This is a genomic window from Rouxiella sp. WC2420 (assembly GCF_041200025.1).
In the GTDB taxonomy this organism is placed as follows: Bacteria; Pseudomonadota; Gammaproteobacteria; order Enterobacterales; family Enterobacteriaceae; genus Rouxiella.
In genome coordinates this window covers 2,646,554-2,760,919 of sequence record NZ_CP165628.1, presented here as the reverse complement: position 1 = coordinate 2,760,919, position 114,366 = coordinate 2,646,554, and the positions used below count along the sequence as shown (strand labels likewise).

Here is a 114,366-nt window from a genome sequence, read left to right as displayed (position 1 = left end):
GGTTATCTTGACCGTGGCTTCGCTGTTTTTGGCCTATTTTCTCAGCTGGCAGCGCAGCCGTCTGGTGAGCGTGCTGCAAATGTCCACGGAGCTGGCCTATGCACTGCCGGGTATTGTTACCGGCATAGCGGCTATTCTGTTTTTCCTCAAGCCGCTGCCGCTGATGAATGTCAGCATTTACGGCACGGTGTGGATTATTCTGGCAGCCTATTTGTCGAACTTTTTGGCCTTGGTGTTACGCCCGACACTGGCAGGTTTTGCTCAAATAGACCGTTCACTGGATGAGGCCGCGCAGATTTCCGGCGCTGGGTTTATAAGGAGGATGTGGGACATTTTGCTGCCGTTGGCGGCCCCGTCGGCAATGGCTGGCGCAATCCTGGTATTCCTGACCGCACTGAACGAGATTCAGGTTTCTATTCTGTTGGTGACCTCCAGCACGCAGACACTGGGGCCGATGGTAATTTTCCTTGATGAAGGCGGGTCTTCAACGCTGGCGGCGGCGGTAGGGTGTCTAATGATTCTGCTGGTGTTGCTGTTTATGCTGGTGGCCTCACTGTTTGGCCGCCAGTTACCAGAAGGTGTTTTACCCTGGCGTGCATGAAAAACTGATGCCTTTCATGGCTGAAAATCCTATGTGCTACAGTTAATCCTAACGGTGAGTCTGCAAGGATTACCTTAAAACCGAGAAAAAGTGAAAGGAGGATTTATGGCTAAGGTCGCAATCGTGGGCGCACATGGTCAAATAGGACAGTTTATTATTAAGCATTTGCAACTCCAGGGGCATCAGGCTTTAGGTATTGTGCGTAAAGAAGAGCAGATTGCGAACATTCATAAGCTGGGTGCAGAAAGTTTATTGCTGGATATTGAATCCGCGACGGCACAACAGCTGGCCAGCGGGCTAAAAGGTGTTGATGCGGTGGTGTTTGCAGCCGGAGCCGGTGGTGGTTCGACGGCAGAGCGTAAGCATACAGTAGACTATGGCGGTTCAGTGCTGTTGGCCGATGCGGCAAAACAGGCCGGAGTTGCTCGCTATATTCAGGTTTCGGCAGTTGGCGTCGATGAACCCGTCAAACCTGGGACCGAGCCGGTGTGGAAGGCTTATGTAGAGGCCAAACGTGATGCCGATATTTATCTGCGTAAAAGTGGTCTTGAGTGGACGATTATCCGTCCCGGGCCGTTGACCAACGATTCAGCCATTGGACTGGTCAATCTGTCCGAACATGCGGGCAGGGGTGAAGTGCCTCGCGAAGATGTGGCGCTGGTGGTGGTTGCCGCGCTGGATGCTAAATCATCGATTGGCAAACAGTGGGAACTGCGCAGCGGCAACACGCCGATCCGCGACGCAGTGAGTCAGTAACTCATTGTTAAGTCATTGACCGTTAAGCGTTGAATAGCCGCGGCCCGTTAAGGGCCGCGATTATTTTCAAGGTTATAGGTTCTTTTGGCCGGTAGTCGATGAGTCTCGAGAAGGATTTTACGTAACTTGCGGTCAAATTTTATTTGTTGTAAAGGCGCAACGGTTTTAAGAACAATTCTCCACGGTTTCCACTTAGCTAGCCAGGTTTAGAAATCGGCATTCTCCCTTGCCTTTACCGAATTAAGCATTTTTTTACGTCAGCATTATTTATTTTCTTTGCCATAGGAGACATTAATTCATTAGCTATCGGCGTGAGTTTTAAATCTTCGCTCAGGCGACTAAGGTAGGCTGCGCTTAATTCAATTTGTTGTTTAGCAGTAAGGTGAAAAGTTTTATTTTTTTCATTGCTGAGTTGCTCCAGTCATTCCTGACGAAAGAATTGACGTCCCGGTGAAGCGCGGTTTTTGCCAGTTCGCTTTGCTCTTTGTTTTCCCAATTATCCCAACATTGATGAAGATCTGCAGTTTTGGTGGATTGATAGCTTTCTCGGAGGTTGTAAGATTTAATCGGGTAACAAGATTTTATGGCAGACATTATACTATTGTGCCTTACAGTTCCTTTGTAATGAGATGAAGTCAGTTTGGTTAATTATAAAAGTATTAAGGTGCGCTATGTCACAGTGGGTTAGTGAGTCAGAATATTTTGAGAAAATCTTTAACAAGCTTGATGTGTCCTCATCCGTTACCGAGCACGCAAGCTTTGAAGAGTGTACTTTTAATCATTGCAACTTTACTTCTGCCAGGCTTTCGCACTGTAAATTCACGCACTGCACCTTTAATCACTGCAACTTCAGCATCGCCGAGATTTTGGGTAGCCGTTTCTATGAAATTGACTTCAATGAGTGCAAGCTCAGCGGCATTGACTGGACGCGGGCGCAGTGGCCGACCTTCAGCCTTGACCCTGAACTGCGTTTTAATAAAAGCATTCTGACCCATTCCGCCTTTTTCGGCCTTAAGTTGCAAGGGATGAAGATGGACGAATGCATATTACATGAAGTGGATTTCAGGGAGTGTGATCTTGCCGGCGCAGAGATCGTGAATTGCGACCTGGCTGGCAGTTTGTTCCATAACACCGACCTGCGCGGAGCGAATTTTACCGACTCCTGGGATTTTCAAATCGACGTGATGAACAATCTCGTCGCGCGAGCAAAATTCTCACGTCAGGAGGCGGTTTCGTTACTGGAAAGTCTGGGCATTGAGTTAGTTGACTAAGGCTAATAGCTATTTATTTGCCGGTCTTTTTAACCCAGCTAATGCGCATTGCAGCCGCCAGACAAAGGGTATAACCAAACAGTTCAATGCCTTCTTCGACCAAATTCTTAACCAGTTTTACGTGATCCCCCGCAATTGCAGCCTGCCAGATAAAATGCAGGCCCATCAGGCGTGAAAACACCAGAATAGTCACCAGTCCAAACAACAGCACGGGAAAGGCTTCATCCTCAACGAGGGCATAAAGGCCATTAAGCGTGGTTTTCGGCGTTGTTGCTGCCCAACATAATGAATATATCGCTAACATGCTGGCAAAATAAACCCAGGCACCAAGATGAATATAATCAAACAGCGCATCAAGCTCACGAATCAGCATACAGCCAAAAAAACCGGCGGCGAGGATAAATCCCCCGCGCAAATTTTTGTGCTTGCGTGATTGAATGAAAAATAATGCGGCGGTAGCCAGCAGAAAAATCTCCTGAATTATTTCTGTGGCAGAAATCTCTTTAACCTGATCGCCCAGACCCACAACATCGAAAAGTAATACCCCAGCAGAAAACGCTGCACACACCGCCAGGATCAGAAAAGTAATAACTTGTTTTATTATTGGATTTTGCATGGTCTTATTCCGTAAACAAAAATTATCGCGCATGGTACGTAGCTGAAAGATTTAATACTGATCAAAGTGTGCGCAGCAGAGTATCTGACTAGCCGTAATATTCAGCAAAGCTTGCATGAAACATGACGCTGAACATAGAATTGGTCATTGTAGGACGTTTCATATATTGGGGATGCAATGAGCAATAATACGACTACGGCCAAGCAACTAGAAGTTAAGCGCATAGTAGATGTTCTTTCCAAAGCTATTGCCCAGCATCGGCTTCGCCCGGGGGCGCGCCTTATTGAAGCGCAAATTGTTGAAGCATTAAATGCCAACCGTAACCACGTTCAGGTGGCATTACAGCGTTTGGCAATGCAGCGTATTGTGGATATTGAGCCAAATCGCGGTGCGATGGTATCGCAACCGACAGCAAAAGAGGCGCGCGAAATATTTGTTGCTCGCCGGGCCATTGAAAGGGCGATTGTCGAGACCATCACGCCAGAACTGATTCGACGCCATCGTAACCGAATTTCCACGCATTTACGCAATGAGCGTGAAGCCACCGACTCCACCGATCGTCGCGCGATAGTGCGTGAACTCAGTGAATTCCACTTGATGCTGGGTGAAATTTGCGGCAATGAAGTGCTCAGCGAGGTATTGGGCAACCTGATGGTTCGCAGCTCGCTTATTGTCGCGCTTTATCAGCGAAATGATGTGCCGTCCTGTCAGTCTGACGAACATCAGGCCATCATTACGGCGCTGGAAGCCGGTGATAATGAGCAGGCAGTGGCAGTAATGCTTGAACATCTCGAAGAGCTGGAAGCGCAATTAGAACTTGAAGACCAGTCCAGCAGCGAGGTCAATCTTCGTCAAGCCTTAGCCGACCTTTAAAGCCGCTAACCTTTTTTTTATCAAAATCCTTTTTGTGTTAAAAGTCTGCCCCTGAAATCTCGGGGGGCATATATTTGTGCATGGGGCCGGTGGAAAGTTTTCACCCCTGCTTTAAAACCCATCAGCGGCGGGGCAATTTCAGCCACGACGGCTGAAGGGCCTGCCACGTCAAACACGACAAAATCTGCGCGGCATCCCGGCGTCAGTCCATAATCTTTTAAACGCAGTAAACGTGCTGACTCGGTCGAGATCCACGCCAGACAGCGCAGCAACTCTGCCTCTGTCGCCAGTTGACTGACATTGGCAAACAGATTTGCCTGCCGCACCAGTGAAGCGTCGCCGTAAGGAGTGAATGGATTTGCAATGTTATTACTCGATAGCGAACACAACACTCCGCATTGATCCAGTTGAGCCAGAGGTGCCAGCCCTCGTGGGCGATTGTGGTAATGCTCGCGGCCAGTAAGAAACAGGTCGGTGGAAGGTAAGGAGGTAATACTCACTCCGGCAGCGGCCATTTGCTCGCCGATTACAGCGACTTGCTCCCAAGGCAAGGCAGAAAGTTTGGTGACGTGCCCGACGGTAACGCGGCCATGTCGGTTAAATCTATGCGTACATTCAATCACCTGCGGCAAAGTCATCTCCTTTGGCGAAAGATCGAAATCCAAATGAAAATCGAGGCAGCAGTCATATTCTACCGCCATCTCAAACAGCCGCTCAATCTGCCCGGCGGGAGAACTGTCAGTATAAGGGCAGCCGCCCAGCACCGTAGCACCTTGTTCCAGCGCCTGTCGCAATAGTGCTTCGGTGCCGGGGTTATTTAGCATCCCCTCCTGAGGAAAAACGCAAATTTCCAGCGTAATCGCCCAGGCGTAATCCCGCTGTAACCGCTTTACCGCGTTAAATCCCTGCAATTTAATCTGCGGGTCCAGCTCGACGTGAGTACGAATATGGGTTGTTCCCTGAACGATCGCCTTATCCAGCACGCTGGCACCCCGTTGATAAATATCCTCCTCGCTAAACTGTTGTTTGGCGAGTCGAGTTTGTTCCACCGCCTCAAGGACAGTGCCTGCTTGCAGGTCACAGCGTGAAAGAATGCAGGCTTTATCAAGATGAAGATGCGTTTCGACCAAACCGGGCAGCAGCAGTTTTCCCTGTAAATCTAAGGTCGCGACGTTTTGTTGACCCTCTGGCGAGAGAGAGGCCACGAAGAAACCGTTTTCCACCATCAAACTGACTGGCAAATTCGCTGACGAAGGCAAACGAACGTTAATTATTTTTAGGCTTTTGGTATTGTCTCGCATTTATTTTATCCTGATTGCTAGCATTGTCATGTATTTTGCTAGCAATATGGGTGCCATGTTGAAAATGCCAGTTTCACGGACCTGATGCCATAATATGCCGATTTTTTTGCACTTAAGCAGTGCGTCAATGCACTGTGAGAAGACGTTGGCTCGCCAAAGTTAATTTTCAGGAGAGATTAATCGTGAGTAAATCGAATGATGCTGTAGAGATTGTTAGCAATTTTCTAGCCGCCTCCATGACGCCCGATCCCGTTAAGGCGGCGACCTTTATGGCTGCGGATGTAGTGATCACTTTTACCGGCAAGCGCGTCATGCCGGATGCGCACCACATCACGGCTTTCAATAAGTCGCGCTATGCCTGGGTAAAAAAATCTATCGGCCAATATGACTGCATGGACAAGGGCGATCATCTGGTGATTTACTCCAACGGCACGCTTTACGGTGAATGGCCTGATGGCCGCGCGTTCGCCGGAAATCGCTATCTGGATCGTTATGAAATCCGCGACGGCAAAATCACCCGCATGGACGTGTGGAACGACAGCGCCGAGTGGATTCTGGAACCGCAGATTTCTCGGTCCTGATTCAGGCTGCCGCCTTGCGATAGTCGCGCAAGGCGGCACTGGGCGAGTCAAGTCGGGGGATTTACAGTAAAAGAATGGGCAAATAACTTATCCAGCGGAGGGTGCTGAAAGCTGCGTTCAGGGTAGGTCGCCATCAGCCGTTCAAACTGCCGTTGAGCCTGCCGATGCAATTGCTCAAGGTCAATCTGCCGTTTCACCAATTGGCGATCCCACACGACTTTTTCACCGGCAATAATCACGCCACGCACGTCGCGGCCATTGCCATTGATGACTAACGCGGTGATCGGATCAAAAATCTGCCCCATTGCCGGTTCGTCGAGGGAAATCAGCGTGATATCTGCCTGTGCACCCGCGCATAGTCGGCCAAGATCCTCGCGGCCCAAGGCTTTGGCTCCTCCCAGTGTCGCCATGCGATAATAGTCGGCCGCGCTGGCAGCCTGCACGTTTTGGGTCACCACTCGACTCAAAATCGTGCCGAGATGCATATTGGCCAGCATATCCGGCGGGAAGGTGTCAGTGCCTAATCCCATGGTCACGCCCGCCTCGCGCAGCGGCAAGTACTGTTCCAGATATTTGGCATGGCGACCCGACACCAGCGGGCACAGCACCAGATTGGCCTGCGATTCAACAAGCAGCCGGATGTCTCGCGTGATGCTGTCACGGGTGGCCGACTTGCCCCCCAGATATTGGCCGTGCGGCAGTAACATTTTTTTATGCAGCAGGTCAAAATCTGCCAGCACTTGCAGGGAAGAACGCCCCTGAAAACGCTGGTGGATTTCATTAACTTCCAGCTCGCTCTGGCAGCAGTGCAGCCTGACCGGAACGTCATGGCGTTTTGCTGTTTCGCTTAGCGCGGCCAATAGTCCCGGAGTGCAGCCCTCGATACGGTCTGGTGCCAGAAAGCCGCGCAAAGTCGACACCTTGCGAGCCGCCATCTCCTCGATAAAACGTTCTGCGTCCTCCAAACCTGCCAGCCCGCGCTGTTCATCGAAACGCATGCCTATTTGACCGCCGGCCTCTACCACGTTATGACCGGACATAAACGCCGGGCCAAGCCACGCGCGCAGACCGAGAGACTCGGCAACGTCTGCCGCGTGGCGATACTCGTCGATATCTTCAGCCCACTGGCGATACAGTATCGAGGTTATCGGCACGGCAGTGGTGATGCCGTTCAGTAACAGCTGAGTGTAGGCATACAGCTTGTTAAAGTTGAGTTCTTCGCGGGAATACAGGTCGCGCCTTTGCCAGTCGGCGGCAACAACGCGGCCCTTGGTCCAACCCGGCTGATTGTCGAATCCCAACACCGTGGTGTCCAGATCGCCAAGCGCGTCAAGGTCGATAAAACCGGGGCCAACCAAGGTATTTACGGCGTGGATTTCCTCATCGACCCGTCCGACATAGTTCTGGCCGACAAATACCACCACACTGCCTTGATAAACCAGCTCTCCCGGCGAAAACAGCCGGTGATCGCCATCCTGATAACCTACAACCCAGGTGGCGCGGATGCGGATAACCGGTTGCGAGGCCATCAGAACAGACACTCACCAGCGGTGGCCACCACCTTACCGTGCTTGATAACCGTGCGCGGCATCGGCTGTGCCACAATGGCTTCGGCCAACACGCGAGCGGGCAGCAGTACCAGATCGGCGTGGCATCCTACCTCGATGCCGTAATTTTCACGTTTCATGACTCTGGCTCCGCCGTAGGTGATGGCTTCCAGCGCATTAAGCATTTCGCTGTCTTTGCGCCAGCGATAACGCAGCCCAACCATCATCGCGCGGTGCAACATATCGCCGTTGCCATAAGGGCTCCATGTATCGCGAATGCCGTCGTTTCCGGCGCAGACATCGACACCGAGTTCGCGCAACAGCAGATAAGGAGGCACTGCAACGTCAACCGGAGCCGTGGTGGCAATCGAAATTCCCAACTCGGCCAACTGTTCGGCAAACCATTTTTGCCGATCTGCCTCGACCATCCCCAGACAGAATGCGTGACTGATGGTGACCTTACCGGCGAGGCCAAATTCACGGGTTTTATCCAGAATGCGCTCCACGCTGAACGCGCCAACTTCGCCGCGCTCGTGCAGGTGAATATCAACCCCTTTACCGTATTTTGCCGCCAGCCGGAAAATAATATTCAGGTGGGCAATGGGATCTTTTTCATAGGTACACGGGTCGAGTCCGCCGATATAGTCCGCACCGAGGATCAGCGCCTGCTCAAGATATTTTTCCGCGCCTGGGTTTTCTAAAATACCACTTTGCGGGAAGGCAACGGTCTCGATATCAATCGCGTGGGCCAGCTTCTCTCTGGTTTCCAGCACGCCCTCGACATGACTGACGCCAATTTCATTATCAACGTCAATGTGTGTGCGAATAAAAGAAGTACCACGGCTGATGCAATGCCGCGCAATTCGTTCAGACTGCAGCTGTGGATCAGGGTGATGTTCGCGGCGATAGGCGCGCTCGTTGGCGATAATTGCCGGTAAATTTCGCGGCACGTCGTTTTCGTACCATTCGCGTCCCCAGAGGCTTTTATCAATGTGGGCGTGGCCGTCGATAAAACCGGGCAGTAATAGCTGATTATTGCCCTCGATAATCTCTGTCTGCGCGGAAATGCTGGAAATATTGGCGCCGATTTCAACGATCGTTCCATCCTTGATTAATACGTCTACTGTCTCAGTGCCGTTAAACGGGCGGACCTGCTTTAAAAGTAAAGACGAGCTCATCGATTTTCTCCTGTTATAACCTGTAAAGAAGGGCGCGCCGTGGCGGCCGGATGGTGACATTCAATCTGGTGAAGCTCGGACATGGCTTGCACTGGCGGCGCAACCTGACGACAAATATCAGTCGCCTGCGGGCAGCGCGGATGAAACGCACAGCCCGATGGCGGCGAGAGCGCGCTAGGCATCTCACCCGAAATTCCGCTACGCGTTTGGCTTGGTTGCTCAATTTTGGGGATGGCGTCAATCAGCATTCGGGTATAGGGGTGTCCCGGCTGGCGGAAAATCTCGTCAACCGGCCCCAGTTCCACGATGCGCCCCAAATACATTACCCCCACGCGATCGGAAATATGCGCGATGACCGACATATTGTGACTGATAAAAAAGTAGGTCAGACCGAGCGAATCTTGCAAATCGCTCATTAGATTAAGCACTTGTGCCTGAACTGAAACATCTAGCGCCGAAGTTGGCTCGTCGCAGATTAGGAAGTCTGGCTGGGTGGCAAGGGCACGGGCGATAGAAATACGCTGCCGCTGGCCGCCGGAAAACTCATGCGGAAACTTGAACATATCCGCTTCGGCAAGCCCGACCTGGCGCAGCAGCGCGGCAATCTGCCCACGAGCCTGACGGGTGTTACCCACGCGATTTTGCAGTCGCAGCGGTTCGGCAATAATACGTTCGACGCGCCAGCGTGGATTCAGGCTGGCGTAGGGGTCCTGAAAAATCATCTGAATGCCACGGCCAGGTGAAGTCTCTCCCGGATTTAGCGCTTTGCCCGCATGGAAAATCTTCCCCTGCGTCGGAGCATAAAGACCGGCCAGCGCGCGAGCTACGGTTGATTTTCCGCAGCCTGATTCGCCGACCAGGCTGAAGGTTTCGCCCTGTTTCACACTAAAGCTTATCCCTCTCACTGCCTGCAAGCGCTGTTTGGGTTGGCGTGTAAACAGGCCACCGGTGCCCATTTCGAAGCTGATGTGCAGATCTTCAACCTGCATCAGGGTGTGAGGCGATTGACCAACCGCTGCCGTCTGTTCTGGGGCCACGGCAGTCAGCGGTACAACGTGTTTCATGATATTCATCGTGGCTCCTTAAAGATTCAGACAGGCAACGCGCGTTTCACCGCGGTTTTCCAGCGCGGGTGAAAGTTGGCAACATTGCTCAAGTCGTTGCGAGCAGCGGGGATGAAAAGAACAGCCGCTGGGCAATTGATTAAGGCGCGGCATTGAACCGTCAATTTGTGCCAGACGTTCACGCCGCTCGGTGAGGCTTGGGATCGAGGCCATCAGGCCACGGGTATAAGGGTGTAACGGTTGCAGCAAAACCTGCTTCACAGGGCCAGTTTCAATAAGCTGACCGGCGTACATAACCGCAACACGGTCACAAATTTCGGCGATCACTCCCATATCGTGAGTAATAATCATCACCGCGGCGCCATGTTGCCTGCACAGGCGTTTTAGCAGCCCCAGCACCTGCGCCTGCACCGAGACGTCAAGCGCAGTGGTTGGCTCATCGGCAATCACTAATTCCGGTTCAACGCACAGCGCCAGCGCAATAATAATTCGCTGGCGCATTCCTCCTGAAAACTGATGAGGATACTGTTCCAACCGCTGTTCGGCGCTGCTGATACCCACTTCCCCCATTAACTCGATGGCTCGCTGGCGGCTTTGTCGGGCGTCGAGCGGCAGGTGGGTACGAATGGTTTCAATCAGCTGTTCGCCGATAGTCAGCACCGGATTGAGGCTGGTCAAGGGGTCTTGAAAGATGCAGCTAATCTTTCTGCCGCGCAGCAGACGCCTGCTCGATTCATCAAGATTATCAATGCGTTGACCGTTGAAGAATATTTTGCCTGCGCTGATGCGACCCGGTAACTCGAGCAGGCCGGAGATAGCAGCACCGGTCAACGATTTACCGGCTCCCGACTCGCCAACCACACCGAGGATTTCGCCGGCCTTCAGCGTGAACGAGACGTCACGGATAGCCTGTAGAGCGCCTTTACGGTGCATAAATTCCACACTCAACCCTTCAACCTGGAGTAACGGTGCTGGAGGTAAATTATGGCTATTCATCGTCGCGTCCTATCGTAGTTTAGGGTTGAGAATATCCCGCAGCCAGTCGCCGAGGATGTTAAACGCAAGTGACAATGTCACCAATACTAATGCCGGGAACAACACCACCCACCACTGTCCGGAAAACAGGTACTGGTTGCCTTCATTAATCAGAGTGCCAAGAGAAGGCTGGTCAGGCGGCATGCCAACGCCGAGAAAAGACAGCGTCGCTTCTGTCAAAATAGCTAAACCAAGATGCAGGGTAGCCAGCACGGAAACCGGGCTTAACACATTGGGCAAAATATGCGCGAACATAATGTGCAGGTCACGACCACCGCTGACTTTCGAAGCCAGCACGTACTCTTTTTGTTTTTCAAGAATAGTCAGACTGCGAATGGTTCGGGCGTATTGCATCCAGCCGGTGAGCGTTATCGAAGCGACGATAATCGGCATCGCTATCTCCGCCTGCAGCTCTTTAGGCAAAATTCCGCGCGCTACGCCGCTGATAAGCAAGGAAAACATAATAGTTGGAATACTTAGCATCGCGTCGGCGAAGCGCATAATCAGGGTATCAATCCATCCCCCAAGATAGCCGCTCAATACTCCAAGGAGCACGCCCAGCAGCAGAGAAAGCCCCACGCTGGTAAGGCCGACAATCAGTGAAATATGCAGCCCATAAAGGATTAGCGACAGCAGGTCGCGGCCCTGTACGTCAGTGCCGAGCCAGAAATGTGCATCACCGCCCGTCATCCAGGAAGGAGGCAGCTCGGAGTTCATCAAATCAAAACTCGAGGCGTCAAAAATGGAATAGGGTGCCAGCCAACCGCTGAAAACGCCGGAAACCAGCAGTATCACTGTCCAGATAAAAGCCAGTACGGTTATCTTTGATTTCCAGAAATAATACAGGAAATCACTATCTGCAAAGGCAAGTAGGCTTTGGCGTAATAGTTTCAACCTGCCAGGTGCTTGTGCCGGGTTAAATTCAACGGGATGCTGGGAGTCAGGATTAATCATAATGTTCTCGCTCAGGACTTTTTCATACGCGGGTCGATCAGGTAATACAGCAGATCCACCAAGGTATTAATGACAATGAAGATTAATGCGATGAATATTAGGTAAGCCGAAATAACCGGAATATCGACATTATTAATCGCCTGAATGAAAAGCAGCCCCATGCCGGGCCATTGAAAAACGGTTTCGGTAACAATCGCAAAAGCAATAAGTCCGCCGATCTGCAGTCCGACAATAGTGACTACTGGCAATAACGCATTGCGCAGCGCGTGGCGATAATAAATACTGGCCTTATGTAATCCACGCGCTTTGGCAAATTTAATATAGTCAGTGCGCATCACTTCGAGCATTTCTGAACGCACCAAACGCATTATCAGCGTGATCATAAATAACGAAAGAGACAGCGCGGGCAGCACAATAGATTTCCAGCCGCCGATGCTAAGCAAACCGGTGCTCCACAGGCCAAAATGAGTGGTTGCGCCGCGACCGCTGGAGGGGAATATCCCCAGATAAACCGAGAACACAATAATTAGCAGAATGCCTATCAGAAAGCTCGGCAGTGACACGCCAATCAGTGAAAGGAGCTGCACCAGACCCAGCAGCAGCCGATTCTTGCTGATTGCCGACCAGACTCCCAGCGGAAAACCAACCAGCAGCGAAATTGCCACGGCAACGATAACCAGTTCTAGCGTAGCGGGGAGGCGCTCCATAATTAAATGGAATACGTCGACCTGGTTATAATAGGAAATACCAAAATCACCGTGGCAAATACGCACAATAAAATGCCCAAACTGAGTCAGCATCGGGTCGCCAAGGCCTAATTTCATGCGTAAGTCATTACGCTCCTGCTGGGTTGCGCTCTCAGGAAGCATATTATTAATGGGATCGCCCAAGTACTGAAACATGCTGAATGAAATAAAGGCCACGGCCAGCATTAGGCCAATCATTTGCAACAGTCGTTTAATGATATAACTTACCATTGTACGTTCTCTCTATTCTCAGTTCTGATTAACGCGGGCATACCAGAGGCGGACAACATTATCCGGGCTCTGCTTGAGCGTCAGGTTTTTATTTTCCACCCACACCACCGGCTCATAATGCATTGGCATATAAGGCAAGTCGGCCTGAGCCAGATTTATTTCCTGGCGCAGCATATCAGTGCGTTTTTTATCATCGAGTTCAGGAATAGACGCTTCAATTAACTGGTCAACCTGCTTGTTGGAATAGCGAGGGATATTAAACATACCAAAACCGGTATTATCATTGGTGTGCAGCAGCTGAACTGAAATACTGTAGGCGTCCATGATGGGCAGATTGGCCCAGCCCAATACTGCGATATCAGTTTTGCCATTATCTGTGATTTGGTTATACACACTGTTGGTGTGCATGGTCAGAGTGGCGGTAACGCCTATTTTGGCCCAGTAACTTTGTACCGCCTGACACCACTGTGGCGCGTTCATGTAAGAACCTTCCACGCAGTCAAATGCCAGCTTGAAGCCTTTGCCATAGCCAGCTTCTGCCAGCAGCGCTTTGGCCTTGACTGGATCGTAATCAAGTTTAATCGCATTGGCTGCATCATAACCCGGGATCTGCGGGGCGAGATAAGTGTTGGCGACCTGAGTCATGTCGCGCATGATTTTTTGACTAATCGCCTGGCGATTGACCGCCATCATCAGTGCCTGACGGACACGTAAATCCTTGAGCGGATTCTTGCCGTCCACGTTGCCGGCGTTAAGGGTGTCACGCAGATTAAAGGTCAAAAAATCTACCCGCAAAGAAGGGCTAACCAACGTCTGAATAGTGTTGTCTTTGCGCAGCCTGTCGATGTCCTGCAAAGGCACGCTGGTCACCAGATCATATTCTTTCGCCAGTATTCCCGATAGCCGAGTGGCGTCTGAGGTAATAGGTTTAAAGATAATCTGATCGACGTTGCCTTCTGAATGGTCCTTATTCCACCAGGTTGGGTTCTTCTTTAAAACCATCTGTGATTCGCGCTGGCGGCTGACAAGCATAAACGGCCCTGTGCCGTTGGTATTATTGGTTGCGTAACCCTCGGTTCCCTGACTCATGCTAGTAGGTTTAAGCGCGTTATGCTGAGTCATCCATTCTTTATCCATCATCATTACGCCGCTAAGTTCATTGAGCGCGATACCACTTTTTTGTTTGAGATGAATATCAACGGTGTATTTATCCACCGCTACCGCGTCTTTAATCGTTGAAGCATTGGCACGAATGCCTGAATCGGGATCGGTAACGCGAGCAATCGAGGCGACGACATCGGAAGAATCAAAATCATCACCGTTTTGAAATTTCACGCCCTGACGCAGATAAAAGCGCAACGTGGTGTCATTGATAAACTCCCAGCGTGTTGCCAGTGTCGGTTGCAGTTTTAAATCGTTGTCGCGCTGAAGCAGAGCCTCGTAAATGTGATTTTGAAAAGTCAAAGCCGTGGTGGATGCAAAGGCGTCCGGATCCAGGGTGGGAATATCGGCAGCAACGGCCCAGCGAACAATATTCTCGGCCTCGGCGGCCTGCGTCGCGATGCAAGTCAATAAAAGCGGCAGCACGTACTTTTTCATCTGAGCTTCCTTCACACATTAATGGGGGCAATTACCGCACCAGCGAGAACATGCATGGGCGGGAAACACTAGCCACATTGCTAGCAATTATTAAAAGCAACCATCGTGCCAAGCAAGATGTAAATTTAAAATAATGTTCTTTTCTATTTATTTCAATGGGTAAGGATGGTGAAAGGTTTTTGGGTTTAGGAGGTACGGGAGGCATTTAGAAAGGGCTGCGCATCTTTTGGGCAGCCCTGCATCGTCTTGGTGCTAATTGCTAGCAATAAATCTCATTCGAGGGGAAATCTCATGACACCTTAAAGTCTGGGATAAAGCGAGTGACGTCAACTTCCATAAATTTTGAACGTTCAAAGTTGTGTCTCAACTTATAAGGCACGGTGCAGTCATAGATAGTTTTGCAGGAAATGCCGTGGTCTGGAATGCTGGGGCTGAACGCCGGATCCTGAGAAGGGTCCAGCGGATGGCAGCGCACGCCTGGAATAAAAATGGTATCAACGTCGCCCTGATAACGGGTTGTCATTGCCCACATCACATCGGAAAGGTCAAAGATATCAACGTCATCATCGACTAAAAATACGTGTTTCAGCTCAGAGAATGCGGAAAACGCCAGCAAGGCGGCCTGACGATGCCGGCCCTCGTCCTGGGGTCCACGTTTACCAATCTGCAAGAAAGCAACATATTTGCCGGTGCCTGGCGACGGGCAGTGCACATTTTTCACTAATCCCGGTATCGCGCGCTCAACCATATCGAGAATACTTGCTTCGGTCGGAATACCGGCCAGATTGGTGTGCTCGTCGCTTGGCCCAATGCAGGTTTGCAGGAAAGGGTGCTTGCGGTGAGTGATAGCCTTGACTTTGATCACTGGAACTTCAGCTTTCGCATCACCGGTGTAACCAGGGAATTCTGGCATCGCCTTGCCGGTTTTAGTATGCTGGTCTTCCTGCACGCGATAATTGGGTACCAGTTCGCCTTCAATCACAATTTCAGCATTGGCGATGGCACGCGCCTTGACGGCAACCCCCTCGACCAGCTCCACGGCTTTACCGCGCAAGCCTCCGGCAATCGCCAGCTCATCGTAACCTAGCGGGGTTGTTGGCGGCTCGAAACAGGCACCAATCTCAATAGCTGGGTCCACGCCAATACTGATAGTGATCGGCAGTGCTTTACCGGCTTCTTCAGCCTTGATACGGAACTGATCCAGATGGCGACCCGGCACAAAATACATCGAAATTTCGTCTTTACCCTGCACACACAGGCGGTGAATGGTGACATCGTGCTCGCCCGTTTCCGGGTCCGCTGCGTAACACATCCCCATAGTAAAGTACGGACCTGCATCTTCCGGCGTATTGGTCGGGGCAGGCAGCAGTCTGCGCAAGTCGAAATCTGCATCGGTGGCTAAATGCACCACCTCCTGACAAGAGGCTTTATCGTTAGGGATGACTACCGGCGGAATGGCGTGTTTTACCGAATTGCGCAGCAGATGACCCAACTGTTCTTTTGGTGCACCTAGCAATCGGGCAACGCGCTGGCGTGATGCTAACAGTCCAATCAACACGCGGCAGTCGTCATAGCCTTTGATTTTGTTAAACACCATCGCCGGGCCGGTTCTGGTTGGGCGCATAACCGTTCCGCCCGCGCCGACATAGCGATAAACGCCTGATAACTCTGCGGCAGGGTCAACAGGTTCGTCGGTTTCGATGTATTCATCATCGAAGGTTTTGAGTAAGGCAATGGCTGAACGTAAATCGTAAACGTCGACATTATTATTAACTTTTTCAGACATAAGTTGACTCCGGTTTATTAATTTTAATCAGACTTGATAATCAGAAGATTAATTAGCGGCTACTTTCTTTTAATCCATCCCAGCGCTTTGTCTCAGGGAATTTCAGTGAAAACTGATCCAAAATACGTGAGGCAATGTGATGGGTAATATCGTTTAAATCTTTAGGATGGTTATACCAGGCGGGCATAGGAGGAATAATGCTGGCGCCCATTTTTGATAATGCCAGCATGTTTTCAAGGTGAATGGTGCTTAACGGTGTTTCTCGCGGCACCAGAATCAGTTTGCGTTTTTCTTTAAGTACCACATCGGCTGCCCGGCCAATCAGGCCATCGGCGTATCCACTGCGAATGCCTGCCAGTGTCTTCATGCTGCAAGGGATAACAATCATCCCTTCAGTTAAAAAGGAACCTGAAGATATCGTGGCTCCCTGATCGGCTGAACTATGATAAAAATCCGCCAAGCCGATAACATCGCGGGCCTGATAAGGCGTTTCAAGTTCGATAGTTGCCTTTCCCCAACGAGAGATAATGAGATGAGTTTCCACTTCAGGGATAGATTTGAGCATCTGCAATAACATTATTGCCAAAGGTGCTCCGGTTGCGCCGGTAATACCTACGATAATTCTCATTGGTTCTCCTTGATCCCATCCCGGTTTCTGCGCAGATTATCAACGCCGCATCTTGGGGATTTCTTCTAACAAATTAATTTATTTGCCAATTATAAAATGGCTATAATAAAACTCTAATCAAGAAAAAGCCTTTATTGATAACGAATCGTTATTACAGGAATTCGGCATGGACTTAAGAAAACTCAAATCCTTCGTGGTGCTGGCAGAGACTTTGCACTTCGCCAGGGCTGCCGCCAGAATAAACATGACTCAGCCCGCGCTAACCAATCACATCAAAGGGTTGGAGAAGGAGTTGGACATCAGACTGTTTGAGCGCAATCAGCGGCACGTTAGTCTGACTCTGGAAGGGCAAGCGGTGCTGGTTGATGTACAACGCGCGGTGAGTCAGCTTGAAAATCTGCAACAAACGGCCAAAAGATTGTCCAGCGGTTATAAAGGTGTTTTACGTCTGGGCTATGTGGGAACGTCGGTGCTTGACCCGACAGTAATGAACCTGATTCGACAGTTTAAAAGTCAATATATCGACATCGATATCATCCCGGTGGAGAGCGATGTCAATCGCCAACTGATGCTGTTGCAGCAGGGAGAGTTAGATTTGGCGCTGGTCCGCAGACCGTTACCGCTGTATCGCAGTCTGGCTTTTAAGGATTTGGTTTGTAATAAGTTGAATGTGGTTTTGCCTGCGAATCATCCATTGGCCAGCAAAAAAAGTATTAGCGCTGAGGATTTAGCAAGCGAATCATTGATTCTGCATGACGATCCAACCGGGGTTGGCCTGGGAGGCGCGGTGGCCAATATTTTCCAGCGCAAGGGACTGGTGCCACACAGCACGCATTTGACCAAAGAGGTCAACGTTGCGACTGCGCTGGTGGCAATGGGGATGGGAATTGCCATCGTTCCCGACTCACAGCGTTCTCTATTAATAAAAGAGGTGGTTTTTCGGGAAATGGAAGATCCGCTGGCGGTGACCGAACTGACACTGTGCTGGCATAAACTCATCAAAAATCAGAGCGTGAAGCTGTTTATCGAGCACGTTGAAGCCGTGTTATCAGTAAAATCAGCAGGTTAATGACCTGCGGTTTTTGACAGCAGATTGATCATCAGCACACCGACGATAATAAACACCATGCCACCTATCGCGTAGCCATCAAGTTTTTGGCCAAAGAAAACAAAACCGGCGCAGGCGACCAATACAATCCCCATACCCGCCCAGATGGCGTAGGCGATCCCGACTGGCATCGACTTTAACACCAGTGATAGCAGAATAAAGGAAATGATGTAGCCAACGACGACGGCAACAGAAGGGTAAAAGCGGGTGAATCCTTCTGAGGCTTTTAACGAGCTGGTGGCGATAACCTCAGAGATGATGGCAATAAAGAGATAAATATAAGTCATAACGGTGTTCCCAGGCTTGATGAGCAGTGGCCCGGAGAGATCTCCAGTGAAATAATGAGTTAAAAATGCATCGAAACAGTAGGCAGCATAACATTTTTAGGCGCGGATATATCAGTCAAAATCAAAACAGGGATTAAACACCGCTAAAAGATAGGCTATAGAATTAATAATTTTAACTCGGCAAAACGGCAAAATCGTAAACAGTTCTGAATGTATTCTTCAGTTATGGAGTCACGCGCAGTTCTACTAAAAATCTTATTAGGCGGATTAAAAAAATTAAATAAATTTCTAGCAAGCTTAATTTCTCTGGCGCGCTCCCTACGGCAGGCGAATGGAAGCGATCACCTGGGTTAATCTGGCTGCAGAGCTGGCTGAAAAGGCATGAAGTAATGTGGCTGCTGGCTTCACTAAGTGCGTAGCACGCTAAATATCAATTTATGTTGATATATCAACAAAGGCTGTCTGTAAATTTTTCTATTTAAATCAGTTTGATTGCAAATTACCCAGGTTTTCAGCCTTTATCTACATTGATTTTATTCATCAATAGCCTATTTTTAATGACAGGCGCTCCGGGAAATATCTCTTGCGGCGTACTCATAGGTTGGGATGTTTATTTCATGACTCCAGCCTTGTTAACTTAACCTCTGGAGGCTAGTAATATGAACAATGACAACGGATTACGTGAACTTTCGCTGGATGAAATTGAGCAGGTGAGTGGTGGTTTTGTGCTAGATCTGTCGCCAATCATTAAAGCTGATGTCGACCTCGGTGCCGGAGTCGATGGGCTGGTTTCTGGCTTGTCATCCCTGCTAGGCCTGGGCGGTATTCTTCATCTTTAGAAAGCGAGCAAACTGTTGCTTGCCACACTCTGTTACCGGCCATTTAATTTTCTGGCTGGTAACAGAATGACTAGAATAAATATTTTGATAAAGATTTTATGATTACTCACCTCAATACATGTAATTCGCTAATGTTACTCTTGATTTAAAGCTATCAACGGAGTGTTTTAATATCCACTCTGACTCCTGTAAAAGATTTGATGAATTTATAATTTTTTAGTGAGTACTAAAAATGCCGAGTGGTTATTTTCCTGCTGTATAGAATTAATAAACTACCAATAATCCATCTCCTTAAACACTCTGCGACAGCACGTTAACCTCAATATAAAGCAGGATCCCGATGGGGTTTGCGACAATACTTAAAGGCAGTTTGTTAAGTAATATTGATGGCTTAATAATCTCTACGTCGAGGTTTATAGTCCTGAATGGTTATGTTTTACAAATAATTAGGAGATAGTTATGGACCTGGGATTAAAAAATAAGCGCGCGCTGGTAACGGGCTCAACGGCCGGTATCGGATTGGCTTCTGCACGCGCTTTAGCCGCCGAAGGTGCCAGTGTCACGGTCAATGGCCGCACTCAGTCTCGTGTTGACAGTGCGGTGGCGTTGATTAAGAACGAAGTGCCGGGAGCACAAGTTTCGGGCGTTGTCGCGGATTTGAGCACCGCACAGGGCTGTGAAGTATTGTTCAAACAGCTGCCTGAAATTGATGTGCTGGTCAATAATTTGGGCATCTTTGAGCCTAAAGCCTTTGCAGAGATTTCCGACCAGGACTGGTTACGATTTTTCGAGACCAATGTGTTAAGCGGGATCAGAGTTTCCCGTCATTATGTCGAAAGTATGCGTTCGCGTAACTGGGGAAGGATCGTTTTTGTATCCAGCGAATCGGCACTGCAAATTCCGACCGAGATGATCCACTACGGGATGACCAAAACCGCCCAGTTGGCGGTAGCGCGTGGGCTTGCAGAAACTCTCTCCGGCACGGGTGTGACTGTAAATAGCGTGCTGCCGGGACCAACATCTTCGGAAGGTGTGGGAGGATTTGTGGCCGAGATGGCGAAGAGCCGTGACGTGGATGCTTCGGTTATAGAACGCGAGTTCTTTGAGCATGCACGACCTTCATCGGTAATTCAGCGTTTTTCAACCCCGGATGAAATTGCCGCAATGATTACCTACATTTGCAGCGAAAAAGCCTCGGCAACAACCGGCGCGTCGCTGCGAGTTGATGGCGGCGTGCTGCGGTCGATTGCCTAAGCGACTGTCACGGGTTAATCCATTGACTGCTCGCACAGATGCCCGAATCAGTGTAGGTCAGCAGTGCTCGCTGATTGTTTTCTCTTTTAAGCTGGTACCAATCCAGCATGCTGACCTTCACAATTAACACGCCGAAATTGGCTTTTCCATCTGCGGTAACAGAAGGTGCTGGTTCGGCATTTTTATCTGCCGCGTCAAAGGCCAGCCCATCACCAGGAGGCCCGGCTGCATAGGTGTTTTGCGTGTGTGGGGATAATTTACTCCATGCTTTTTCAGCCACTTGACTCTCGGGAGCATGCAGTTCAACGGTTCCTGTCAGTCGTAGCTGTAGTCGCGTCTGGTGACAGTATCCCAGTATTGTCACGTTGGGATTAGCGGAAATCTCCAGCCATTTTGGGCTGCGCGCATCGGTGTGAAATTCCAGTTTCCGAGCTAATTTGTCTGCGCAACGTAATACCACCATTCTCGCCTGAGGCCTGCTTTGGGCATCTACCGAACAGAAATTCACATAGCGAAAAGCAGAGTTTGGGGATCTTCCCGCGACTTCAAGCTGTGCCCAAGATGAGCTATCTATATCTTGCAGACCCATCGACATGCGCTTTCTCCCATTGATGACCCGCGTCAAGCGTACTCGACGATGTTAAAACCCTCGTCAGCGCCTGGCTCCTGAAAGTAACGCGTAATTAAATCAAACTGTTCATCGGTAGCTGAAAAGTCATGCGCAGCTGCTTCATTGCGCGCGCGCAAACGGGATTTACAGACCTCATCGGGAACCTTGAGATAGTGTAAACAGTGATTTGCCGCCGAGTCTCGGATGATGCTCTTCATCCATTCACGATTTGTGACGGTGTTTGCAGGAAAATCTAGCACCACCGACACCCCGGCGCGGAGTAACGAAATCAGATGTGGTTTCATTGCCATCTTAAGTTTCGCCGAGCAGCGAACATAATCAGCTACCGAATGCATTTCTTCAGCAAAGAGTGCCGTGAGCCAAGTGTCTTCAGCAATCACTATCGTGCCTGAATCTGCTGCCAGTCGGGCTGATAGCGTTGATTTTCCTGACGCAATTTTTCCACATAAAAGATGCAGGGTCGGCTGGTCTGTCAGTGAAACATGATTCATGGTTTACCTCACTTATGGCAAATCACTCGTTTTGGAGTTTGAGCGCCATGCTTCGTCCCTGAATATTGCCAAATTATAAGATCTGTCGAAGCAGACATTGGTATCACAATAAACCTTGCGACCAGCATTATTCCCTGCTCGCACGGTTTGACAACGCTTAGCCGTTAGCACTTTCTGCAACCGTGGGTTCTACCAGGCTCAAGTGCCAGCCTTGCGCATTATGCTGATAGATGGCCACAATTTTGCCACTTTCTCTGTGAAGCTTGCCATTTTTTCCGGGGACAGTCACAGAGAAATCGGCGATTGAGTAGCCGCCGTCTCCCTTCAGGTACACCTGTTCAATCTTGATTGAATGGCCCTTGGCGCCGGATGCAAAACGTTTGACGTAATAATCGTGCAGTGCGGGTAGGCCACTCACCACTGGACCCTTGGGTGAAATCAGCACCCCATCTGTTGCATAGAGTGCCGCCATGGCGTCAGGATCTTTGGCGGCATAATGACTGTCGTATTCATGCCCCAGCTTAACGGCAGCAGCCATTAAATCGGCCTGACTGACCTCTGCTGCCATCACAGACGAAGTGGCCAGCGTGGCTGAACATAGGCATATTACGGCGATATATTTTGAGAATTTCATGAATAACTCCTTTGGTAGGTCAATGACATTCGGATAAATAATAGGGAATCTGATTATCTTTAACCTCCTTAACCGGTTATCAGTCTCAGGCTTGAAATATTGCCTAGCAGGCTAACTATATAGGCATTAATCCTCAGCCACTGCAACCTGGACTGTAATTATTGAGGATTGTTGAAATAAGTCACCTTGATAATAACCGGTGCAAAAAGTTAGCCATCGAGCCTCACGTTAAATTTACCTGCCTGATAATCCAAAATAGCCTGATTGATTTCCTGCACGGTATTCATCACGAAAGGTCCGTGCGAGACCATCGGCTCTTTGATTTTATCGGCATGGCCAAACAGCAATACGGCATCTTCCAGGGCTTTGATAGTGACACTGTCGTCTGAGCCATCCAGCTCAATCAAATGCCAGGCCTCAGCGGGTTGGTCGCCAATTTCAAGCCGACCTTTTACGGTGTACAGGAAAACTTCCCGCGCTGCAGGAGCGTCTAGTGTGATCTCACTGCCTGCCGCAAGCTGAACCGTCATCATGGTAACGCCGGTCAGGCTATTGATCGGGCCTGAAATACCCGCGACTTCGCCGGAAATCAGACTGACCCAGCCTTGGCCTTTGCTCAACGGAATTTGCGGAATATCTGCCGCCTGCAGCCCAACGTAGCTAGGAGCGGTCATTTTGAAACGGGCAGGGAGGTTAATCCAAAGCTGCAAAATCTCAAGTTCGCCGCCGTGCTTTTTAAATGACTCTGGAGAAAGCTCGGAGTGGATCAAACCAGAGCCGGCAGTCATCCACTGCATGCCGCCTGCGCCAATAATACTTTCATGACCACCGGTGTCTTTATGAGAAAGTTCACCGCGTAGAATAAAGGTTACAGTCTCGAATCCGCGATGAGGATGAGGGCCAAAAGGCAGCCCGAGGTTGTCCGGTGCATAGACCTGCGGACCGTGGTGATTTAAAAACAGGAAAGGATCGAGCTGTTCCAGCTGCGGACCCGGAACCGGTCTGCGCGTTTGCAAATCTCGAATATCGTCGCGATACGCCTTGTACTGCTGCTTAATTTTCTGGGTCATGATGTTCTCCAGTACTGCAAGTTTGTTCAATGAAAGCACTTTAAAAGATAGCGCAAAGATAGGCTTAGTGAGTTTCATCTTAAGCGATTGTCTAATATGTAAAAAATGCTTAAAAGTAAGCACCTATATCCTGGACTTTAGGGTAACAGCTCGGCGCCGTGCAATTTGCCACGCACAAAACATCACAAAAATTTATTGATAACAGAGACTGCACTAAATAGGTGCGTGGAAACGGCGGGGCGAGGATGGCAGGGGGATTGATGTTGGAGCAGATTAAAATCAGTCCATCGGCTTTACTTATGATCAAAACCTGAGTTTTCCTTAATTAGGTGCTTATTAAGGAGAAATATGCGCGCTGATAAAGCATGTGGCCCGAAAATTGCTATTACCTTATTAGGTAAGGGCATTTTCAACGAGGTCAACTATGAATCTCCGGCGTTTAAAGTATTACGTTAAAATCGTGGACATCGGCAGCCTGACGCAGGCAGCCGAAGTGTTGCACATTGCGCAACCGGCGTTAAGCCAACAGCTGGCGGCGCTGGAAAGCGAGCTTGATCAACAGTTGCTGATCCGTACTAAACGCGGGGTGACGCCGACTGAAGCCGGTAAAATTCTCTACACCCACGCGCAAACTATTTTGCGTCAATGCGAGCAGGCGCAGAGTGCCGTAGATAGTGCGGGGAGTGCGTTGGGCGGCTCCGTTTCTGTGGGGCTGGCCCCCTTTACCGCCGCCTCGTTGCTGGCCATGCCGTTGATTCAAGCCGTGAAAACGCAGCATCCAGGTATCGTCTTGTATCTCAACGAGAACTTTGGTTCGCCGATGAGTGAGCAAATCATGAATGGCCGCATGGATATGGCGGTGATTTATGGCGATAAGCCTGTACACGGCCTGTCATTCGTCCCGCTTATGAAAGAGGAGTTGTTCCTGGTCGGTTCGGCTGCAGTCGCCACACCGGGGCCATCTATCGACCTTGCCGAGGTGGTCAAACGCGATTTGTTCATGCCACGGCCCTATAACGTGGTACGTCGGCTGGTGGATGAAACGCTGCTGCGTGAAAAGCTCAAAGCCAATATCATTGCCGAAATAGAATCGCCTTCCACGCTGAATGCCGCAGTGCTCAATGGTCTGGGGGTGACTATTTTGCCGGAATCTGCCGCCCGCGCGATGGCCGCACAGCCGGGTGTCTGGCTGTCGCGTATTGTTTCTCCGGGCATTCAGGCCCCGCTATCGTTCTGCATGTCTGACCATTTATCTCTGTCGCCACCCGCGCAGGCGGTAAAAGACATTTTGCTGTCATTAATGGTCAAGAGAACGCAAGACAATCGCCCGCTGATGCTGGTTCATTGATCACGTTTAACAACAGCTTAACTCATTAATAAGACTCTCTTATCACCACACAGGGAAACCCTCTTACTGGCTGATTCAACGGCAGGCTACAGTGGCCGTATTAACCGACCAGCACACTTGAGGGTGAGTCAAAATGTCTTCACAGCAGGATGAAGTTGTAGATTTTACGGCGTCGCAAGCGGTATTGCGTATCGAGCGGACATCGTTGCGGGTTCAGCAACCGGCCACTACGCAGGATATTATCTCTCTTGCCGTTGGCGAGCCTGATTTTGATACGCCACCGCGTATTATCAAAGCGGCTGCCGATGCCCTCAATCAGGGGCTGACCCATTACGCTCCGCAATCAGGTGAAAAACCGCTGTGTCTGGCGCTGGCTCGGCTGATTTCGACTCAGTCGGGCGTCGAGGTGGGGACGAGCGAAATTTTGGTGACCCACGGTGGCACGGGCGGGCTTTCTGCTGCCATCCTGTCGATTGTCAATCCCGGCGATCGCGTAGTTATTCCCGATCCTACTTATTCTCTGTATGCCGACTTGGTCAATATGGCCGGGGGGATCTGTGTCCCTGTACCTTGCAAGCCAGACTTGCATTGGGACATTGAGGCGCTGGAAGCCGCTATGCGCGGCGCGCGGCTGTTTGTTTTCTGCAATCCGGGCAACCCAACCGGCATTGTTCATTCGCGCGCAGAAATCGAAGCCTTGGGCGAAATCGTCAAGGCCAGCAATACTTTTGTGGTTGCCGACGAAGCCTACAGTGATCTGGTGTTTGCCGATAAGCCGTTTACCTCCGCGCTGCAAATAGAGGCCTTCCGTGGCCGCACTCTGTACTGCCAGACCTTCTCCAAAAGCTACGCGATGACAGGCTGGCGCATCGGTTATCTGGCTGGTCCGGCAAAAATGATTGCCGCCGCCGCCCGTATTCACAACTCGGTAAACGGCTCGGTCAATACCGCCGTGCAGTACGCGGCACTGACGGCGATTGAAGAATGTGCCCAAGACGTGCGGGAGATGCACAAAATTTATGCTCAACGCCGCAAACTGATGATTGCCGGACTCAATGCCATTCCCGGTTTGAAACTCAACGAGCCGGAAGGGGCATTTTACTGCTTCCCTTCTTATTCCGCGCCAATACCCTCGCTGGAAATGGTCGCAATCTTGCGCAACTTCGGCATTGCCGTCCGGCCCGGCAGTGAGTTTGGCGCAGCAGGTGAATCACACATTCGCCTGTCTTACGCCGCCAGCCAGAAAATCATTGTCGAAGGTCTGGTACGACTCAAACGCGGCCTTGCGTCCTTATCCTGATGACGGCCATGACGAGGGAACATGCCATGAAGATTGAAACCTTGACACAGCCGGTTATCAGTCAACTCGGCAGCCGCGCGATGCTGTTTGAAGCACCCGGTGTGTTGAGTCTGGAAAATCAGCAGCGCATCTGGGCGTTGTCGACTCAGGTCAAGCAGTGGCCATGGGTGGCCGAAGCTGTGCCGGGGATGAATAACCTGATGCTGACTTTTCATCAGCCGCCGGAAGAACTCGAGCCACTGTATGAGGCGTTGCAGGCCGAATGGCTACGCGGTGAGGCGCAAACTCTCGAGGGCAGAGTCATTGAGCTGCCGGTGTATTACGGCGGGGAATATGGACCGCACATTTGCGACGTCGCCGAGTATACCGGCCTGAGTATCGCCGAAATAGTGCGCCGTCATGCCCAACCGCAGTATCCAGTTTATGCGCTGGGCAGCCACCCCGGTTATTGCTATCTCGGCGGCATGGACCCGGCGATTGCCACCCCGCGCCGACAGACACCGGTAATGAGCATTCCCGGCGGTGCCGTCTCGATTGGTGGCGTGCAAACCGGCGTTTCAGCCTCTGCCGGACCCAGCGGCTGGAACACTATCGGCCATACCGAATATGTGTTTTTCAATGCGGCGGCCACGCCTCCAGTGATGCTGCGCCCCGGTGACAGCCTGCAATTTCGGGTAAAGAAGGTGCTGTCATGATTGAAATTGAAAAAACGACGGCGCTAACCAGCGTTCAGGATTTAGGGCGTAGCGGTTGTTTGAACTACGGCGTGGGTCGCGCTGGGGCGATGGACCCCTTGGCGCTACAACTGGGGAATTTGCTGCTGGGTAATGAATCCGGTGCGGCGGCGATAGAAATTCCGCTGTTTCCTTTTCAGGTTCGTTTTTTAAAAGACTGTGCCTTTGCGGTAACCGGCAACGATGGCGAGATCCTGCTTGATGGCAAGTTGCTGCCGCCATGGTGGGTGGCACAGGCCGTGGCTGGGCAAAGGTTGACGGTTAAGGCTTCTCGTCATTCGGCGCGTGCCTATTTGCATCTTCCCGGCGGTATTGACGTACCTGAAGTGTTGGGATCGCGAAGTACCCAACTGCGCGGGGCGTTTGGCGGATTTAAAGGGCGTGGACTGCAAAAGGGTGACCAGCTGTCGGCTGTCGAGCCGCAGCGCAAGATGAAAACTGACCTCGGCATTGCCTCGCCGTGGCTAAGGTTTGCCAATCTCGGCGCTGAGGTGCAAACAATACGTGTGCTGCCTGCTGGCGAAAATCTGGCTTATACCGAAGCTTCACGCCAGCGTTTTTGGCAACAAGACTGGAAAATCACGCCGCAAAGCAACCGTTATGGCTATCGGCTCGAAGGTAAAGCATTGGTGGCGCTGGAAACCATGGAAATGCGTTCTCACGGCATCGTCCCCGGAGTCATTCAGGTGCCGCACAACGGGCAGCCGATTATCCAGATGAGTGATGCCCAACCCAGCGGCGGTTATCCGAAATTTGCCACGGTGATTGAGGCCGATTTATGGCTGCTGGGGCAAATCCCTCCGGGGCGCAGTATTCGTTTTGTAGAGTGCAACTTTGCGCAAGCGCGTAAAGCCTGGCAAGAGCAGCTGCAATATCTCCAACAGGTTGAGAAACAGATAAAAAATCTGGGTCATGCGTAATCAGGGTGAAAGATGATAGCGATTAACGAAATACGCCAGATTGCCCAGAAAATGCAGGCATCCGGGCTGGGAAATATTGAAATTAGTGGTAAGGATTTTTTACTGCGGTTGCGCTGTGCCGACCAGAGTCATTTTCCAAATGCAGCGTTGGCTAAACCGGCCGAGTCGGTAGTGTGCAAAGCGGTCAAAAAAGGGCAGTTTTGGGCCACTCATCCGATGCAGGAAAAAGCGCCGTTAGGTTGTGGCACACAAGTAAAGGCCGGTGATTGTCTGGGTTTTTTGCAGACCGGAGAGCTGATATTGCCCATCCGCAGCCCGCTGGACGGCGAGGTAGTCAATCTGGCAGTCAGCAATGGTGAACAGGTTGGGCAAGGCCGCGTGCTGTATTCAATTAAACCGCAGGCTGTTGTTTATAAATAACTTAGGAGCCTTTTATGCGCTTAATTGATCTCAATGCCGATCTCGGTGAGGGCTTTGGCGACTATCGTATCGCTGATGATAAATCGCTGATGTCGATTATCAGTTCGGCCAATATTGCCTGCGGTTTTCATGCCGGAGATGCCAACACCATGGCCGAAAGTGTGAACAGCGCCAAGGAACTCGGCATCGATCTCGGCGCGCACGTCGGCTTTCCAGATTTGATGGGTTTTGGACGCCGCCGTATGCAGATAGACGGCGAGACAATGGCGAAATATGTGATTTATCAGCTCGGTGCTTTAGCTGGATTCGCTCGCGTCGCCGATTATCCGCTGAGCCATATGAGCTTTCATGGCGCGCTGGGCAATATGGCGGCAGAGGATGAGGCATTGGCGATGCCGCTGCTTCAGGCGGTAAAGGCGTTTGACCCGAGTTTGATTATCAGCACCACGGCGGGTAATGCGGTGGAACGCTGCGCCCGAGAGCTGAACATGAAAGTTGCCTGCACGCTATTGGCCGACCGGGCCTATCACACTGACGGAATGCTGGTCAGCCGAGGCAAACCGGGGGCGGTGATCCACGACCCGCAAGCGATAAGTGCGCGTATCCGCCAATGGTTGACCGAAGGCACCTTAACCAGCATCGAAGGGGTGAAAATACCGATGGCGGTTTCATCAATTTTGCTTCACGGCGATACCGCAGGGGCGGTGGCGCTGGCAAAACGCATTCGGCAAGAGATTGAACAAACGCCGGACTGCCAAATTAGGCCGCTATCGCGGCAACTAGTGTCTTTAAATAATTAAATAACAACATGATAGAGAAGGGCGTGACGCTTCATAAGATGACCTTATTGCCACACACCCTTTATGTCTTATCCGTAAAAGATATTACCCGATACATTCGAACTATCTCCACTGCCAGCCGCCGGAAGGGCATCTGCGGCAATATTAAAGAGGAATTATCATGCCGTTTTCAGATTATAAAGTTGCGTTGGTCACCGGAGCTTCAGCTGGAATGGGAGAAGCCATCGTTGAGCGTTTGTGCAAGGAAGGGTTGACCGTTCATGCCGTCGCCCGCCGCGAAAGCGAACTGGCCGCTCTGGCCAGCCGCACCGGCTGTATTCCTCATGTTATTGACGTCAGCGATGTTGATGCGTTGACCCGCCTGTGCAGCGAAATTGAAATTGACGTGTTGGTCAATAATGCCGGCATCTCGCATCCCGGTTCAATTGCCACTGCAAAAGAAGAGTACGTCGATGCGCAGGTTGACGTTAACCTGCGCGCCGTGCTGCACCTGTGCCGCCTCACCGTACCGGGAATGATGGCACGTGACCGTGGGCATATCATCAACATTACTTCAATCGCCGCTATCTATAACTTTGGCGGTAACTCGATTTATCACGCCACCAAGGCGGGCGTACATGCGCTTTCACGTCAACTGCGGGTGGACTGCTACGGCAAACGGGTTCGCGTCACCGAAATCTGTCCGGGACGGGTAGCGACCGACATCTTCGGCAATGTTTCCGGTGACAAAGAGGGGGCGAAAAAGCAGTTTATCGACGGCTTCGAACTGCCAACCGCCAAAGATATTGCTGACACCGTAGCTTTCGCCATTGCCATGCCGATAGCGGTCAATATCGGCAACATCGAGATCACTCCAACCTTGCAAGTGCCGGGCGGGCTTTCCACCATGCGCCCGGGTGATGCAGGTTAGTAAAGGTTTTGAATTATTGGCTCACGGGAGGTCGTAATGGCTGCGTTGAAGAACAGTTTTGACATTGCCGCGGTTATGCAGGGCCAGTATGGCGGCATGCTGGTAAACGGCATTGAATTGACGCTAAAGCTGGCGATTGGCTCGTGGATGTTGGCCATGATTCTGGCGCTGTTGCTGGTAGTCATTCGCCTGACCGACAAACGTATCGCCGTCGCGCTGGTCAGTATCTACGTTTCCTATCATCGAAATGTGCCGACTTTAGTGCAGTTGATGATGTGGTACTTCGCCATTCCAACCCTGCTGCCGGAAGGGTTGCAAGACTGGATTAACGACCAGAACGCCGAATTTATTTTCGCCTTGATGGCGCTGAGTCTCTGTCAGGCGGCCTATTTTTCCGAGGATATTCGTAGCGGGCTGCGCGCTATCCCTGCTGGTCAAACCGAGGCATCGCGTGCGCTGGGCATGAGTTATGTGAAATCAATGCGGCTGATTATTTTGCCGCAAGGGCTGCGTAACGCTTTGCCTTCATTGATTAATCACACGGTGCTGCTGTTTAAGAATACCAGTCTGGCGATGGTTATTGGTGTCGCAGAACTCACTTATGTCACCCGTGAGATCGAGAATCAGACTTTCAGAACGTTTGAAATTTACCTGGTGGCCTCGGTGGCGTACCTGTTTTTCTCACTGCTGTTGATGGGAGGCGGCGCACTGGTAGCCCGACATTTTCAGCGTGCTATGGCGAGGTAAGTGGCCATGTCAGATTTCTTCAGCATTGTGCATCAATACTGGATGCTGTTTTTAGTCGGTCAGTACCCACACGGTTCTCTCGGCGGTTTGGCCAATACGCTGCTGCTGTCGCTGGTGGCGATGCTGTTCGCAGTTCCATTGGGTATTTTGCTGGCGATGGCGCGTATCTCGCCGTTCAAAACTGTCAGGGTGGTTTCTGCGATTTGGGTTTACCTATTCCGTGGCATTCCTCTGATGATGGTGGTGTTTTGGACCTATTTTTGCGTGCCGATGTTGCTGGGCCACGATATCAACGGTTTCGCCACGATGGCCTGCACGCTGGTGATTTATGAAAGCGCCTATATTGCCGAAATTGTGCGTGGTGGTATTCAGGCGCTGCCGCCCGGCCAATACGAGGCCTCGCGAGCTCTGGGGATGAGCTATTTCAAAACCTTCCGACTGATTATTTTGCCGCAGGCGCTGTACAACACCTTGCCGAGCCTGATAAGCCAACTGGTTTCGATCATCAAGGACAGTACTCTCGGCTATGTGATTAACGTGCAGGAACTGACTTTTGCTGCCAATCAGGTCAGCAACCAGTTACTGACCAAGCCTTTTCAGGTGTTCGCGATTGTGGCGCTGAGTTATTACGTGATTTGTTTCAGCCTGACCTGGGTTGCCAATCGCCTTGAAAAGCGTATTGCCCAGCAGCGTATTCGTCATCAAGGGGCATTGGCGGTGACACCTTCATCCACGTTATCCCCTGAAATCATTCAATAAGGAGCAGAGATGACCCCGCTAATCATGTTTAACCAGGTCAATAAATGGTATGGCGAATATCAGGCTCTGACTGACCTGAGTGCAGAAATCCGCAGTGGTGAGGTAGTCGTGGTTTGCGGGCCTTCTGGCTCGGGTAAATCTACGCTGATTCGCACGGTGAATCGCCTGGAGCCGATTCAGAATGGACAAATCCTGTTTGAGGGATTGGACATTAATGGCACCAGCACGCGTTTAAACCAGCTGCGCACTCGTATTGGATTTGTGTTTCAGAACTTTAATCTTTTTCCGCACATTTCAGTGCTGGAAAACGTGATGATTTCGCCGGTTAAAGTCCTTGGCGTTCGCAAATCACAGGCTCGTAAAGAGGCGATGGCGTTGCTTGAACGTGTTGGTTTGGCGCACAAGGCCGAAGCTTATCCGTTGCAGCTTTCCGGCGGACAGCAGCAGCGTGTGGCAATCGCGCGGGCCTTGGCGATGAAGCCACCAGTGATGCTGTTCGATGAACCTACCAGCGCACTGGACCCGGAAATGGTCGGCGAAGTACTTAGCGTAATGCGCGGGCTGGCGCAGGAAGGGATGACCATGATGTGTGTGACTCACGAAATGAATTTTGCCCGTGAAGTGGCTGATACTATTTGGTTTATGGATGAAGGAAAAATACTCGAAAAAGCGCCGCCGGAGCGTTTCTTTACTCGACCGGGACATGCACGCGCCCAACGTTTCTTGAGTGATTTACGCCAGCATTAATTTATTGTCGATGGTTTTATACCCGTTTCTGATGAACTTGCATTAATTATCTGTGACGCTGTCACTTAATTTTGAACACTATTCGGGAAAATGACTGATGAAAATTAAAACACTGTCTTTTGCACTACTGTTAAGCCCAATTGCGCTGAACACCCTCTCGGCCCATGCCGACATGCTCAGCGATATTCAGGCGCGCGGACAGTTAAACTGTGGCGTTTATTCTGATGTGCCACCTTTTTCATCACCGGACCCACAGACGCGCCAATTGGTAGGCATGGACGTCGATCTCTGTGGGGCGTTGGCGAAACAAATGGGCGTGAAACTCAATCTGATGCCGACTTCGGTTGAGGCGCGCATTCCAGTATTGACCACGGGGCGTGTCGATGTGCTGATCGCCAATCTGGCCTACACCAAAAGCCGCGCTGCTCAGATTCAGTTCAGCGATCCTTATTATGTAGCGAAAGAGATGCTGGTGGTGAAAGATAAAAACGCCGCCGAACCGATCACTTTTTTTAAAGGGAAACGCCTTAGTTCGACCAAGGGCACGACGTCTGAGCAGTCTATTTATCTGGCCGGTGCCAAAGCGATTACTTTCCAGGACACCGCGTCGGCTTATCTGGCACTGCAGCAGAATAAGTCGGTGGGCTTTGTTACCAACACAATGACCGCCATCAAAATGATTGAGCAGGCCAAGGCAGGGGGTGTCAATCTGGCCATGACCTCGTTCCCGATGGCGCTGGAACCCATTGGTATCGGCATGAAGCAGGGTGAACCTGCATTGCTGACCAAGGTTAACGCCAGTCTGAAAGCGATGGATGATTCGGGTGAGATAGACAAAATTTGGGATAAATGGATTGGGCCAAATACCTCTTACAAGATGGTGCGAGAAGACAAGGTGCAACCGTTAAGCAGTCTGAAGTTCCAGCCGTTGGAATGAATTTAGATTTTAGATTTGGAATCTAAAGGCAATTTTTAAGATTAATTCTTAAGCTTTATTCTTAAGTTTTATTCTTAGGGTCAATATCTAAGGCCGATAAACTCTGAGCCGTTTTTCCGGTTCACGAATTTCAATGGTCAATTAACCGGCAGCGCCGGAACCGGGCAAGAGGTCTCCAGGGCGAGCCCTCTTGCATCTCCGCGTTACAGGTGCTGCGCATGGGCTTTAGGTGCTGCGCACGGGCTTTTTAAGGTCAATGATCACCGAGGAGTTTTTCCGGTTCATTAATTTCAATGGTCATTTAACCGGCAGTGCCGGAACCGGGCAAGAGGTCTCCAGGGCGAGCCCTCTTGCATCTCCGCGCCCCTTTGGTGTCGCTTATTTGTACGGCACCAGACGATGAGTTCGTTTCAGTTGCCACCGAGAGTGGCGTTGGTCGCGCCGCTGCGCGGTCCCCTCGTTCGTTCGAAAGCCAAAAACGTCTTTCTCCCTCGCTCAGCGCCGCCCCGAGGCCGCCAATCAGATCATCGACACTTTCACTTTAATTTTATTTTAAAAAAGATTTTGCCTGAGGAAACGGCTTTTGACCGCCGTAGAGTTGCCGGTTTTTCTTTTTAGCTGCTATTGGCGGCCTCAGGCCTACGCTGAGCGAAGGAAAGGGAGACGCTTTTGGCTCCCGACTGAGTGAAGGCAGCCCGCAGAGCCGTGGCCAACGCCACGCACCGAGGCTGCTGAAACGATCTACTTTTTTTGCACCAATCTGGTCACAAGAAAAGGGGCCCGGGATTCTTAAGGGTGGCGGCCCAAGGGCCACCCTTGAGGCGGTCTGGGTCGCCACCCAGTAAGCGAAGCGCATGAAGTTGAATTTGAATTTGAAGTTAAGCCATGCGCAGCATTAAGCGTAGCGTTGACCGCCGTAGAGTTGCCGGTTTTTCTTTTTAGCTGCTATTGGCGGCCTCAGGCCTACGCTGAGCGAAGGAAAGGGAGACGCTTTTGGCTCCCGACTGAGTGAAGGCAGCCCGCAGGGCCGTGGCCAACGCCACGCATCGAGGCTTCTGAAAAGATCTCTTTTTTTTGCACCAATCTGGTCGCGAGAAAAGGGGCCCGGGATTCTTAAGGGTGGCGGCCCAAGGGCCACCCTTAAGGCGGTCTGGGCCGCAGCCCAGTAAGCGAAGCGCATGAAGTTGAATTTGAAGTTAAGCTAAAGGCCGCGCGCAGCATCAAGTGTGCCGTTGGTCGCGGTTAACTTCTAAGGCCGAAAAACTCTGAGCCGTTTTTCCGGTTCATTAATTTCAATGGTCAATTAACCGGCAGCGCCGGAACCGGGCAAGAGGTCTCCAGGGCGAGCCCTCTTGCATCTCAGCGCTACAGGTGCTGCGCATGGGCTTTAGGTGCTGCACACGGGCTTTAGGTGCTGCGCACGGGCTTTTTAAGGTCAATGATCACCGAGGAGTTTTTCCGGTTCATTAATTTCAATGGTCATTTAACCGGCAGTGCCGGAACCGGGCAAGAGGTCTCCAGGGCGAGCCCTCTTGCATCTCCGCGCCCCTTTGGTGTCGCTTATTTGTACGGCACCAGACGATGAGTTCGTTTCAGTTGCCACCGAGTGTGGCGTTGGTCGCGCCGCTGCGCGGTCCCCTCGTTCGTTCGAAAGCCAAAAACGTCTTTCTCCCTCGCTCAGCGCCGCCCCGAGGCCGCCAATCAGATCATCGACACTTTCACTTTAATTTTATTTTAAAAAAGATTTTGCCTGAGGAAACGGCTTTTGACCGCCGTAGAGTTGCCGGTTTTTCTTTTTAGTTACTATTGGCGGCCTCAGGCCTACGCTGAGCGAAGGAAAGGGAGACGCTTTTGGCTCCCGACTGAGTGAAGGCAGCCCGCAGAGCCGTGGCCAACGCCACGCACCGAGGCTGCTGAAACGATCTACTTTTTTTGCACCAATCTGGTCACAAGAAAAGGGGCCCGGGATTCTTAAGGGTGGCGGCCCAAGGGCCACCCTTGAGGCGGTCTGGGTCGCCACCCAGTAAGCGCAGCGCATGAAGTTGAATTTGAATTTGAAGTTAAGCCATGCGCAGCATTAAGCGTAGCGTTGACCGCCGTAGAGTTGCCGGTTTTTCTTTTTAGCTGCTATTGGCGGCCTCAGGCCTACGCTGAGCGAAGGAAAGGGAGACGCTTTTGGCTCCCGACTGAGTGAAGGCAGCCCGCAGGGTCGTGGCCAACGCCATGCACCGAGGCTCCTGTAAAGATCTCTTTTTTTTGCACCAATCTGGTCACAAGAAAAGGGGCCCGGGATTCTTAAGGGTGGCGGCCCAAGGGCCACCCTTAAGGCGGTCTGGGCCGCAGCCCAGTAAGCGAAGCGCATGAATTTGAAGTTGAAGTTGAAGTTAAGCTAAAGGCCATGCGCAGCACCCAAGCCATGCGCAGCATTAAATGCCGTGCGCAGCACAAGATGCTGACTTAAATCTTCTGATTTAAAATAGTTTTTTGAGGATTAAAAAGAATAAATGCCACCCTTGAGGCGGTATGGGCCGCTCGCCCAGTAAGTGAAGCGCATGCAGTAGAATGTAAAGCCAAAACCTTAATCCGTACTTGTCAGATATCTTCCCCCCCGATGCAGCTATATCTTAACCGCATTAAAACGAAGGCAAATAAAGCGGAATAATCTCCAGTTAACCCTCTGATATTTCGCGTTCGTTTTTCCTAACAACTTTAATGAATAGCGGGAAAATATGAACCTTAAAATGACTTTGATTTCGGCTGCTTTGGGTGCGGTAACGCTTTTGTCGGGCTGCGGTATGCAAAACATGCAGGTTGAGCAAGATCAACAGCGCTGCAAACAATATGGTTATGCAATGGGAACGGAGCCGTTCGCCAAGTGTATGCATGAGACAACAGTTGAGCGGGACAGAACCCAGTTGCTAGGATCGTTGATTAACAAGATTAAATGATGCTAAATCCGGCTGGGAGAGACAATTTCTCCCGGCCAGCAATTAACAGGTTTTAGAGACAGCGCCGTCACAGCATGGTTTCCAATTTTGCCAGGCAGTTTTTTGGCAATTGTAGCTCGGCGCAGTTTTAATACCCATCCATTCCAATTCGCTTTCGCCCGAAACCGTCGCCTTGACTTCCATTTCCTCTCCAGCCATCACTCCTACTTTTGAAACAGTGACCTTTGATGCTTCAGCTTTGGTTACCTCGGCCGACTTACTGATTTTCTCGGTAACGCCTAATGCCGCTGTAATTTCGGCGTGAGTTTCATCCAGCTCGATTTTTGGGCATAAACCTAAACTCGGCCACTGCTCTAACCGACGATACACCGCAGGCGTAGTTTTAAACTGTTTTTTGAACGTGCGGGTAAAGGTTTGCTGAGAGTCGAACTGATATTTGTCAGCAATGCGCAGAACTGAATTTTGTGTCATCCGTAATTCAGTTGCTGCCATAGTCAAACGGCGCTGGCGGGTATAAGTGCCAAGAGTTTGACCGGTGAAGCTTTTAAACAGGCGTTGCAAGTGCCATTTGGAGTAGCCCGATTTCGCGGCAATGGTATCTAATGTTAAGGATTGATCCAGGTTGTGTTCAATCCAATCCAACAGTTCACTGACAATACTTTCGTGATACATATTTAAATTCTCCCGTTAAGGATGCCATTTAGCCACTCCTCACGCTGGACTACAATGCGCAATTCGGCCATATTATTTATCAAAGCAGCCAAAACCTTACGGAGTCTTGATAATCGATGCCAATAATTCAGTGTCATCCTGGCGATTGTAACCGCGTATCTATTGATGAAATCGATAGACCTGTGATTGCCGTCGGGGCCGCGAGAGCCAATGGGGCATGGGAAATGGCGATGCATCGCCATCGTAAATCACAGCTGATTTATACGCTAGAAGGCATCATTAGCTGCGAGCTAGAGCAGGGGGTTTGGGTTGTTCCACCGCAGTGCGCGGTGTGGATCCCCAGCGGATTGATGCACTCGGCGCGCGGAACCGGTGTTAATCAGTGCTACAGCCTGTTTGTTGAACCTGATGCTAATTTAGCTTTACCCACCACTTGTTGCACTTTGTCCGTTAGCCCATTACTGCGGGAGCTGCTGCTGCACGCCGCGCATTTCCCGCTGTTGTATGACGAGCAAGGGCCAGAAGGCAAGATGATCAATGTGTTGCTTGACCAACTGGCGGTGGCGCAAGTCGAAAATTTGTATCTACCACTGCCAAGAGATAATCGACTGCGCCAGGTGACCGACGGTATGTTGCTACACCCATCAGATAAATCAACCCTGGCGGAATGGGCGGGGCGTATTGGCATGAGCGAACGCAGCCTGAGCCGGACTTTCGTCAGTCAGGTCGGAGTCAGTGTCCATCGCTGGCGGAAACAGCTGCACGTGATCCTCGCGTTGCAAAAGTTGTCGGAAGGCCACAGTGTTCAAACCGTTGCTTTCGATTTAGGCTATGAAAGTGCCAGCAGTTTTGTCACCATGTTTCGTAAAGCGCAGGGCAAACCGCCAGCGCGATATCTTTCTGATTGCGTAAACAGCCCGGAAATGACCATTCGCGGATTCTCCTTAACGGAAAGCCTCGCTTCATAATAAGAAACTGGCGCTATTTATTGTTCACCCTGGCGTCAGTTTTGTAATCAAGCCTCAAGGAAAATATTGCAAGATGGCTATAGGTAATCTGGTGCTTATCCCCGGTTATATGACCGACGACCGGCTGTGGGACGATATTGTTGCACCTTTGCAGCAGAGCGGGGCGAGGTTGACAATGGCTCAGCTCAATCAGGGCGAGAGCATGGATCAGATGGCCGATCGCATCATTGAACAGTGTCCGCCAGAGTTTGTATTGCTGGGTTTCTCAATGGGCGGTTATATCGCACGCAAAATTGTTCAGCGCATACCGGAACGAATTACTGCATTGATTTTAGTTGCCACCTCCAGTCGAGCCGACTCGCCACAGCAGCAGCGCAGCAAGGCCAGCGCGGCAGATGCCGTTACCGAGCAATCCTATAATGGCCTCAGTAATCAGTCGTTAGGATACTCCCTTCACGCCGAGCGTAGTCACGATCCGTTGCTGTTACAAAGGCTTAAGAGCATGGGGCAGCGTTTGGGCTACGGCGTTTTCGTCCGTCAGTCTCGTCTTGATCGCGACAGCGATACTGCCGCGTTAGGGCAAATTAAATGCCCCACTTTGGTAATCGCAGCGCAAGACGACCGGATGCGGAGCCTGCAGGAATCAAACGAGTTGCAGGAAAATATCGCCGGGGCAGAAATGCGCATCATTGCAGATTGCGGGCATATGATCCCCCTCGAGCAGCCCGCAGCGCTGTGTCATGAAATCATCGGCTGGCTTGAGCAGCGTCCGTAATGTTCCAATTTGTAGCAAGGAAGCTGCAAATCAGGCTGTGATTGAAGTTTTAGTTACAACATACTAATTGCCATCGACATTCCCGACATTTAACCACGGCGACAAGTTTGTCTGGCAGCAGGAAAAGGCTGTTAATAATATTCCAATCGTTTCAGTGGGTTATATTGTGTTTCTATACTGTTTGTGCGGACCGCTCTTGACGTAGTGATCTGCATCACGTTCTATAGCCACAAAAACACCTGTGGGATTATAATAATGACTGAATGTGCAACTCTGGGCTCGGAAATACAAACGTCTTCGCTGAGGCGCTGGCTGGCCGTGATGTCTCTGGCCTGCGGCACCTTTGCCTTGGTAAATACCGAGTTTTTACCAATCGGCCTGCTTTCGCCGATAGCCCACGCCCTCAACGTGTCTGAGGGCCAGGCAGGTTGGGCGATTATGCTGCCGGGTCTGGTCGCTGCGTTGGCAGCTCCTTTGTTAATGCTTTTTTCACGTAAGCTAAACCGCCGTACATTGCTGCTGCTGTTGTCCTCGGCCATCATCCTTTCTAATGCTATCGCTATGTTTGCACAAACTTTTCCGGCATTGTTACTGGGTCGCCTGATCTTGGGCATTGGCGTCGGAGGGTTCTGGGCATTTGCAATCCCTGCCGGGCGACGCCTGGTTTCTGAAGCGCAAAGCTCGCGGGCTATCTCATTGATAAGTGCCGGGGTTGCAGTGGGAACAGTGGCGGGGGTGCCTGCCGGAGCCTTCATTGGTGAGCTTTTTGGCTGGCGTATGGCGTTTACAATCAACACCGTGTTAGCGGTGGCCGTTTTCATCTACCAATGGGCTGCCTTACCATCTTTACCTGCGAAGAATTCACTTGGCTTAGGTTCGCTTTTAACCGTAGCGAAAATTAAAGGCGTCCGCCGTGGCCTGATCATTGGTATTTTTATGGCCGCTGCACAGTTTTCCGCCTACACCTATCTTGAACCTTGGTTACGTTTTCAAGTGCGTTTATCGGCGTCAGATCTTTCTCTGTTGCTGATGGGCTACGGCGTGGCCGGTCTTATCGGTACTTTCCTGACTGAAGTCACCGTGCGCGAATTCGGCGTCAAAAAAGCTTTTCTGGGCAATATCCTGCTGTTGGCTTGCTCAGTGTTAATCGCCTCTCAGCTGAGTAACAGCATAATGGCAGCCAGCATTCTGGTCATTCTATGGGGATTGGCTTTCGGAGCATTGCCGGTGTGTCTGAATATCTGGATCTATCAGGCAGCGCCTGCAATGTTTGAAAGCGGTTCAGCGTTGATGGTATGCGTGTTCCAGATAGCTCTCGCCTGCGGTGCTTTTTTTGGTGGATTATTGGCCGATACCCAAGGCACATCCGCCGCGTTTATTCTCGGCGGAGTGCTCGCTTTGCTGGCTGGATTGAGCATCTTTATTTCCCAGCCTCGACAATCAGAAATCAAGCCGCAGTAGCGAGTTAACTCAATTCGCCCAGACGCTGTAGCCAGCTGCGGTAGAAATGTGGCCAAATTTCGGTAGGCGTTCCTGGTTTGCCCATGCCGAAACCGTGACCGCCGCTGGCGAGCTGATGCAGTTCACAGGACACATGCATTCTATCGCAGGCCTGCTGCATGATTACCGTATTCATTGGATTGGAAATCGGATCGTCTTTGGCCTGCGCTAAAAACATCGGCGGTGTTTGTGAAGTTACAAAGTTTTGTACTGACCACTGCGCCGCCTGTTTCTCATCCGTATGTCTTCCGACTAAAATATGTGCCGTTGAGGTGTCTGAGTAAGGGGCCTCTAGCGTGATTATCGGATAGATAAGTGCGCTAATGTCGGGGCGGGCGCTGTGATTGTCTATATTATCGATAGCGCGATAGGAGTTAAAATCGGAGCGCACTGACGCCATGCCGAGTAAATGTCCTCCTGCCGAAAAGCCCAGAACGCCGACCTTGTTTTTATCAACTCGATATTTGTCTGCATTGGCGCGAATGAGTCGCAACGCCCGTTGGGCATCCTGTAAAGGAGCCATGGCGCCTGCATTCCAGCCTTCTGCGGGTAAGCGATAAGTAAGAACGAATGCGGTAATACCCCTTTCGCCAAGCCAGCGGGCAGCGGGATGTGCTTCGGTTTCCATTTCAATACGTTTATAGCCTCCGCCTGCAGCAATCAACATTGCTGAGCCATTGGGATTTTTGGGTCTATAAACAGTGAGATGTGGCACGCTGATGTTGCTGACAGCACCACGTTTGCCTATTTCCATCTCACCGGAGGGACCACCGCCACCCGGCGGGGTTGAAGGCCAAAGTAGCAACTTTTCTGTTGCTGCGGTTGGCTCTTGTCTGCGTGTTTTTGCATCTACGCATCCGGCAAGAAAAGCCGCGCTGGCTCCGATAATAAAATTACGACGGTTCATGCAATCACCTGCTGTTGATAAAAATTAGAACAATTATAAAAATAGCTACTGATAAAATTCTGAGTAACTTCTGAATTACCCTAATAGGGGTATCAATCAAAAGTGATGAAATCATGAGTTTATCTTAAAGTTAGCGCGCCATTTATGTTCGTGAGAGGTTAGGGCCGTTCAATTGGCTGTCGTGCAGGCAGAACATTGACGCATAACTAATGCCATTTAAATCCATAAGGCGTCTGTTCACGAGTGCTAAAGTGGGGTGACATTAATCAGGGAGCCAGCTATGTCTCATTCCAAAACTTCTGCTATTCCTGTTATTGACCTGTCAAAACTTAACGGAGCTCCTGAACAACGCCGTGAGTTCCTCAAGGCGCTGCGGGTGGCTGCACGTGATATTGGTTTCTTTTACCTGACTAATCACGGGGTAGATCTGAATCTGTTGTCTCAGGTGCAAAACATCTCCCGTGACTTCTTCGCCTTGCCCCAGCACGAGAAGGATCGCGTTGCCATGGTAAATTCCAGGCATTTTCGCGGCTACAATCGCGCCGCATCTGAGTTGACGCGCGGGCAGCCAGACTGGCGCGAACAGTTTGACCTTGGTGCCGAGCGCGCGCCGCTGCAACAAACTGCTGATTCACCCGCCTGGTCTCGTTTACAGGGGCCTAACCAGTGGCCTGAAGCCCTGCCTGAGCTGAAGCCGTTGCTGCTGGAGTGGCAAAAAACGATGACAGTCATGTCGCTGCAGATTTTGCGTGCTTTCGCCGAAGCACTTTCTCTGCCAGTTGACTCTTTTGACTCATTGTATGGTGATAAGCCTAATGAGCATATCAAACTGATACGCTATCCTGGGCGGGGAGATAATGAGAGCAATCAAGGCGTTGGCGCTCATAAGGATTCTGGGTTTCTGACATTTCTGCTGCAAGACAAGCAGAAGGGATTGCAGGTCGAAGTCGAAAAAGACCGCTGGGTGGATGTTTTGCCTATTGAAGGTGCCTTTGTGGTGAATATCGGCGAATTGCTGGAGTTAGCGACTAACGGCTATTTGCGTGCCACGGTGCACCGGGTTTTAGCGCCTTCAACCGGCAACGAACGGCTGTCTTTGGCCTTCTTCCTTGGGGCGCGACTGGATGCAGTTATTCCTGTGTTTCAGCTACCTGCGGAGTTGGCTTCTCAGGCAAATGGGCCAGAGAGCAGTCCACAAAACCCACTATTGCGCGATGTGGGCTGGAATTACCTTAAAGGCAGGCTGCGGTCGCATCCCGATGTCGCTAAACGATATTATGCGGATATTCTATTTTCCTGAAATTGAGAAATTAATTAATCTTTCTATTAATAGGTAAATTTAGATAATAGTTTCCTAAATTATTCTGATATGAATTTTTCTCTCCCAGGAAAAACTGTCTGGATAGCCCTTGACGATAAATAATCGCAAAGGGCTATTTTTATCTCGACGGGCAAGACGAAATTTTTGACATTGCTATGATTAATCGCCGTAAGCAGATCATAAAGATACGGTTTAATCCTGTTTCCTTTCACTATTTCTCGCGAGTTTCTGACTTGTACTCTGATGAATATTATTAGGCGCAAGATGAGACGATCAATGCTATTAACCCGTGGTGTTGATAAGCCTTACCCGTCGCTGGTTGACGTGGTGTAACTTCTTGCAGTTCGCTACCATTTGCTTTTTAGTTGCATGAAATACAGGGGGATAGGATGACGCAAGAGCATCAAGGGCATCTATATTTCCCCGGCAGATAATATCATCTTGCTCAAGCTGAATTCCCGCCATGTTGAGGTCCCCATAGCCGAGATGGTCGATAAACTGTGGGGTTTCTTTAAGTGCGGTATTTCTAAAAGTTCTTAAATCTCCATTTAATTGATTATTAACTCTAGCCAGCCTGTTGCGCCTGGTATTACAGCGTTCCACTGTCTGCGCCTTTTTTATTTCCTTCAAGCAGCTTAAGGTTGTAAAAGTCTGATGTTCACCATATTTAGCCATGGCCAGTTCAAGGGTTTTAACGTAATTACTTAACAAAATCCGTGGGTTGTTAAGAATACCTATTTGGTCGACTATTGAAGGAATAGGGCGCTGGGGGATTATCTCGGCCATTGCGTTTTGCGCAGCCAGAGACGAGTTAATACTATTGAGCATTTATTACTCCTTAATGAGTAGAGACGTATTTTTATTAGAATGCCTTTATTAGTTGGACATTATTATTCACAATGTGAATTATTATGGCTAAAGGCATGTGTTAATTATATGCTTTTAAAATCAGTGTGTTGTGTTAATACGGCGTGCCAAGCTAAGTTCGCATACTGTTTAAAAAGTCGCAAATGCAATTTTCCTGATAAGCAAAGTTAAAAGGAATATTTCTCTTGGCCCATTTTTCTTGGTTAACTGATTTCACTGAACGGGGATTGCCCCAAACGATAATCTGATAAGGAGTGAACAATGACCCAATATTTATCTGCCAAATCTTTATGGCAAGGAATTAAACGTCGATGTTCTGCTACTTTCTTTTCTCAGTCTACAGCAGACAGTTCACGCTTGGTTGAATCGCTTCTTGTAACAGGATCGTTATATGGCATTGAACTCGGAAATATTGACCCTTCCTGGTATCGCCAGAAATAGTCAATATCAGCGATTACTACGTCGCAGCTATTGGAATGAACTGTGCTAACGGTTCGCTGTGAAGGGATTCACAACAGTATGATGATTTTCTCCTGAAGTAAGAGCAGTAAAGTTGAGATCTCCCCCGGTCTTGTCGAATGTGATTTTAATCCCACTTTGTGGAGCCTATGACTTTTGAGTCATAGGTTTTTTTATGCCTGCAATCTTCACAACGGATAGGGATTATTCCTGCTTGAAGTTATCGTAAACACGATGCACCAGGCTCAATAACTGCTGATGCTCTTCTTCGCTTAAACTACTAATTCCTAACTGATTAAGTTCTTGCCCCTGCTGCTGCATGATTTTTCGAATCTCTAATCCGGCTTCAGTCAATGTCAGGCGCAAACTGCGACGGTCTTTAGTGTCCATACAACTAGTCAGCAGGCCTTTATCTCTTAAGCCTTTGATCAATCGAGTCAACTGGGCCTTATCGCGTTCCATAAAACGCTGTAAGTCACCCTGAGGCGCGCCGGGATGACGCCCAACATAGCTCATCACTTTGGCTTCCATTTGGGTGATGTCGTAATTACCATCGCGCAGCAATTCGAACTGTTTTGCACGATAGCGATGCATAATCATATGCATTACCCAAAGCACATCGTCGTTATGCGAATGACTCATTAGTTGACAATGTCTCCTATTCTCATTTAGATTGTTGATATTATCAACCAAGTGGAACACCTTACCATGACCGACAACACCTCTACCAGCCGCGTGCAGCTAGTCATGCACGAGATAAAACGACGCACGCTCGACGTGGTAAACGTGGAACAAATTAGCCCAGGTTTTAAGCGTATTACTTTCAAGAGTGAGTCGCTGGCGGATTTTATCAGCGCTTCATTCGATGACCATATAAAATTCATTGTTAATCCTCAAGCTGATCAACCAGTAATGCGCGATTACACGCCACGCTTTTACGATAACGCCAAGCAAGAGCTGGTGATTGAATTTGCGATGCACGGGGAAGGGCCTGTCAATGAGTGGGCAGAGAATGTTAAAGCTGGTGACAAAGCCTACATTGCCGGGCCACGTGGCTCGCGGGTGATCCCGATGGACTATCAGTGGCAGTTGATGTTGGGGGATGAAACCGCGTTTCCGGCTATTTCGCGCCGTCTGGAAGAGTTGCCTGCCGGTGCTCGTGTCACGGTGGTGGCTCTGGCTCAGGATGCTGGCGATCGCCGCGAGTTCCCGACTCAGGCCGAGGCAGAAATTATCTGGGTAGAAAATGCACAGCAGCTGACCGACTGGGCCAGTCAGCATCAGCTTGCCGCCGGTGAAGGTTTTGTATGGTGTGCTGCCGAGGCTTCAATTATCAAGGCATTGCGCAATATCTTTGTTGAGGAAAAGGGCCATGATGCCAACGCGCTCCGCACCTCGGCTTACTGGAAAAAACGTACCGCCGCATTCCACGAAGAAGTCCAGTAATCATGGATCGACGCTCTTTCTGAAGGCAGGAAGGGCGTCGAAATGACGACTATAGGCTATTTCCCGCCGCGCCTGAACGCCTGCCAACCCTTGGCTAAGGCGTAAAACAAGGCACCAAAGCCGCCGACGAAAAATCCTACCGGCCAGTTGGTCTCATAGGAAAGAGCAATGGCCAGCCAGACAGTAAACAGGGCGATGGCGACTGACAGCAGCACCGCCGGGACCGGACGAGAAATCAGCGTCCGCGCTACCGCTGCGGGCCCTACCATCAGGCTGAAAACCAGCAAAGCGCCAACAACCGGCAGTGCCATTGCAGTGGCCAACGCCAGAATTGCCAGGAACCACAGCTCCATTTTTTTAGCCGAAATTCCCTGTACGTCGGCTAATTCTGCAGAAACCGAGCTGAGGATCAGTGGATAAAACAGACGCACGGTCAATCCTGTTGCCAGAATGCTGATTGCCGCAACCGGCAGCAGTTCTGCGCGGCTGACACCCAATACCTCGCCAAACAGCAGCGCATAAACCTGTTGAGAATACTGGCTGCCGATGCTGAGAAACACCGTTCCCAAACTTAACAGCATCACCAATGTCAGTGCCGTTGCGACCTCGTGACGGCCATTTTTAGCCAGCTGATTAATGCCCGCCACACCGACACCGGCAAAGACTATTAGGCCAATAAAACTGTTGATACCCAGCAAGCCAGCCAGCGCGGCACCCGGAAAAGTGCCTAGCGGCAGGGCGTGAGCGGCAAAGGAAGCGCCGCGCAGTACGATAAAAAAACCTACCAGCCCGGCGACTACGGCAACCAGCGTCACCACTATCCAGGTGTTGATCATAAAACTGGAAAACATTTCAGCGCCCTTTGATACGAATAAGATGCGTCGCTGCAAGGTAGGCGACAAAAATCAGTGCAACGATGAAAAAACTGACTGGCCAACCATGGCCCGGCGTCCAGTAATAGCTGTTATATGCCAGCAGGATGCCGCCCCAAGTGGCGACGAGGCCAATAATTACTGCCGCCAGCATGGCACTTAGCGGCCTTTTGGTGAGTCGTAACGCCGTAGCTGCCGGACCTATCAGCAAGGCGGTCGATAAAACCGCGCCCACCGTCATCGCCGCCAACGTCACCGCCAGCGATAACAGCATCAGGTAAAACATTGCCAGCCGCCGAGTGTTAATCCCCATGACCTCGGCCAGTTCCTTATCCAGAGAACTGAGTAACAAAGGGCGATAAATGACAAAAATCGCCAGCAGCGCGCCGCCGCCCAGACTCAGAGCCAAAGGGATTATTGCCGGCGGAATGGCAAACATTGAGCCAAACATTACAGTGATGGCCGCGCCGGTAGTGCTGTGGGTTGTCACGTCAAAATACAGCAGCAGGGCAGACAGCCCTAATCCCGCGCCCAAGACAATTCCCGTCATTAAATCGCGTTCGCGAGCTCGGCGGATGTCGATCATTTCCATACCGATTGCCGCCACCAAGGCCATGCCTAACAGCCCGATCAGCGGATTGATGCCGAGCAGAAAAGACAGTGCGCCGCCTGCGCTACTGACGTCCGCCAATGCATGGCCGGCAAAAGACTGACCGCGGATCACCGTGAAAACGCCCACCACGCCTGAGACGATAGCGGTTCCGCCGCCAACAATGAGCGCGGTTTGCACGGGCGCACTGGTGAAAAAACCAGGTTCTACTAACAAATTCATCAGGGTTTTCATGAAAAAATCAGACTTTTATCAGACTATCGGGGGCTAAATTAAGGGCGCAGGGGTTGCTTTGTGCATTACCCGCAATAACCAGTACGCGATCCATCACGCGTAACACTTCAATCGGATGGCCATAAAGTTTGCTTAATACCTCGCTGCGTACCACTTCATCGGTGTTACCACTGGCTGCATGACCGTTAGCCAGATAAACAATGCTATCCATCGAAGACAGCAGCGGATTCATATCATGCGCTGACAGCAGGACAGTAACCTGATGCACGCGAGAAAGGTGGCGCAAAAGCGCCACTATTTCAGAGACGCTGCGAATATCGAGATTAGCCAAGGGTTCATCGAGCAATAAGAGACGAGGACGGCGGATCAAGGCATGAGCGATCAGTACGCGCTGTTGTTGGCCGCCAGAGAGATTGCCAATGCGCATGTCGGCAAAAGACTCGGCACCGACCTCGCGCAGCATGCTATCAACCTGTTGCTTTGTGTTGCGCGAAAACGAGCCTAATCCCAGACGTTTACCGGTTAATCCCAATGCAACCAAATCTCTGGCGCGCAAAGGGATTTCAGCGTCGAGCATTATTTTTTGCGGAACATAACCCACTGAGCCAAGCCCAGCTTTACCGGCTTTGCCATCAATCATTACTTGCCCGTTTTCCAGCGGCTGAAAACCAAGCAACGAGCGAAGCAGAGTGGTTTTTCCCGAGCCGTTTGAACCAATCAAACCGCAAAACTCACCGGCTCGAAGGCTAAAGCTCACCTGGTCCAGCACCGTTTTGCCTGAAAAGCGCACGCTGAGATTTTTTGCGGTCAATACGCCGCCGTCTTCGAAGCCCATCTTACTGTTTTACCATCAGGCTTTCGGTGGAGGTTTTAGCCTGCAAAGCCTTAATCAGCGCGTTGGTTTCCGCCAGCATCCAGCTTTGATAGTGATAGCCCGGCGTTGGCATGGTTTCATAAACCCCGACAATTGGAATCTGATGGTCTTTGGCCTGATTGAGGAAAGAAGCGGTCAGCGGATCAGTGACCTGCTGGTTATAGATAAACACTTTGAGCTGACCGTCGGCGAACAGGGCATTTTGCGCGGTAACATCCTGCGGAGCCGGATCGGTGCCGTTCATGATGGCAGCTTCGAGATTAAATGGCGTAGCAATCTTCAGGCCTGCCGCCTGCAGCAGATAATCGCCGACCGGTTCGGTAACCGCAACTTCACTGTCTGGGTATTGGCTTTTCAGTTTTGCCAACGCGGCGCGCCACGGTGCCAGCGATTGGTCAAACTTTTTGGCATTGGCTTCGAAATAGTCTTTCTCGGCGGGAAGGGCCGCGCTTAGGTCGGCGGCAATCTTTTTAGCGACCACGGGCATCACATCAGGCTTGTACCACAGGTGTGGATTAGGCGTGTTATCAGGCAGTTGCAGCAGTTGCTGTACGTCGATCACTTTACGCGATGCGTTGGGTGCTGCGGCGAGAAATTTGTCGGTCCAGGCATCATAACCAAGGCCATTTTTGACCACCAAATCGGCGCGAGCAATTTCTGCGGCGATTTTAGGGCTGGCTTCAAAGGTGTGCGGATCGGTATTGGGGTCTGTTTCAATAGCTGTTACAGCGACATATTTACCGCCAATCTGGGCAATCACATCGGCATACTGGTTTTCCACACCGATGGCATGCAGAACGGGTGCTGCAAAAGCTTCACCTGTGTAAATCGACATCATGGCCATCGCCGCTAAAACGCTTAACTTACCTTTCATCCTAACCCCTTAATAATAAAGTTATCATTGTACATATCGGTCAATTGTTTTTAATTGATATGTTATAACATAACTTATATTGAGTGGGGGCCGTGTTCAAGCAACCAGACGTTACCAGTTGTTTGTAGATGTATCTGTCAGGCGCGCATCGCCTCTAGCAGAGCGGTCATGGCTTTTTGATTGGCCGAGACAGTTCCTTTGCGCCACATTAGCCAGATTTTAATTTTGCCCATTTCATCGCCCAGCGGGTAAACCTTGACGCCGTTTTTGCCGGGCATGGTTTCAAGCATGCTGGCAGGCACCAGCGCCAGACCTGCACCGGCTGTAACGCAGGCAACAATGCCGTGATAGGACTCCATTTCGTAGATCTTTCCCGGAACCGCGTCGTCCTGAGCGAACCAGTTTTCAAATAAACGCCGATAGGAGCAGTTGGCGCGGAAGGCATAGATTGTTGAGCCAGAAATATCGCGCGCTCGGGTGACATTGGGATGATTGAGTGCCGAAATGAGTACCATCTCCTCGTTAAACGCAGGAACGCCTTCGATTTCCGGATGCTTTGGCGGACCATCGACAAAAGCGGCGCTAAATTGGCCGGACAGCATGCCGTCGATCATATCGCCAGACGGGCCGGTGGAAAGGTCCAGTTCAACGTCGGGATAGGCCTGGTGATAGCGCGCCAACACGGGAGGAATATGCACTGCGGCACAGCTTTCAATCGCACCCAGAGTGAAAATTCCGCTGGGTTTCTGCCCGGAAACACTCTGTTTGGCCTCTTCTGCCAACGCCAGAATGCGTTTTGCGTAGCCGAGAAAGGTCTTCCCTGGGTCGGAAATATGCAGGCGCAGCTTCTCGCGATGAAACAGTAGCGTGCCCAACTCTTCTTCCAACTGCTTGATACGGGTGGAAATATTAGAAGGTACGCGATGCAGTTTTTCGGCGGCGGCGGTAACACTGCCTTCTTCAGCCACAGTGGTGAAAACTTCAAGTTGAGTCAGATCCATACATCCTCCAAAAACCTTCTCAAAATGAGACGATAATGTTCATTATTATTCATTTTTAAAAAATCTTACACAAGTTTAGGATTAACCCCAGATAGCATTAATCCTAAACATACAGGTGGCTTAAATGACCCATTCAATGACGAAAACTCATTCAACCGCCGGGCTAAGCGGCGCATTTTCTCGCAACCCGACTAACGGCGAAGTATTCAAACAATATCCTTTTGCGACGGCGGCCGAGGTCGATTCTGCCTTGCAGAGCACGCACGAGGCTTTCAACGCCTGGAAAGACAGTGCCATGGTCGAACGCGTTGCGCTTTTGCAGCGCATTGCCAACGGTCTGCGTAAAAATGCGCCGGCACTAGCCGAAATGATGGCGTTGGAGATGGGCAAACCGGTAACTCAGGGTTTGGCCGAAGTCGAGAAAAGCGCCAAACTGTGTGAATGGTATGGCGAAAACGGCCCGGCGATGCTGGTCCCTGAGCCGACACTGGTTGAAAACGATAAAGCCTGGGTAAACTATTTGCCATTGGGCCCGGTGCTGTCGGTAATGCCGTGGAACTTCCCGATTTGGCAAGTTTTGCGTGGTGCAGTGCCCATCATTTTGGCGGGTAACAGCTATCTGCTGAAACCTGCGCCAAACGTGATGGGCAGCGCCTACCTATTGCGTGACGTTGTCACTCAGGCAGGTTCGCCAGCAGGCTTATTTGAGGTTTACAACGCCGATAATGACTCCGTGGCCGACAGCATCAAAGACTCGCGAATTGCTGCCATTACCTTGACCGGTAGCGTCCGCGCTGGATCGGCGATTGCCGCGATGGCAGGTGCCGCACTGAAAAAATGTGTGATGGAGCTGGGCGGTTCCGATGCGTTTATCGTACTGGCCGACGCGGATATCGAGGCGGCGGTCAAGGGCGCCATTGCCGGTCGCTTTATGAATAACGGTCAAATTTGTATTTCGGCAAAACGTATCATTGTTGAAGAGTCGGTAATCGGCGAGTTTACCGAGAAATTCCTGGCGGCCGTCAAGACCTTGAAAATTGGCGATCCACAAGACGAATCGACCTATCTCGGCCCGATGGCGCGTTACGACCTGCGTGACGAGCTGGATGGTCAGGTTAAAGCCACTTTGGCAGAAGGGGCAACGCTGCTGTGGGGGGGAGAGGCGATTGCCGGTGCCGGTAATTACTACGCGCCAACGGTGTTGGGTGATGTCAAACCTGGCATGACCAGCTTTACTCAAGAATTGTTTGGTCCGGTAGCCTCGTTGATTACGGCCAAAGACGCCGCTGAAGCAATACGCATGGCTAACGACTCTGAGTTTGGTCTGGGTGGCAGCCTGTGGAGCCGTGATGTCGAAACTGCAAAAGTGCTGGCAAAACAGGTGTATACCGGAGGAATGTTCATCAATTCACCCAGCTTCTCGGACCCGCGGGTACCGATTGGTGGCGTGAAGAAAAGTGGTTTTGGCCGCGAGTTGTCACACTTCGGGATTCGGGAATTCACCAATCCACAAACTTTGTGGATTGAGAGCTAATAGACTGATAAATCTGCGGTTTATGCCTGATCTTATGCCACTAGACCTTACATCAACCCATTGAAATTGTGAATTTTATCCCTTCCCCCGCCTGTGGGGAAGGGACTGTTTGTGGACGGCTTTTGTGCCGAATTAAACGGAAAAGTTATTTCAACCCGCCGCCCAATGATTCCCACAGTGTTATACGGTTTTCAAAATCGATTTGTTGCAGGGCAACCAGATCCAGCTGGGTAGACCACAGCGTGCGTTGATCCGTGAGTACAGTCAGGTAATCACCGGTTCCCACCTGATAGCTGCGATTAGCGAGATTGAAACTACGCTGAGCTGCGGCGACAGCCTGCACCTGTGCATCCATTTGTTCATCCAGCGTATTTCGGCGCGCCAACGCGTTGGCCACGTCCTCGAAGGCGCTTTGAATCGCTTTCTCATAGGCTGCAATCAGGCCTTTTTTCTCTGCCTGCGCGTAGTGCAACTGGGCCAGATTACTGCCGCCGGTAAATAATGGCAGAGTAATACTTGGCGCGAAGGACCAGATATTGCTGCCGTGGCTAAACAAATTCGACAGGGAGCTGCTACCCACCCCGGCGCTGGCGGTCAGCGAAATCGTCGGGAAGAAATTGGCGCGAGCGGCGCCGATATCGGCATTTTCACTCTTAAGGTTATGTTCTGCTTCGATAACATCAGGGCGACGAAGTAAAACATCAGAGGAAACGCCGGCCGGAACGATGGCGATTGCCTGTGGCGACAGGCTTTCAATCGTGCCCGGCAGCAGGCTTTGCGGTACGGTTTCACCGACCAACAGATTAAGCGCGTTAGTGTCCTGCGCGACCAGTGTCTGATAGCTGGCCACGCTGGCGCGCGCCTGCTGATAAGTCGTCATCGCCGAGCTGACGTCGCCCGCCGCCGCCGTGCCTTCCTTCAACTGAAGCTGGTTGATACGTAAGGTATCGGCGGCGCTGGCCATGGTTTGCTGACCGAGTAACAAGTTACTTTTATCGGCTGCCAGAGTTATCCATGCCGTCGTGGTTTCTGAAACCAGAGTAATTCGGGTGTTTTGCGCCGTCGCCTCACTTGCCAACCAGGTTTCCCTGGCCGCGCGAGCCAAACTACGGTTACGGCCAAACAGGTCGATTTCAAAGCTGCTGACCGAGCCTTCCGCCTCAGAAGAGCCGCTTACCTCACCAGAAGAGCTGCGGCTTCGGGACTGATTCAAGTCAGCATCGACAGTTGGAAACAGCGACGAGCGTTCTTCGCCGTACAGCGCGCGAGCCGCTTCGATATCGGCAATCGATTCCTGCAAATCGCGGTTGCTGACCAGTGCCCGCTCGACCACTTTGTTTAATCGTTTGTCGGCCAGCACATGCTGCCAGTCAGTTAACACCGCGTCAGCCGCGGCATTTTTCCCCTGGTCCGGCCAGGTTTTGGGTACTGGTGCAGTTGGTCGCTGGTAATGCGGGTCCAGTGAGATACAGCCTGCCAACATCATTGACAGGGCGATGATACTCAGGCGACATAAGTTTTTATGTTGCAGCATCGTTTATTCCTCATTCACATTACGGCGAGTGAAGAAATGTTTCACCAGCACAAAGAAAAGTGGCACAAAGAAGATAGCCAACAGAGTGGCTGTGACTGTCCCGCCGATAATGCCGGTACCAATGGCGATACGGCTGTTCGCACCCGCGCCGGTGGCCAATGCCAGTGGCATAACCCCGGCAATAAACGCAATTGAAGTCATGAGAATCGGGCGTAGGCGAGTCTTGGCGGCTGAAATGGCTGCGGCAGACAAGGTCATGCCGTTCTTGACCGCAGCTTCGGCAAACTCAACGATCAGAATGGCGTTTTTCGACGACAGCCCGATAGTGGTCAACAGCGCCACCTGGAAGTAAATGTCGTTATTTAACCCGCGCAGCGAAGCCGCGATAGAAGCACCCAGCACGCCCAGCGGGATAACCATAATCACCGAGAACGGTACTGACCAACTCTCATACAGCGCTGCCAGACAAAGGAATACCACCAGAATCGAAATCGCATACAGTGTGCCGGTTTGGCCGCTGGCTAGCTGCTCTTGCAGGGAGAGACCACTCCAGCCGAAAGTGGAACCCGGCGGCAGTTTGGCGGCAAGCTCTGCCATCTTGTCCATCGCTGCGCCCGAGCTGTAGCCGTCAGTGTTTTCACCGTCAATCTCAAATGACGTCACCCCGTTATAGCGTGCCAGAGACTGTGGACCATAAATCCAATGGGTGGTTGCAAAGGCCGAGAACGGAGTCATTACGCTGTCGCCACTGCTGTTGGTGCCACGGACAAACCACTGATTTAAGTCGCTCGGCTGCGAACGAAATTGGCTATCGCCTTGAATATAAACCTCTTTGACACGACCTCGATCGATAAAGTCATCGACATATTTCCCGCCCCAGGCGTCGCTTAGGGTTGAGGTCACATCGCTGAGATCCAGACCCAGCGCCACGGCCTTGTTATTATCGATATCCACTTTAAGCTGTGGCATTTCAGGCAGATCGGCCGCACGAACCGACTGTAACTCGGGGCTTTTGTTGGCTTCTACTATTAATTGATTACGTAATTTCAGCAGTTGGTCATGGGTGGTTCCGCCGACCGACATCAGCTCGAAGGTAAAGCCGTTGCTTTGACCCATCCCCGACACCGCAGGCGGAGTCATGGCGATGACTTTGGCATCGGTGATTTTCGACAGCGCTTTGTTGGCGCGTTCGACGATAGCCTGCGCAGTATTGGCTGCGCCGGGGCGTTTATCCCAATTTTTTAGTGCCACAAAGGCCATGCCGACGTTGCCGCCGTTACCGTTAAAGTTGAAGCCGGTTATGGAGAACACAACGTCGGTATTGGCTTTCTCCTGCTTAAGGAAGTAGTTAGTGACCTCGGTATTAACCTGATCGGTGCGGTTCACCGTTGCGCCGGCGGGCAGGGTAAACTGCACCATGACCTGTCCCTGATCTTCGTTAGGCAAGAAACTGGTCGGCAGGTGCATCATCAGGAACCCCATGCCAGCGGCCAGCAGCGCGTAGCCAATCATCATTAGCGCAGGGCGGCGCAGGCCTTTCAGCACGCCGTGTTTGTAGCGATGCTCAGTGCGGGAGTAAATGCGGTTAAAACCGCCGAAAAATCCTTTGGTATGGGGCTTGCTGTGGCGAAGTATGGTGCCGCAAAGGGCCGGGGTCAGGGTTAGCGCGACGACCACCGACAGCGCCATCGCAGAAATCAGTGTCACTGAAAACTGGCGATAAATCACTCCGGTAGAGCCGCCGAAGAAGGCCATCGGCAGGAACACGGCTGAGAGCACCACCGCAATCGCCACCAATGCGCCGGAAATTTCGCCCATCGATTTTTCGGTAGCCGCGCGGGGTTTTAGCCCTTCCTCGGTCATTATTCGCTCAACGTTTTCGACTACCACTATGGCATCATCGACTAACAGGCCGATGGCGAGCACCATGGCAAAAAGCGTCAAGGTATTGATGGTGTAGCCCAGCGCCGACAGCACGCCAAAGGTGCCCAGCAGTACCACGGGAACCGCCAGCGCGGGGATAAGCGTCGCGCGGACGTTTTGCAGGAACAAATACATCACCGCAATGACCAGCACTATTGCAATCAGCAGTGTTTCAACCACGTCCTGAATCGAAAGCTTGATAAACTCGGTAGTGTCTTTCGGGTAGGCAACTTCATAGCCCGCAGGCATGCTGCTACGATACTTTTCAATGGTGGCTTTCACTGCGTTGGCTGTGTCCAGCGCGTTGGAGCCGGCCGCCAGCTGGACCGCCAGACCCGCCGCCGGATGGCCGTTGAGGCGAGAGGTGGTCAGGTAATCCTGACTGCCCATTTCTACGCGGGCAACATCGCCGATTCGCACCACCGATCCATCGGCTTCACTTTTGACAATAATATTGCGGAATTCTTCCGGCGTTTGCAGACGCGATTCAGCCTGTACAGTCGCGGTTATCTGTTGGGTCGAGGAGGTCGGAGACGAGCCAATACTGCCCGCTGACAGCTGTATGTTCTGCGCGGTGATCGCCGTTTCGACGTCCGAAGGCATCAGATTATAGGCCGCCAGTTTGGTCGGATTAAGCCAGATACGCATGGCATACTGATTACCAAACACATTCAGGCTACCGACTCCTGAAACGCGAGCCAGCGGATCCTGCATGTTGCTGACTAACCAGTCGGCGATATCCCGGCTGCTGGCTTTGTTGGTTTTGTCATACAGCGTGGCGATCATCAGGAAGTCAGACTGCGATTTAGTCACAGTCAGACCCGCCTGTTGCACCTCGGTGGGCAGTCGAGACTCAGCCTGCTGAAGCTTGTCCTGCACCTGAACCTGCGCAGTATCGGGATTGGTACCCAGTTTGAAGCTGACGGTAATCTGCACCGTACCGGCCGAGCTGCTGGTTGAGGTGAAATACAGCAGGTTATCGAGCCCGGTTAGCTGTTGCTCAATGACCTGAGTAACGCTGTTTTCAATGGTCTGGGCCGAGGCTCCAGTATAGGTAGCCTTGATTCGCACCGAAGGCGGAGCAACTTCGGGATACTGCGCTACGGCCATGGATTTAATGGCAATGATACCGGCCATCATTATCAGCAATGCGATAACCCAGGCAAAGACCGGGCGTCTTACGAAGAAGCGAGAGAACATCAAGACGCTCCTTGAGTGGTGCTGGTTGAATCTGCAGAAGAAGCAGCAGGCGGGGCGGTGTCAAGGTCAGTTTCAACCGGTTTAACCGTCTCGCCCGCGTTCACTTTACTGGTGCCTTCGACAATAACGCGGTCACCGGATTGCAGGCCGCTGTTAATCAGGTAATTCTGGCCGGAAGTGCTGCCAGTGATGACATTGCGCACCACGACTTTATTATTTGCATCGACCACCATGGCTGTCGCATTGCCTTTCGGATCGCGAACAATCGCCTGTTGCGGGGCCAAAATAGCATTCTCGATTACGCCTTCATCGACGCTGGCATGCACAAACATGCCCGGCAAGAGAATGTGTTGCGGGTTGGGAAACACGGCGCGCAGAGTAACAGAGCCGGTAGCTTCATCCACCGAGACTTCGGTGAGTTCAAGTTTGCCCTTAACGGGATACACCGAGCCGTCTTCCAGCGTCATGGTGACGTCGAGCGTATTACTGTTTTTCGCCAGCGCGCGTTTGCGCAGCTCAAGCAGGTCGACGCTGGAGCGAGTAAGGTCGACATACATGCTGTCTAATGCAGTAATCGTGGTGAGGGCGGTAGTTTGGTCGGCGGTGACCAGCGCACCCGGCGTAACGGTCGAGATACCGATGCGCCCGGAGATAGGTGCAGTCACGCGGGTCCAGCCGAGGTTGATTTTAGCCGACTCAAGCGCGGCGGCTTTTTCTGCCACGCTGGCTTTATCTTCACCGCAGGTGGCGGTGGCGTCTTCCGCGTCTTGCTGTGAGATACCTTGTTCTTTCACTAGAATCGAATATCTCCGCGCTTTCTGACAATCGGCAATCACCAGCGCTTTAGCACTTTGCAACGTCGCTGCAGCCTGATCGTATGTCGCCTTATAGCTCGAAGGATCAATCTGATACAGCGCCTGACCTGCTTTAACATCATCGCCTTCGGTGAACAGGCGGCGCTGGATAATTCCCCCCACCTGTGGCAGCACGCTTGAGGTCAATGTTGCCGTGGTTCGCCCCGTCAGGTCACTGGAATACGTAAAGGGTTGCGCTTTTAATGTGACGACACCGACCTGCGGCGGTACGGCTTTTTCCTTGGTGGTGGTGTCATGACAACCGGTTAATCCGATAATTGTCAAAATAGTTAAAATGCGTAATTGCATAACGGGAGTCCAAATTAATAGTGAGGTGAGATTCGGCGCACAGAGATTCCTGAGACAACGTATTATCCCGCACGAGTTTATATTCAGAAGTGTGTGCCTGCTTACATTAACAAGTCTAAACAAATCTGATTTTAAAAAATTACGAAAATTTAATACTAAATAGTGTTAATTTTTACTGTCGCTTCATGAATAGCCTGAGCTATTTTATCTGTTTCTTCTCGAGTGATGTTTTCATTACGCATTTTGCTGCGTACACTTATTTTAAGGTTTTCGATGGCATAGTGTATTTCCAGGTTTTTAACAGGGTGTTTCTCTAATACCAAGGCTTTGAGTTTTACCAATACCCGTTCAACGGCCTGTTCATTTTCATCAAGGTAATCAATGCCTGTGGCCGTAATCAAGAATTTTTTCCTTGCGCCTTCAGCAACCTGTGTCTTGGCGTAACCTAATTCTTCAAGGTGTGTCAAATTAGGATAAATAACCCCTGAACTAGGACTGTATACCCCCATCGAATAATTCTCTATCGACTTGATAATTTCATAACCATGTGTTGGGTTAATCCTTACAAGATAAAGGATTAAGATTAATAATTCGTCGTTCTTGAATGTCTTACCTCGACGGTTGGTTATTTTTTGGGGCGACGCGATAATAGCGCGGGCTTGTTTCATTAAAACAGTCTCGTCAATAAAGTGTCTTTAGAAAGTGACCTATAGGTTGTTTTTTTTATATTGATATCCGAATGCTCATTTCCTGAATCACTGCTGAACCGCCACGATAATAATCATCATTCGAAGATATATCCGGCCTGTGATTGGGTCAAGATATATCTTACCTGCTATTTTTGGTTTATATGATTGTTATTTAAGGATATTTTAAATTGTGAAGTTACTGTGAGGCCTGATTTTAGGGCTATCAGTTGATTGTCTGTTCAGTGATTATCTTATTGTATTTTATGAATTTATTGGTAGGTGAGTGGTTTGGCGATTTTCTTTGGAAGAGAGCATTAAATGATAATTGTAAAAAAATCGAAAATTTTCTGTTATTAATGACACAAGACTAACGTCAAAAGTTATTTTTAGTGAATTATGTGACGATTGCTGCAGTTAAAATACAGAGTAGTTATTTTATTTTTGTTAAAAAATCAGTCTTAACACGATCAGACTCTTAACACGACAGGCCTAAAGTGGCGCTGCAGACGCTGCGTCAGAAAGATCCACACCCAGGCGTCACTGCTTTAAAAGACATAAACTCCTTACTGGTTAAATGTAACAACCATCAATGAGGCAGACGATTTGTTACCGATGCTAGTCACTCGAAAGGGCAACTTGACCAGCCGCGGCGGATTATTGAGCCTGCAATTACCCTTAATCAGTTTCAAATACCAATGCAAAACGGCATTGATGCTCTTATGCGCTGATGAACTAAAAGCTCAAGCTGCCAGCAGATTCAAAAAACTTAAAGCGGATAAAGCGTTTTCATTAAGCGTGGAAGATCCTCACTGTCGATAATTGGATGACGGTAGGTTGCCATAATCCCAGAGAGCATTGCGCTGCAGGAAAACGTGTTTGGGTTTTTGGGAATCAGTCTTTCTCGCCAGTTTTTCATCTCGCCAGCGCTGACCAGTTCCGGCCAATAATTTATTGAATCTTGTAAAAAGGCATCAGCCAGCAGGCGTAGCGGCATCGGGGAGTCTGTTTCGGTCCCGCAAAAAGCCGACGAGGAAAAAGCAATCAAGACGCGTGCCAGCAACAGAGAAATTATGGCTTTTTTCTGGCTATCGTTAAGCGTGCTTTGGGCAAAGCATGGCTGCATGTCTTCAAAACACTGGTCTATCAGGGGCTGTCGTTTTTCAACCGCGTGCTCACCCTCGTAGTAGTCAGCCAGTGCGCTGTGCAGCAGAATGGCCTCAGAGGCACCTGTTAAGTTCATTTTTTTGGCTGATCTTTTTAATAGCAAAGATGCCAGGTGTTGCTTTATCTCATTAAGTCTTATTAGCTCCTGGCTACTGCAACGACTATTTCCGGCCAGTAAAGCACTGAACGTCGGTGTAAAAAAATTTCCGCTGGCGGACCACAATTGCTGTAATCCCTCCGAACATGACAGCGCCATGCTCAAAGCCTGCTGACTGGCCGGAAGGTTAACAATATTTCCCTCACCAAGATATTGAAACAGCGAATATTGTGTCGGTGCCTGCAACTCATTAATTAATCTATTAAATTCAAACTTGGGGATCGCTATTGCCCGGCAAGTTTGTGGATCATAAAATACGTGCTGAGAGTCGAAATTTTCGCTCTCAGTCATCAGAATATCTTCATTTAAGAATTTGAGTAGCTCTGGCAGCGGGGCGAGTTGATTCCAGGCTTGCGCCATCTCAGGGTAAGAGTCGAATAATTGGTTAGCCAGAAACTGGTAGCTAAAAATGTCCTGTCTTGGCAATTGACTGCAATTTGGTGTGCGCGTTCTGTTAATTAAGGAGTTAACTAACTTCTGGCAAATCTCTTTTTCTTGGAGAAGACTGCCGGGTATCACCTTGAACTTAAATTTTTCAACCCGCAACTCCCAAACAAAAATGCTGATGGGTAGCGAGTTTTTAAAGCAATCAATACTAAGTTCATAAATGAGAGATTCGCAAATAGAAGATTGCTGCAGGCTATTTTTTAGCAGATCCAGCCGGCTAAATTTTTCGACCAGTTGCTCGGCCCAGTCAACTTTAACACGCCTATTTACAATGGTTCCCAGCGTATTAAAAAAATAGGCTCCGGTGGTTGAGTTATTTATCGAGTTGAGATTGAGATCAATCTGTTCTGAAGAGGAAAACATTTCATCGCTCAGGGTAATCTGCCGGGGTTGATAATCACCAAATGTCACTCCCTTGAAGTTTACTTCCTTGCACAGAGTGAGATTGGTTATCTGTGCGCCTTTGAAACTGACATCACTTTCGAGAGATACGTTTTTGAAAGTCAGCCCGCTGGCCGAGATATTCTTAAAATTGGCTTCCCGAATATAGTAGGGGAAACCACTCCCCGCCATGCTGCCGGTAAAAGTCACATTGTCGAAGCGTGAATGGCTGAAATCGACATTGCTGGTGATGACAACTGATTTAAGAGTGAAAATCAGATTGTTAAGTATGCAGTGTTTCATCTTTATGCCAGAAAGACACGGCGAAATGAGTGAAGATATATCACCCTCAACGTTATCTTTGTACAAACCCTCGATGGTGCAGCCACTCATACAAATATTACCCAGTTGTGGATCATCCCAATTAAATGGGTGGTCGCGGGCGGTAAATAAACAGTTTCTCATTTGTGAACCCTTTGGTGCCTTCCATTTGTAAAAACTAGGATCAATAAAAGTGTCGCCATTGCACTTGAAGGGTTTTTTAATCTGAAGGCTGGGTTCCGTGGCATTTTCAAATTTGATACCGCTGTAAATTCGCGGCTGCGGGGAGTATTTCTTCGGTTTATAAAGATATTTATGGAATTCACTATTACCGATCTCCAGCTTTGTTTCGGTGGTTGATGGCACCAAACTGGTGGGCCGGCGAAAAATGTTCCTTATGCCAGTTATTACCCGGCTGAAGGGATTGCAGCCAGTGCGGCAAGGATTCTGAATAATAATGGCAGTGTTTGGGAGAGTGAGTTCTAGCGGTAAAATACTCATGTTTTTTTGCCCGTTTAAAACAATACATAGATAGATTTTATGAATTTTCCTTTCGGCGAGTTTAGCTCTGGATGATGTATTGCCATAACCCCTGCAATGCTCATTGACACTGCAAAGTGTCCTAATTGACTCCAACTGTGAGCAAAATCCCCTTTAATCGCGCAAGCGTCATTTCGTCGTCATAAAAAAGTCATCCAACCTCGATAGCTTATTGCCATTATTCATTTCACTAACGTGCGACGCCGATGAGCTTTTTATCACTTCATAATATTGGCAAGAGATGGGGCACTAAAACTGCGCTTAACGACATCAGTTTTGAGGTGCAGGAGGGCGAGTTTGTTGCTCTGCTGGGTCCTTCAGGCTGTGGAAAGTCCACCATGCTCAGAACCATTGCCGGACTTGAGTCGGCTGATAGCGGTTCGATTCATCTTCAGCAACGTGACGTGACTCTGTTGAGTCCGTCACAGCGAAAACTGTCAATGGTATTCCAGTCTTATGCACTTTTTCCTCATCTCAACGTGCGCGAAAACCTGCTGTTTGGGTTAAAAGCGCGAGGAGAAAACAAACAGCTTTTTGCCAGTCGGCTTGAAGAAGTGGCAAAGCTGATGGAGCTGGAAACGCTGCTCGACAGACTGCCCTCACAGCTTTCCGGTGGACAGCAGCAGCGTGTGGCCTTGGGGCGGGCGGTGATTGCCAACAACAAGCTGTGTTTAATGGACGAACCCCTTTCTAACCTTGATGCCAAGCTGCGGCAAAGTATGCGTCGCGAAATTCGCGCGCTGCAAAAGAAACTGGGTCTGACCATGATTTACGTCACTCACGATCAAACCGAAGCCATGAGCATGGCCGACAAAATCATTCTGTTAAATGACGGCAGGATTGAACAGCAAGATACCCCGGACAATCTTTATAACAATCCACAAACCGTATTTGCTGCGCAGTTTATTGGCGCGCCGCCAATGAATATTTTGCCGCTGGAACGTCGTGGTGTAGGCCATTATTTGAGTGATTTGGGCACGCCGTTAGTGCAGAACTATTTGGCTTCCACGCTGAGTCTTGGCCTGCGCGCCGAGGATATTCAACTCTGCGCGCCCGAAAATGCCGAGCTTAAAGCTGAAGTGAAAAGTTACGAATATATGGGCTCAGATACGCTGGTGGTGTGCCAAATCGCGCAAAGTCAGCAGAGCTTAACGGTCAAGATTGCCGGAATGCGCCATTTGAGCGAAGGCTGCGTGGTTGGGTTGTATTGGCCGACATCAGCGCAATATTTTTTCTCTACCGCCAATGGCAAGCGCTGCATTCACGTCGAAGAAAACGTGTTGGTGCTAAAAGAAAAACAAGCAGTTTAATTTATAAATTTTTTACTTCACACCATGTCAATGACTCAAGGGAATAACATGTCTGTTGCGATGCGCTTGACCCGTTTGACCACTGCCGTTCTGCTGATTTCGGCGACTTCCGCCTATGCGGCTGACCCGGTAAAATTGCAGATGTACTATCCGATCGCCGTGGGCGGCAAAATTACTCATACCGTTGATGGACTGGTTGCTGATTTTGAAAAAATCCATCCCGAAATCAGTATCCAACCGGTTTATACCGGCGACTATGCCACCACGGTAACCAAAGCACTGACAGCGTTTCGCGGTGGCAACGCGCCGCAAATTGCGGTGATCGGCGATATTGAGGCGTATTCTCTGATTGATGCTGGCGCTATTGTTCCAGTCAGTGATTTGGCCAGCGATGAAGCAGGAAAAGCCTGGATCGACGGATTCTATCCCGCCTTTATTCGGCATATTGCAGGCAAAGTCTGGAGCATTCCTTTCCAGAGATCGACAGTCGTGATGTACTGGAACAAACAGGCGTTCGAAAAGGCCGGGCTGAACGCCGGACAGGCACCAAAAAACTGGCAGGAAGTGGAAGATTTTGGCAAAAAGCTGGTGATTAAAGACGGTAACGAAGTCAAGCAGTGGGGCATTGAAATCCCTTCTACGCCAATTGGTTACTGGACCTTTCAAGGTGTTGCAGCCACTAACGGCGGCCATTTGGATAACGGTAAAGGTACCGCGGTGACTTTCAACACGCCGTCAAACGTTGAAGCCCTGCAATGGATGACCGATCTGTCCCAAAAATACGGCGTGTCGCCAAAAGGAGCGATCGCCTGGAGCACCACGCCACAAGACTTTATCGACGGCAAAACGGCGATGATTGTGACAACTACCGGCAACCTGACCACTATTCACGACAACGCGAAATTCCCGTTCGGTGTTGCCATGTTGCCGGAGAAAACCCAGCGTGGCAGCCCGACCGGCGGTGGCAATTTGTATGTGTTTAAAAACTCCACTGCGGAACAGCAAAAAGCCGCGATGGAGTTTATCCGTTGGTTGTCCGCGCCTGAACAGGCCGCTCGCTGGAGTATTGCCACCGGCTATGTAGCAACCTCGCCTGCGGCGTGGGAAACGGCAAATATGAAAAGTTATTCTTCCAAGGTTCCACAGGCACTGGTGGCTCGCGAGCAGCTGAAATATTCGCAGCCAGAAATCTCGACCTATAACAGCGTGCAGATTCAGGAGTTGCTGAATCGCGCGGTTGAAGCCGCTGTCACGCAAACGAAAACGCCTGAGCAGGCATTGGCAACGGCGCAGAGTCAGGCCGATCGTCTGTTGAAACCTTATCAGTAACGAGGTCTGTTAATGAGCACGTTACACACCGTGGTGCCCAAAGCGCGTAATAACCGCCTGTCGCTTCAGGTTTATGGTTATTTGCTGGTATTACCCGCGCTGGTGTTTTTAATTGCCTTTACTCATTATCCAGCACTGGCCACGGTGTGGGAAAGCTTGTTCAGCGCAGCACGTAACGGCCATCCAGCCCATTTTGTAGGGCTGGATAACTATCGTTCATTGCTCGATGACGACACCTTTATTTTATCGTTACGCAATAATCTGCTTTATGCTGTCATTACCATTCCGCTGGCCGTTGGATTGGCGTTATTGATGGCACTGGCGGTGAATCGACGCCTGCGCGGTAACGCGCTGACGCGAGCCGCTTTTTTCATCCCGTCGTTGCTTCCCATGGTGGCGATTGCCAATCTTTGGCTGTTTTTTTATACCCCGCAGTTAGGACTGCTTAACCAGCTTTTATCACTGTTTTCACTTCCGGCCGTTAACTGGCTGGGCGAACCGCAAACCGCGTTGTATAGCCTGATGGCCGTCTCGGTCTGGCGCGAGGCCGGGTTCTTTATGATTTTTTATCTGGCCGCGTTACAGCAGATTGACCCACGGTTGGCGGAAGCCGCCGAAATAGAAGGAGCGTCGCGACGGTATTTCTTTCGCAGGATCCAGTGGCCGCTGCTGATGCCAACCACGCTGTTTATTTTAATCAATGCCTCAATGAACGCTTTTCGCATCGTCGATCAGGTGATTGCCATGACCAATGGTGGTCCGGATAACAGCACCAGCCTGTTGCTGTTTTACATTTATCGGACCGCGTTCAGCTATTGGGATCTGCCCTATGCCTCGGCGATGACGGTCGTGCTGTTAGTGATTCTGGCGACTATCGCGTTAATTAAATTCAATTTGCTGGACAAGAGAGCGCATTATCAATGAGCCTGACGATGACTATTGCCCCGCATCGCGCTTTTTCCCTTGGCCGAATATTGCTGAATTTGAGCATTTGGCTGGCCGCGCTGCTGTGGTTTTTGCCGATTTTGGTTTCACTGTGGGTCGCTATTCATCCCGCCTCGGAACAGGGCAGTTTTTCGCTGTTTGCGCCTGTAACTTTTGAAAATTTCATTCACGCCTGGCAGGCAGCGCCTTTTGGTCGTTATTTTCTCAACACCACGCTACTGGTACTAATGATTGTAGTCTGCCAACTAATTCTGGCTACGCTCGCGGCCTATGCCTTGGTGCGCTTCAAGCTTAAAGGTGCCGGAATCATCTTCTCGTTGATTCTGCTGCAACTGATGATTAGCCCGGATGTGTTAATCCTTAATAATTATCAAACTATTGGTGCGCTAGGGCTGCGCGACAGTTTATTGGGCATCGGATTGCCGTATTTTGCCTCGGCGTTTGCCATTTTCCTGTTACGTCAGACGTTTAAGAGCATCCCACTGGTGTTGGAAGAAGCGGCAATTGTTGAAGGAGCCAGTCGGTTTTATATCTTGAGACGGATTTATATCCCATTGGCGAAACCGATTTATGTCGCTTTTGCGCTGGTTTCAATCAGCTTTCACTGGAACGATTTTCTCTGGCCGCTGGTCATTACCGACTCGGTAAAGGTGAGACCTTTGACCGTTGGGCTACAGCTGTTTTCCGCACCGGAGCAGGGCGTGCAGTGGGCGCTAATCGGTGCCGCTACTATCATGACATCCTTGCCGCTGTTGGTACTTTTCCTGGTATTCCAACGTCAGTTCGTGCAGTCGTTTATGCGCGCCGGCATCCGTTAAGTAGGAGTAAAAATGACTATTCACCTAACCGCTGAACAAAGTGAGGCGCTGGGCAACGTCAGCGCCATCTACCAGATTCCCAAGCTCGCCGAAACGCCGCACTCCAGCACGACACTGCGCTTTGGGCTGATTGCCGACCCGCAGTATGCCGACGCAGAACCCAGCGCAACGCATCCGCGGTTTTATCGCAACAGCCTGTGCAAGCTGTCCAAGGCGATTACTGAACTCAACGATCATCGGTTGGAATTTGTGGTGACGCTGGGGGATTTGGTCGATCGCGACTGGGCAAGTTTTGATGCCATACTGCCGGTGTACGACGCGCTGCGCCACCCACACGCGGTGGTGATTGGCAATCATGATGCGCAGGTGCTGACTGAACATCTCTCTTTGCAAACGCCTGCTATCGGTTTGCCAAAAAGTTATTATCAGTTTGCCCAGCCGGGCTATCGTTTTATTGTGATTGATGGCAACGATCTTAGCCTGTACTGCAATTCAGGTAACGGTGATGAGCATCAGCAGGCGCAGCAGACGCTGGCAAAGCTGATGGAGCAGCAACTGCCCAATGCGCAAAGCTGGAATGGGGCAGTCGGCAGCCAACAGCTGGTCTGGCTCGAGCAGGCGTTGCAACAGGCGCAGCAACAGCACGAAACGGTTTTGGTTTTTGGCCATTATCCGCTGGCTCCCGAGAACAAACACAACCTGTGGAATTGCGAGCAGTTGGTTGAGCTGTTGTGCCGCTATCAGGTGCGCGCCTATTTTGCCGGTCATGACCATGAAGGCAACTATGCCCGCATCGAAAATACCGATTTCATTACGCTTAAAGGGATGGTAGACGGCGCGGATAGGCTGCCTTTTGCCATGGTCGAGCTGAAAAACGGTGAGCTGACGATTAACGGCTATGGTCCTGAAATTAGTCGCGTTTTGCCGCTGGAAATGCCGGTAAAAGCATCGTCTATAAGCTGACAGGCTAATGGGCTGACGTCGTTTTCAAGGCAGAGTTCGACGTCAGCGGCAAAACCGCGTTCAATTAATTCCTGAGCCGAGGCGCATTCGCGAAGCTGATTGGCCGGAGTACCGCGATAAACCGCCGCGGCGGCCTGAGCTTCTGGTGACAGCGCCTTTTCTGCTGATAATGCCTGCAACTGTGCAGCCAATCCCCCAGCCGCGTAAAGATCCTCAAGCGCAGGGCGCAAAGTACCGTCGGCCCATTTCTCACCACAGGGGACAAGCAGAATGTTTGAAAACGCCTGACAGGCCTGCGCCGTTGCTTGCAAATTTCTCAACGAGGCGCAAAAAATCGAAGCATTGCCAGCTTTGGCTTTGAAGGTAATGGCCGAACCGTTGGGGGATGGCAGCACCAGCCGTTTACCTGCTTCAAGTTTTAATAAGCTATGAGGCGAAAGCGAGAAACCCTTGCCTGAGAAACGGCGGTCAAAATTCGCGGCCTCAGCCTGCTTTTCCCGCGCATATTCAATCGCCGAACTGTCTTTCCAAGGGTAAGGGAACAGCAGCGCGCCGCGATCGGCGGCAATACTCACACAGCTTGAAAATGACATCACGTCGATAATCACCACGCACGCCACGTCTGCAGCAAGGTTTTCTACAGCCGCCAGCCCCCATTCAAGACGAATGTCGTAAGCAGTTTGTGAAAAATAACTCATTTTTATTTTCTTGAATTTCTAATAGTCGGTTGCTGGATTTTTGATCCGCAGCGGGGCTATTACAAGTGTAAATCGCCGAGATGGTCAGAAAAATCTGTTGATTATCAAGAGTAGGCAGAATCTCACGCCATTGAGTAAAAAATAAACGTTAAAATTGTTTAACAAAACTTGCGTATGTAGCAGTTCAGTAGTACAAAATTAATACGTGATTCCTGTCACGTTTGTAGTGGTTGACCTCTCAGCAACTGTGATCTGTCCTATACTTTTAAACAGGGCATAAATTGGCGCTGCTTTCTGATTGAGCGCTTCGTTGCCCTGGATTGTTTGTTCTAAAAGATTTTTGCATCAGGTGAAAAAGGGCCGTAACGACATTCAATCAATTGCTAGGAGGAGGGAGAAATAATGTCTGAATATCATTATTTACTTCTGGGCGGAAGCCGCCATGGACAAAAACATGTCGATGAAAATCACCAATTTTCCCTGTTCTTCCGTGGCGATAACTCGGGTGAGTTAGCACAGGCAAGAGCAGAATTGTATGGCGCTCAGAACGAGCGTTACAAAGTCTGCCCGGAAAAATGTGCTGATGGACATTGGTATCTGATTGGTTACTGTGGTGCATGCCCTGAGATACCGATCGATGAGAAGACGAATTTGCTGATTGATAAAAACATCAAACCCATGATGTAAAATCATAGAATTAAGTAAATTTTAATAAGTAGTGCCAAACCTCGCAAATGCGGGGTTTGTTGTTTTATAGAAACGATTTTCTTTGATCTTTATTCTACTCTAGGTAATTAAAATACTCTTTGTTATTTCGGTATATGTAATAATGTCGTATAGAATAACTCCCTGTTTAATTAAAATAAACTATAACACTGTTTTGTATGGTGTTAATTTTCTGTTTTGATAGGGCGTAGATTATTTAAATTAAAATAGAGGTCGGTAAAATTAAAGTATTTATAATAAGCCTGTTCAATCAAAGTCAAAGACGTAAAGAAATTCTTGCTCAGTGTTATGAGTTAAAACTTGACGTAGAAATTTATGACGCCGTCGAAGGTGTTAATTTAACTGATGATTTTCTTGAAAAAGAGGTGGCTGGCTACCCAGCTTCCAAGATGACTTTGGGCGTCATCGGCTGTGCTCTTAGTCATCGACTGGTTTATGAGCGCATCATAGAAGAGGGGCTTGCCTGTGCATTAATTCTGGAAGACGATGCGCGTATTGATAGCGAGTTAATTAATACATTAAAGCAAATTGAATTAACCGTTGATGCTAATAAAAATAACGTTTACCTCTTAACAGCGCCCGAGTCTTATTATAAAGATAAAAAGATTGAATTAGGTTCAGGGGTGATATTCCATAAAATCAGTGATGCAAGTTCCACAATGGGCTACGTTGTGACGCAGCGCGCTGCCCGATCCTTAATCAATGCTAATACTCCTATCCGTTGGGAGGCTGATTTGTGGGTTTATTTCAATCGTCTTTACGGCATTGATACCTTCTGCCGAGTGCCACATATTGTGAAAGATGGCGACAGCGAAAGCCTGACATCGACGTTGCAACAGGATCGAAGTATCAACTCCCTGCAAAGAGGTATCTATCGCCATCAGCTACAGAAAAAGGCCCCTGGCTATCAGTTCAAAAGATTGCGCAGGATCCTGTGTAACAAGTTTAGTCAAAAGGTTATCTACCAATAAGCCGATTGGCGCGTTAACTTAGATTAAATTCAGCTAGATAACGCCGAGATGTCGGTTGCGACTATAAGATATACGATATATTCTTGGTGTCTGTTTATTGTTCAGGCACTCTATTATGGCTATCTCTTCGGCGCTGCTCGACGTTCAGAATCTTACGATTAAAACCGTCAGTGGATCACCGCTGGTCAACAACATTTCTTTTCAGGTGAATCGCCGTGAAATGGTTGCGCTGGTGGGGGAGTCTGGTTCCGGTAAAACGCTGAGTTCGCTGTCGCTGATTGGGCTTTTGCCTGGTGGGCTTGACATGGAAGCCGGCAGCATCAGCCTGAACGGTAAGATTATCGCCAGCTCTGGTCAGCCTTTTGCCGCCTCGGCACGTGGCAAACAGCTCGGAATGATTTTTCAGGAACCGATGACCAGCATGAATCCGGTGCTTAAAGTCGGGGAACAGATCGCCGAAGTATTGGTTCGTCACAAGAAAATTAGCTGGAGGCAGGCGTATCGCGAGGCGGTGGCTCTGCTTGACCGAGTCGGCATTCTCGAGCCGGAGCGTCGCGCGAAACAGTATATTCATCAGCTTTCGGGCGGCATGCGTCAGCGAGTGATGATAGCCAGCGCCATAAGCTGCAAGCCGTTGTTGCTGATTGCCGATGAGCCAACTACCGCGCTTGATGTCACCATACAGGCGCAAATTCTGTCGTTATTACAGGATTTGCAAAACGAGATGGACATGGGCGTGCTGCTGATTACTCACGACCTCAGCCTGGTGGCTCGCTATGCCGATCGCGCCTGCGTGATGCATCAGGGCAATATTGTCGAACAGGGCAACGTGCAGCAGTTGCTTACTCAACCGCAGCAGCCTTACACCCAAAAGCTGATTGCCGCCTCACAGCCCGCTCCGCGCAACAAGGAGGTCTTTGATGCCGGTGAAACGGGTCGTGCTACGCCTTTGATACGGCTGTTTGCGCTGACTAAAAGTTATCCTCAGGCTCAGCGATTGCCTTTTATAGCGGCAAAACGGCAAACCGTGCTTTTTCCCACCACGCTGGATATTCATCGTGGTGAAATTCTGGGATTGATCGGCGAATCCGGTTCAGGCAAGACCACGCTGGGTCGCGCGATTATTGGGCTGATTGAGGCTGACAGCGGTAAAATAGAATTTGATGGTATTTTGCTGAACGGCGCAAATACGGCGACGCGTCATAAAATGCGCAGAAGGGCGCAGATTATCTTTCAGGACCCTTACGCCAGCCTGAATCCCAAGATTACAGTGGGTGAGCAGATAGCCGAACCGCTGCGAGTCTATAAACTACGCGAACCGGCAAAAATTACTGCTCGCGTCGAGGAGCTGTTGACGTTGGTGGGGCTGGAAGCACATCATGCGAGCCGTTTGCCCAGTGCCTTTTCCGGTGGTCAACGCCAGCGCATCGCTATTGCCCGGGCATTGGCGTTGGAGCCAGAATTGCTGGTGGCCGACGAAGCCGTTTCTGCACTCGACCTCTCGGTGCGCGGGCAGGTTTTAGCGCTGCTTGATAACCTGCGTCACCGACTTGGCCTGACAGTGCTGTTTATCAGTCATGATCTTGCGGCGGTTAAGCAGGTTTGCGACCGCGTGGTGGTGCTGTATCACGGAAAAATAGTTGAAACAGGCGAAACCAATCAGGTACTTATCGCCCCTCGGCATGCCTATACGCAGCAACTGATTGCCGCAGCGCCCGACATTACTCAGGCTCTGCGGCTTCGCAAAGCCAGCTAAATATCGCTGAGCATTGGCAGCTCGCGGTGCTCGGCCCATTCGTGCCAGGAACCGACGTAGATTGCCAAATTTTTAAAACCGGCAAGGCTCAGGGCGGCATAAATCGTTGCTGCACGCGCGCCTCGATGGCAATAGATTACCGTTCTTTGATTGGCCGACAATCCTGTCTTTTCTGCCAGACAGCGTAAAGCGGCGGGATCAAGAAACTTGCCATCCTGCAACACATCCTCCCAAAACAACAGCACGGCACCGGGTATTCTGCCCGCTCTGTGGCAGCAGTCATGAGCAAATTTTCCGTTGAACTCGCTGGGGCGGCGTGCGTCAACTAAAATGCTGCCATTTTGGTGTATAGACAAAACCTCTTCACGCGTTGCTACCAGCTGATGCCGCGCCTTGGGTACTGTAGAGCTATCAAAATACTCCGGGCTGACTGTCGCGCTGTAACCATTGCCGGGTAACCACTCGCCTCCTGCGGCAATCCAGCTATCAAGGCCGCCGTCGAGAATCAATGCCTGTTCCATCCCGGAAAATAGTGCAAACCAGGCACCTCGGGGTGAACGCATGCCCACCTGTTGCTCGAAAAAAACAGGAGTGACGTTGTCACCCAGGAGTAACTGCTGCCAGGCATGATGGAACGCATTGGCCATTTGTTGAACGCCATACTCCGTGCTGTCCGGGATAAAATAGTCATAGACATTGAGATGATAAGCACCCGGCAACGTTTGTCGCTGCCAGTCGGCTTTTTCCCTGACGTCAATCAGAACAAATTGCTCGCCGGTTTTCATTCGTTGCAGCAGATCGATTGCGTTAATTAGCATGGGTTCAACTTTCCAGAGAAAAAGGCGCTTCGGGAAAAAGCGGCAGTAAAGTGCCGAGTTTTAGGTCTGAGGCGCACGCCAGCACTCGGGAAGCCAAAGCGATATCAAACACGTTCAAACCAAAAGAGGAAAAATATACACAGTCGTCAGCAGCAGGACGCCAACCGTCTATCAACAAATTGCTTAAATCGGCGTCTACCTGTCCTGCATTAAACTCACCGGCGCGATACATTTGAAACAGGCTTTTGGCGCTGGTTGCACAAAAATCGCCCCACAGATCGACCACTACTCGGTCAGCTTGTTTAATCGCGGCAAAGTTGACTTCGTGATAGCCCACCTGAACGACCAGCCTGCCCGGTTTGATGACTGCACTATCGACGATCGGTTGAGCTGCGCTGGTACAGGTGATTACTGCATCGAATTCTTGTGCGAGCAGCGGGGAAAGCTCGGCATGTTGCACCAGTGGCCAGGTGGCAGACCAATCCGCCAGCACTATTTTTTGTGGATTTCGATGCCACCAGTCAACGCGCTGGAGGTCGGGGAAAAGCTGACTCAGCATCTGCAAATGTGCCCGTGCCTGAACGCCCGCGCCAAGTAACAGCACGCGTTTAAGTTTGCGTGGGGCGGCATGGTGCAAGGCGACGGCAGTCACTGCGGCTGTGCGCGCTGCGGTCAGTGACCCGCTTTCTACTAGTCCCAAAGGTAAGCCATTATCGGCACGATTGATAAGCGTCAATGCCATGGCCTGTGGCAGCCCATCGTCTGCATCGGGTCGATGCGCAGTCCATTTGACGCCTGCGGCGTTGAAACGACCGCCAACACGAGCCGGTAAGGCGTAAGCTTTGCCGCGATCTCCTGCAAGCCGGACATGAGTTTCAGCGGGCATTTCTGCCTGTCCTTGCCGCATTAAGGTGACAACGTCACAGACATCTTGCCATGCCTGTTGTGCATCATTGCCGCCTGCGGCATCGACATCCTGCTGACTTAAATAGCGAAACCCGGCGCTCACTCTAATGGTCCAGCAAAGTTTTAGCGAAAGGATAAAGTGCCGGAGAACCGCCGCAGTGGACAAAAATCACACTTGATCCAGCCTGAATTTTTCCTTGCTCAACCAGACTGATTAATCCGTGCATCGCCTTGCCGGTATAAACCGGGTCCAGCAACACGCCTTCAGCTTGTGCAACGCGGTAAATCGCCTCAATACCGCCGTCGGAAGGCACACCATAGGCCGTTCCGACAAAGCCGTCTTCTATCCAGATATCCTCTGGAGACCAGCTTTGTGGCCACTCGAGCAGGTTGGCGCAGTCCTGTGCCATGGCAGATATTTTGTCCTGAAACCATGGCGCTTTGGCGCTAACGCTGATACCGACGATTTTAGTCTCTGGCCAGAACTGGCGTGCCCCGACGTAAAGACCCGCCAGCGTACCGCCCGAGCCGGTGGGTGCAACGATCACCTGCGGAGGTTGCTGATTTCGCTGTTTAAGTTGCGCATCCATTTCTTCAATGGCTTTTACATAGCCTAAAGCGCCCAACGGCGTGGCCCCGCCGAGGGGAATGATCAGCGCTTTTTCACCGCGCGCGTTCGCAGCAGCTGCATGGGCGTTCATTGCCCCTTCAATTTGCGTGAAATATTCGTCTGGATCGAGAAACTCCAGCTCAGCGCCAAAAAGCTTATCCAGCAGCAGGTTACCCTGATAGACCTCGGGTTGATTGCCGCGCAATACCAGCACCGGCTTCATCCCGAACTTACGCGCCGCCGCGGCAACCATCCGCGCATGGTTGGACTGATGCCCGCCAGTGGTGATCACGACATTGACTCCCTGTTGACAGGCCTCAGCCATCAGGTACTCCAACTTGCGAACCTTGTTGCCACCACCGCCAAACCCGGTGTAGTCGTCACGTTTGATATCAAGCTTGATTCCCAGCGAATTACCCAGCGTGTCAAGACGTTCCAGCGGTGTAGGAAAAAAACCTAGCGAAACTCGTTCAAAATCGTTGGCGTGTTTCATTGTTAAAACTCCAAGGCTTATTTTTGATTAAGAGTACTGCTTCCCGGTGTTGGTGCTAAATTGCAGATGATTGGCAAAAATTGATAATCCAGTCGGCGATCGACTGCTGAAAACGAGCCAGCCCGCGCAGAGTCACAAATTCGTTAACGCCGTGAGCATTTCCGCCATGGCCAAGTCCACCGATCAAAAACGCGGGGGCAATATGCGCAAAGGTATAGGCTGGGGCGCACCCTGGAGCCCACGGCCAAACCTGAGGATTTGCTCCCTGTAACTGATAACTGTTCAGTAGTTCGGCGACCCCCGGCGAGTCATAGGCAAAGCGATGGCCGGGATAGCTGTCGTTTAGTCGTAGCTCAACGCCTTGCAAATCCGGCCGGGACAGTGTTTCGCGAATGTTTTGCAGGATTTTCTCACCGTTGATGCCCGGAGCAACGCGCAATGCAAGCTGGGCACTGGCGCTGTGCGGGATAACGCCGCGTGCGTCCAGCGGGTCACTGCGAATTTCGGCCAACGTCAGCACTGCGCCGTTGATTAACTGTTGCAGGCAGCTCAAAGTGTCACCCCTGACGAACAACCGCTGGCTGCGGCGAAAGCGCAACTCATCCTCAATGCTAAAGGTTGCGGCCAGCACGGTGAGCAGTTTTTGAGCCTCGGGGTCAATGGGTAAACGTTCAATTACGCCGTTTGCTTCTGCCGGAGCAAGAGCATTGAGCGCCTGCACCAATTTCCACACCGGGTTGGCTATCCAGTTGGCATTGCTGGCATGAATCGCCGCCTCAGGGCCGCCCCAGTCACCGCCTTTGACGCGCAGCTCGCCCGCCGTCAGCCCGCTGAAACCTAAATAGACCCGGGGTTCCCCGCCGCCGTATTCACATAGCGAAGGGAAAAACACCGCTTCTGCAGGGGAGATCGGGCAAGGCGTTTGTGCCAGATAGCGGCGCAGATAGCCGCTGCCTGTTTCTTCCTGCCCTTCGATAATCAGTTCAATATTAACGGTTAAATTGCCATTATCGCAGAGGGCCTTCAGCGCCATCAGCATGCCTGCCAATGGACCTTTATTGTTTTCGGCACCGCGAGCGATAAACACGTCGCCCAGTAAGGGATCGGTTTGCAGGCCGCCGCGAAACGGTGGAAAGGCCCAGTCCTGTTCATCTGCAGGCATCACGTCGTACATGTTGTACAGCACTAGCGTTTTGCTGGCCTGATTGTTGATGCGAACATGCACCAGCGGCGGAACGTCGAGCAAAAGCTGCTGGCTGACCGGTAGCACAGCAACGGCCCCAAGATGGTCAACCATCCAGTGTTCCAGCCACTGGGCCAGAGCCTGTTGCTGATTTAGCTCTCCGGCTATGCTAACAAAAGGAGTGATTGCGCTGAGTAAATCCAGCGTCGGCCGTAGCGACTCGGGGATGATAACGCTCATAGGCGGATCCTCGGATTCAGCACCACGTAAAGCAGGTCAATAATCAGATTCACCCCGACAAAGACCAGCGCCGCAAGCAGTACGATAGCCTGTACCAGCGGGAAATCGCGGTTTTGAATCGCCTGTACCGCCAGTCGGCCAATGCCCGGCCAGGCAAAGATAATCTCCGTCACCAGCGCGCCACCCAGCAGAGAAGCGAAGTACATGCCTTGCACGGTGATCACTGGAATAAGGGCGTTGCGCAAGCCATGACGCACCACAATACGCCATTGACTCAAGCCCTTGGCGCGCGCGGTGCGAATATAGTCTTGTTGCAAAACGTCAATCAGGCTGGCGCGGATTAATCGCGCGATAGCACTCATATAATAAGCGCCGAGGCTAATGGCGGGCATCACCAGTTGACTGGCAGAACCATAGCCACTGGAGGGAAGCCAGCGTAGGTTAAGGCTAAACAAAATAATCAGCAGCAGCCCCAGCCAGAATACCGGCACTGCCTGTCCGCTAAAGGCCAGCAGGCGGGAGATTAAATCCCACACGCTGTTTTGATAGAGCGCGCTGACGATGCCAAGCACTAAACCCGCCAGCGTGCTCCAGGCCAGCGCGGTTATCGCCAGCAGCAGCGTCGCAGGAACGCGTTGTGCAATAAGCTCGGTCACCGGCTGACTGTAGCGCAGCGAATCGCCAAGATTGCCGTGCAGTACACTGGTCAGATAGTGCCAATATTGCCAGCTTAGCGATCGGTCAAAGCCCATGCTGTGACGGAAATTGTCTATCTCTTGCTGAGTCGAACCGGGCGGCATCATAACCGCCGCCGGGTCGCCGGTCAGATGCAGGCTATAGAAAATCAGCAGCGAGACGCCCAGCATCACCAGCACTGACTGCCCGAGACGTTGCAGAATATAGCGCAGCATTTAATCAAGCCTCGTATGCGTTTTACGCAGCAGGCTATCACCCAGCAGGTTACAGCCGATTACCAGCGCAGCAATCACTAAACCGGGATACAGCACCAACCACTGTGCCAGCAGCATGTAAGAGCGACCTTCGCCGATAAGATTCCCCAACGTTGCCGTCGGGGGCTGAATACCCATACCGAGGAAGCCAATCGAAGCTTCCAGCACGATTAGACGGGGAATATCCAGCGTCAGCAGCACTATCAGCGGCGTCATCAGGTTAGGCAGCACGTGGCGCAACAGGATCCGCGGCGTCGAAAAACCCATTGCTCTGACGGACTCGATATACTCCAGCTCGCGAATTTCCAGCGTTTTGGCCCGTGCGACGCGAGCATAAATCGCCCAACTGGTGACGCCCATTATCACAATGATGTTGGTGAGCGTTGCGCCGAACAGCGCCATAACCAGCAAAATCAACAGGATAAACGGCACGGCCAGCTGGATATCCATCAGCCGCATGATCACTGCATCCAGCCAGCCGCCGACATAACCGGCAATCATGCCTAATGCCGAGCCAATCACCGCCGCAATCAGCGCGGCCAGTAACACCACCATCAGCGAGAGTCGGGTTCCTGCAAGAATTCGCGACAACAAATCGCGGCCTAACTGATCGGTGCCGAGCCAGTGAATGCCGCTGGCGGTATGCGTTCCAGGGGGAGAAAAGGCCGCCGCCAGACTGTTGGTCAGTGGGTTGGCCAGCGGCAACCAAGGGGCAAGCAGCGCAGGAACAATCACCACCAGCAGCAGCAGGGCGCCCAGCACGCCGTCACCATAAAAACGGCGACGGGCGCGTTTAGGAGCAAGCACCTTTTGCACAGCGGAACGCAGCAGGATCATTTCAGCCTCAGGTCAAACAGCGGAATACGCGAGTCGGCGCGGCCGGTAAAGGTCAGGGCATCAGAACTGGCGTAAAGCGCATCTTCCTTGTAAAGCGGGATTAACGGCTGTTGCTGCGCCACCACCTGCTGGACCTGCTGTAGAATCTTCTCGCGCCTGGCCGAGTCTACCGTCAGGCGGCTGCTGTCGAGCAGCTTATCAAGCTCCGGGGAATTGACCGTGGAGTAAGGTTCGCCAGAGTGCAGGATCGGATACAGAGCGGCGTCGGCGTCGAGAGTTTGCGTCGAGCCCCAGGCCAGCATGTAAATCGGAGCCTGTTTCTGTGCGGCAACCTGTTGGGTATAGACAGACCATTCCGGCACTTCGAGCTGGGCCTTCACGCCAATAGCCGCCAGATCCTGCACAATGGCCTGCGCCACGTCGGCACTGGCAATATAGCGGCGGGGCGCCTGAAACTTGATGCTAAAGCCGTTCGGATAACCGGCTTCTGCCAGCAGCGCTTTCGCTTTGGCGACATCCTGCGCCGCAGCGGGGATCGCCAAATAGCCAAAATCTTTTGGCCCGGCCATGGTGCCAGTTGGCGTCCCAAAGCCGTGCAGCAGGTCGCGGGTGTAAGCCTCGCGGTTTAATGCCAGTGATAAAGCCTGACGCACGCGCACATCGTTAAGCGGTTTCTGATCATTCTTCAGGCCAAGATAAATCGTCAGACCGCCATTTTTAACCTGCTCAAGATGAATGCCGGATTTATTTTTCAACGCAGGAACCAGATCGGCCGGTACCCCATCGACCAGTTGAACTTCACCCGTCAGCAGGGCAGTAACGCGCGCCGTCGCCTCCGGAATTGGCCGCCAAGTCACGGTATCTATTGAAGGTTTACCGCGCCAGTAATCAGGATTTGCCTGCATGACTACTTTTTCATCGGGAATAAATGCGCTCAGGGTATAAGCTCCTGAGCCAACAGGCTTGCGGGCAAACTCCGCCGCGCCGACTTTTGTCACATAGGCCGGTGGCACGATATAAGTTGGATAACGGCTCATCCGCGTTGGCAGCAGCGGATCGGGGCCGTTGGTGTGAATTTTCACCTGATATTCACCGCTGACTTCCACGGATTTGATGGTGCGAATGTACGAAATGGTTGGCGCGTGGTTGGCTGGGTCAAGGATACGGTCGATGGAGAATTTTACCGCCTGCGCGTTAACCGGTTCGCCGTCGGTGAACTTCACGCCCTGACGAAGGGTAAACTCCCAGGTATTGTCGTCCAGCGCTTTCCAATCCGTCGCCAGCCCCGGTATCAATTTCATATTGGCATCGCGTAATACCAAGGTGTCGAACAGGTTATCAACTAACGTAGCCGGTTCTTTTAGAAAGCCGGGATCCATCGCCGTCGCGGAAGTTGTTTGCGCGATGACCAACTCGGAAGCCACGGCTGCAGGAGCCATCAGGCTTACCAACACCGCCAGCGTTGCCAATTTGAATGCAGGATATTTCATTTACGGTCATTCCCAAGGTGACGCCGTCAAAGAAAACGACGGAAATTAAAGTTAATTGGCTGGATCACAAAAACGTTCACACAATGTTCAATTCCCTAATACATGATATATCCTATATAATGTATTTTTGGCAAGCTACGGATTAAACCGCAAAAGAAAAGCCCAATTTTTGCTAAAGGAAATGTCACATGTTCGAGATGGAAAAAGCGCAGCGTGTCAGCCTCACCATGCAGGTGGAAGCCAAGCTGAAAGGGGCATTGATAGTCGGCGTGCTTAAGCCCGGCGCGCGTTTGGTGACTAAAGAAATTGCTGAACAGTTGGGCACCAGCGTGACTCCGGTGCGCGAAGCTTTGCTGCGTTTAGTGTCTGCCGGTGCTCTGGATGCTACGCCGGCGCAGGCTTTTTTAGTGCCAAAAATACCGCTGGCGCGCTATCAGGAAATCACCCTGATCCGCAAAAATCTTGAGGGATTGGCGGTGGCGCAGGCCTGTGGACAAATCACGCTCCAGGATATCGAGCAGCTAAAAGCGTTAAACGCGCAATTTATGGCGGCTAAAATCGAACATAACGTCGAACGGGCGTTGCAGGCCAACCGCGAGTTTCGTTTCGCACTGTATGATTTGGCAAAAATGCCAACTTTAACCGCGCTGATAGAACAGCTTTGGGTGCAGATTGGCCCGTGCTTTAACTATCTTTATCCGCAATCTACCCAGATGGCGCAGGGGCAGCATAATTACGATCAGCTATTGGTAGCTTTGGCGGCGGGCGACAGCAAGCGCTGCATCAAGCTTATCCATAAGTCGATAGACGACGGTGCCGCGATTTTGGAGAAACACTACTTTTGAGTTCAGGCTTTATAAAACAGCGGCTTAAATTAATTATTGACGCGATAAAAAATTCATAAAGAAAACCACTGAAGAGGTGTTCAGTGGTTGATGTTTTAGAACGGGGGTCGGTAAAGATATCGCTGTTTTATGCGCTAACTTTCACGGTTTTGATCGCAGTTTTGGCAGTGAACTGATTTTCAGGCTCTCTCAATCCAAGGTTTTCACGCAGCGTATTGCCTTCATATTCAGTGCGATACAGGCCACGTTTTTGCAGGATTGGGATCACTTGATCAATGAAATCGTCGAACGCAGTCGGTGTGCCGCCGCGAACAATAAAACCGTCGGTAGCGCCAAAAGTAAACCAGTGCTCGAAACCGTCAGCGATGTCTTCGGCAGTGCCGATAAACGAGGGCCGAGGTGTGGCAGCTTCCAATGCTGCCTGACGCAGTGTTAATCCACGTTTTTTGGCATCCTGTTTAATCGTCTCGGTGGTGCTGCGGAAGCTATTTTCTCCCAGTTCGCCAATTTCCGGGAACGGCGCATCCAGCTCGTACTGGCTAAAATCATGGTGTTCAAAGTAGCGGCCGAGATATTCCAGCGCCTTATCGATAGTCACCAACTGTGCGGTTTGCTGATATTTCTGCTCGGCGTCATCGAGATTTTCACCCACTATCACACTTGTGCCCTGAAAAATAACAATACTTTCAGCATTATAGCCCTTTGCCACCCGCTGTCGTTTTACGTCCTGATAGAACTCACGCGCCAGCTCCGGCGTTTCCTGACGGGTGTAAATAGCATCAGCGGCCTCGGCGGCAAAGGCTTTCCCTTGCTCCGATGCACCGGCCTGAAAAACAATCGGGCGACCCTGCGGTGAGCGGCCAACGTTTAAGGGGCCTTGTACAGAATAATATTTGCCGTGGTGGTTAAGCGTGTGCAGTTTATTGCTGTCGAAGAACTGCCCGCTGTCTTTATTGCGCACAAACGCCTCTTTTTCCCACGAATCCCACAGCCCTTTTGTCACCTGCAAATATTCGCTGGCAATACGGTAGCGCTCATCGTGTTCCGGGTGCTTGTCGCGTGAGAAGTTTTTGGCCGAGCCTTCCAACGGTGAAGTCACTACGTTCCAGCCTGCGCGCCCACCGCTGAGGTGATCGAGACTGGCAAATTGGCGAGCCACGTTAAAAGGCTCGCTGTAGGAGGTTGAAAGGGTAGCGACCAGTCCGATTTTTTTAGTCACCAGCGACAGTGCAGAGAGCAGTGTGACTGGCTCGAAGCGGTTAAGGAAATGAGGAATCGACTGGGCGGTGATATACAGCCCGTCGGCGACAAACAGGAAATCAAATTTCGCCTGCTCGGCACGTTGCGCTAATTGTTGAACAAACTCGACGTTGATACTGGCATCGGCGACCGCGTCGGGATGACGCCACGCAGACATATTGCCTGACGCCCCTTGAATAATCGCGCCCAGGCGTAACATTTTTTTCCCGCTCATGATGGTTCCTCGTCAGAATACTGGCCGCAGCTCAAGGCGCTGCGCGTGGCACATTGCGTGATAGGTGAATCGTCAAGCCAGGGCTACGCTGGCGCTGGCCAACAGTTCCAGCGAACGCAGTCGGGCCCTGGCTTCGACAATCGGTGAATCAATCACAAACTCTTCAACGCCAAATTTTGCCTGCAAAGCTTCCAGCTGCTGGTGAACTTCTTCACCAGTGCCGGCCAGCACCGCAGACTTGCGCTCTTCGATTTTGTGAGACTCCGCTTTGGACTGGCGGATGTAGGCTTCGGCCTGTTCCAGGCTGCCGACATTAACGCGCTGACCATCGCTGCCAATTACGCGGTAAAGCTGACCTTCTTCTACCCGTTTTTTGGCCTGTTCGCTGCTATCGGCGACAACCACCGGCACCGCCAACAGGGCTCGGCGTCCGTTGCTATCGTGGGTATAGGCACTCAGCGCGCGGGAAATATCGCGCTCGTCGGCATTCAGATGCGCGGCAAACACGAAGTTCCAGCCGAGCCTGGCCGCGAGGCGGGCGCTTTCTTCACTGGCACCGAGCAGGAAACGGGCGGCGGTTTGTGGCGGCTGCGGCGTCACGGAAAGGGTATCGCCGTTCTGTTCTCTGACCGGTACAGACAGCCAGTCATCCAGCAGTTGCAGCTGATCGGCAAACTCGCCTTTAAGTTTATGATCAACCGCGTATTGCAATGCATGAGTCGACAGAGGTAATCCGCCCGGGGCCTTGCCGATACCGATATCCACACGGCCAGGAGCCAGCGACGCCAACTGGTTAAAGTTTTCGGCAACCTTGAACGGGCTGTAATGCTGTAGCATCACGCCACCAGAGCCGACGCGCAGCTTGCGGGTATGTGCCAATATCCAGGCAATAACAATTTCCGGTGAGGAAATTGCCAGCTTGTCCGTATTATGATGCTCGGCCAGCCAAAAACGGTGGTAGCCCCATTGTTCAGCCTTTTGTGCCAGTTCCAGCGTGCGTTTCAGTGCCCCGGCGGCGTCTTCGTGTTCGTCAAGCGGGCTTTTATCCAATAAACTTAAACGGTATCCCATCCTTTTTCCTTATCTGTGCTCGGGGAGTATTATTTGCGATTATTGAATTGCGAAACAGATGAAGTAAAACAACAATAGTTGCTATCAAGTTGCGTTAAATGAAATAGCGAGTAAGCGAAGGCGTTGGCGAGTGAAATCAATCAGCAAAGGGCAGCAGGTCTCAGGCAATGAATGCAGCAGGTCTCAGGCAATGAATAATGAAACGATCGATACTTTTCGTCAGCAGCTGTTCACGCTGGCACGAACATTAAAAATTGATCCACTGGTGCCGGAAAATCAGGTCAGCGATCGCGTGGCGCTGAGCTTTCGCAAGTTGCTTAACTTCCTGGCTCAGCACGGTGAGATAAGTCTTGCGGGATTGTTAGCCTATCCGGCTGCGGCAGAGGCGCAAGCCACGTTGGCGGAAATCATGCAGGAGAATCTGGCCGACGCACAGCAGGGAGGCGTATTCCGTCAGGATATTTCTGTGATTTTATTAGGAAAGTTTTTCACGGGTATGCTGCTTCAGCTGGCGCAGACTCCCGCTGAACCGGCGTTGCGCCACCAGCAGAGTCTGGCCGCGACGCGTTTATTTTGCGAGGGTGCCGGGCAGCAGCCAGATTAAAAGACATTATCAAGCGTAAGGGCCGGGGCCGAGCGAATCGCGGATAATCAGCTCGCCGGGGAACGGCTGCAAGGCGTCAATGGGTTTTCCGTCCATCATATCCACCAACTGTTTCAGCGTGGTCTCGATCATCTCCGCCACCGGCACGCGCACGGTACTCAACGACGGAATAAAATACGAGGCCATTGAAATATCATCGAAACCAATCAATGACACATCCTGTGGGATGCGTTTGCCCATTGCGTGTAAATGGTTAGCAGCGCCGAGAGCCATATCATCGTTGCTGGCAACCAAGGCCGAGAAAGTTATGCCACGATCCAGCAAAATTTTTGCTGCGTCTATGCCACTGCGCGGAGTCCAACCGCCTTCTGCGATATATTGCTCGCGATAATCAATGCCGTATTTTTCCAGCGCGATTTTGTAGCCGCGAAAACGACTGTCGGCAGATGGGGAACCAGCCAGCCCGCGAATAAAAGCAATATCACGATGACCGCGATTAATCAGATGACTGACGGCGTTGAAACTATATTGCTGATGGTCGGCATAAACACAGTGCTGTGGGCTATTTTCCAGCCGGCGATTGACCGCAATAATAGGTTTGGGTGAGCTTTCAATAATGGCCGTTAATTCATCGGCATTCAGAAAGCGCGGATAAACGATAATACCGTCGCAGCGTAGGTCGAGCAAAAACTCAATGGCCTGACGCTCTTCTTCCGCGCTGTGTTTGCCGTCAACCAGCACCAGCTGGCGACCGTAACTTTCCGTCAACGTCGCTGTCTGAAACAGGAGTTCAGTGAAGTAAGGGCCGTTGTACAGAGTGTTACTGACCATCAGGCCAATGCTTTGCGATTTGCTGGTGGCCAGATTCCTTGCCAACAGGTTAGGGCGATAGCCCGTTTCTTCAATGGCTTTAAATACGCGGTCGCGAGTCGTCTTGCTGACATAACTATTTCCGGCCAAAACGCGAGAGACTGTCGCTTTGGAAACTCCCGCCTTGTTGGCAACATCAAGCATGGTAATCATCATTTTTTCCCAGAACCGCCATTTGCATCTGGCTATGGTACATTTTATTTGTTTAGGTGACACGTTATTCAGTTTTATTGCTTTTAATATTAATGCGTTTATTTTCTCTGTGAATAACAACCCACTGTAATTCACTGTCATTTATAACTTCTTTTGTATATTAATAATATTCTCAATCGCTAGGAACTCCTCTATTTCTTTACGGAAATTTAACGTTATACGGGGCTTTGCGATCAGTGTCACAATTTAAGTTAACTAATCTGAAACCGGTTGCAGAAATGGCGATGACTTGTATATTTTAATTTAAACACTGTGATGAGGTATTAATGATGAATAAGATCTTACTGTGCTGTGCCGCCGGAATGTCCACCAGTATGCTTGTCCAGCGCATGGAAAAATATGCCGCGCAAAATAATATCGAAGTCGAGATCAACGCCATCGCTTTCGATGAGTTTAGTGATGAAATTCAAAACTATGACTGTTGCCTGTTGGGGCCGCAAATCAAGTACAAGCTGGCAGAGTTCAAGGCCATCGCCGAGGAGTACAACAAGCCGGTGGAGGTGATCGACACCATGGATTACGGCATGATGAATGGCGAGAAAATTCTTCATAAAGCATTGAGTATGATTACGTCTGACGAGGAAAAATAATGAGCACAATCAGTGAGTCATTATTTGGCGTGATTGAAAACCGCATCAGCCCGATTGCGGCAAGGCTCTCGGGTCAGCGCCACGTCGTCGCCATCAAAGACGGGTTTATCTCTTCAATGCCGTTCTTGATAGTCGGCTCTTTTATGCTGTTATTTGCCCATCCACCGTTCAGCGCCAATAGCCAATGGGCGTTTGCGCAATGGTGGCTTGGCATGGTTGCTCGGCACAGCGACCAAATAATGATGCCATATAATATGACCATGGGCATTATGGCGGTCTATATTGCTGCTGCCATCGCTTATAATCTGGCGCAGAGTTATAAGATGAATGGTTTTATGGCCGCGATGTTATCACTGATGGCATTTTTAGTGGTCGCGTCGCCACAAAGCAATAGCGCGTTACCGGTCGGCTCATTGGGCGGGGAGGGAATATTTACTGCTATTTTAGTCAGTCTATATTCCACAGAATTAATGCATTTCCTGCAAAAGCATAATATCGGTTTTAAATTACCCGAGCAGGTACCGCCAAAAATCCGTCAGTCTTTCGATCTATTAATTCCTATTCTGGCTATTTTTATAACGCTATTTCCATTAAGCCTGTTTATTCAGCATCAATTCGGCATGCTGCTACCACAGGCAATTATGTCTGTTTTCGCGCCGATTATTTCAGCCTCAGACTCGCTACCGGCCATTTTAATCGCTGTGCTTCTCTGTCACTTGCTGTGGTTTGCCGGTATTCACGGTGCGGTTATTGTGGGCGGTATTTTGCAGGCTTTCTGGTTGACCAATCTCGGCATTAATCAGCAAGAACTTAACGCCGGTCAGCCGATCACACAGATCTTTATCGAACCATTCTGGCAGTTCTTTATTGTGGTGGGCGGTTCAGGCTCGACCATGGGGCTGGTATTGCTTTATTTGCGCAGTAAATCTGCCCACCTCCGCTCGATTGGCAAGCTGGGACTGGTGCCGAGCATGTTCAACATCAACGAGCCGGTTATTTTTGGCTCGCCGGTAGTGATGAATCCGCTGCTGTTTATCCCTTTCATTACTGCTCCTTTAGTTAACGCAGTGATTGCCTATACCGCAACGCGCACCAATCTGGTCAATCACGTGGTGTCACTGGCTCCGTGGACCACGCCTGGCCCGATCGGTGCCGCCTGGTCAACCGGCTGGGATTTCCGCGCCATTATTCTGGTCGGCGTGCTGCTGTGTATCTCGACGCTGATTTATTACCCGTTCTTCAAAATGTATGAAAAACAGCTCATCGAACAGGAAGAACCTCATCTGCAACCGGTGGAGAACTGATGATGGAACTCGAAAATGTGGTCATGGAACTGATTATTCAGGCCGGCGAGGCGCGATCCTGCTCGATGGAAGCGCTGCGAGCCGCGCGGGAAAATGACTGGGCGCTGGCGGACCAGCACCTTACCGCAGCCAAAGTTGCTGCCCGCGAAGCCCATAAAATCCAGACCCAGCTGATTGGGGCAGATGAGGGTGCCGGAAAAATCCCCGTTACGCTGATTCTGGTTCACGCACAGGATCACCTGATGAACGCCATGCTCTGCCGTGAACTGGTAGAAGAAATAATCCATTTACATCGCGAAATTTTTGCGTTGAAAAACCGTTAATCAAGGAGCGAATCATGAAACATCAGCAGCTCAAACCCTTTCCAAAAAACTTCCTTTGGGGAGCTTCGACTTCGGCCTATCAGGTAGAAGGGGCGTGGAATGAGGAGGGCAAAGGACCGTCGGTGATCGACAAGGCAGTATTCGACGCCGAGCTCAGCGATTTCAAAGTCACCAGCGATCATTATCATCATCTTGAGCAAGACGTGGCGCTTTTCGCCGAGCTGGGCTTGAAAACCTATCGATTCTCTATTTCATGGGCGCGCCTGTTCCCGCAGGGCGTGGGTGAAATCAATCCACTCGGCACGGCATTTTATAATCGCCTGATCGACCTGCTGCGTAAGCATAATATTGAGCCGCTGGTCACGCTGTATCATTTTGACCTGCCATGGGCCTTGCAGGAAAAGGGCGGATGGTCGCTGCCGGAAACCATTGATGCATTTGAAAATTATTCACGCACTGCCTTTGAGCTGTACGGTGACCGTGTCACTTATTGGCTGACCATCAATGAGCAAAACATGATGATTCTCAAGGGCGAGGTTATTGGCACCTTGCCGCCGGGCACGCCAGATCCGCAGAAGGTGTTGTACCAACAGAACCATCACATGATGCTGGCTCAGGCCAAAGCGATGATTGCCTGCCATGAGTTGCTGCCGCACGCCAAAATTGGACCCGCGCCAAATATTTCCTGTGTCTATCCTTCCAGCGCACGCCCCGAAGATGTGCTGGCGGCCAACAATTTCAGTGCCATTCGCAACTGGCTGTATCTCGATTTGGCCTGCTACGGCAAATACAATGCAGTGGCGTGGAGTTTTATGGAGGAAAAAGGCTACTTGCCACAAATCACCGAGCAGGAAATGGCATTGCTACGAGAGGGGAAACCCGATTTTATCGCATTTAACTATTATGCCTCAGCAACGGTCGGAGCCGAGAGTTCTGCTAAATGGCGCGAACAGGGCGAGCCTTCGAAAGCCGTGGACCAACAGTTGGCGGGCATCGATAGCAGCGTCTATGCCGGCATGAACAATCCGTATCTGAAGAAAAATCAGTTTAACTGGTATATCGACCCTATTGGTTTTCGAATCACTGCACGCGAAATTTATGAACGTTATCGTCTGCCGCTGATTGTTACCGAAAATGGCCTTGGCGCGTTTGATAAGCTGGAAGCGGGCAACAAGATTTATGACGACTATCGCATTGAATATTTGCGTCAGCATCTTGAGCAGCTGCAACTTGCCATTACCGATGGCGTCGAGATGTTTGGTTATTGCCCGTGGTCGGCGATTGATTTAGTCAGCACGCATCAGGGCATCGGCAAGCGCTATGGCTTTATTTATGTCAATCGCGATGAAAAAGACCTTAAAGATCTGGCGCGCTTTAAAAAGAAAAGCTTCGTTTGGTATCAGCGCGTCATTGAGTCCAACGGGCAAAATTTGGATTCACAGGTCGAATATTAATTTCGACTCAGCCACTTTTATTCATTTTAAAAGGAATCGTTATGTCTAGCAGGCAATTACCGGAAGGTTTTCTTTGGGGCGGTGCAGTGGCAGCGCATCAAGTCGAAGGAGGTTGGGATAAGGGCGGCAAGGGGCCGAGCATTGTCGATGTTTTGACTGCCGGAGCTCACGGTGTGGCGCGCGAAATAACCGACGGCGTTCAGCAAGGGCAGCGTTATCCCAATCACGAAGCTGTAGATTTTTATTCTCACTATAAACAAGATATCGCACTGTTTGCTGAAATGGGCTTTAAGTGTTTTCGTACCTCTATTGCCTGGTCGCGGATTTTCCCTCATGGCGACGAGCAGCAACCTAATGAAGCCGGATTACAGTTTTACGATGACCTGTTTGATGAGCTGCTTAAGTATAATATTCAGCCAGTGATTACTCTTTCGCATTTCGAGATGCCCTACCATTTGGTCAAGGAATACGGCGGCTGGCTGAATCGTAAAGTGGTCGATTTTTTTGTGCATTTCAGCCAAGTGGTGATGGAACGTTATAAGTCAAAAGTGAAATACTGGATGACCTTTAACGAGATCAATAATCAGCGCAACTGGAAGATCCCGCTATATGGCTATTCCTGCTCCGGCGTGCTTTTTCTCGAACAGCCGAATCCTGAACAGACAATGTATCAGGTGCTGCATCATCAATTCGTGGCCAGTGCCAAAGTGGTAAAACTTGGACACGCTATCAACCCGCAGTTCCAGATTGGCTGTATGCTGGCAATGGTGCCTATTTATCCCTGGTCGTGCGACCCCGAGGATGTCATGTTTGCCCAGCAGCAAATGCGCCAGCGCTATCTATTCGGCGATGTGCAAATGCGTGGCTATTATCCGTCTTATATTCTCCGAGAATGGGAAAATAAGGGTTATAAAATCGAGATGCACCCCGAGGATGCAGCAACCTTGCGTGAAGGCTGTACTGATTATCTCGGTTTTAGCTATTACATGAGCACCGCAGTGCAGTTGGTCGAAAAAGATGCGCAGGGCGGTCTGGTGTCAGTTGAAGGCAGCAAGCGCAATCCGCACGTCGCGGCTTCGGACTGGGGCTGGCAAATCGACCCAGTGGGTCTGCGCTACACCTTAAATGCTTTGTACGAACGCTATCAAAAACCGCTATTTATTGTTGAAAACGGCTTTGGCGCGGTAGATATCGTCGAGGTCGATGGCAGTATAAATGATGATTATCGCATCGATTATTTACGCGCTCATATCGAGCAGATGAAAATTGCGGTAATTGATGACGGTGTTGATCTGATGGGTTATACCCCGTGGGGCTGCATCGACTGCGTGTCTTATACCACCGGGCAATACAGTAAACGCTACGGCTTTATTTATGTCGACAAACACGACGATAATTCCGGCACGCAAAAACGTTCGAAGAAAAAAAGTTTTGACTGGTATAAGCAGGTCATTGCCAGCCACGGAGGAGATCTCTAACTCAATCAAGGCCTGCTTTCCATGCAGGCCATTACTAATTCTCCGTAGGTTCAAACAATATTTTTCACAGGGTTAAATTTTATTTTTCGTAAAGACTAACACTGTTATTTTTAAAACGTTGGTGGCGGAAATATTTCTACCAGACTAATATTTTCCGGTTTAACCTGATTCCAGGAAATATGCGTTTCATGGAATGTTTCTACGCCTTCAGCAATAGTATCGACACCCGGCTTGAAGGGGCTATCAAACCCTGTTTGCATAAAGGGTTCATTGAATTTCATTTGGTCAGTTAGAGACGCGCCGGAAATACTATTCGCATGGATTTTGTATAAGTAATAGGTATTTTGGCGGTCTATACTCTGCATATGTCTAAGGAAACTAAAACTGTACTCATCCTCACAATCCTTTTATTGGCAAATCACTCCGGTTTACCGGATCAGGGCCAGGAAATGAAGTCAGTAAAGATCATAAAATTCAGCACAAGACTATTTTTCCTTAACAAAGAGTATCTAAGCTCATAGAGCGCATGATTGAACGATAGGCTATGATTGCGGTTAAGTGATGTTAAAACAATAACGATATTGCGCTAAGGAGTTGTTATGGATAATCAAGGAACACCCCTCAATTTGAACGCAACGCAGGCGATTGACCGTCTTGAGGAGCTCTACGAGGCGTCGCTCTCGACCCTGCGCGAGGCGATTAGCCAATATATCGACAACGGCACGGTGCCGGACCTCAATGCGCGCGCCGACGGACTGTTTGCCTATCCACAGCTGGAAGTTAGCTGGGACGGCAGCGCGCAGACGCCGTATCGCACGCGCGCCTATGGTCGTTTTGCCCATCCGGGGAAATATGTCACCACGCTGACCCGTCCCCAGTTATTCAGAAAATATCTCTACAGCCAGCTGTCAATTCTGGAAAAAGATTACGGTGCTTCCTTTATTGTCAGCGCGTCGAAACAGGAAATGCCTTACCCGTTTGTGATTGACGGCTCTGATCTGCTGCTTGACCGCTCGATGACCGCCGGTCTGGCGCTGAACTTCCCGACCACCGATCTGGCAAAAATCGTTGATGACGTGACCGACGGGGTTTCTACCGCGACCGACACTTTCCCGCTTTCTCATTTTGACGCGCTGCGCACCGATTTCTCGCTGGCGCGCCTGAAACACTATACTGGCACGCCGCCGGAGCATTTCCAGCCTTATGTGCTGTTTACCAACTACACCCGCTACGTTGACGAATTTGTTAGCTGGTCGTGTGCGCAAATTCTTGACCCGAATTCGCCGTATATCGCACTCTCCTGCGCCGGGGGGAATTATATTACCGAGGAAGACAGCGATCCTTCGCGTACCGCGTCGGACTTGGCCTGGAAGAAACACCAAATGCCTGCTTATCACCTGATTGCCGAAAACGGGCAGGGGATCACGCTGGTAAACATTGGCGTCGGGCCATCCAATGCCAAGACTATCTGCGATCACCTGGCAGTGCTGCGCCCCCACGCCTGGCTGATGATTGGTCACTGTGGCGGCCTGCGTGAAAGCCAGACTATCGGTGATTACGTGCTGGCACATGCTTATCTGCGTGATGACCACGTGCTGGATGCCGTGCTTCCGCCAGACATTCCTATCCCAAGCATCGCCGAAGTGCAGCGCGCTCTTTATGATGCGACCAAACTGGTGAGTAATATGCCGGGGGAAGAGGTGAAACAGCGCCTGCGCACGGGCACGGTGGTCACCACCGACGACAGAAACTGGGAGCTGCGTTTCTCGGCTTCGGCGCGTCGTTTTAGTCTCAGTCGTGCCGTGGCGGTTGATATGGAAAGCGCGACCATTGCCGCGCAGGGATATCGTTTCCGCGTGCCTTATGGAACCTTGCTTTGTGTTTCTGATAAACCGCTGCACGGTGAGATAAAACTGCCCGGACAGGCCAATCATTTTTATGAAGGTGCAATTTCAGAACATTTGCAGATAGGTATTCGCGCAATAGATTTGCTGCGTGCCGAGGGCGACAAGCTGCATTCGCGTAAACTGCGCACCTTTGACGAGCCGCCGTTCCGTTAATTGTCTTATAGATTAATTGTCCTATAGATGAAAAAAGCATTGTCTGGATAAATTAGATCTATCAGGGGTCGTCAAGCCGAGTCGGCCCCTGCATTTTCTCCCCCGCTAGCTCCCTGACGCGCCTCGTTTTTCTTCCGCTATTATCCTGCAAAGCATTTCTTTAGCACAAAATTAGCTTAGCTTATCTAATTTAAGCAGTTGTAAGGTCTAAGCCGTACATTGAAAATGTTAAAACTTGCATTTTTTTGTATTTTCATCGGGAAAAAGGTTTAGAAATGAAGTTATTAAAAAAGTTGCTGCTTCCTCTCGTGATTGCCGGAAGTGTACACAGCGTTTGGGCAGCCGATCAGAATGTGCCATTTTCAAGTTCGTTTCATGTTTCTGCGGATAATTCATTAAAAAGCAAACTGCCAGCAGATATTTTAAAACGTGGCTATATCATCGCAGGCACCAACCCGAATACGCCGCCGACCACTTTCTATATGGCCGATAACAAAACGCTGGCCGGACGTGAAATTGATGTCATGACAGCGGTCGCCGAAAGACTGGGCGTTGCTGTGCAGTGGCGTGACACTGGCGGTTTCGACAACATTATTCCCGGCCTGAAATCGGGTCGCTATGACGTGGCGCTGTCTAATATCAATGCCACCAAGGCGCGCCTGAGTCAGGTTGATTTCATTGGCTATTTCGATGCTTCACGTCTGGGGATCATCTCACGTAAAGATGCCAACGTTGCGCCATTCACTTCATTGCAAGAAACCTGCGGCAAGCAGATTGGCGCAGGGGCGGGGACCACTCAGCTGCTGCGTCTTGAAGACGCCAGCAAGAAGTGTGTTGCCGATGGCAAGCCAGCCATTACTATCGCCACCTTCCCGGATCGCCCCGCGGGCGTGCAGGCGGTAGTCAGCGGTCGCGTAGCAATGTTCTTTGGTCCATACGAAGGCTTGACCTATCAGGTCAGCAAAGTGCCAGCCTTGGCAATGAGTGGCCAGATAACGGTTAACGATGCGCCCGTTTCGATTGCATTCCCTAAAGGTTCACCGCTGGAAGATGCCGTTCAGGCCGCGCTGAACTCGCTTATCAAGGATGGTAGCTACAAGAAGATCCTGGATAAGTGGAACATCGGCTACGGCGCGATGAAAGAAGCAAAACGTAACGAAGAGATTTTTTAATGCAAAAGGCAACACCAGAATCGCAGGGCGAACTGCGCATTATCGGTAAAAAATACTACGGCCGCTGGTTCAGTGCCTTTGTGGTATTGCTCATTTTACTGGCCGTAGCCAACTCGGTTATCAACAATCCGCGCTTTGAGTGGAAAGTGATTGCCGAGAACTTCACGGAAGCCTCTATTCTTCAGGGCGTCTTAATGACGCTGCAACTCACGGCCATCTCCGTAATTCTCGGCTTTGCCGGCGGTACGGTGCTGGCTTTGATGCGCCTGTCGTCCAACCCGGTGCTGTCGGCGGTGAGTTGGGCCTACACCTGGTTTTTCCGTGGCGTGCCGATGCTGGTGCAGCTGTTTCTCTGGTACAACGTTGCCGCGCTGTACCCAAAAATTGCCCTTTCACTGCCGTTTGTCGGCGAACTGTGGACTGTTAACGCCAACTCGCTGATCAGCCCGTTCAGCGCGGCGGTCATTGCGCTGGTCATGCACCAGTCGGCCTATGCGGCAGAAATTGTGCGCGCCGGCATTCAGAGCGTTAATCAGGGGCAGTTAGAAGCCGCCAAAGCGCTGGGCTACCGTCCGGCGCAGATTTTTCGTCACACAGTATTGCCACAGGCGATGCGTGCCATTCTGCCTCCGGCGGGCAATGAAGTGATCGGTCAGCTGAAAACCACGGCAGTCGTTTCAGTGATAGCGCTGCAGGACGTGCTGTACTCGGCGCAGATTATTTATCAGCGGACTTATGAAGTTATCCCGCTATTGCTGGTAGCAACGCTGTGGTATTTGCTGATGACTTCCGTGCTGTCGGTGGGTCAGTATTACGTTGAACGCTATTTTGGTCGCGGCACCGTTCGCAACGAAAAACGTTCATGGATCAAACGCAAGGCGCCCGCTCTGGCGGTGAGTAAAGAGAGGGTTGGCAGCAATGGCTGAAGCTATCGAGTTACGTAATATTACTAAACGCTTTTCCGGCAATACCATTCTGGACAACATTGACCTGGATATCGCCGCCGGTTCAGTCACGGTGATCCTCGGTCCTTCCGGCTCGGGAAAATCAACACTTCTGCGCTGCATCAACCATTTGGAAAAGCTTGATGGCGGAACCATTCGCATTGGCGGCCATTTGGTGGGTTATCACCAGAAGGGCCACGCGCTGTATGAGCTAAACAGCAAACAGGTTGCAGCCCAGCGCGCTCAGATTGGCATGGTGTTCCAGCAGTTCAATCTATTTCCGCACCGCACCGTGCTGCAAAATATTATTGATGCACCGCTGCGCGTGAAAAAACAAAATCGCCAGCAGGCAACGCTGAAAGCGCGCTCGCTGTTGCAGCAGGTCGGCCTGGGGTCGCGTGAAAACGACTGGCCGTCTCAGCTTTCCGGCGGACAGCAACAGCGCGTAGCAATCGCCCGTGCATTGGCGATGGATCCAGAAGTTATGCTGTTTGACGAACCGACTTCGGCACTTGATCCTGAGTTGGTCGGCGAAGTGTTGCAGGTAATCAAAAAACTGGCACACTCGGGGATTACCATGGTTATCGTCACCCACGAGGTGGGCTTTGCCCGTGAAGTGGCGGATAACATCGTCTTTATGGAAGAGGGCAAAATCGTGGCAGCCGGGCCGACTGAAGCCGTGCTCGACAGTCAGGAAAACATCCGCGTACGCAATTTTTTGTCAACGGTGCTGTAGAGGCTCATTGCCGTCTATCCGTGTCCGTTGTTGGCCTTTTTTTGCCAGGACAACCCGTCAACCATGACCGTAAAACCTACCACTCATAGCTCCCACTGGGGAGCTTTTACCGCCGTTTTGGACAATGATCAACTGGTAGTAATCCCTTTTTCCGGCGATCCCGACCCAAGTCCACTGCTGAAAAACTTTGAAAATGCGCTCAACCACAAAGTGCGCATTGCTACGCCGATGGTCCGCCGTGGCTGGCTGGAAAATGGCCCCGGTCCTGATGACCGCCGCGGTGCCGATGAATATATCGCCGTTACCTGGGAAGAAGCCTACGCGCTGGCATCGGGTGAGCTGGCGCGTATTGCCGAAGCCTATGGACCGGAGTCGGTATTTGGCGGCTCCTACGGCTGGTCGAGCGCGGGGCGTTTTCACCATGCGCAAAGCCAGGTTCACCGTTTTTTGAACACCACTATCGGCGGCTATGTTCGCTCGGTAAACAGCTACAGTTCCGGCGCGGCGTCGGTAATTTTGCCGCACATCGTCGGCGATATGAACGAAATTGCCCGTCGCGGCGTGAGTTGGGAGGAGATCTCCGAACATACCGACCTGATGCTGTCCTTTGGCGGTCTGGCGCTGAAAAACTCACAGGTCGCCAGCGGTGGGCTCAGTGAGCACACCGAGCGCGGGTTTATCGATAAAGCGGCCAAACGCGGCACAAAATTTATCTCGGTCAGCCCGCTGCAAAGCGATATGCCGGACGAAGCCCAGGGCGAGTGGCTAGCTATCCGTCCTGGCACCGACGCCGCGCTGATTCTTGCTTTGTTGCATGTATTGAAAAGTAACGGTTGGACTGACGAAGATTATCTTGCTCGCTACTGCGTCGGCTGGGACAAAATGGTCGCCTATATCGTTGGCGCGGAAGACGGTCAGGTGCGTGACGCGGTCTGGGCGGCAGAGATTTGCGGCATCAGCGCAGCGCGTATCGAAAAACTCGCCGAGGAGCTGCACGGCAAGCGGGTGATGATCTCCGTGGCGCACGCCCTGCAACGGGCCGAACACGGCGAACAGCCGGTTTGGCTTGGGCTGGTGCTGTCAGCGGCGCTGGGCCAACCGGGACTGCCAGGCGGCGGCTATGGTTATGCGCTGGGGGCTTTGGGCCATTACGGCAAGCATCATAATCAGGTGTCTTATCCCGCACTGCCGCAGGGCAAAAACGGCGTGAAGGATTTTATCCCGGTGGCGCGTATCTCTGACATGTTGCTTAATCCGGGGCAAGAATTCCGCTACAACGGCGAGACGCGCCGTTATCCGCACATTAAGCTGGCGTGGTGGGCAGGCGGCAATCCGTTCCATCATCATCAGGATCTGGCGCGCCTGCGTCAGGCCTTTAACCAGCTGGATACATTAATTGTCCACGAAGTTGCCTGGACTGCCACCGCGCGCCACGCCGATATCGTTTTGCCTGCCACCATGACATTGGAGCGTGAGGACGTGGGCGGAGCGCCAACCGATCGCCATCTGTTTGCCATGCAGCCGGTAGCTAAACCCTTTGGTGAAGCCAAAGACGATTACACGATTTTTGCCGAGCTGGCCAAGAGACTGGGCCGTGAAGAGGCGTTTACCGAAGGGCGCAGCGCGCGCCAATGGCTGGAGCATCTTTACGGGCAGATGCAGGAAAAGTGCCAGCAGCAGGGGATCGACGTGCCAAATTTCAGCACCTTCTGGGACATCGGCCAACTGCAGTTGCCACAGTTAAAGGACGGCGGCAGGCTGTTGCGAAATTTGCGTAACGATCCTGAGCAGCATCCTTTGCCCACGCCAAGCGGCAAAATCGAAATATTCTCGCAAACCATCGCCGATTTTAACGATGCCGACTGCCCTGGGCATCCGGTATGGCTGGAGCCTACGCAAAAACCTGATGCCGGGAATCCGCTGTATCTGATTGCCAACCAACCGGCGACCAAGCTGCACAGCCAGCTGGATTACGGCAAACACAGTGTCAGCCAGAAGCTCGACGGACGCGAGATCTGCCGTTTGCATCCGCAAGACGCGGCCAGTCGCGGGATCAAAATCGGCGATACGGTAAAAATCAGCAACTCGCGCGGCACGGTGCTGGCAAGTGTCGATATAAGCGAGAGGATTATGGCCGGCGTGGTTCAGTTACCCACCGGAGCCTGGTATGACCCGCAGGATCCGCAGGCCGAGAAGCCGCTGTGTCGCCACGGTAATCCCAACGTTTTAACCTTGGACGTCGGCACTTCTTCGCTGGCACAGGGATGTTGCGGGCAGATAACCATTGTCGAGGTTGCCCGCTTTGAGGGAACGGCTCCGGCGGTGCAGGCTTTCGAACCGCCGGTAGTGCTTTACCGTTAAGCTTTGAAGGGATCAGAACGACGTCAGCCGCTTTGCCAGTTCAGTCAGGGCGGCTGGCGAAGTTAACTGACTCAAGGTTTCAATTTCACTCCACTCTTGCTGCGAGGCCTGTGATAAACAGCCTTGTAGCTTGAGTTTCTGATCTACCCCTTTAGCCACGCTTTGCTTGCGGGTTATCCGACAGACCAGCATTTCGCCATTTTTTCGTGACAACGTCACCTGATGAAAACGCTGAGTCGGGTCGATTTCATCCGGCGGTGCTGTGGCGTCTGGGGATCGTTGCACCTTTTTAGCCAAAGCAAAAATTTCCGCATCCAGCGGGCCTTCGCCGAAATCTGCCAGACTCAATCGATTACGCAGCAACACAGCGGCAATCACGTATTCCAGGCTAAAACGGGCTTCAATACCGTTGTGCGGGCAGCGGACCGAGGCAGCAATATCGCCCCCCGGCGGGAAAGACACATCAATACTGTCAAGGTCGTCAGCCAACTCGGCCAGAGGCTTGCCGCTGGTTTGCAGCCATTCTTCGCGCAGCACAAAGGCAGCATCGGCGGCGCTGTGGGTTCCGGCGCAGGTCGGATAAGGCTTGAATTCCAGTCCCGGAGACACGATGCGCCACGGTTCGGCCCAGTGGGCAACCAGTTTTTCCGGCTGCTGCTGTCCACCCCCGCTGCTTATCAGGAAAGCCTCCAACACTGCCGCCGGTTGACCTTCCACTCCGGCCAATGCCAGTTTGGTGGCGATAACCGCTGATTCTGCTGCAAATCCGGCATGCAGTGGTTTAATTGCCGAGCCAAACTGCGCCCGCAAACCGCTGGCACGCGTCGCCGCGATGCCGAGAATATTGGCAGTTTGGTCCACGCTGACATTGACCAGTCGTGCCGCGGCGGCGGCGGCAGCAATAGTCCCCAGTGTTACCGTGCTGTGATAACCGGCTTTATAATGGTACGAACCGGCGGCGAGACCGAGTCGGCCTGCGGTTTCAACGCCGATAATGTAGGCATCGAGAAATGCTTCTCCGCCGAGTTGCGGGTTATCACGCGCCAGGGCAAACAGTGCAGGAAGAATCACCGTGCTCGGATGGCCGCGGAAATCGGGATGAAAATCATCGAAGTCCAGCGCGTGCCCAGCATAGCCGAGTAGCAAAGCCAAGGTTTGCGAGTCACGGGCAGTGTAAACTTTACGCAGGCCGCTCAGCGGCGTATCGACAATTTGACCTTGCACGATTGGCAGTGCGACCGAGACAAAATCCAGCACCCCGGCACGGGCTTTTTCACGCGCCAGAGCAGAAGGCTGCGAACCGGTAATCAGCTCGGCCAGTTGCAGTGTCAGGTTCAAGGTCGCTCTCCCAACAGATAGGCGAACTGGTTTTGCTGGCAGATGTCCCGCAACTGCTGGACCAACGCCGCAGGCAGTGGAATACCTTCATAGCTGCGTTGCTGATGATGGTGATTCTCAGGCTCACCTGCAACCTGCACGGGGCGCTGTGGGTCGCTTGCCGGAGTATCATGCAGTGTGTCGATGATATGATCCAGATCCTGTTCGAACTCGCCTTCGCCACGAAACGCTTTCGGGTCCAGCGCCAGGAAAAAGTGCCCAATGTTCGGCATACCGCTATTGCCGCGGGTCGCGCCAAATGCCGCCGCTGCCAATGGACCAGAGAGAATTTGCGCCATCATTGCCAACCCGTAACCCTTGTGGCCACCGGTTTGCTCTAGACCGCCGAGTGGCGTCAGTCCGCCTTGCTGGTGCTGAAACACGTATTCCATGCCAAGCGAACTGTCGGTGACCGCTTCGCCATGTTCATCGACTACCCAGCCTTGCGGCAGTGGTTTGTGGTGAAAATCGTAAACTTTAACCTTGTTGGCGGCAACAGTGGTGGTTGCCATATCCAAAACGAAATCAGCGTTTTTATTGGCCGGTGCTGCAAAGGCTATTGGATTAGTGCCCAGTACCGGTGACTGTGCGCCGGTCGGCACCAGCATTCGACTGCGGGTGGTGCTGGTCACCAGCGCGATCATTCCCTGCGACGCTGCATGGCGTGCATAAAGCCCCGCCGCCCCAAAATGGTTGGAGTTGCGGACCGCCGCCGCGCCCATACCGAGCTTTTGGGCTTTTTCTACCGCTGTTTGCATCGCTAACATCGCTGTCGCATGACCCAGAGAATCACAGCCGTCAATCACCGCGATAACCGGCGTTTCACTGACGATTTTAGCCTTGGCCGTCGGATGCCATTTTTCAGCTTTCAGCAGCTTGTGATAGTGCGGGAGCATGGAAATACCGTGCGAGTCGATCCCCAACAGATCGGTTTCGATCATCAGCTCGGCAGTTTGCGCAGCGATGGCCGCGTCCATACCCCAGCCGGTCAGGATGACTTCGGCCTGCTGTCGTAATAGCGCGGCCTGATAGGTTAGCTGTTGACTCATTGCAATTTTTCCAGGGCTTTCACCGCCAGACGATGCAGATAATCGGCGGTCGGGAACAGCGCGCGGTCATCAACGCGGAAAGCCGGATGATGCAGGGCGTAAGGGCCGCCGGAGCCGATCATCACGAAGACACCAGGGATTTTCTGCTGATAGAAAGCAAAGTCTTCGCCAATCGGGCTGGCTTCGACGCGCAGCGCTTCAAATCCTGCGGCGGGTGCCTGTTCCAGAGCAAAGTCAGCCCATTGTGCATCGTTAAATACCGACGGCGGACCAGCCTGCCAGTTAAGTTCGATTTTGGCCTCAAACGCGGTGGCGATGCCTTGCAACAGCTGGCGCAGGCGGCGTTCGATCAGCTCGCGAGTGTCCTGATTAAAGGTGCGCACCGTGCCTTCCAGCATCGCGCTGTCTGGAATGACGTTCCAGGTCGAGCCGCTGTGAACTTGGGTAATCGACACCACGGCGTTGTGATCGGACGGCACGTTGCGGCTCATTAGCGTTTGCACTGCGCCAATCACCTGGCCGAGAATGATAATCGGATCGTTGCCGTCGTGCGGGCGGGCGGCGTGGCTGCCGGTGCCCGTGATTTTGATATCAAAACGGTCCACGCTGGCGGTCAGCGCGCCCGCTTTACTGCCCAGCACGCCAACCGGCAGAGTCGGGTCATTGTGAATACCAAAAATCACTGCGGCTTCGTTGAGCGCGCCGGTTGCCAGCAATGCAGGCGCGCCCTGGAAGATTTCTTCTGCGGCCTGGAACAGAATGCGCACACGTCCTGATAACTTATGTTCAATTTTCTTGAGCAGAATGGCCGCACCCAGCGCCGCAGAAGCGTGGAAATCGTGGCCACAGGCGTGCATTACGCCGGGATTTTGCGAGACATAATCGACGCCGGACTGCTCGTCAATTGGCAGGGCATCAATGTCGGAACGCAGAACCACCAGATGTGGCGAACTGGCATCGCCAACTTCGGCCACCAGCCCGGTGGCCAACGGCAGGTCAAGAATGCGGATTTGGTGTTCGTTCAACACTGCCTTAATTCTGGCGGTGGTTTCAAATTCTTGATTAGAAAGCTCAGGGAAACGGTGTAACTCTAAACGAAATGCCTGAATAAGCTGTGCAAGATCCTGATGCTCAGGAATGATTTTCATATTCGATTTCCTTTATAAAGACGTGTGCCGATGGCGATTAGCTGAGGTTTTGTTTAGCCAGCCATTTTTCATGTGCCACAGGGTCGAGGATTTTCTTCATAAATAAGGTGATGTGACCTTTGCCGAGATCTTTTTCCATCATTGGCTGGAATCCGCGTTTCACGTACATATCTTTCAACCACGGATGGCTGGTGGCGGTGCCCAGCGAAACAGCAGGGGATTTAAGCTGTTTGACCAGGATCTCCTGCTCGACCCAGTCCTGGATTTTCTTGCCATAGCCGTGACCGTTGTAATCGGGATGGGCACCAAACCAGCCAATGTGCGGCAGGCCGAACGGACCAGGCAGCGGACCCCACGGATAGCGCAGGGTCACCGATGACACCATCTTGCCATCGACCAGCAGCGCGTAAACATTGTGTTCAGCCAAATGACGGGTCACGCGGGCAAGATCGGCGGTCGCGGCGTCAAAATGAATACCGAGAGCTTTAATGGGCGCGTAGGCGGCCAGCATTAATTCAAGATAAGCGTGATTATCGTCGGGGGTTAATTGCCTGAAAACCTGATTCATCAATATTCTCGTCTTTTCCGTGGTGAAATAAAAAATGCCATTATGTTTTATTGTTTCATTATCTTTTCTTTACTCCGACATGCATAGCAAGCTTTGCTATTTGCTTATCTAAAAAACGCATAAGTAATTGCGAATTATGGAAAAGCGATCTGGCAGTAAGTTATTGCTTATTTCTTTATTTCTCGTAGCATTTCTTTAATTATTCCGAACAGGTTATTGACGTGCTAGCTATTAAATCCCCACAGACTTATTACCATAAATCTGGAATTCGCGCGCTGGCAGGGGAATACATTGCCCCACTGTCTAAACACATCGCGATTATCACCACTACTCGCGCCTGGGAAGCGGTAAATCCTGAGCTGGAATCTAGCTTACGGGCGCACGGCATTCAGTATGCGGTGGAGTTCCTGACCGGCGAATGTTCCGAGCAGGCTCTGGTCGAGCACACCGACAAGGTAAAAGAGCAGGGCGCCACGCTGGTACTGGGCATCGGCGGCGGTCGTGTGCTGGATACCGCCAAGGGTGTGGGCAATCGTCTGGACGGCGTTTCTATCGTGACCTTCCCGACCGTGGCCGCCACCTGTGCTGCCTGGTCGCCGATCACTATTATCTATAACGAAGCAGGCGGCCATGAGCGCAGCCAGCCGTTGACCAAGATGCCTGTACTGGTGTTGGTTGACAGTGAAGTCATTGCCCGCAGTGATGTGCGTTTCTTGAAAGCCGGGATCGTCGACGCGCTGGCAAAATGGTACGAATTCCGCCCTTATCAGCAGAAAAATGCCGACAGTCTGGCGCTGAATCTTAAAGTTATGGCCGCACGGCTGGCGGTAGACACCTTTATGGCGTTCGGCCAGCAGGCGGTCGCCGACAACCAGCAGCAGCGGGTAACGCCTGCGCTTATCAAAGTCATCGACGCCAATATCGCCATGGCCGGTATGGCTAACAGCATGCGCGATGATTTTCCTGCCCCCGGCGTGGCGCACGCGCTGCACAACCGGATGACGCATCAGCCTGAGCTTCACCACTGGCTGCACGGTGAGAAAGTCGGTTTCGGCCTGTTGTTACAGTCAATTTTGGAAAATCACGGCGGAGAACCGGACGCTGTTCTGTTGACGCTGTTGAAACAGTTTGATGCGCCGCTGCGGTTGCCAACTCTGGACGGCAATCGTGAAGAGGCGTTGCAGAAGATGGCGCAGGAAGTGAAGTTTTCGGCGCAAAACGCTGCGCGACTGCCGTTTACGCTGTCAGCAACGACTATCCTGCAGGCTTTAAAAGCCAGTGAACGCGCTTATTAAGAGCTGACCGACGCAGTAGAGCGGTGAGTACGACAGTCGACATCACCGCCACTATTTTTGTTATTTCGCGATTTGAATCACATTAAGGAACACCATGACCAGGTCCTCGAATTCTCCACGTAAAATGCGTCTCGGACTGTTTGTTCAGCCACTGGGCCATCACGTTAGCGGCTGGCGTCTTACCCAGCGACTGGGTTCCCCGACCGATATCGACTGGCTGATCAGCATTGCCAAAAAGGCCGAAGAAGGCACCTTTGATATGTTCTTCGTCGGCGATGCGCTGGCAACCAACGTGCACCGTTTGCCTTCAACCATGGCGCGTCTTGAGCCACTGACTCTGTTGTCTGCCGTGGCGGTTAACACGTGTCACATTGGTCTGGCCGCGACTGCATCCACGACTTTCAGCGACCCGTTTACTCTGGCGCGCAGTTTCTCGTCACTGGACCACATTAGCCGCGGTCGTGCAGCCTGGAACGTGGTGACCTCGTATTCCAACGACGTGGCGCGCAACTTCTCGAAAGAAGATATGCCGGGCCACGCTGACCGCTACGCCAAAGCAACCGAGTTCTTGCAGGTCACCAATAAACTGTGGGAAGGCTGGCAGGAAGGCGCAGTTATCGCCAATAAAGAAACCGGCCAGTATTTCGTTGACGACAAAATCAACGCGATTGACCACCGCGGTGAACATTATCAAGTGCAAGGCCCGTTAAATATCACCCGTTCGCCACAGGGCAAACCGGTTATTATTGAAGCCGGTTCGTCTGCCGACGGTCAAAAACTGGCGGCGCACACCGCCGAGGTAGTCTTCACCGCTTCTGCCAGTCTGGAAGAAGGTCAGGCGTTTTACCGTTCGCAAAAACAGCAGGTGGTTGAGGCGGGCCGCAACCCGGATCACCTTTTGATCCTGCCGGGGGTGATGCCAATCGTCGGCCGCTCTCTGGCAGAAGCAAAAGAAACCTGGCGTCAGCTGAATCTGCTGGTGGATATCGACAATGGTATCAAGCAGCTTTCTGCGCGCTTTGGCCTGGATATGAGTCAATATCCGCTGGACGGTCCGGTGCCGGAAATTCCTGCGGTTGAAGGTAATCAGAGCCGCGTCAAGCTGCTGACTGACCTTGCCGAGCGGGAAAATCTGACCCTGCGCGAGCTGGCCGCGATTGCCGCCGGTTCCCGTGGTCACCGGGTGATTGTCGGGACTGCAGAAGATATCGCCGACGACTTGCAGCTGTGGCTGGAGCAGGAAGGTGCGGACGGCTTTAATATCATGCCAGCGATTATCCCCGAGCAGCTCGACCTGTTTGTTGAACTGGTTATTCCCGTACTGCGCGCCCGTGGCCTGTTCCGTGAAAGCTACGAGTTCTCCACGCTGCGTGAAAACCTCGGTTTGCCGGTGGTCTGAGCTTCCTTGTCAGGAGAGGGTTTACCATGAGCCATGTTTTATCCACATTAGTGTTATCTGACCGCGTGCAGCGGGTATCGATGTCACCGAACGCGGCAGCCAAACAGCTGACTAACAGCCTGAAAGAAGCCGGTGTAGATATTGCCGACTTAACGACCGGCGAGCCAGATTTTGACACTCCGGAACACATTAAACAGGCAGCTTACGCAGCCATTGAACGCGGTGAAACCAAGTACACGCCTACGCCGGGCATCAAACCACTGCGCCAGGCCGTACAGCGTAAACTGGCGCGCGAAAACAAGCTTGAATTTGACGCCGGGCAAATCGTCATCGCCAACGGCGCCAAGCAGATTATTTTCAATGCCTTTGCCGCAACCCTCAATGACGGCGACGAAGTGCTGGTGCCGGTGCCATTCTGGCCGACTTTTCCGGACAGCGTGCGTTTTAACGGGGGTACGCCGGTATTCCTCGATTGCCCCATCGAGCAGGAATATAAGCTTACTCCCGCACAGCTTGAGCAAGCGATAACTCAGCGCACTCGTTGGCTAATCCTTAATAATCCGGGTAACCCGAGTGGTGCAGTTTACGATGCCAACGAGCTGGCAGCACTGGCTGAAGTGTTGCGTCGTCATCCGCAGGTGTGGATTTTGCTCGACGAACTTTACGAGCACGTGTTGTTTGATGGCCGTCAGCATGTCAGCCTGCTTAACATTGCCGATGATTTACGTGAGCGCACCTTGCTGGTTGGCGGAGTGTCAAAAACGTATGCCATGACCGGCTGGCGAATTGGTTACGGCGCGGGTCCAAAGGCGTTGACCAACGCGATGGCGGTGGTGCAGTCGCAAAACAGTTCTGGTGCCAGTTCGGTGAGTCAGGCCGCGGCAGTAGCCGCTTTCGATGGCGGTCTGGCGTTTATTCAGCCTCAGGTGGCGGCTTATCAGGCGCGTCGCGACGTGCTGGTGGAGACGCTTTCTCAGGTCGAGGGGCTGCGTTTATTACGTCCTGAGGGCGCATTCTTTGTGTTCGTCAACTGTGAAGGTTTGCTGGGTCGTCAGCGTAGCGACGGCAAGCTCATCGAATCGGAAAGCGACGTGATGAACTTCCTGCTCGAAAGCGGCGTTTCTGGTGTTTCGGGAAGTGCTTTCGGCCTGTCACCGTATTTCCGTCTTTCAATTGCAACAGATTTCGCCACTGTAGAAGAAGCAGGCCAGCGCATTGCCAGAGCCTGTGCCGAGCTGAAATAGCTTTTTATCTCATCAGGGCATGATAAATTTCTTGCCCTGATGTTTTATTGCTCTATTTGAAACAAATAAATAACATTATCCCGCTAATTGTTTACAAATACTGATAATTAACATCAAATACATAACACCTATAAATACTAAGGGTTATTCGATGTTAAGCAGAAGACAACTCCTGAAGTCAGGAGCCTATTTAACGGGCTTCGCCGCGCTCAATCCTGTCCTTTCCTGGGCGGTTCCACCGTCTCAATCCAGTGATACCTCAGCGTTTTATCAACTTTCCTTAATGCTTACCGGCAGAAAACAGCTTAGCCAAGTGATCACCCAGCGCGCTTTGCATTGCCTGAGTGAAGAAGATTCGCAGTTTCCGACCCAAATGCAGCAGTTGTCGCGGGCAATCACCGCCGCAGGCATTACGCAAACCGATGAGCTTAACGGTCATCAGATTATGCTCGATGCCGCGACCGGTGCAACGGCCAGGAAGATTGTCTCGGCCTGGTATCTTGGTTTTACCGGAACACCCGTCTCGCTGCGTGCGGTAGATAATACCCGTTTCGTCACTTATACCGACGCCATGATGTATACCCCGACATTAGATGCCACGGTGATCCCGACCTTTTCCCGCGGCCATACCAATTACTGGACTCAGCCTCCAGCAACAATAAAAAACGATTAATTAATTTTTCTAATTATGTGAGCCAGTAATGACTAAACAATATGATGCCGATGTCATCGTGATCGGTTCGGGCGCGCTTGGCAGCAACGCCGCGCATACCCTGGCCCTGAAAGGGCGATCGGTGATTATCCTTGAAGCCGGTGAAAGAATTCCGCGCTGGAAAATCGTTGAAAACTTCCGTAATTCGTCGAAAAAAGCCAACTATAACTCGCCTTATCCCAATCAGCCCTGGGCGCACCACTCTTACGACGAACAATATATCGAGAACACCGGTTCGTTTGATTTCCGTCCCGGGATGCTAAAACTGGTTGGCGGCACGACCTGGCACTGGGCAGCGGCCTGCTGGCGCTATTTGCCCAATGACATGAAGCTGAAAACTCTTTACGGCGTAGGTCGCGACTGGCCGATGGAGTACAGCGAACTGGAGCCGTTTTATCAACGAGCCGAAGAGGCGCTGGGCGTTTGCGGCAGTGATACCGATGATCAAAGCGGGCAGGCCGGACAGCCTTTTCCCCCGCGATCCAAACCCTATCCGATGGAGCCAGAGGGTGAGACTTATCTGTTCCAGCGAGTGAAAAGCCGGATTAGTCCTGCGGGATATCATTTCATTCACGAGCCAAACGGACGTGCGACACGCCCTTACGATGGCCGCCCGGCCTGTAGCGGCAACAATAACTGTATGCCGGTATGCCCGATTGGCTCGATGTACAGCGGTGATAAACACGCCCAACATGCCGAAGACGCCGGTGCCAAACTGCTCACCGATTCCACCGCCTGGAAATTGGAGAAAGGGCATGACGGTAAAATTGTGGCCGTCCACGTGCGAAGCTCCACCGGCGAGGACACTCGCCTGACGGCAAAATACTTTATCGTTGCCGCTCACGGTCTGGAAACCGCCAAGCTGCTGCTGATTTCGGACGTCGCCAACAGCTCGGATCAGGTTGGACGAAACCTGATGGACCACACCGGCATGGGGCTGCAATTTCTTGCCGATGAGCCAGTCTGGCCGGGACGCGGCGCGGTGCAGCAGGGCGGTATTTTTAACTATCGCGACGGTGATTTCCGCAAAAAACATTCTGCCATCAAGCACGCAATGTCCAATAACGTACCCAATATGACCGTGGCCCAACGGCTGATTGCCAAAGGGGTGATTGGTAGTGAACTCGACAAACAGATCCGCCATCAGGCCGCGCGCTGGGTGGATATCTCCACCGTGTTCGAAATTTTGCCCCATGCCACCAACACGGTTCGCCCAAGTACGACGCGCAAAGATGCACTGGGCATTCCAATGCTCACCGTGCATTACGAGGTCGATGATTACGTCAAAGCCGCTAAAGGCGTGGTCGATGCGGACTATAAAAAATTCGTCAGCCTGATGGGGGGCACGGTGATTGAAGATAATACCGGCTGGCAAAACCGCGACCACCTGATGGGCACGGTCATCATGGGTGATAACCAAAAGGACTCAGTGGTCAATCACGAATGCCGAACCTGGGATCACAGCAACCTGTTCCTCGCAACGACCGGCGTTATTCCTGCGTCGGGGGTGATCAACCCCACGTTAACAGGCGTCGCGCTGAGTATTCGCGCGGCTGAAATCATCGATAAAGAGATTTGAGCAGGGGAAAATGATGAAAATTTCTTTAAGGGTGTTAACTGTCGCAGCGTTAATGGCAGGGTTTTTTAACAGCATTTCAGCTCAGGCAGCCGATGCAGCAACCGATCAGCTGATTAAACGCGGGGAGTATCTGGCGGTCGCGGCCGACTGTGGCGCCTGCCATCGCGCGGTCAAGCAAGGCGGCGCGCCTTATTCCGGCGGTTATGCCATTGATTCGCCGATGGGGCGGATTATCTCCAGTAACATCACGCCATCAAAACAGTTTGGCATTGGTAATTACAGCGAGCGGCAATTCTCCGATGCAGTGCGCAAAGGTGTCGCCGCCGACGGGAAAAATCTCTATCCAGCAATGCCTTATACCGCCTATCACGGTTTGACTGATGACGATGTTCACGCGCTGTATACTTATTTTATGCAGGGTGTAAAACCCTACGACGCCGCGCCGGCAGAGCAAACACAGCTCAGCTTCCCATTTAATATTCGCCAGATTATGTGGGGCTGGAATTTGCTTTATCGAGACGACAAACCGTTCGCCAGGCAGGACGGCGCGTCAGAGCAGCTTAATCGAGGTAAATATCTGGTCGATGTGTTGGGGCACTGCAGCACGTGCCATACGCCGCGCAATATGATGATGGCAGAAGAGAGCAGTCAGAATCTCGCCGGGGGACCGCTAGGCGGCTGGTATGCGCCGAATATTACCCCGGATAAAAGTGGCATCGGCGACTGGAGCCAGGCAGACATTGTCACCTATCTCAAGACCGGTCATCTTGCCGATAAAGCACAGGCAGCGGGTCCAATGGGCGAAGCGGTCGAGCACAGTTTCCGTTATCTGAATGACGGCGACCTTAATGCTATTGCCATGTGGATCAAGCAGGTTCCGGCGATAGCGACGCCGGTTGCTGCCAGGGAGGCGACTCCCGCCGTGGCCACTGATATTAATCAAATTATCGTGGGTCAGGGCAGTCAATCCTCGCTTGCCGCGAGTAAAACCACTGACGGTGCCGAGCTGTATAACGGCGCCTGCGCCAGTTGCCACGGTATTGAGGGGCATGGCACGAAAGATAATTTTTATCCTTCGTTGACCAGCAATACTGCCGTTTCAGGGCCGAATGCGCAAAATTTGGTGATGACTATTGCCAACGGCATTGAGCGTAAAGGCAACGATATTGACGTAGCGATGCCAGCGTTCGCCAACCAGATGAACGATGCTCAAATTGCTGCAGTCAGCAGCTATGTGCGCAATCAGTTTGCTGATATCAATCAGCCGGTGACCGGTGAACAGGTTAAAACCTGGCGTCAAGGCGGGGAAGCGCCGTTTGTTGTCCGCTATGTGAGCTACCTGATGGCCGCTGGCGTCGTCGTCGTGCTACTTATTATTTTTGGCCTGCTGCGTTTACGCAAGAAGTCTTAATTTAAAAATCAGCACGACGTGGCGAGTGGAGCAAATAATCAGCAGTTAAATCAGTAGTATTGACTGCTGGCACACAGTGCTTACTTTTTAGGGGGCTATCGCTGTAGGATGCTAAAGTATCTCAACTCGATAGCCCTTTTTTAACGGAGAAGCGTATGCCACACGTAGATTTGAAATTCATTACTCGCAACCTGACAGAAGCTCAACAAAATGCTATTTCCGACGACCTCACTGAGGTGCTGAAAAAGCATTTCGGCAGTTCTGACGAAGCAGTTTCCATTCGCCTGAATGAAATTGCCAAAGATGACTGGAAGAGCGAAGTTTATGAGCCAATCATCAAGGCGCATCTGGATGAGTTGGTCAAAAAACCTGGCTACACCATGGACTGATTGCCATTCTTTTACAGCAGCGGCGCAGCTGTTCGGCGTTGGCTGCTGTAATCTCGCTTATGTTAACAATATGTTTAAGTTGGCGTGGCCGTTCACCTTCTCATTTAAATACCATTAAACCTTAAACTTTATAATTTCCTTAATTTAGAATCAAAGCCTTACGCAGGCGTAAAACACAGGAAATAAAGGATGAGTGAACAGCACGTCGAGCCTCGCAGTGGAATAGTTCGTCTGGTATTTGCAACACTATTAACCGGTATCGCAGCGGGAATAGGCGGCATGCTGCTGGCCCTGTTGCTGCACGCTATCCAACATTTTGCTTTCGGCTACAGTCCCGACGCCATTATCAGTAAAGAGAGTTTCCTTGAAGGCGTCAGCGCCGCCAATGCCTCACGAAGACTTTACGTGTTGGTCGTCTGTGGCCTGATAGCCGGGATCGGCTGGTATCTGCTTTATCGCTTCGGCAAACCGTTAGTCAGCATTGCCAACGCGGTCAAAAATCCGCATAAGCCAATGCCTTTTTTCTCTACGCTTGTCCACGCTTTGCTGCAAATTATTACCGTGGCTCTTGGTTCACCGCTGGGACGCGAGGTTGCGCCGCGTGAAGTCGGCGCGATTGGCGCAGGTTGGCTGGCGCAGCGTTTTCATTTGACGGTGCCAGAAACGCGCATTCTGGTGGCCTGTGGCGCAGGTGCCGGGCTGGCGGCGGTGTATAACGTGCCTCTCGGCGGGGCGGTGTTTACCTTGGAAGTGCTGCTGGGCGCCTTTAGCCTCGAACTGCTAATTCCTGCTATCTGCACCTCGTCTATTGCCGCGCTGGTGGCCTGGATAGGTTTGGGCAACGAATCTCAGTATCACCTGCCGCAGTTGGATATTACTTCAGGGCTGGTGATTTGGTCGGTGATTTGCGGGCCATTGTTTGGTATCGCCGCCAACCTGTTTACCCGCGTGATGACCAACGCGCGTAAAAATGCCAAACGTAACTGGCAGATGCCGGTATTTTGTTTGCTGAACTTTGCCATTCTCGGGCTGCTTGCCGCGTGGTTCCCGCAATTGCTGGGCAACGGTAAAGGGCCGGCGCAAATCACTTTCGATAGTGAAATCACGCTGTATCTGGCGGCGGGATTATTGGTGTTAAAATTACTGGTGATCTGGGGCAGTCTGCGCTCTGGGGCTGAAGGGGGGTTGCTGACGCCAGGATTATCCAACGGCGCATTGCTGGCATGCATTTTGGGTATTATCTGGGACCATTTCTGGCCAGGCACTGCAATTGGCGCTTTTGCTATTGTCGGCGCAGCGGCGTTTCTAGCATCCTCAATGAAAATGCCGATTACCGCAGTGGTATTAATTTTGGAGTTCACCCGTGTTAATCACGATTTTTTAATTCCGATTTTATTTGCAGTCACCGGTTCAATCGCCACCAGCACGCTAATCAATAAAAAATTTAGTCGTTAATTTATCGTTATGTAAGGGAAGATCATGAATGAATTCATCAAGGCAGTGCCTTTAGATAAATCCTGGCGGCTCATCAATCATGGCCCAACGATTTTAGTCTCTGCCCGCCATCACGGCGTTGATAACGTGATGGCTGCCGCCTGGGCCTGCGGGCTGGATTTTTCACCGCCCAAGCTTACCGTCGTGATCGATAAAATAGCTAAAACTCGTGAGCTGCTGGAACAAAGCGGAATGTTTGTGATTCAGGTTCCGACGGCGAAACAGGCGGCGATGACTTTGCAGCTTGGAACAGAAACGCTGGCGACGCAGCCAGACAAGCTGGTGCGGGCAGGGGTCGAACTGTTCAACTTCGACGGTTTTGACCTGCCGTTTGTCGAGGGTTGTTCCGCGTGGCTTGCGTGCAAATTGATCCCGGAGCAGCACAATCAGCAGTCCTACGATTTGTATATCGGCGAAATCGTTGGTGCCTGGGCCGACAAACGGGTGTTTGAAAACGGCCATTGGCTTTTCGAGCAAGCGCCTGCTGAATTACGCAGTCTTCACTATGTTGCAGGCGGACATTTTTACGCCATCGGCGAGGAGATTATCGTCGGCGAAAGCGAGAAAAAGTAACAGCAGGAGGAAGGCTACGCTGTAGTTAAGTACTGAGATTGCTGGTTATGTTGGAAGTCTTCATAACTGGCAACTCTCAGGTAAATTATGTATCATCATCCGATCAATGCCCCGGTTGCAGTCCCTGCACCCTCTGTAGCACCCCCCATTAATACGCCTCACCAAGTCTCAGCGCCTCAAATTAGCGCGCTGGCTCAACATCTTGCTAACTTGCCGACGCCGGTGGCTAAAAAGATAATTCATAATTATCAGGAACATCCCAGCCTCGGTTTAGCGTCGATAGCTCGGCCAACTCATAAGGGAAAACCGAGAGAATTTGAAAGCAATATGGATATGTTAGGTGATGAGCTGAAACAGTCGAATATTGTCACATTATTGTCTTTAGACAACAAAATGTCGGAAGAAATTTTCGACCCTGTAGCAGGGATATTTCAAGCCGATAAAGCCACTCAGTTGCTTAATGCAAAAGGAATTTCTTATGTTGTTGATCAACAGTATTTTGTGACAGATAGTTATGATTTTCCATCAGTTAACCTGGCAGATGATGATACTTTTATCGCCACTCTTGATGGCATAGTGCAATGGATTTTGGCCGAAATGGCGCGGAATCCCCATACTATGCTGGCCATTCATTGCGGAGCTGGTGATGGTCGCTCTGGGGTAGTGAAAAGCGCCTGCCTGATTGCTCAGGGCCTGAAGAACGGAAACTCTTCATATCATCAGGGCATTACCGCCGCAGATAAGTCAGCAATGGTTGATACTGAGCTGAACAATAGTTTTGATAATGTTCATGCCAAAACTGGAAGCTACAAGATTGTCGATGACGCGGTGAGAAATATTCGTACCGTACATGGGGAGGCAGTAGAAAGACCATCAGATGTTGCCATGTTGAATAGCTATGCCGAATACTGCTCTCAGCGTGTACTGGCAAATCAGGGGCCATAGAATTTAAATGAAAGCCATTATGACAATTTTGTCATCCTGAGGTCATCGCATTAACCCGGTTTAGCTGCCATCTTTAATGTACCAGGCTGAATAAAAATCAAGCTGCTTTCGCGGTTTGCCCGTTCGCCGACACTCCCGTGAGGTACATTATGAAAACAGCGCAAAAAAGATTCTCCTCTTTACGCCGCTCCGGTCCGTGGGGCGCGTTTATTGCCATCACTGCGCTGCTGTGGTGCAGTATTGCCTGGTCATTTGGCGGGGCAGAACCCGCCGTCTCCATACCTGCGCCATTGAAAGATGAAGCCCCAGCTAACTCGCATTCCGAAACGGCGCTGTTTGCCGGTGGTTGTTTCTGGGGCGTCGCGGGCGTGTTTCAGCACGTAAAAGGGGTGACCAAAGTGGTCGCGGGTTACACCGGCGGTTCGGCAGATACTGCCAATTATGAAACTGTCAGCAGTGGCGATACTGGTCATGCTGAATCCGTCCAAGTCACCTTTGACCCCTCGCAGGTCACTTACGGGGCACTTTTGCAGGTGTTTTTCTCAGTGGCGCACAACCCTACCGAGTTAGACAGGCAAGGCCCGGACAGCGGCACACAGTATCGCTCGGCACTTTTCCCGCTGGGTGATTCGCAGAAAAGCGTGGCTCAGGCTTACATTGCTCAGCTAGATGCCAGCAAAGCGTTTGGCAAGCCATTGGTCACCACCGTTGAAAGCCATAATCATTTCTATCCGGCAGAGAGCTATCACCAGAATTATTTGGTAGAAAATCCTGATGCCCCTTATATCGCAATCAACGACATGCCGAAAATTGGCCAGTTGAAACAGCTGTTTGCTGCACGTTACCGCACCGATCCGGTGCTGACGCCAGTATCTACAGGTTCGTAAAAAGCCAGCCTGCGGGCTGGCTGGTAAGTATCAACAATCATTTCAGGCACCAAAACCGCCGTCAATGGTCAGCGCTGAACCGGTGACCATTGCGGCCTCGGCACTGGCGACCCAACTTACCATTGCCGCGACTTCATCGCCGTGAGCGTGGCGTTTTATAGCCATAAAACTGTGCATGAGTTCGTTTAACGGGCCATCGGCAGGGTTCATATCAGTATCCGTGGGACCGGGCTGTACCACGTTTACCGTGATGCCGCGTGGGCCAAAATCGCGCGCCAGTCCTTTTACCATTCCCTGTAAGGCAGACTTGCTGGTGGCATAGGCGCTGAGCCCCTGCATTGGCATTCTGTCTGCGTTAGTTGAGCCGATAAACACGATTCGGCCATCATTGGACATCTGCCTTGCAGCTTCAACTGCGGCAAAGTAGGGGGCATGAATATTAATCTGGAACAGTTTTTCTATCTCGTCGGCGTTGAGAGTCAGCGGATCTCCGGCACTCAGCACGCCAGCATTGACAATCAGCACATCCAGATTGCCCAGTTTACTGATTTGACTGGCAATTGCGTTGCGATCGGCGCTGTCGAGCTGTAGCGCGGTAGAGCCTGTTTGTTGAGCCAAAGTTTCAGCGGCCGAGTGTGAGTTTACGTAGCTGAAAACAACGTCGTCACCCTGTTCGGCAAATTTTTTAACGATTGCAGCACCGACTCCACGGCTGCCGCCCATGATAAAGACCTTTCTTTTATTCTGGGTATTCATGATTTTTTCCTGATTTTGTTGTGATTGACTAATGAATTAGTCGATTTTTTGCCACAAATCATTCCGATGCCGGGTCGAGATGCTGACGCTGTCCCGGTGGAAATCCGTATTTGTTCGCGCGCGAGGCAATAGCCAAGCCCAACAAGGTCAAAGCAATGATTGTCCAGGAGAAATATTTAACCCCGGATTGTTCAAGTAAAAGGCCGCCGACTATGCCGCCGAGCGCGATAGCTAAATTCCAGACCACCACATTCATCGACAAAGCAATATCAGCGCCTTCTCCTGCCGCATCGGCCAGCGCGGTTTGCAGCAGTGTTGCGGCACCGCCAAAAGTTAGACCCCATATCGCCACGCCGCAATAGACTATGGTCGGTGATGACCCCTTTAATGCAAACGCCAGCATTGTTAGCGCAAAAATCCCAAGGCTTAAAAGCACGGCGCGGCGTAAAAATCGTTCAACTATTTTGCCGGTTAAAATAATTCCTGCCAGAGCAGCGATGCCGAAAGTAAGCAGCACCAGACTCACATTTTTCTCAAGCCCGGCCTGCGCAATAAATGGGCTGATAAAGGTGTAAAGAATATTGTGAGCGAGGATCCAGGCCATAACGACCGACAATACAGGCCTGACGCCCGGGGTCATCAGCACCTGACGCAACGCTATGGCAGACTTGCCAGACTGTCCGGGGAAATTGGGCAATGAAATCAAAATCCAGACAATTAGCAGTACCGACAAGCCTGACATCACGCCAAAAGTCAGCCTCCAGCCTAATAGATCTCCCATCCAGGTTCCCAGCGGTACCCCTAAAGAGAGCGCAATCGGCGTTCCCACCATGGCAATAGCCATGGCTTTTCCCTGTTGTGACGGTGTAACCATCCGGCGCGCGTACCCTGCCAGCAGGCTCCAGGCCAAACCGGCAGCCGCACCTGCCATAAAGCGGGTAAAAAGTGTCAATACATAGTTTTCAGAAATAGCAGTCAGTGAGTTAAAGAGCAAAAATCCCAACACCGTGAGCAAGATAACGTGGCGACGAGGCCAGCTGCGCGTCATCAAAGTCAAGGGAATAGCGGCGATTAGCGAACCTGCCGCATAGGCGGAAATCAGTTGACCGGCATAAGACACAGAGACATGCAGACCTTGAGCAATCTGCGGTAAAAGTCCGGCAGGAACGGTTTCAGTCATGATGCAGATAAAACCGGTCATCGCCAGGGCCAGCAGGGCCATCACCGGCAAGCGTTGAACCTCGGGTGGTGAACTGACTTGGTCTGAATTGCCGCGATGATGCATAAATTTCTCACTTATATATCGATTAGTACATAAGTGTTGTCATGGCGGCGGCAGCTTGTCAATGATTTATGTATCGACTAGTATATAAATATTGTCATTGCTATGGAGATTTTCATGAGAACCGGGCGTCCAAGACAGTTTGACCGTGATACTGCGGTGCAGCAGGCGATGCATCTTTTTTGGCAGAACGGATATGAGTCAACTTCGCTGGCGCAGCTAAAAGCCGCGATGGGTCAGGGTATTACAGCGCCCAGTTTCTACGCAGCTTTTGGTTCCAAGGAAGCATTGTTTCGCGAGGCCGTGTCGCGCTATCTGGCTTCTCACGGGCAGGTAATGGAACCGCTATGGGACAATTCCCTGTCTCCTGTCACGGCCATCGAACTCGCGCTTAGACAGTCCGCCCGCATGCAGTGTGAGAAAAATCATCCACAGGGTTGCATGGTAGCACTTGGGGTAATGTCGGCATGTTCCCCTGAAAATCAGCAGGTTATGCAGCCACTGAAGGATTCTCGCCTGCGTATTCGGCAGGGTATTAAATCTTGTCTGCAACGCGCGATAGAATGCGGTGAACTAATGGCAACAACTGATGTGGCCGGGCTAGCGGCATTAATCGACAGCTTTTTACTCGGTATATCTACGCTTTCACGTGACGGTGTCACGCTAGCCGTTATTGAAGGCGGCATTTCTCAGGCAATGAACATACTCGAGCAAAATCGCGCTTGACCTGTTGCGGGTGAATTCTTTGCAGACAAAACATTAATAATAATGATGTTTTATTGCTGTTCGAATATTAACTATGCTATCAATACTTGATAAAACTTTGTCTTTCAGGGAGTTGGCATGGAGTTGGAACAGCAGGCCGTGGGCAGCAATCAGCTGGTCAGCGCGGCCTTTATGGCGACAGTGTTACTTTTAGGGATCTCCGGCGCGTTTCAATGGCCAGTACTCAGCCTGTTTCTTACCCGCAATACTGGCGCAACGCCGATGATGGTTGGCGCTTTTTATACTGTCAATGCCATTGCGGGTATCGGGATGAGCCAGCTTATTGCTCGACGTTCTGATGCCACTGGCAACCGCCGCAACCTGATTATTGCCTGTTGTTCTATTGCTGTGGTGAATGCGCTGCTTTTTGCCTATAACCGCCACTATTGGGTGCTGATTTCACTGGGTGTGCTGATGTCAGCGGTTTCCATCGCGGCGATGCCGCAAGTATTTGCACTTGCTCGCCAATATGCTGATCAAACAGGCGGCGAAGTGGTGAAGTTTACCACTCGCATGCGGGCGCAGATTTCGCTTTCGTGGATCGTTGCTCCTCCGTTGGCCTTTTTTACCCTCGCGCATTTTGGTTTCACTGTCCTTTATTTAATTGTCGCCTCTCTGTTTGCGCTGGCATTAGTGCTGGTGGTTGCTTTACTGCCTTCATTGCCAGCATTGCCTGTCCAGGCTATTGAAACCGGGCCAAATGTTTCTAAAACCAAGGACAGGGATGTTTGGTGGCTGTTTGCCGCCTTTGCATTGCTGTGGGCCGGTGATGCGATGTATCTTATTGATATGCCATTATATATTTTAAGCCTGAGCCATATCGCAGCCGGTTTCGCCGGTTGGTTGTTGGGCGTGGGTGCAGGATTC

Annotated in this window: 108 protein-coding genes (2 of these 108 only partly in view); 60 read left to right on the top strand and 48 right to left on the bottom strand. The window is 51.3% G+C overall.

Annotated elements, in window-relative coordinates:
- From AB3G37_RS12570 to AB3G37_RS12560, 3 genes are all read left to right on the top strand, one after another.
- Positions 1–601: the 3' end of an ABC transporter permease gene (locus AB3G37_RS12570; protein WP_369787971.1), read on the top strand. Its footprint begins 1,151 nt before the window's first position; 601 of the gene's 1,752 nt are visible here — the last part of the coding sequence; its start codon lies beyond the left edge, outside the window; the stop codon is at positions 599–601.
- 105 nt (positions 602–706) lie between these two features.
- A complete protein-coding gene (locus AB3G37_RS12565; protein ID WP_009636056.1) occupies positions 707–1,357 on the top strand; it encodes an SDR family oxidoreductase in 651 nt (216 codons plus the stop codon).
- 671 nt (positions 1,358–2,028) lie between these two features.
- The gene (locus AB3G37_RS12560) at positions 2,029–2,628 is read left to right on the top strand and encodes a pentapeptide repeat-containing protein (protein WP_369787970.1); all 600 of its coding nucleotides are present in this window, start codon (positions 2,029–2,031) and stop codon (positions 2,626–2,628) included.
- A 13-nt stretch (positions 2,629–2,641) separates the two neighbouring features.
- Here the strand turns inward: AB3G37_RS12560 and AB3G37_RS12555 are convergent, their stop codons facing one another.
- Positions 2,642–3,244 carry a hypothetical protein gene (locus tag AB3G37_RS12555; RefSeq protein WP_369787969.1) on the bottom strand — a complete coding sequence of 201 codons (603 nt, stop codon included), beginning with the start codon at positions 3,242–3,244 and terminating at the stop codon, positions 2,642–2,644.
- A gap of 177 nt (positions 3,245–3,421) precedes the next feature.
- Here AB3G37_RS12555 and AB3G37_RS12550 point away from each other — a divergent pair, with 177 nt between their 5' ends.
- Complete coding sequence (locus AB3G37_RS12550) at positions 3,422–4,117, top strand: GntR family transcriptional regulator (RefSeq protein WP_009636059.1); 696 nt, start codon at positions 3,422–3,424, stop codon at positions 4,115–4,117.
- A gap of 20 nt (positions 4,118–4,137) precedes the next feature.
- Here AB3G37_RS12550 and AB3G37_RS12545 read toward each other — a convergent pair whose 3' ends face one another.
- Positions 4,138–5,418, bottom strand: a complete 1,281-nt coding sequence (locus AB3G37_RS12545) for an amidohydrolase family protein (protein WP_369787968.1) — start codon at positions 5,416–5,418, stop codon at positions 4,138–4,140.
- Between the two features lie 182 nt (positions 5,419–5,600).
- Here AB3G37_RS12545 and AB3G37_RS12540 point away from each other — a divergent pair, with 182 nt between their 5' ends.
- Positions 5,601–5,999: a nuclear transport factor 2 family protein gene (locus tag AB3G37_RS12540; RefSeq protein ID WP_369787967.1), complete on the top strand. Its 399-nt coding sequence runs from the start codon at positions 5,601–5,603 to the stop codon at positions 5,997–5,999.
- A 47-nt stretch (positions 6,000–6,046) separates the two neighbouring features.
- On the opposite strand, the gene AB3G37_RS12535 is transcribed toward AB3G37_RS12540, so the two are convergent.
- The 9 genes from AB3G37_RS12535 to AB3G37_RS12495 all read right to left on the bottom strand — a co-directional run bounded on the left by AB3G37_RS12535 (position 6,047) and on the right by AB3G37_RS12495 (position 16,767).
- Positions 6,047–7,528, bottom strand: a complete 1,482-nt coding sequence (locus AB3G37_RS12535; protein ID WP_369787966.1) for a chlorohydrolase family protein — start codon at positions 7,526–7,528, stop codon at positions 6,047–6,049.
- On the bottom strand, positions 7,528–8,724 hold the full coding sequence (locus AB3G37_RS12530; RefSeq protein ID WP_369787965.1) for an amidohydrolase family protein: 1,197 nt from the start codon (positions 8,722–8,724) through the stop codon (positions 7,528–7,530). Before AB3G37_RS12530 ends, AB3G37_RS12535 begins: the two co-directional genes overlap by 1 nt.
- Positions 8,721–9,797, bottom strand: a complete 1,077-nt coding sequence (locus AB3G37_RS12525; RefSeq protein WP_369787964.1) for an ABC transporter ATP-binding protein — start codon at positions 9,795–9,797, stop codon at positions 8,721–8,723. The genes AB3G37_RS12530 and AB3G37_RS12525 overlap by 4 nt, the downstream gene beginning before the upstream one ends.
- Positions 9,798–9,806: 9 nt before the next feature.
- Positions 9,807–10,784: an ABC transporter ATP-binding protein gene (locus AB3G37_RS12520; RefSeq protein ID WP_037377856.1), complete on the bottom strand. Its 978-nt coding sequence runs from the start codon at positions 10,782–10,784 to the stop codon at positions 9,807–9,809.
- A 9-nt stretch (positions 10,785–10,793) separates the two neighbouring features.
- Positions 10,794–11,777 (bottom strand): ABC transporter permease, encoded by a 984-nt coding sequence (locus AB3G37_RS12515; RefSeq protein ID WP_009636066.1) that lies wholly within the window; start codon positions 11,775–11,777, stop codon positions 10,794–10,796.
- 11 nt (positions 11,778–11,788) lie between these two features.
- On the bottom strand, positions 11,789–12,754 hold the full coding sequence (locus AB3G37_RS12510; protein WP_369787963.1) for an ABC transporter permease: 966 nt from the start codon (positions 12,752–12,754) through the stop codon (positions 11,789–11,791).
- 18 nt (positions 12,755–12,772) lie between these two features.
- Positions 12,773–14,353 (bottom strand): ABC transporter substrate-binding protein, encoded by a 1,581-nt coding sequence (locus AB3G37_RS12505; RefSeq protein ID WP_369787962.1) that lies wholly within the window; start codon positions 14,351–14,353, stop codon positions 12,773–12,775.
- 289 nt (positions 14,354–14,642) lie between these two features.
- Positions 14,643–16,139, bottom strand: a complete 1,497-nt coding sequence (locus AB3G37_RS12500) for a UbiD family decarboxylase (RefSeq protein WP_369787961.1) — start codon at positions 16,137–16,139, stop codon at positions 14,643–14,645.
- Positions 16,140–16,191: 52 nt separating this feature from the next.
- The gene (locus tag AB3G37_RS12495) at positions 16,192–16,767 is read right to left on the bottom strand and encodes a non-oxidative hydroxyarylic acid decarboxylases subunit B (protein WP_369787960.1); all 576 of its coding nucleotides are present in this window, start codon (positions 16,765–16,767) and stop codon (positions 16,192–16,194) included.
- Between the two features lie 166 nt (positions 16,768–16,933).
- On the opposite strand from AB3G37_RS12495, the gene AB3G37_RS12490 reads away from it, so the two are divergent.
- Entirely contained in the window at positions 16,934–17,836 is a 903-nt protein-coding gene (locus AB3G37_RS12490; RefSeq protein ID WP_369787959.1) for a LysR family transcriptional regulator, read from the top strand.
- On the opposite strand, the gene AB3G37_RS12485 is transcribed toward AB3G37_RS12490, so the two are convergent.
- Positions 17,833–18,162 (bottom strand): multidrug efflux SMR transporter, encoded by a 330-nt coding sequence (locus AB3G37_RS12485; protein WP_369787958.1) that lies wholly within the window; start codon positions 18,160–18,162, stop codon positions 17,833–17,835. The genes AB3G37_RS12490 and AB3G37_RS12485 overlap by 4 nt on opposite strands.
- Positions 18,163–18,821: 659 nt before the next feature.
- On the opposite strand from AB3G37_RS12485, the gene AB3G37_RS12480 reads away from it, so the two are divergent.
- Together AB3G37_RS12480 and AB3G37_RS12475 are read left to right on the top strand one after the other, a co-directional pair.
- Positions 18,822–19,001: a hypothetical protein gene (locus tag AB3G37_RS12480; protein ID WP_037377859.1), complete on the top strand. Its 180-nt coding sequence runs from the start codon at positions 18,822–18,824 to the stop codon at positions 18,999–19,001.
- 459 nt (positions 19,002–19,460) lie between these two features.
- Entirely contained in the window at positions 19,461–20,255 is a 795-nt protein-coding gene (locus AB3G37_RS12475; RefSeq protein WP_369787957.1) for an SDR family NAD(P)-dependent oxidoreductase, read from the top strand.
- A 7-nt stretch (positions 20,256–20,262) separates the two neighbouring features.
- On the opposite strand, the gene AB3G37_RS12470 is transcribed toward AB3G37_RS12475, so the two are convergent.
- The 4 genes from AB3G37_RS12470 to AB3G37_RS12455 form a co-directional block, all read right to left on the bottom strand.
- Positions 20,263–20,850 (bottom strand): pyridoxamine 5'-phosphate oxidase family protein, encoded by a 588-nt coding sequence (locus AB3G37_RS12470; RefSeq protein WP_369787956.1) that lies wholly within the window; start codon positions 20,848–20,850, stop codon positions 20,263–20,265.
- Between the two features lie 26 nt (positions 20,851–20,876).
- Positions 20,877–21,377 (bottom strand): AAA family ATPase, encoded by a 501-nt coding sequence (locus tag AB3G37_RS12465; protein WP_369787955.1) that lies wholly within the window; start codon positions 21,375–21,377, stop codon positions 20,877–20,879.
- 157 nt (positions 21,378–21,534) lie between these two features.
- Positions 21,535–22,011, bottom strand: coding sequence for a DUF4440 domain-containing protein (locus tag AB3G37_RS12460; protein ID WP_369787954.1), 477 nt, complete (start codon positions 22,009–22,011; stop codon positions 21,535–21,537).
- 209 nt (positions 22,012–22,220) lie between these two features.
- On the bottom strand, positions 22,221–23,081 hold the full coding sequence (locus AB3G37_RS12455; RefSeq protein ID WP_369787953.1) for a pirin family protein: 861 nt from the start codon (positions 23,079–23,081) through the stop codon (positions 22,221–22,223).
- A gap of 424 nt (positions 23,082–23,505) precedes the next feature.
- Here AB3G37_RS12455 and nac point away from each other — a divergent pair, with 424 nt between their 5' ends.
- The 12 genes from nac (at position 23,506) to AB3G37_RS12395 (ending at position 35,651) form a co-directional block, all read left to right on the top strand.
- Positions 23,506–24,429 carry a nitrogen assimilation transcriptional regulator NAC gene (gene nac, locus AB3G37_RS12450; RefSeq protein ID WP_009636078.1) on the top strand — a complete coding sequence of 308 codons (924 nt, stop codon included), beginning with the start codon at positions 23,506–23,508 and terminating at the stop codon, positions 24,427–24,429.
- Positions 24,430–24,562: 133 nt separating this feature from the next.
- The gene (locus tag AB3G37_RS12445) at positions 24,563–25,729 is read left to right on the top strand and encodes a pyridoxal phosphate-dependent aminotransferase (RefSeq protein ID WP_369787952.1); all 1,167 of its coding nucleotides are present in this window, start codon (positions 24,563–24,565) and stop codon (positions 25,727–25,729) included.
- Between the two features lie 26 nt (positions 25,730–25,755).
- Complete coding sequence (pxpB, locus tag AB3G37_RS12440; RefSeq protein ID WP_369787951.1) at positions 25,756–26,424, top strand: 5-oxoprolinase subunit PxpB; 669 nt, start codon at positions 25,756–25,758, stop codon at positions 26,422–26,424.
- Positions 26,421–27,383 carry a biotin-dependent carboxyltransferase family protein gene (locus tag AB3G37_RS12435; RefSeq protein WP_369787950.1) on the top strand — a complete coding sequence of 321 codons (963 nt, stop codon included), beginning with the start codon at positions 26,421–26,423 and terminating at the stop codon, positions 27,381–27,383. The genes pxpB and AB3G37_RS12435 overlap by 4 nt, the downstream gene beginning before the upstream one ends.
- A 12-nt stretch (positions 27,384–27,395) precedes the next feature.
- Positions 27,396–27,803, top strand: coding sequence for a biotin/lipoyl-containing protein (locus tag AB3G37_RS12430; protein ID WP_369787949.1), 408 nt, complete (start codon positions 27,396–27,398; stop codon positions 27,801–27,803).
- Positions 27,804–27,817: 14 nt separating this feature from the next.
- Positions 27,818–28,603 carry a LamB/YcsF family protein gene (locus AB3G37_RS12425; RefSeq protein ID WP_369787948.1) on the top strand — a complete coding sequence of 262 codons (786 nt, stop codon included), beginning with the start codon at positions 27,818–27,820 and terminating at the stop codon, positions 28,601–28,603.
- A 160-nt stretch (positions 28,604–28,763) separates the two neighbouring features.
- Positions 28,764–29,513, top strand: coding sequence for an SDR family oxidoreductase (locus AB3G37_RS12420; RefSeq protein ID WP_009636083.1), 750 nt, complete (start codon positions 28,764–28,766; stop codon positions 29,511–29,513).
- 36 nt (positions 29,514–29,549) lie between these two features.
- Positions 29,550–30,260 (top strand): amino acid ABC transporter permease, encoded by a 711-nt coding sequence (locus AB3G37_RS12415; protein WP_009636084.1) that lies wholly within the window; start codon positions 29,550–29,552, stop codon positions 30,258–30,260.
- A 6-nt stretch (positions 30,261–30,266) separates the two neighbouring features.
- The gene (locus AB3G37_RS12410) at positions 30,267–31,019 is read left to right on the top strand and encodes an amino acid ABC transporter permease (RefSeq protein ID WP_369787947.1); all 753 of its coding nucleotides are present in this window, start codon (positions 30,267–30,269) and stop codon (positions 31,017–31,019) included.
- Between the two features lie 9 nt (positions 31,020–31,028).
- A complete protein-coding gene (locus tag AB3G37_RS12405; protein WP_009636086.1) occupies positions 31,029–31,766 on the top strand; it encodes an amino acid ABC transporter ATP-binding protein in 738 nt (245 codons plus the stop codon).
- 97 nt (positions 31,767–31,863) lie between these two features.
- On the top strand, positions 31,864–32,703 hold the full coding sequence (locus tag AB3G37_RS12400; RefSeq protein ID WP_369787946.1) for an ABC transporter substrate-binding protein: 840 nt from the start codon (positions 31,864–31,866) through the stop codon (positions 32,701–32,703).
- Between the two features lie 2,729 nt (positions 32,704–35,432).
- A complete protein-coding gene (locus tag AB3G37_RS12395) occupies positions 35,433–35,651 on the top strand; it encodes a hypothetical protein (protein ID WP_009636088.1) in 219 nt (72 codons plus the stop codon).
- Positions 35,652–35,693: 42 nt separating this feature from the next.
- Here AB3G37_RS12395 and AB3G37_RS12390 read toward each other — a convergent pair whose 3' ends face one another.
- Positions 35,694–36,323, bottom strand: a complete 630-nt coding sequence (locus AB3G37_RS12390) for a helix-turn-helix domain-containing protein (protein ID WP_369787945.1) — start codon at positions 36,321–36,323, stop codon at positions 35,694–35,696.
- Positions 36,324–36,439: 116 nt separating this feature from the next.
- Here AB3G37_RS12390 and AB3G37_RS12385 point away from each other — a divergent pair, with 116 nt between their 5' ends.
- The 3 genes from AB3G37_RS12385 (at position 36,440) to AB3G37_RS12375 (ending at position 39,527) form a co-directional block, all read left to right on the top strand.
- Positions 36,440–37,291: a helix-turn-helix domain-containing protein gene (locus AB3G37_RS12385; RefSeq protein ID WP_369787944.1), complete on the top strand. Its 852-nt coding sequence runs from the start codon at positions 36,440–36,442 to the stop codon at positions 37,289–37,291.
- Positions 37,292–37,364: 73 nt separating this feature from the next.
- Positions 37,365–38,066 (top strand): alpha/beta fold hydrolase, encoded by a 702-nt coding sequence (locus AB3G37_RS12380; RefSeq protein ID WP_369787943.1) that lies wholly within the window; start codon positions 37,365–37,367, stop codon positions 38,064–38,066.
- Between the two features lie 255 nt (positions 38,067–38,321).
- Positions 38,322–39,527 (top strand): MFS transporter, encoded by a 1,206-nt coding sequence (locus tag AB3G37_RS12375; protein WP_369787942.1) that lies wholly within the window; start codon positions 38,322–38,324, stop codon positions 39,525–39,527.
- A 4-nt stretch (positions 39,528–39,531) separates the two neighbouring features.
- On the opposite strand, the gene AB3G37_RS12370 is transcribed toward AB3G37_RS12375, so the two are convergent.
- On the bottom strand, positions 39,532–40,473 hold the full coding sequence (locus tag AB3G37_RS12370; protein ID WP_369787941.1) for an alpha/beta hydrolase: 942 nt from the start codon (positions 40,471–40,473) through the stop codon (positions 39,532–39,534).
- 280 nt (positions 40,474–40,753) lie between these two features.
- Between AB3G37_RS12370 and AB3G37_RS12365 the strand changes: the two genes are divergently transcribed.
- Complete coding sequence (locus AB3G37_RS12365) at positions 40,754–41,773, top strand: isopenicillin N synthase family dioxygenase (RefSeq protein ID WP_369787940.1); 1,020 nt, start codon at positions 40,754–40,756, stop codon at positions 41,771–41,773.
- A 303-nt stretch (positions 41,774–42,076) separates the two neighbouring features.
- Here AB3G37_RS12365 and AB3G37_RS12360 read toward each other — a convergent pair whose 3' ends face one another.
- Positions 42,077–42,622, bottom strand: coding sequence for a hypothetical protein (locus AB3G37_RS12360; protein ID WP_369787939.1), 546 nt, complete (start codon positions 42,620–42,622; stop codon positions 42,077–42,079).
- Positions 42,623–42,922: 300 nt separating this feature from the next.
- On the opposite strand from AB3G37_RS12360, the gene AB3G37_RS12355 reads away from it, so the two are divergent.
- Positions 42,923–43,102, top strand: coding sequence for a hypothetical protein (locus AB3G37_RS12355; RefSeq protein ID WP_369787938.1), 180 nt, complete (start codon positions 42,923–42,925; stop codon positions 43,100–43,102).
- 222 nt (positions 43,103–43,324) lie between these two features.
- Here AB3G37_RS12355 and AB3G37_RS12350 read toward each other — a convergent pair whose 3' ends face one another.
- A complete protein-coding gene (locus tag AB3G37_RS12350) occupies positions 43,325–43,762 on the bottom strand; it encodes a MarR family winged helix-turn-helix transcriptional regulator (protein ID WP_369787937.1) in 438 nt (145 codons plus the stop codon).
- Between the two features lie 66 nt (positions 43,763–43,828).
- Here AB3G37_RS12350 and AB3G37_RS12345 point away from each other — a divergent pair, with 66 nt between their 5' ends.
- Positions 43,829–44,566 carry a siderophore-interacting protein gene (locus AB3G37_RS12345; RefSeq protein ID WP_369787936.1) on the top strand — a complete coding sequence of 246 codons (738 nt, stop codon included), beginning with the start codon at positions 43,829–43,831 and terminating at the stop codon, positions 44,564–44,566.
- A 56-nt stretch (positions 44,567–44,622) separates the two neighbouring features.
- Here the strand turns inward: AB3G37_RS12345 and AB3G37_RS12340 are convergent, their stop codons facing one another.
- The 5 genes from AB3G37_RS12340 to AB3G37_RS12320 form a co-directional block, all read right to left on the bottom strand.
- Positions 44,623–45,417 carry a metal ABC transporter permease gene (locus AB3G37_RS12340; RefSeq protein WP_369787935.1) on the bottom strand — a complete coding sequence of 265 codons (795 nt, stop codon included), beginning with the start codon at positions 45,415–45,417 and terminating at the stop codon, positions 44,623–44,625.
- Between the two features lies 1 nt (position 45,418).
- Positions 45,419–46,270, bottom strand: coding sequence for a metal ABC transporter permease (locus AB3G37_RS12335; protein ID WP_369787934.1), 852 nt, complete (start codon positions 46,268–46,270; stop codon positions 45,419–45,421).
- A 19-nt stretch (positions 46,271–46,289) separates the two neighbouring features.
- On the bottom strand, positions 46,290–47,117 hold the full coding sequence (locus AB3G37_RS12330; RefSeq protein WP_369787933.1) for a metal ABC transporter ATP-binding protein: 828 nt from the start codon (positions 47,115–47,117) through the stop codon (positions 46,290–46,292).
- A gap of 1 nt (position 47,118) precedes the next feature.
- Positions 47,119–48,030 (bottom strand): metal ABC transporter solute-binding protein, Zn/Mn family, encoded by a 912-nt coding sequence (locus AB3G37_RS12325; RefSeq protein WP_369787932.1) that lies wholly within the window; start codon positions 48,028–48,030, stop codon positions 47,119–47,121.
- Positions 48,031–48,167: 137 nt separating this feature from the next.
- Entirely contained in the window at positions 48,168–49,031 is an 864-nt protein-coding gene (locus AB3G37_RS12320) for a LysR substrate-binding domain-containing protein (protein ID WP_369787931.1), read from the bottom strand.
- 124 nt (positions 49,032–49,155) lie between these two features.
- On the opposite strand from AB3G37_RS12320, the gene AB3G37_RS12315 reads away from it, so the two are divergent.
- Positions 49,156–50,565, top strand: coding sequence for an NAD-dependent succinate-semialdehyde dehydrogenase (locus tag AB3G37_RS12315; protein ID WP_369787930.1), 1,410 nt, complete (start codon positions 49,156–49,158; stop codon positions 50,563–50,565).
- A gap of 145 nt (positions 50,566–50,710) precedes the next feature.
- Here the strand turns inward: AB3G37_RS12315 and AB3G37_RS12310 are convergent, their stop codons facing one another.
- The 5 genes from AB3G37_RS12310 to AB3G37_RS12290 form a co-directional block, all read right to left on the bottom strand.
- A complete protein-coding gene (locus AB3G37_RS12310) occupies positions 50,711–52,099 on the bottom strand; it encodes an efflux transporter outer membrane subunit (protein ID WP_369787929.1) in 1,389 nt (462 codons plus the stop codon).
- A gap of 3 nt (positions 52,100–52,102) precedes the next feature.
- Positions 52,103–55,222 carry an efflux RND transporter permease subunit gene (locus AB3G37_RS12305; protein ID WP_369787928.1) on the bottom strand — a complete coding sequence of 1,040 codons (3,120 nt, stop codon included), beginning with the start codon at positions 55,220–55,222 and terminating at the stop codon, positions 52,103–52,105.
- Positions 55,222–56,385, bottom strand: a complete 1,164-nt coding sequence (locus tag AB3G37_RS12300; protein ID WP_369787927.1) for an efflux RND transporter periplasmic adaptor subunit — start codon at positions 56,383–56,385, stop codon at positions 55,222–55,224. Before AB3G37_RS12300 ends, AB3G37_RS12305 begins: the two co-directional genes overlap by 1 nt.
- Before the next feature lie 155 nt (positions 56,386–56,540).
- The gene (locus AB3G37_RS12295) at positions 56,541–57,053 is read right to left on the bottom strand and encodes a PadR family transcriptional regulator (RefSeq protein WP_369787926.1); all 513 of its coding nucleotides are present in this window, start codon (positions 57,051–57,053) and stop codon (positions 56,541–56,543) included.
- A 787-nt stretch (positions 57,054–57,840) separates the two neighbouring features.
- The gene (locus AB3G37_RS12290) at positions 57,841–60,045 is read right to left on the bottom strand and encodes a hypothetical protein (RefSeq protein ID WP_369787925.1); all 2,205 of its coding nucleotides are present in this window, start codon (positions 60,043–60,045) and stop codon (positions 57,841–57,843) included.
- Between the two features lie 245 nt (positions 60,046–60,290).
- Here AB3G37_RS12290 and AB3G37_RS12285 point away from each other — a divergent pair, with 245 nt between their 5' ends.
- From AB3G37_RS12285 to AB3G37_RS12265, 5 genes are read left to right on the top strand one after another with little or no spacing between them, the layout of a single operon-like run.
- Positions 60,291–61,394 carry an ABC transporter ATP-binding protein gene (locus AB3G37_RS12285; RefSeq protein ID WP_369787924.1) on the top strand — a complete coding sequence of 368 codons (1,104 nt, stop codon included), beginning with the start codon at positions 60,291–60,293 and terminating at the stop codon, positions 61,392–61,394.
- A gap of 48 nt (positions 61,395–61,442) precedes the next feature.
- Positions 61,443–62,723, top strand: coding sequence for an ABC transporter substrate-binding protein (locus tag AB3G37_RS12280; RefSeq protein ID WP_369787923.1), 1,281 nt, complete (start codon positions 61,443–61,445; stop codon positions 62,721–62,723).
- Positions 62,724–62,735: 12 nt separating this feature from the next.
- Complete coding sequence (locus AB3G37_RS12275; protein WP_369787922.1) at positions 62,736–63,647, top strand: carbohydrate ABC transporter permease; 912 nt, start codon at positions 62,736–62,738, stop codon at positions 63,645–63,647.
- Between the two features lie 8 nt (positions 63,648–63,655).
- A complete protein-coding gene (locus AB3G37_RS12270) occupies positions 63,656–64,486 on the top strand; it encodes a carbohydrate ABC transporter permease (RefSeq protein ID WP_369787921.1) in 831 nt (276 codons plus the stop codon).
- A gap of 12 nt (positions 64,487–64,498) precedes the next feature.
- Positions 64,499–65,449 (top strand): metallophosphoesterase, encoded by a 951-nt coding sequence (locus tag AB3G37_RS12265; protein ID WP_369787920.1) that lies wholly within the window; start codon positions 64,499–64,501, stop codon positions 65,447–65,449.
- Here AB3G37_RS12265 and AB3G37_RS12260 read toward each other — a convergent pair.
- Positions 65,383–66,147: a 2-phosphosulfolactate phosphatase gene (locus AB3G37_RS12260; RefSeq protein ID WP_369787919.1), complete on the bottom strand. Its 765-nt coding sequence runs from the start codon at positions 66,145–66,147 to the stop codon at positions 65,383–65,385. The genes AB3G37_RS12265 and AB3G37_RS12260 overlap by 67 nt on opposite strands.
- A 402-nt stretch (positions 66,148–66,549) precedes the next feature.
- On the opposite strand from AB3G37_RS12260, the gene AB3G37_RS12255 reads away from it, so the two are divergent.
- The 3 genes from AB3G37_RS12255 to AB3G37_RS12245 all read left to right on the top strand — a co-directional run bounded on the left by AB3G37_RS12255 (position 66,550) and on the right by AB3G37_RS12245 (position 69,600).
- On the top strand, positions 66,550–66,834 hold the full coding sequence (locus tag AB3G37_RS12255; protein WP_009636116.1) for a hypothetical protein: 285 nt from the start codon (positions 66,550–66,552) through the stop codon (positions 66,832–66,834).
- Between the two features lie 239 nt (positions 66,835–67,073).
- Complete coding sequence (locus AB3G37_RS12250) at positions 67,074–67,844, top strand: glycosyltransferase family 25 protein (protein WP_369790951.1); 771 nt, start codon at positions 67,074–67,076, stop codon at positions 67,842–67,844.
- 115 nt (positions 67,845–67,959) lie between these two features.
- Positions 67,960–69,600 (top strand): dipeptide ABC transporter ATP-binding protein, encoded by a 1,641-nt coding sequence (locus tag AB3G37_RS12245; protein WP_369787918.1) that lies wholly within the window; start codon positions 67,960–67,962, stop codon positions 69,598–69,600.
- On the opposite strand, the gene AB3G37_RS12240 is transcribed toward AB3G37_RS12245, so the two are convergent.
- The 7 genes from AB3G37_RS12240 to AB3G37_RS12210 are packed head-to-tail and all read right to left on the bottom strand — an operon-like array spanning position 69,597 to position 77,127.
- A complete protein-coding gene (locus AB3G37_RS12240) occupies positions 69,597–70,418 on the bottom strand; it encodes a sulfurtransferase (protein WP_369787917.1) in 822 nt (273 codons plus the stop codon). The genes AB3G37_RS12245 and AB3G37_RS12240 overlap by 4 nt on opposite strands.
- A gap of 4 nt (positions 70,419–70,422) precedes the next feature.
- On the bottom strand, positions 70,423–71,427 hold the full coding sequence (locus tag AB3G37_RS12235) for an ornithine cyclodeaminase (RefSeq protein ID WP_369787916.1): 1,005 nt from the start codon (positions 71,425–71,427) through the stop codon (positions 70,423–70,425).
- Position 71,428: 1 nt separating this feature from the next.
- The gene (locus AB3G37_RS12230; protein ID WP_369787915.1) at positions 71,429–72,427 is read right to left on the bottom strand and encodes a 1-aminocyclopropane-1-carboxylate deaminase/D-cysteine desulfhydrase; all 999 of its coding nucleotides are present in this window, start codon (positions 72,425–72,427) and stop codon (positions 71,429–71,431) included.
- A gap of 55 nt (positions 72,428–72,482) precedes the next feature.
- On the bottom strand, positions 72,483–73,850 hold the full coding sequence (locus AB3G37_RS12225; protein ID WP_369787914.1) for a M20/M25/M40 family metallo-hydrolase: 1,368 nt from the start codon (positions 73,848–73,850) through the stop codon (positions 72,483–72,485).
- Positions 73,847–74,761, bottom strand: a complete 915-nt coding sequence (locus tag AB3G37_RS12220; protein WP_009636123.1) for an ABC transporter permease — start codon at positions 74,759–74,761, stop codon at positions 73,847–73,849. The genes AB3G37_RS12225 and AB3G37_RS12220 overlap by 4 nt, the downstream gene beginning before the upstream one ends.
- Complete coding sequence (locus AB3G37_RS12215; RefSeq protein ID WP_009636124.1) at positions 74,762–75,637, bottom strand: ABC transporter permease; 876 nt, start codon at positions 75,635–75,637, stop codon at positions 74,762–74,764. It abuts the gene before it with no gap.
- The gene (locus AB3G37_RS12210; protein ID WP_369787913.1) at positions 75,634–77,127 is read right to left on the bottom strand and encodes an ABC transporter substrate-binding protein; all 1,494 of its coding nucleotides are present in this window, start codon (positions 77,125–77,127) and stop codon (positions 75,634–75,636) included. Before AB3G37_RS12210 ends, AB3G37_RS12215 begins: the two co-directional genes overlap by 4 nt.
- A gap of 188 nt (positions 77,128–77,315) precedes the next feature.
- Between AB3G37_RS12210 and AB3G37_RS12205 the strand changes: the two genes are divergently transcribed.
- On the top strand, positions 77,316–77,972 hold the full coding sequence (locus AB3G37_RS12205; RefSeq protein WP_369787912.1) for a GntR family transcriptional regulator: 657 nt from the start codon (positions 77,316–77,318) through the stop codon (positions 77,970–77,972).
- Positions 77,973–78,099: 127 nt separating this feature from the next.
- On the opposite strand, the gene AB3G37_RS12200 is transcribed toward AB3G37_RS12205, so the two are convergent.
- Positions 78,100–79,446, bottom strand: a complete 1,347-nt coding sequence (locus AB3G37_RS12200) for an LLM class flavin-dependent oxidoreductase (RefSeq protein ID WP_369787911.1) — start codon at positions 79,444–79,446, stop codon at positions 78,100–78,102.
- A gap of 72 nt (positions 79,447–79,518) precedes the next feature.
- Positions 79,519–80,517 (bottom strand): LLM class flavin-dependent oxidoreductase, encoded by a 999-nt coding sequence (locus tag AB3G37_RS12195; protein ID WP_009636129.1) that lies wholly within the window; start codon positions 80,515–80,517, stop codon positions 79,519–79,521.
- 190 nt (positions 80,518–80,707) lie between these two features.
- On the opposite strand from AB3G37_RS12195, the gene AB3G37_RS12190 reads away from it, so the two are divergent.
- Positions 80,708–81,121, top strand: a complete 414-nt coding sequence (locus tag AB3G37_RS12190) for a hypothetical protein (RefSeq protein WP_369787910.1) — start codon at positions 80,708–80,710, stop codon at positions 81,119–81,121.
- A 9-nt stretch (positions 81,122–81,130) separates the two neighbouring features.
- Here the strand turns inward: AB3G37_RS12190 and AB3G37_RS12185 are convergent, their stop codons facing one another.
- Complete coding sequence (locus AB3G37_RS12185) at positions 81,131–82,144, bottom strand: LacI family DNA-binding transcriptional regulator (protein ID WP_369790950.1); 1,014 nt, start codon at positions 82,142–82,144, stop codon at positions 81,131–81,133.
- Positions 82,145–82,473: 329 nt separating this feature from the next.
- Between AB3G37_RS12185 and AB3G37_RS12180 the strand changes: the two genes are divergently transcribed.
- From AB3G37_RS12180 to AB3G37_RS12160, 5 genes are read left to right on the top strand one after another with little or no spacing between them, the layout of a single operon-like run.
- The gene (locus tag AB3G37_RS12180) at positions 82,474–82,794 is read left to right on the top strand and encodes a PTS sugar transporter subunit IIB (protein WP_009636132.1); all 321 of its coding nucleotides are present in this window, start codon (positions 82,474–82,476) and stop codon (positions 82,792–82,794) included.
- Positions 82,794–84,098: a PTS sugar transporter subunit IIC gene (locus AB3G37_RS12175; RefSeq protein ID WP_369787909.1), complete on the top strand. Its 1,305-nt coding sequence runs from the start codon at positions 82,794–82,796 to the stop codon at positions 84,096–84,098. Before AB3G37_RS12180 ends, AB3G37_RS12175 begins: the two co-directional genes overlap by 1 nt.
- 2 nt (positions 84,099–84,100) lie before the next feature.
- The gene (locus AB3G37_RS12170) at positions 84,101–84,421 is read left to right on the top strand and encodes a PTS lactose/cellobiose transporter subunit IIA (protein WP_369790949.1); all 321 of its coding nucleotides are present in this window, start codon (positions 84,101–84,103) and stop codon (positions 84,419–84,421) included.
- Positions 84,422–84,435: 14 nt separating this feature from the next.
- Positions 84,436–85,875, top strand: a complete 1,440-nt coding sequence (locus tag AB3G37_RS12165; protein ID WP_369787908.1) for a glycoside hydrolase family 1 protein — start codon at positions 84,436–84,438, stop codon at positions 85,873–85,875.
- A 41-nt stretch (positions 85,876–85,916) separates the two neighbouring features.
- A complete protein-coding gene (locus AB3G37_RS12160; RefSeq protein WP_369787907.1) occupies positions 85,917–87,353 on the top strand; it encodes a 6-phospho-beta-glucosidase in 1,437 nt (478 codons plus the stop codon).
- A gap of 110 nt (positions 87,354–87,463) precedes the next feature.
- Here AB3G37_RS12160 and AB3G37_RS12155 read toward each other — a convergent pair whose 3' ends face one another.
- On the bottom strand, positions 87,464–87,613 hold the full coding sequence (locus AB3G37_RS12155; protein ID WP_369787906.1) for a hypothetical protein: 150 nt from the start codon (positions 87,611–87,613) through the stop codon (positions 87,464–87,466).
- 339 nt (positions 87,614–87,952) lie between these two features.
- Here AB3G37_RS12155 and AB3G37_RS12150 point away from each other — a divergent pair, with 339 nt between their 5' ends.
- The 5 genes from AB3G37_RS12150 (at position 87,953) to AB3G37_RS12130 (ending at position 94,626) form a co-directional block, all read left to right on the top strand.
- Complete coding sequence (locus AB3G37_RS12150) at positions 87,953–89,413, top strand: AMP nucleosidase (protein ID WP_369787905.1); 1,461 nt, start codon at positions 87,953–87,955, stop codon at positions 89,411–89,413.
- A gap of 275 nt (positions 89,414–89,688) precedes the next feature.
- A complete protein-coding gene (locus tag AB3G37_RS12145) occupies positions 89,689–90,585 on the top strand; it encodes an ABC transporter substrate-binding protein (RefSeq protein WP_369787904.1) in 897 nt (298 codons plus the stop codon).
- Entirely contained in the window at positions 90,585–91,511 is a 927-nt protein-coding gene (locus AB3G37_RS12140) for an amino acid ABC transporter permease (protein WP_009636139.1), read from the top strand. The genes AB3G37_RS12145 and AB3G37_RS12140 overlap by 1 nt, the downstream gene beginning before the upstream one ends.
- Positions 91,504–92,265, top strand: a complete 762-nt coding sequence (locus AB3G37_RS12135; RefSeq protein WP_009636140.1) for an amino acid ABC transporter ATP-binding protein — start codon at positions 91,504–91,506, stop codon at positions 92,263–92,265. The genes AB3G37_RS12140 and AB3G37_RS12135 overlap by 8 nt, the downstream gene beginning before the upstream one ends.
- Positions 92,266–92,328: 63 nt before the next feature.
- Positions 92,329–94,626 carry a molybdopterin-dependent oxidoreductase gene (locus AB3G37_RS12130; RefSeq protein WP_369787903.1) on the top strand — a complete coding sequence of 766 codons (2,298 nt, stop codon included), beginning with the start codon at positions 92,329–92,331 and terminating at the stop codon, positions 94,624–94,626.
- Between the two features lie 12 nt (positions 94,627–94,638).
- Here AB3G37_RS12130 and AB3G37_RS12125 read toward each other — a convergent pair whose 3' ends face one another.
- Genes AB3G37_RS12125 through AB3G37_RS12110 form a run of 4 tightly spaced genes read right to left on the bottom strand, consistent with a single transcriptional unit; the run spans position 94,639 to position 98,768 of the window.
- Positions 94,639–95,964, bottom strand: coding sequence for an MmgE/PrpD family protein (locus AB3G37_RS12125; protein WP_369787902.1), 1,326 nt, complete (start codon positions 95,962–95,964; stop codon positions 94,639–94,641).
- Positions 95,961–97,052 carry an Ldh family oxidoreductase gene (locus AB3G37_RS12120; protein WP_369787901.1) on the bottom strand — a complete coding sequence of 364 codons (1,092 nt, stop codon included), beginning with the start codon at positions 97,050–97,052 and terminating at the stop codon, positions 95,961–95,963. Before AB3G37_RS12120 ends, AB3G37_RS12125 begins: the two co-directional genes overlap by 4 nt.
- The gene (locus AB3G37_RS12115) at positions 97,049–98,200 is read right to left on the bottom strand and encodes an amidohydrolase (protein ID WP_369787900.1); all 1,152 of its coding nucleotides are present in this window, start codon (positions 98,198–98,200) and stop codon (positions 97,049–97,051) included. Before AB3G37_RS12115 ends, AB3G37_RS12120 begins: the two co-directional genes overlap by 4 nt.
- Before the next feature lie 37 nt (positions 98,201–98,237).
- Positions 98,238–98,768 (bottom strand): GNAT family N-acetyltransferase, encoded by a 531-nt coding sequence (locus tag AB3G37_RS12110; RefSeq protein WP_369787899.1) that lies wholly within the window; start codon positions 98,766–98,768, stop codon positions 98,238–98,240.
- Between the two features lie 221 nt (positions 98,769–98,989).
- Between AB3G37_RS12110 and AB3G37_RS12105 the strand changes: the two genes are divergently transcribed.
- The 11 genes from AB3G37_RS12105 to msrA all read left to right on the top strand — a co-directional run bounded on the left by AB3G37_RS12105 (position 98,990) and on the right by msrA (position 110,696).
- Positions 98,990–100,063, top strand: a complete 1,074-nt coding sequence (locus AB3G37_RS12105; RefSeq protein ID WP_369787898.1) for an iron-containing alcohol dehydrogenase family protein — start codon at positions 98,990–98,992, stop codon at positions 100,061–100,063.
- A gap of 94 nt (positions 100,064–100,157) precedes the next feature.
- Positions 100,158–101,462: an LLM class flavin-dependent oxidoreductase gene (locus AB3G37_RS12100; RefSeq protein WP_369787897.1), complete on the top strand. Its 1,305-nt coding sequence runs from the start codon at positions 100,158–100,160 to the stop codon at positions 101,460–101,462.
- A gap of 26 nt (positions 101,463–101,488) precedes the next feature.
- Positions 101,489–102,706 (top strand): aminotransferase class I/II-fold pyridoxal phosphate-dependent enzyme, encoded by a 1,218-nt coding sequence (locus AB3G37_RS12095; protein WP_369787896.1) that lies wholly within the window; start codon positions 101,489–101,491, stop codon positions 102,704–102,706.
- 151 nt (positions 102,707–102,857) lie between these two features.
- Positions 102,858–103,379: a sugar dehydrogenase complex small subunit gene (locus tag AB3G37_RS12090; protein ID WP_369787895.1), complete on the top strand. Its 522-nt coding sequence runs from the start codon at positions 102,858–102,860 to the stop codon at positions 103,377–103,379.
- Positions 103,380–103,407: 28 nt separating this feature from the next.
- Positions 103,408–104,997, top strand: a complete 1,590-nt coding sequence (locus AB3G37_RS12085) for a GMC family oxidoreductase (RefSeq protein WP_369787894.1) — start codon at positions 103,408–103,410, stop codon at positions 104,995–104,997.
- 13 nt (positions 104,998–105,010) lie between these two features.
- Positions 105,011–106,408, top strand: coding sequence for a cytochrome c (locus AB3G37_RS12080; protein ID WP_369790948.1), 1,398 nt, complete (start codon positions 105,011–105,013; stop codon positions 106,406–106,408).
- Positions 106,409–106,563: 155 nt separating this feature from the next.
- Positions 106,564–106,797 (top strand): tautomerase PptA, encoded by a 234-nt coding sequence (gene pptA / locus AB3G37_RS12075; protein ID WP_009636151.1) that lies wholly within the window; start codon positions 106,564–106,566, stop codon positions 106,795–106,797.
- Between the two features lie 189 nt (positions 106,798–106,986).
- The gene (locus AB3G37_RS12070) at positions 106,987–108,252 is read left to right on the top strand and encodes a chloride channel protein (protein ID WP_369787893.1); all 1,266 of its coding nucleotides are present in this window, start codon (positions 106,987–106,989) and stop codon (positions 108,250–108,252) included.
- A 24-nt stretch (positions 108,253–108,276) separates the two neighbouring features.
- Positions 108,277–108,864, top strand: coding sequence for a flavin reductase family protein (locus AB3G37_RS12065; RefSeq protein ID WP_369787892.1), 588 nt, complete (start codon positions 108,277–108,279; stop codon positions 108,862–108,864).
- Between the two features lie 87 nt (positions 108,865–108,951).
- The gene (locus tag AB3G37_RS12060) at positions 108,952–109,809 is read left to right on the top strand and encodes a hypothetical protein (protein WP_369787891.1); all 858 of its coding nucleotides are present in this window, start codon (positions 108,952–108,954) and stop codon (positions 109,807–109,809) included.
- 149 nt (positions 109,810–109,958) lie between these two features.
- The gene (gene msrA, locus AB3G37_RS12055; RefSeq protein ID WP_369787890.1) at positions 109,959–110,696 is read left to right on the top strand and encodes a peptide-methionine (S)-S-oxide reductase MsrA; all 738 of its coding nucleotides are present in this window, start codon (positions 109,959–109,961) and stop codon (positions 110,694–110,696) included.
- A 42-nt stretch (positions 110,697–110,738) separates the two neighbouring features.
- On the opposite strand, the gene bdcA is transcribed toward msrA, so the two are convergent.
- Together bdcA and AB3G37_RS12045 are read right to left on the bottom strand one after the other, a co-directional pair.
- Positions 110,739–111,452, bottom strand: coding sequence for an SDR family oxidoreductase (gene bdcA, locus AB3G37_RS12050; protein ID WP_369787889.1), 714 nt, complete (start codon positions 111,450–111,452; stop codon positions 110,739–110,741).
- A 58-nt stretch (positions 111,453–111,510) separates the two neighbouring features.
- Positions 111,511–112,737: an MFS transporter gene (locus AB3G37_RS12045; protein WP_369787888.1), complete on the bottom strand. Its 1,227-nt coding sequence runs from the start codon at positions 112,735–112,737 to the stop codon at positions 111,511–111,513.
- A gap of 114 nt (positions 112,738–112,851) precedes the next feature.
- On the opposite strand from AB3G37_RS12045, the gene AB3G37_RS12040 reads away from it, so the two are divergent.
- Complete coding sequence (locus AB3G37_RS12040; RefSeq protein WP_369787887.1) at positions 112,852–113,460, top strand: TetR/AcrR family transcriptional regulator; 609 nt, start codon at positions 112,852–112,854, stop codon at positions 113,458–113,460.
- A 117-nt stretch (positions 113,461–113,577) separates the two neighbouring features.
- Positions 113,578–114,366, top strand: partial view of a sugar efflux transporter gene (locus tag AB3G37_RS12035; protein WP_369787886.1) — the 5' portion only. The gene runs 390 nt beyond the window's last position; only the first 789 of its 1,179 coding nucleotides appear in the window; its start codon is at positions 113,578–113,580; its stop codon lies beyond the right edge, outside the window.

Bases quoted from the DNA above. Each gene is read 5' to 3' on its own strand.
- AB3G37_RS12170 (WP_369790949.1), top strand. From the start codon at position 84,101: ATGGAACTCGAAAATGTGGTCATGGAACTGATTATTCAGGCCGGCGAG.
- AB3G37_RS12275 (WP_369787922.1), top strand. From the start codon at position 62,736: ATGAGCACGTTACACACCGTGGTGCCCAAAGCGCGTAATAACCGCCTG.
- AB3G37_RS12135 (WP_009636140.1), top strand. From the start codon at position 91,504: ATGGCTGAAGCTATCGAGTTACGTAATATTACTAAACGCTTTTCCGGC.
- pxpB (WP_369787951.1), top strand. From the start codon at position 25,756: ATGAAGATTGAAACCTTGACACAGCCGGTTATCAGTCAACTCGGCAGC.
- AB3G37_RS12360 (WP_369787939.1), bottom strand. From the start codon at position 42,622: ATGCTCAATAGTATTAACTCGTCTCTGGCTGCGCAAAACGCAATGGCC.
- AB3G37_RS12090 (WP_369787895.1), top strand. From the start codon at position 102,858: ATGTTAAGCAGAAGACAACTCCTGAAGTCAGGAGCCTATTTAACGGGC.
- AB3G37_RS12140 (WP_009636139.1), top strand. From the start codon at position 90,585: ATGCAAAAGGCAACACCAGAATCGCAGGGCGAACTGCGCATTATCGGT.
- AB3G37_RS12260 (WP_369787919.1), bottom strand. From the start codon at position 66,147: ATGAGTTATTTTTCACAAACTGCTTACGACATTCGTCTTGAATGGGGG.
- AB3G37_RS12565 (WP_009636056.1), top strand. From the start codon at position 707: ATGGCTAAGGTCGCAATCGTGGGCGCACATGGTCAAATAGGACAGTTT.
- AB3G37_RS12210 (WP_369787913.1), bottom strand. From the start codon at position 77,127: ATGAAATATCCTGCATTCAAATTGGCAACGCTGGCGGTGTTGGTAAGC.
- AB3G37_RS12510 (WP_369787963.1), bottom strand. From the start codon at position 12,754: ATGGTAAGTTATATCATTAAACGACTGTTGCAAATGATTGGCCTAATG.
- AB3G37_RS12415 (WP_009636084.1), top strand. From the start codon at position 29,550: ATGGCTGCGTTGAAGAACAGTTTTGACATTGCCGCGGTTATGCAGGGC.
- AB3G37_RS12130 (WP_369787903.1), top strand. From the start codon at position 92,329: ATGACCGTAAAACCTACCACTCATAGCTCCCACTGGGGAGCTTTTACC.
- AB3G37_RS12535 (WP_369787966.1), bottom strand. From the start codon at position 7,528: ATGGCCTCGCAACCGGTTATCCGCATCCGCGCCACCTGGGTTGTAGGT.
- AB3G37_RS12330 (WP_369787933.1), bottom strand. From the start codon at position 47,117: ATGGGCTTCGAAGACGGCGGCGTATTGACCGCAAAAAATCTCAGCGTG.
- AB3G37_RS12285 (WP_369787924.1), top strand. From the start codon at position 60,291: ATGAGCTTTTTATCACTTCATAATATTGGCAAGAGATGGGGCACTAAA.
- AB3G37_RS12515 (WP_009636066.1), bottom strand. From the start codon at position 11,777: ATGATTAATCCTGACTCCCAGCATCCCGTTGAATTTAACCCGGCACAA.
- AB3G37_RS12490 (WP_369787959.1), top strand. From the start codon at position 16,934: ATGGACTTAAGAAAACTCAAATCCTTCGTGGTGCTGGCAGAGACTTTG.
- AB3G37_RS12555 (WP_369787969.1), bottom strand. From the start codon at position 3,244: ATGCAAAATCCAATAATAAAACAAGTTATTACTTTTCTGATCCTGGCG.
- AB3G37_RS12160 (WP_369787907.1), top strand. From the start codon at position 85,917: ATGTCTAGCAGGCAATTACCGGAAGGTTTTCTTTGGGGCGGTGCAGTG.
- AB3G37_RS12245 (WP_369787918.1), top strand. From the start codon at position 67,960: ATGGCTATCTCTTCGGCGCTGCTCGACGTTCAGAATCTTACGATTAAA.
- AB3G37_RS12215 (WP_009636124.1), bottom strand. From the start codon at position 75,637: ATGATCCTGCTGCGTTCCGCTGTGCAAAAGGTGCTTGCTCCTAAACGC.
- AB3G37_RS12195 (WP_009636129.1), bottom strand. From the start codon at position 80,517: ATGGGATACCGTTTAAGTTTATTGGATAAAAGCCCGCTTGACGAACAC.
- AB3G37_RS12560 (WP_369787970.1), top strand. From the start codon at position 2,029: ATGTCACAGTGGGTTAGTGAGTCAGAATATTTTGAGAAAATCTTTAAC.
- AB3G37_RS12500 (WP_369787961.1), bottom strand. From the start codon at position 16,139: ATGTCTGAAAAAGTTAATAATAATGTCGACGTTTACGATTTACGTTCA.
- AB3G37_RS12145 (WP_369787904.1), top strand. From the start codon at position 89,689: ATGAAGTTATTAAAAAAGTTGCTGCTTCCTCTCGTGATTGCCGGAAGT.
- AB3G37_RS12295 (WP_369787926.1), bottom strand. From the start codon at position 57,053: ATGAAACAAGCCCGCGCTATTATCGCGTCGCCCCAAAAAATAACCAAC.
- AB3G37_RS12475 (WP_369787957.1), top strand. From the start codon at position 19,461: ATGGACCTGGGATTAAAAAATAAGCGCGCGCTGGTAACGGGCTCAACG.
- AB3G37_RS12225 (WP_369787914.1), bottom strand. From the start codon at position 73,850: ATGAGCGTTATCATCCCCGAGTCGCTACGGCCGACGCTGGATTTACTC.
- AB3G37_RS12100 (WP_369787897.1), top strand. From the start codon at position 100,158: ATGACCAGGTCCTCGAATTCTCCACGTAAAATGCGTCTCGGACTGTTT.
- AB3G37_RS12455 (WP_369787953.1), bottom strand. From the start codon at position 23,081: ATGACCCAGAAAATTAAGCAGCAGTACAAGGCGTATCGCGACGATATT.
- AB3G37_RS12420 (WP_009636083.1), top strand. From the start codon at position 28,764: ATGCCGTTTTCAGATTATAAAGTTGCGTTGGTCACCGGAGCTTCAGCT.
- AB3G37_RS12110 (WP_369787899.1), bottom strand. From the start codon at position 98,768: ATGAATCAGGTTTTCAGGCAATTAACCCCCGACGATAATCACGCTTAT.
- AB3G37_RS12040 (WP_369787887.1), top strand. From the start codon at position 112,852: ATGAGAACCGGGCGTCCAAGACAGTTTGACCGTGATACTGCGGTGCAG.
- AB3G37_RS12525 (WP_369787964.1), bottom strand. From the start codon at position 9,797: ATGAATATCATGAAACACGTTGTACCGCTGACTGCCGTGGCCCCAGAA.
- AB3G37_RS12175 (WP_369787909.1), top strand. From the start codon at position 82,794: ATGAGCACAATCAGTGAGTCATTATTTGGCGTGATTGAAAACCGCATC.
- AB3G37_RS12400 (WP_369787946.1), top strand. From the start codon at position 31,864: ATGAAAATTAAAACACTGTCTTTTGCACTACTGTTAAGCCCAATTGCG.
- AB3G37_RS12445 (WP_369787952.1), top strand. From the start codon at position 24,563: ATGTCTTCACAGCAGGATGAAGTTGTAGATTTTACGGCGTCGCAAGCG.
- AB3G37_RS12545 (WP_369787968.1), bottom strand. From the start codon at position 5,418: ATGCGAGACAATACCAAAAGCCTAAAAATAATTAACGTTCGTTTGCCT.
- AB3G37_RS12405 (WP_009636086.1), top strand. From the start codon at position 31,029: ATGACCCCGCTAATCATGTTTAACCAGGTCAATAAATGGTATGGCGAA.
- AB3G37_RS12280 (WP_369787923.1), top strand. From the start codon at position 61,443: ATGTCTGTTGCGATGCGCTTGACCCGTTTGACCACTGCCGTTCTGCTG.
- AB3G37_RS12350 (WP_369787937.1), bottom strand. From the start codon at position 43,762: ATGAGTCATTCGCATAACGACGATGTGCTTTGGGTAATGCATATGATT.
- AB3G37_RS12185 (WP_369790950.1), bottom strand. From the start codon at position 82,144: ATGATTACCATGCTTGATGTTGCCAACAAGGCGGGAGTTTCCAAAGCG.
- AB3G37_RS12150 (WP_369787905.1), top strand. From the start codon at position 87,953: ATGGATAATCAAGGAACACCCCTCAATTTGAACGCAACGCAGGCGATT.
- AB3G37_RS12190 (WP_369787910.1), top strand. From the start codon at position 80,708: ATGAATAATGAAACGATCGATACTTTTCGTCAGCAGCTGTTCACGCTG.
- AB3G37_RS12300 (WP_369787927.1), bottom strand. From the start codon at position 56,385: ATGCAATTACGCATTTTAACTATTTTGACAATTATCGGATTAACCGGT.
- AB3G37_RS12335 (WP_369787934.1), bottom strand. From the start codon at position 46,270: ATGAATTTGTTAGTAGAACCTGGTTTTTTCACCAGTGCGCCCGTGCAA.
- AB3G37_RS12305 (WP_369787928.1), bottom strand. From the start codon at position 55,222: ATGTTCTCTCGCTTCTTCGTAAGACGCCCGGTCTTTGCCTGGGTTATC.
- nac (WP_009636078.1), top strand. From the start codon at position 23,506: ATGAATCTCCGGCGTTTAAAGTATTACGTTAAAATCGTGGACATCGGC.
- AB3G37_RS12045 (WP_369787888.1), bottom strand. From the start codon at position 112,737: ATGCATCATCGCGGCAATTCAGACCAAGTCAGTTCACCACCCGAGGTT.
- AB3G37_RS12095 (WP_369787896.1), top strand. From the start codon at position 101,489: ATGAGCCATGTTTTATCCACATTAGTGTTATCTGACCGCGTGCAGCGG.
- AB3G37_RS12115 (WP_369787900.1), bottom strand. From the start codon at position 98,200: ATGAAAATCATTCCTGAGCATCAGGATCTTGCACAGCTTATTCAGGCA.
- AB3G37_RS12265 (WP_369787920.1), top strand. From the start codon at position 64,499: ATGACTATTCACCTAACCGCTGAACAAAGTGAGGCGCTGGGCAACGTC.
- AB3G37_RS12390 (WP_369787945.1), bottom strand. From the start codon at position 36,323: ATGTATCACGAAAGTATTGTCAGTGAACTGTTGGATTGGATTGAACAC.
- AB3G37_RS12085 (WP_369787894.1), top strand. From the start codon at position 103,408: ATGACTAAACAATATGATGCCGATGTCATCGTGATCGGTTCGGGCGCG.
- AB3G37_RS12425 (WP_369787948.1), top strand. From the start codon at position 27,818: ATGCGCTTAATTGATCTCAATGCCGATCTCGGTGAGGGCTTTGGCGAC.
- AB3G37_RS12315 (WP_369787930.1), top strand. From the start codon at position 49,156: ATGACCCATTCAATGACGAAAACTCATTCAACCGCCGGGCTAAGCGGC.
- AB3G37_RS12310 (WP_369787929.1), bottom strand. From the start codon at position 52,099: ATGCTGCAACATAAAAACTTATGTCGCCTGAGTATCATCGCCCTGTCA.
- AB3G37_RS12080 (WP_369790948.1), top strand. From the start codon at position 105,011: ATGAAAATTTCTTTAAGGGTGTTAACTGTCGCAGCGTTAATGGCAGGG.
- bdcA (WP_369787889.1), bottom strand. From the start codon at position 111,452: ATGAATACCCAGAATAAAAGAAAGGTCTTTATCATGGGCGGCAGCCGT.
- AB3G37_RS12230 (WP_369787915.1), bottom strand. From the start codon at position 72,427: ATGAAACACGCCAACGATTTTGAACGAGTTTCGCTAGGTTTTTTTCCT.
- AB3G37_RS12340 (WP_369787935.1), bottom strand. From the start codon at position 45,417: ATGTTTTCCAGTTTTATGATCAACACCTGGATAGTGGTGACGCTGGTT.
- AB3G37_RS12355 (WP_369787938.1), top strand. From the start codon at position 42,923: ATGACCCAATATTTATCTGCCAAATCTTTATGGCAAGGAATTAAACGT.
- AB3G37_RS12155 (WP_369787906.1), bottom strand. From the start codon at position 87,613: ATGCAAACAGGGTTTGATAGCCCCTTCAAGCCGGGTGTCGATACTATT.
- AB3G37_RS12365 (WP_369787940.1), top strand. From the start codon at position 40,754: ATGTCTCATTCCAAAACTTCTGCTATTCCTGTTATTGACCTGTCAAAA.
- AB3G37_RS12495 (WP_369787960.1), bottom strand. From the start codon at position 16,767: ATGAGAATTATCGTAGGTATTACCGGCGCAACCGGAGCACCTTTGGCA.
- AB3G37_RS12380 (WP_369787943.1), top strand. From the start codon at position 37,365: ATGGCTATAGGTAATCTGGTGCTTATCCCCGGTTATATGACCGACGAC.
- AB3G37_RS12290 (WP_369787925.1), bottom strand. From the start codon at position 60,045: ATGAGTATTTTACCGCTAGAACTCACTCTCCCAAACACTGCCATTATT.
- AB3G37_RS12270 (WP_369787921.1), top strand. From the start codon at position 63,656: ATGACTATTGCCCCGCATCGCGCTTTTTCCCTTGGCCGAATATTGCTG.
- AB3G37_RS12430 (WP_369787949.1), top strand. From the start codon at position 27,396: ATGATAGCGATTAACGAAATACGCCAGATTGCCCAGAAAATGCAGGCA.
- AB3G37_RS12485 (WP_369787958.1), bottom strand. From the start codon at position 18,162: ATGACTTATATTTATCTCTTTATTGCCATCATCTCTGAGGTTATCGCC.
- AB3G37_RS12180 (WP_009636132.1), top strand. From the start codon at position 82,474: ATGAATAAGATCTTACTGTGCTGTGCCGCCGGAATGTCCACCAGTATG.
- AB3G37_RS12370 (WP_369787941.1), bottom strand. From the start codon at position 40,473: ATGAACCGTCGTAATTTTATTATCGGAGCCAGCGCGGCTTTTCTTGCC.
- AB3G37_RS12325 (WP_369787932.1), bottom strand. From the start codon at position 48,030: ATGAAAGGTAAGTTAAGCGTTTTAGCGGCGATGGCCATGATGTCGATT.
- AB3G37_RS12070 (WP_369787893.1), top strand. From the start codon at position 106,987: ATGAGTGAACAGCACGTCGAGCCTCGCAGTGGAATAGTTCGTCTGGTA.
- AB3G37_RS12505 (WP_369787962.1), bottom strand. From the start codon at position 14,353: ATGAAAAAGTACGTGCTGCCGCTTTTATTGACTTGCATCGCGACGCAG.
- AB3G37_RS12200 (WP_369787911.1), bottom strand. From the start codon at position 79,446: ATGAGCGGGAAAAAAATGTTACGCCTGGGCGCGATTATTCAAGGGGCG.
- AB3G37_RS12435 (WP_369787950.1), top strand. From the start codon at position 26,421: ATGATTGAAATTGAAAAAACGACGGCGCTAACCAGCGTTCAGGATTTA.
- AB3G37_RS12120 (WP_369787901.1), bottom strand. From the start codon at position 97,052: ATGAGTCAACAGCTAACCTATCAGGCCGCGCTATTACGACAGCAGGCC.
- AB3G37_RS12520 (WP_037377856.1), bottom strand. From the start codon at position 10,784: ATGAATAGCCATAATTTACCTCCAGCACCGTTACTCCAGGTTGAAGGG.
- AB3G37_RS12240 (WP_369787917.1), bottom strand. From the start codon at position 70,418: ATGCTAATTAACGCAATCGATCTGCTGCAACGAATGAAAACCGGCGAG.
- AB3G37_RS12060 (WP_369787891.1), top strand. From the start codon at position 108,952: ATGTATCATCATCCGATCAATGCCCCGGTTGCAGTCCCTGCACCCTCT.
- AB3G37_RS12530 (WP_369787965.1), bottom strand. From the start codon at position 8,724: ATGAGCTCGTCTTTACTTTTAAAGCAGGTCCGCCCGTTTAACGGCACT.
- pptA (WP_009636151.1), top strand. From the start codon at position 106,564: ATGCCACACGTAGATTTGAAATTCATTACTCGCAACCTGACAGAAGCT.
- AB3G37_RS12465 (WP_369787955.1), bottom strand. From the start codon at position 21,377: ATGAATCATGTTTCACTGACAGACCAGCCGACCCTGCATCTTTTATGT.
- msrA (WP_369787890.1), top strand. From the start codon at position 109,959: ATGAAAACAGCGCAAAAAAGATTCTCCTCTTTACGCCGCTCCGGTCCG.
- AB3G37_RS12220 (WP_009636123.1), bottom strand. From the start codon at position 74,761: ATGCTGCGCTATATTCTGCAACGTCTCGGGCAGTCAGTGCTGGTGATG.
- AB3G37_RS12375 (WP_369787942.1), top strand. From the start codon at position 38,322: ATGACTGAATGTGCAACTCTGGGCTCGGAAATACAAACGTCTTCGCTG.
- AB3G37_RS12480 (WP_037377859.1), top strand. From the start codon at position 18,822: ATGAACAATGACAACGGATTACGTGAACTTTCGCTGGATGAAATTGAG.
- AB3G37_RS12205 (WP_369787912.1), top strand. From the start codon at position 77,316: ATGTTCGAGATGGAAAAAGCGCAGCGTGTCAGCCTCACCATGCAGGTG.
- AB3G37_RS12550 (WP_009636059.1), top strand. From the start codon at position 3,422: ATGAGCAATAATACGACTACGGCCAAGCAACTAGAAGTTAAGCGCATA.
- AB3G37_RS12320 (WP_369787931.1), bottom strand. From the start codon at position 49,031: ATGGATCTGACTCAACTTGAAGTTTTCACCACTGTGGCTGAAGAAGGC.
- AB3G37_RS12345 (WP_369787936.1), top strand. From the start codon at position 43,829: ATGACCGACAACACCTCTACCAGCCGCGTGCAGCTAGTCATGCACGAG.
- AB3G37_RS12385 (WP_369787944.1), top strand. From the start codon at position 36,440: ATGCCAATAATTCAGTGTCATCCTGGCGATTGTAACCGCGTATCTATT.
- AB3G37_RS12065 (WP_369787892.1), top strand. From the start codon at position 108,277: ATGAATGAATTCATCAAGGCAGTGCCTTTAGATAAATCCTGGCGGCTC.
- AB3G37_RS12470 (WP_369787956.1), bottom strand. From the start codon at position 20,850: ATGTCGATGGGTCTGCAAGATATAGATAGCTCATCTTGGGCACAGCTT.
- AB3G37_RS12165 (WP_369787908.1), top strand. From the start codon at position 84,436: ATGAAACATCAGCAGCTCAAACCCTTTCCAAAAAACTTCCTTTGGGGA.
- AB3G37_RS12410 (WP_369787947.1), top strand. From the start codon at position 30,267: ATGTCAGATTTCTTCAGCATTGTGCATCAATACTGGATGCTGTTTTTA.
- AB3G37_RS12255 (WP_009636116.1), top strand. From the start codon at position 66,550: ATGTCTGAATATCATTATTTACTTCTGGGCGGAAGCCGCCATGGACAA.
- AB3G37_RS12460 (WP_369787954.1), bottom strand. From the start codon at position 22,011: ATGAAATTCTCAAAATATATCGCCGTAATATGCCTATGTTCAGCCACG.
- AB3G37_RS12395 (WP_009636088.1), top strand. From the start codon at position 35,433: ATGAACCTTAAAATGACTTTGATTTCGGCTGCTTTGGGTGCGGTAACG.